This window comes from Rhizobium sp. BG4 (genome assembly GCF_016864575.1).
In the GTDB taxonomy this organism is placed as follows: domain Bacteria; phylum Pseudomonadota; class Alphaproteobacteria; order Rhizobiales; family Rhizobiaceae; genus Rhizobium.
In genome coordinates, this window is the sequence record NZ_CP044125.1 from 2046327 (window position 1) to 2160703 (window position 114377).

The 114377-nt window shown below is 61.8% G+C and carries 105 protein-coding genes, 1 tRNA gene and 4 pseudogenes (2 of these 110 cut by a window edge); 70 read left to right on the forward strand and 40 right to left on the reverse strand.

The window, feature by feature from the left end; translation table 11 throughout:
• From rlmN to F2982_RS10475, 6 genes and pseudogenes are all read left to right on the forward strand, one after another.
• Nucleotides 1-859 carry the 3' portion of a 23S rRNA (adenine(2503)-C(2))-methyltransferase RlmN gene (rlmN, locus tag F2982_RS10450; protein WP_203427769.1) on the forward strand. Its footprint begins 371 nt before the window's first position, so the window shows 859 of its 1230 coding nt (coding positions 372-1230); its start codon lies off the left edge, out of view; it ends in the stop codon at nucleotides 857-859.
• 91 nt (nucleotides 860-950) lie between these two features.
• On the forward strand, nucleotides 951-1904 hold the full coding sequence (locus F2982_RS10455) for an ABC transporter substrate-binding protein (RefSeq protein ID WP_203427770.1): 954 nt from the start codon (nucleotides 951-953) through the stop codon (nucleotides 1902-1904).
• Nucleotides 1905-2012: 108 nt separating this feature from the next.
• Nucleotides 2013-2893, forward strand: a pseudogene (locus tag F2982_RS10460) (ABC transporter permease).
• Nucleotides 2890-3684, forward strand: a complete 795-nt coding sequence (locus tag F2982_RS10465) for an ABC transporter ATP-binding protein (protein ID WP_203427771.1) — start codon at nucleotides 2890-2892, stop codon at nucleotides 3682-3684. Before F2982_RS10460 ends, F2982_RS10465 begins: the two are co-directional and overlap by 4 nt.
• Before the next feature lie 114 nt (nucleotides 3685-3798).
• Nucleotides 3799-4152 carry a YciI family protein gene (locus F2982_RS10470; protein WP_203427772.1) on the forward strand — a complete coding sequence of 118 codons (354 nt, stop codon included), beginning with the start codon at nucleotides 3799-3801 and terminating at the stop codon, nucleotides 4150-4152.
• On the forward strand, nucleotides 4152-5399 hold the full coding sequence (locus F2982_RS10475; RefSeq protein WP_203427773.1) for an RNA polymerase sigma factor: 1248 nt from the start codon (nucleotides 4152-4154) through the stop codon (nucleotides 5397-5399). The genes F2982_RS10470 and F2982_RS10475 overlap by 1 nt, the downstream gene beginning before the upstream one ends.
• Here the strand turns inward: F2982_RS10475 and F2982_RS10480 are convergent.
• Nucleotides 5396-6037 carry a LysE family translocator gene (locus F2982_RS10480; RefSeq protein ID WP_203427774.1) on the reverse strand — a complete coding sequence of 214 codons (642 nt, stop codon included), beginning with the start codon at nucleotides 6035-6037 and terminating at the stop codon, nucleotides 5396-5398. The two genes, F2982_RS10475 and F2982_RS10480, sit on opposite strands and share 4 nt — an antisense overlap.
• Before the next feature lie 96 nt (nucleotides 6038-6133).
• The gene (locus F2982_RS10485) at nucleotides 6134-6985 is read right to left on the reverse strand and encodes an SDR family NAD(P)-dependent oxidoreductase (protein ID WP_203427775.1); all 852 of its coding nucleotides are present in this window, start codon (nucleotides 6983-6985) and stop codon (nucleotides 6134-6136) included.
• 190 nt (nucleotides 6986-7175) lie between these two features.
• Between F2982_RS10485 and F2982_RS10490 the strand changes: the two genes are divergently transcribed.
• Together F2982_RS10490 and F2982_RS10495 are read left to right on the forward strand one after the other, a co-directional pair.
• Nucleotides 7176-8399, forward strand: coding sequence for an argininosuccinate synthase (locus F2982_RS10490; RefSeq protein WP_130283245.1), 1224 nt, complete (start codon nucleotides 7176-7178; stop codon nucleotides 8397-8399).
• A 119-nt stretch (nucleotides 8400-8518) separates the two neighbouring features.
• Nucleotides 8519-9160 carry a LysE family translocator gene (locus F2982_RS10495; protein WP_112718431.1) on the forward strand — a complete coding sequence of 214 codons (642 nt, stop codon included), beginning with the start codon at nucleotides 8519-8521 and terminating at the stop codon, nucleotides 9158-9160.
• A 4-nt stretch (nucleotides 9161-9164) separates the two neighbouring features.
• Here the strand turns inward: F2982_RS10495 and F2982_RS10500 are convergent, their stop codons facing one another.
• Nucleotides 9165-9599, reverse strand: coding sequence for a hypothetical protein (locus F2982_RS10500; protein WP_130283249.1), 435 nt, complete (start codon nucleotides 9597-9599; stop codon nucleotides 9165-9167).
• Nucleotides 9600-9809: 210 nt separating this feature from the next.
• Between F2982_RS10500 and F2982_RS10505 the strand changes: the two genes are divergently transcribed.
• The 4 genes from F2982_RS10505 (at nucleotide 9810) to F2982_RS10520 (ending at nucleotide 16233) form a co-directional block, all read left to right on the forward strand.
• Nucleotides 9810-11897: a M3 family metallopeptidase gene (locus F2982_RS10505; protein ID WP_203427776.1), complete on the forward strand. Its 2088-nt coding sequence runs from the start codon at nucleotides 9810-9812 to the stop codon at nucleotides 11895-11897.
• Between the two features lie 113 nt (nucleotides 11898-12010).
• Nucleotides 12011-13588, forward strand: a complete 1578-nt coding sequence (locus F2982_RS10510; protein ID WP_203427777.1) for an alkaline phosphatase D family protein — start codon at nucleotides 12011-12013, stop codon at nucleotides 13586-13588.
• Between the two features lie 122 nt (nucleotides 13589-13710).
• Nucleotides 13711-15534, forward strand: coding sequence for a translational GTPase TypA (gene typA / locus F2982_RS10515; protein ID WP_112718439.1), 1824 nt, complete (start codon nucleotides 13711-13713; stop codon nucleotides 15532-15534).
• Between the two features lie 192 nt (nucleotides 15535-15726).
• Entirely contained in the window at nucleotides 15727-16233 is a 507-nt protein-coding gene (locus F2982_RS10520; protein WP_112718441.1) for a GNAT family N-acetyltransferase, read from the forward strand.
• Nucleotides 16234-16245: 12 nt separating this feature from the next.
• Here the strand turns inward: F2982_RS10520 and F2982_RS10525 are convergent, their stop codons facing one another.
• Entirely contained in the window at nucleotides 16246-16686 is a 441-nt protein-coding gene (locus F2982_RS10525; RefSeq protein ID WP_203427778.1) for an MEKHLA domain-containing protein, read from the reverse strand.
• 219 nt (nucleotides 16687-16905) lie between these two features.
• Between F2982_RS10525 and ppa the strand changes: the two genes are divergently transcribed.
• Nucleotides 16906-17439 carry an inorganic diphosphatase gene (gene ppa, locus F2982_RS10530; protein WP_203427779.1) on the forward strand — a complete coding sequence of 178 codons (534 nt, stop codon included), beginning with the start codon at nucleotides 16906-16908 and terminating at the stop codon, nucleotides 17437-17439.
• 2 nt (nucleotides 17440-17441) lie between these two features.
• On the opposite strand, the gene F2982_RS10535 is transcribed toward ppa, so the two are convergent.
• Nucleotides 17442-17744 carry a DUF167 domain-containing protein gene (locus F2982_RS10535; protein WP_130283257.1) on the reverse strand — a complete coding sequence of 101 codons (303 nt, stop codon included), beginning with the start codon at nucleotides 17742-17744 and terminating at the stop codon, nucleotides 17442-17444.
• Entirely contained in the window at nucleotides 17741-18031 is a 291-nt protein-coding gene (locus tag F2982_RS10540) for a YggT family protein (RefSeq protein ID WP_112718505.1), read from the reverse strand. The genes F2982_RS10535 and F2982_RS10540 overlap by 4 nt, the downstream gene beginning before the upstream one ends.
• A gap of 141 nt (nucleotides 18032-18172) precedes the next feature.
• Here F2982_RS10540 and F2982_RS10545 point away from each other — a divergent pair, with 141 nt between their 5' ends.
• Nucleotides 18173-19423, forward strand: coding sequence for an MFS transporter (locus tag F2982_RS10545; RefSeq protein ID WP_203427780.1), 1251 nt, complete (start codon nucleotides 18173-18175; stop codon nucleotides 19421-19423).
• On the opposite strand, the gene F2982_RS10550 is transcribed toward F2982_RS10545, so the two are convergent.
• The 6 genes from F2982_RS10550 to hemC form a co-directional block, all read right to left on the reverse strand.
• Nucleotides 19398-20159: a glutamine amidotransferase gene (locus F2982_RS10550; protein ID WP_112718451.1), complete on the reverse strand. Its 762-nt coding sequence runs from the start codon at nucleotides 20157-20159 to the stop codon at nucleotides 19398-19400. The two genes, F2982_RS10545 and F2982_RS10550, sit on opposite strands and share 26 nt — an antisense overlap.
• Nucleotides 20149-20634, reverse strand: a complete 486-nt coding sequence (locus tag F2982_RS10555; protein ID WP_112718453.1) for a TerB family tellurite resistance protein — start codon at nucleotides 20632-20634, stop codon at nucleotides 20149-20151. Before F2982_RS10555 ends, F2982_RS10550 begins: the two co-directional genes overlap by 11 nt.
• A 17-nt stretch (nucleotides 20635-20651) precedes the next feature.
• On the reverse strand, nucleotides 20652-22265 hold the full coding sequence (locus F2982_RS10560; RefSeq protein WP_203427781.1) for a heme biosynthesis protein HemY: 1614 nt from the start codon (nucleotides 22263-22265) through the stop codon (nucleotides 20652-20654).
• A gap of 3 nt (nucleotides 22266-22268) precedes the next feature.
• On the reverse strand, nucleotides 22269-23546 hold the full coding sequence (locus tag F2982_RS10565; RefSeq protein ID WP_203427782.1) for a COG4223 family protein: 1278 nt from the start codon (nucleotides 23544-23546) through the stop codon (nucleotides 22269-22271).
• Between the two features lie 90 nt (nucleotides 23547-23636).
• Complete coding sequence (locus tag F2982_RS10570) at nucleotides 23637-24335, reverse strand: uroporphyrinogen-III synthase (protein ID WP_203427783.1); 699 nt, start codon at nucleotides 24333-24335, stop codon at nucleotides 23637-23639.
• A gap of 6 nt (nucleotides 24336-24341) precedes the next feature.
• Nucleotides 24342-25271, reverse strand: coding sequence for a hydroxymethylbilane synthase (hemC, locus tag F2982_RS10575; RefSeq protein WP_203427784.1), 930 nt, complete (start codon nucleotides 25269-25271; stop codon nucleotides 24342-24344).
• 72 nt (nucleotides 25272-25343) lie between these two features.
• Here hemC and tsaD point away from each other — a divergent pair, with 72 nt between their 5' ends.
• Genes tsaD through F2982_RS10600 form a run of 5 tightly spaced genes read left to right on the forward strand, consistent with a single transcriptional unit; the run spans nucleotide 25344 to nucleotide 28811 of the window.
• Entirely contained in the window at nucleotides 25344-26441 is a 1098-nt protein-coding gene (tsaD, locus tag F2982_RS10580; protein ID WP_203427785.1) for a tRNA (adenosine(37)-N6)-threonylcarbamoyltransferase complex transferase subunit TsaD, read from the forward strand.
• Entirely contained in the window at nucleotides 26438-27421 is a 984-nt protein-coding gene (locus F2982_RS10585) for an NAD(P)H-dependent glycerol-3-phosphate dehydrogenase (RefSeq protein WP_203427786.1), read from the forward strand. Before tsaD ends, F2982_RS10585 begins: the two co-directional genes overlap by 4 nt.
• Nucleotides 27422-27430: 9 nt before the next feature.
• Nucleotides 27431-27724 (forward strand): YciI-like protein, encoded by a 294-nt coding sequence (locus F2982_RS10590; protein ID WP_130283271.1) that lies wholly within the window; start codon nucleotides 27431-27433, stop codon nucleotides 27722-27724.
• A gap of 1 nt (nucleotide 27725) precedes the next feature.
• Nucleotides 27726-28157 (forward strand): EVE domain-containing protein, encoded by a 432-nt coding sequence (locus F2982_RS10595; RefSeq protein WP_112718469.1) that lies wholly within the window; start codon nucleotides 27726-27728, stop codon nucleotides 28155-28157.
• A gap of 6 nt (nucleotides 28158-28163) precedes the next feature.
• Entirely contained in the window at nucleotides 28164-28811 is a 648-nt protein-coding gene (locus F2982_RS10600) for a methyltransferase (RefSeq protein ID WP_203427787.1), read from the forward strand.
• Here the strand turns inward: F2982_RS10600 and F2982_RS10605 are convergent.
• The gene (locus F2982_RS10605) at nucleotides 28801-29244 is read right to left on the reverse strand and encodes a hypothetical protein (RefSeq protein ID WP_203427788.1); all 444 of its coding nucleotides are present in this window, start codon (nucleotides 29242-29244) and stop codon (nucleotides 28801-28803) included. The two genes, F2982_RS10600 and F2982_RS10605, sit on opposite strands and share 11 nt — an antisense overlap.
• Nucleotides 29245-29561: 317 nt before the next feature.
• Between F2982_RS10605 and sdhC the strand changes: the two genes are divergently transcribed.
• The 15 genes and pseudogenes from sdhC to lpdA all read left to right on the forward strand — a co-directional run bounded on the left by sdhC (nucleotide 29562) and on the right by lpdA (nucleotide 46175).
• A complete protein-coding gene (gene sdhC, locus F2982_RS10610; RefSeq protein ID WP_203427789.1) occupies nucleotides 29562-29954 on the forward strand; it encodes a succinate dehydrogenase, cytochrome b556 subunit in 393 nt (130 codons plus the stop codon).
• A gap of 12 nt (nucleotides 29955-29966) precedes the next feature.
• Nucleotides 29967-30347 carry a succinate dehydrogenase, hydrophobic membrane anchor protein gene (gene sdhD / locus F2982_RS10615; protein ID WP_203427790.1) on the forward strand — a complete coding sequence of 127 codons (381 nt, stop codon included), beginning with the start codon at nucleotides 29967-29969 and terminating at the stop codon, nucleotides 30345-30347.
• A gap of 7 nt (nucleotides 30348-30354) precedes the next feature.
• On the forward strand, nucleotides 30355-32196 hold the full coding sequence (gene sdhA, locus F2982_RS10620) for a succinate dehydrogenase flavoprotein subunit (protein ID WP_130283281.1): 1842 nt from the start codon (nucleotides 30355-30357) through the stop codon (nucleotides 32194-32196).
• A 12-nt stretch (nucleotides 32197-32208) separates the two neighbouring features.
• Nucleotides 32209-32988 (forward strand): succinate dehydrogenase iron-sulfur subunit, encoded by a 780-nt coding sequence (locus F2982_RS10625; RefSeq protein ID WP_112517747.1) that lies wholly within the window; start codon nucleotides 32209-32211, stop codon nucleotides 32986-32988.
• 268 nt (nucleotides 32989-33256) lie between these two features.
• Entirely contained in the window at nucleotides 33257-33766 is a 510-nt protein-coding gene (locus F2982_RS10630; RefSeq protein WP_199627870.1) for a protease inhibitor Inh/omp19 family protein, read from the forward strand.
• 48 nt (nucleotides 33767-33814) lie between these two features.
• On the forward strand, nucleotides 33815-34978 hold the full coding sequence (gene zapE / locus F2982_RS10635) for a cell division protein ZapE (protein ID WP_203427791.1): 1164 nt from the start codon (nucleotides 33815-33817) through the stop codon (nucleotides 34976-34978).
• A gap of 176 nt (nucleotides 34979-35154) precedes the next feature.
• Complete coding sequence (gene mdh / locus F2982_RS10640) at nucleotides 35155-36117, forward strand: malate dehydrogenase (RefSeq protein WP_112385778.1); 963 nt, start codon at nucleotides 35155-35157, stop codon at nucleotides 36115-36117.
• 40 nt (nucleotides 36118-36157) lie between these two features.
• Nucleotides 36158-37351: an ADP-forming succinate--CoA ligase subunit beta gene (sucC, locus tag F2982_RS10645; RefSeq protein ID WP_112717924.1), complete on the forward strand. Its 1194-nt coding sequence runs from the start codon at nucleotides 36158-36160 to the stop codon at nucleotides 37349-37351.
• Between the two features lie 16 nt (nucleotides 37352-37367).
• Nucleotides 37368-38270, forward strand: a complete 903-nt coding sequence (gene sucD, locus F2982_RS10650; protein ID WP_203427792.1) for a succinate--CoA ligase subunit alpha — start codon at nucleotides 37368-37370, stop codon at nucleotides 38268-38270.
• Between the two features lie 166 nt (nucleotides 38271-38436).
• A pseudogene (locus tag F2982_RS10655) lies at nucleotides 38437-41420 on the forward strand (2-oxoglutarate dehydrogenase E1 component).
• Between the two features lie 51 nt (nucleotides 41421-41471).
• On the forward strand, nucleotides 41472-42707 hold the full coding sequence (odhB, locus tag F2982_RS10660) for a 2-oxoglutarate dehydrogenase complex dihydrolipoyllysine-residue succinyltransferase (protein ID WP_203427793.1): 1236 nt from the start codon (nucleotides 41472-41474) through the stop codon (nucleotides 42705-42707).
• 14 nt (nucleotides 42708-42721) lie between these two features.
• Complete coding sequence (locus F2982_RS10665) at nucleotides 42722-43468, forward strand: DUF4241 domain-containing protein (protein ID WP_203427794.1); 747 nt, start codon at nucleotides 42722-42724, stop codon at nucleotides 43466-43468.
• Nucleotides 43465-43974, forward strand: a complete 510-nt coding sequence (locus F2982_RS10670; RefSeq protein WP_203427795.1) for a hypothetical protein — start codon at nucleotides 43465-43467, stop codon at nucleotides 43972-43974. The genes F2982_RS10665 and F2982_RS10670 overlap by 4 nt, the downstream gene beginning before the upstream one ends.
• A complete protein-coding gene (locus tag F2982_RS10675) occupies nucleotides 43971-44723 on the forward strand; it encodes an SDR family oxidoreductase (protein ID WP_203427796.1) in 753 nt (250 codons plus the stop codon). Before F2982_RS10670 ends, F2982_RS10675 begins: the two co-directional genes overlap by 4 nt.
• Before the next feature lie 45 nt (nucleotides 44724-44768).
• Complete coding sequence (gene lpdA, locus F2982_RS10680) at nucleotides 44769-46175, forward strand: dihydrolipoyl dehydrogenase (RefSeq protein WP_203427797.1); 1407 nt, start codon at nucleotides 44769-44771, stop codon at nucleotides 46173-46175.
• Nucleotides 46176-46503: 328 nt separating this feature from the next.
• On the opposite strand, the pseudogene F2982_RS10685 reads toward lpdA, so the two are convergent.
• Nucleotides 46504-47576 (reverse strand): annotated as a pseudogene (locus tag F2982_RS10685) (TraB/GumN family protein).
• Between the two features lie 87 nt (nucleotides 47577-47663).
• Nucleotides 47664-48599, reverse strand: coding sequence for a tyrosine recombinase XerC (locus F2982_RS10690; protein ID WP_203427798.1), 936 nt, complete (start codon nucleotides 48597-48599; stop codon nucleotides 47664-47666).
• A 144-nt stretch (nucleotides 48600-48743) separates the two neighbouring features.
• Here F2982_RS10690 and F2982_RS10695 point away from each other — a divergent pair.
• From F2982_RS10695 to F2982_RS10740, 10 genes and pseudogenes are all read left to right on the forward strand, one after another.
• Nucleotides 48744-49687, forward strand: a pseudogene (locus F2982_RS10695) (1-acyl-sn-glycerol-3-phosphate acyltransferase).
• A gap of 25 nt (nucleotides 49688-49712) precedes the next feature.
• The gene (locus tag F2982_RS10700; RefSeq protein WP_203427799.1) at nucleotides 49713-50861 is read left to right on the forward strand and encodes an AAA family ATPase; all 1149 of its coding nucleotides are present in this window, start codon (nucleotides 49713-49715) and stop codon (nucleotides 50859-50861) included.
• A 48-nt stretch (nucleotides 50862-50909) separates the two neighbouring features.
• Nucleotides 50910-53126 carry a primosomal protein N' gene (locus F2982_RS10705; RefSeq protein WP_203427800.1) on the forward strand — a complete coding sequence of 739 codons (2217 nt, stop codon included), beginning with the start codon at nucleotides 50910-50912 and terminating at the stop codon, nucleotides 53124-53126.
• A gap of 82 nt (nucleotides 53127-53208) precedes the next feature.
• Complete coding sequence (locus tag F2982_RS10710; protein WP_203427801.1) at nucleotides 53209-53598, forward strand: DUF4345 domain-containing protein; 390 nt, start codon at nucleotides 53209-53211, stop codon at nucleotides 53596-53598.
• Between the two features lie 254 nt (nucleotides 53599-53852).
• Entirely contained in the window at nucleotides 53853-54419 is a 567-nt protein-coding gene (locus F2982_RS10715; RefSeq protein WP_112717954.1) for a F0F1 ATP synthase subunit delta, read from the forward strand.
• Entirely contained in the window at nucleotides 54419-55948 is a 1530-nt protein-coding gene (atpA, locus tag F2982_RS10720; RefSeq protein ID WP_130283317.1) for a F0F1 ATP synthase subunit alpha, read from the forward strand. Before F2982_RS10715 ends, atpA begins: the two co-directional genes overlap by 1 nt.
• A gap of 26 nt (nucleotides 55949-55974) precedes the next feature.
• Nucleotides 55975-56859 carry a F0F1 ATP synthase subunit gamma gene (locus F2982_RS10725; protein ID WP_112717958.1) on the forward strand — a complete coding sequence of 295 codons (885 nt, stop codon included), beginning with the start codon at nucleotides 55975-55977 and terminating at the stop codon, nucleotides 56857-56859.
• 23 nt (nucleotides 56860-56882) lie between these two features.
• Nucleotides 56883-58355: a F0F1 ATP synthase subunit beta gene (gene atpD / locus F2982_RS10730; protein WP_112717960.1), complete on the forward strand. Its 1473-nt coding sequence runs from the start codon at nucleotides 56883-56885 to the stop codon at nucleotides 58353-58355.
• On the forward strand, nucleotides 58355-58588 hold the full coding sequence (locus tag F2982_RS10735) for a hypothetical protein (protein WP_112717962.1): 234 nt from the start codon (nucleotides 58355-58357) through the stop codon (nucleotides 58586-58588). Before atpD ends, F2982_RS10735 begins: the two co-directional genes overlap by 1 nt.
• Nucleotides 58588-58995, forward strand: a complete 408-nt coding sequence (locus F2982_RS10740) for a F0F1 ATP synthase subunit epsilon (RefSeq protein ID WP_112717964.1) — start codon at nucleotides 58588-58590, stop codon at nucleotides 58993-58995. The genes F2982_RS10735 and F2982_RS10740 overlap by 1 nt, the downstream gene beginning before the upstream one ends.
• 145 nt (nucleotides 58996-59140) lie before the next feature.
• Here F2982_RS10740 and F2982_RS10745 read toward each other — a convergent pair whose 3' ends face one another.
• Nucleotides 59141-59704 (reverse strand): NAD(P)H-dependent oxidoreductase, encoded by a 564-nt coding sequence (locus F2982_RS10745; RefSeq protein WP_130283319.1) that lies wholly within the window; start codon nucleotides 59702-59704, stop codon nucleotides 59141-59143.
• 72 nt (nucleotides 59705-59776) lie between these two features.
• On the opposite strand from F2982_RS10745, the gene soxR reads away from it, so the two are divergent.
• Nucleotides 59777-60238, forward strand: coding sequence for a redox-sensitive transcriptional activator SoxR (soxR, locus tag F2982_RS10750; RefSeq protein WP_112717968.1), 462 nt, complete (start codon nucleotides 59777-59779; stop codon nucleotides 60236-60238).
• Here soxR and glpD read toward each other — a convergent pair.
• Together glpD and F2982_RS10760 are read right to left on the reverse strand one after the other, a co-directional pair.
• The gene (glpD, locus tag F2982_RS10755) at nucleotides 60235-61758 is read right to left on the reverse strand and encodes a glycerol-3-phosphate dehydrogenase (protein WP_246777426.1); all 1524 of its coding nucleotides are present in this window, start codon (nucleotides 61756-61758) and stop codon (nucleotides 60235-60237) included. The genes soxR and glpD overlap by 4 nt on opposite strands.
• 97 nt (nucleotides 61759-61855) lie before the next feature.
• Nucleotides 61856-62638 carry a DeoR/GlpR family DNA-binding transcription regulator gene (locus F2982_RS10760; protein ID WP_112720146.1) on the reverse strand — a complete coding sequence of 261 codons (783 nt, stop codon included), beginning with the start codon at nucleotides 62636-62638 and terminating at the stop codon, nucleotides 61856-61858.
• 94 nt (nucleotides 62639-62732) lie between these two features.
• On the opposite strand from F2982_RS10760, the gene F2982_RS10765 reads away from it, so the two are divergent.
• The 9 genes from F2982_RS10765 to F2982_RS10805 all read left to right on the forward strand — a co-directional run bounded on the left by F2982_RS10765 (nucleotide 62733) and on the right by F2982_RS10805 (nucleotide 72781).
• The gene (locus F2982_RS10765; protein ID WP_203427803.1) at nucleotides 62733-63503 is read left to right on the forward strand and encodes an SDR family oxidoreductase; all 771 of its coding nucleotides are present in this window, start codon (nucleotides 62733-62735) and stop codon (nucleotides 63501-63503) included.
• Between the two features lie 102 nt (nucleotides 63504-63605).
• Nucleotides 63606-63947, forward strand: coding sequence for a metalloregulator ArsR/SmtB family transcription factor (locus F2982_RS10770; protein WP_112720148.1), 342 nt, complete (start codon nucleotides 63606-63608; stop codon nucleotides 63945-63947).
• Nucleotides 63948-64015: 68 nt separating this feature from the next.
• A complete protein-coding gene (locus F2982_RS10775) occupies nucleotides 64016-64909 on the forward strand; it encodes a LysR family transcriptional regulator (protein ID WP_130284330.1) in 894 nt (297 codons plus the stop codon).
• A gap of 141 nt (nucleotides 64910-65050) precedes the next feature.
• Nucleotides 65051-65530, forward strand: a complete 480-nt coding sequence (locus F2982_RS10780) for a formate dehydrogenase subunit gamma (protein ID WP_203427804.1) — start codon at nucleotides 65051-65053, stop codon at nucleotides 65528-65530.
• Nucleotides 65527-67083, forward strand: coding sequence for an NADH-quinone oxidoreductase subunit NuoF (locus tag F2982_RS10785; RefSeq protein ID WP_203427805.1), 1557 nt, complete (start codon nucleotides 65527-65529; stop codon nucleotides 67081-67083). The genes F2982_RS10780 and F2982_RS10785 overlap by 4 nt, the downstream gene beginning before the upstream one ends.
• 6 nt (nucleotides 67084-67089) lie before the next feature.
• Complete coding sequence (fdhF, locus tag F2982_RS10790; RefSeq protein WP_203427806.1) at nucleotides 67090-69969, forward strand: formate dehydrogenase subunit alpha; 2880 nt, start codon at nucleotides 67090-67092, stop codon at nucleotides 69967-69969.
• On the forward strand, nucleotides 69969-70796 hold the full coding sequence (fdhD, locus tag F2982_RS10795; RefSeq protein ID WP_203427807.1) for a formate dehydrogenase accessory sulfurtransferase FdhD: 828 nt from the start codon (nucleotides 69969-69971) through the stop codon (nucleotides 70794-70796). The genes fdhF and fdhD overlap by 1 nt, the downstream gene beginning before the upstream one ends.
• Entirely contained in the window at nucleotides 70786-71031 is a 246-nt protein-coding gene (locus F2982_RS10800) for a formate dehydrogenase subunit delta (protein ID WP_203427808.1), read from the forward strand. The genes fdhD and F2982_RS10800 overlap by 11 nt, the downstream gene beginning before the upstream one ends.
• A 91-nt stretch (nucleotides 71032-71122) precedes the next feature.
• Entirely contained in the window at nucleotides 71123-72781 is a 1659-nt protein-coding gene (locus F2982_RS10805) for an OFA family MFS transporter (protein WP_112720155.1), read from the forward strand.
• 154 nt (nucleotides 72782-72935) lie between these two features.
• Here F2982_RS10805 and F2982_RS32020 read toward each other — a convergent pair whose 3' ends face one another.
• From F2982_RS32020 to rocF, 6 genes are all read right to left on the reverse strand, one after another.
• Nucleotides 72936-73646 (reverse strand): hypothetical protein, encoded by a 711-nt coding sequence (locus F2982_RS32020; RefSeq protein ID WP_112720156.1) that lies wholly within the window; start codon nucleotides 73644-73646, stop codon nucleotides 72936-72938.
• Nucleotides 73647-74163: 517 nt separating this feature from the next.
• Nucleotides 74164-75921, reverse strand: coding sequence for a methyl-accepting chemotaxis protein (locus tag F2982_RS10815; protein WP_112720157.1), 1758 nt, complete (start codon nucleotides 75919-75921; stop codon nucleotides 74164-74166).
• Between the two features lie 315 nt (nucleotides 75922-76236).
• Complete coding sequence (locus F2982_RS10820) at nucleotides 76237-76713, reverse strand: chemotaxis protein CheW (protein WP_112720158.1); 477 nt, start codon at nucleotides 76711-76713, stop codon at nucleotides 76237-76239.
• Entirely contained in the window at nucleotides 76713-78497 is a 1785-nt protein-coding gene (locus F2982_RS10825; protein ID WP_203427809.1) for a PAS domain-containing methyl-accepting chemotaxis protein, read from the reverse strand. The genes F2982_RS10820 and F2982_RS10825 overlap by 1 nt, the downstream gene beginning before the upstream one ends.
• A 298-nt stretch (nucleotides 78498-78795) precedes the next feature.
• Nucleotides 78796-79995 (reverse strand): ornithine--oxo-acid transaminase, encoded by a 1200-nt coding sequence (gene rocD, locus F2982_RS10830; RefSeq protein ID WP_112720160.1) that lies wholly within the window; start codon nucleotides 79993-79995, stop codon nucleotides 78796-78798.
• Nucleotides 79996-80012: 17 nt separating this feature from the next.
• Nucleotides 80013-80948 carry an arginase gene (gene rocF, locus F2982_RS10835; RefSeq protein WP_112720161.1) on the reverse strand — a complete coding sequence of 312 codons (936 nt, stop codon included), beginning with the start codon at nucleotides 80946-80948 and terminating at the stop codon, nucleotides 80013-80015.
• A gap of 128 nt (nucleotides 80949-81076) precedes the next feature.
• Between rocF and F2982_RS10840 the strand changes: the two genes are divergently transcribed.
• A complete protein-coding gene (locus F2982_RS10840) occupies nucleotides 81077-81505 on the forward strand; it encodes an Lrp/AsnC family transcriptional regulator (protein WP_112720162.1) in 429 nt (142 codons plus the stop codon).
• On the opposite strand, the gene F2982_RS10845 is transcribed toward F2982_RS10840, so the two are convergent.
• From F2982_RS10845 to F2982_RS10855, 3 genes are all read right to left on the reverse strand, one after another.
• Nucleotides 81506-87610: a translocation/assembly module TamB domain-containing protein gene (locus F2982_RS10845; protein ID WP_203427810.1), complete on the reverse strand. Its 6105-nt coding sequence runs from the start codon at nucleotides 87608-87610 to the stop codon at nucleotides 81506-81508.
• Nucleotides 87611-87672: 62 nt separating this feature from the next.
• Nucleotides 87673-89595 (reverse strand): autotransporter assembly complex family protein, encoded by a 1923-nt coding sequence (locus F2982_RS10850; RefSeq protein ID WP_203427811.1) that lies wholly within the window; start codon nucleotides 89593-89595, stop codon nucleotides 87673-87675.
• Nucleotides 89596-89764: 169 nt separating this feature from the next.
• The gene (locus tag F2982_RS10855; protein ID WP_112385738.1) at nucleotides 89765-90031 is read right to left on the reverse strand and encodes a YMGG-like glycine zipper-containing protein; all 267 of its coding nucleotides are present in this window, start codon (nucleotides 90029-90031) and stop codon (nucleotides 89765-89767) included.
• Between the two features lie 280 nt (nucleotides 90032-90311).
• On the opposite strand from F2982_RS10855, the gene F2982_RS10860 reads away from it, so the two are divergent.
• The 4 genes from F2982_RS10860 to hemA all read left to right on the forward strand — a co-directional run bounded on the left by F2982_RS10860 (nucleotide 90312) and on the right by hemA (nucleotide 95446).
• Nucleotides 90312-90803, forward strand: a complete 492-nt coding sequence (locus F2982_RS10860; RefSeq protein ID WP_203427812.1) for a (2Fe-2S)-binding protein — start codon at nucleotides 90312-90314, stop codon at nucleotides 90801-90803.
• Nucleotides 90804-90886: 83 nt separating this feature from the next.
• Entirely contained in the window at nucleotides 90887-93232 is a 2346-nt protein-coding gene (locus F2982_RS10865; RefSeq protein ID WP_203427813.1) for a xanthine dehydrogenase family protein molybdopterin-binding subunit, read from the forward strand.
• A 12-nt stretch (nucleotides 93233-93244) separates the two neighbouring features.
• Nucleotides 93245-94042, forward strand: a complete 798-nt coding sequence (locus tag F2982_RS10870) for a xanthine dehydrogenase family protein subunit M (protein WP_112720167.1) — start codon at nucleotides 93245-93247, stop codon at nucleotides 94040-94042.
• 189 nt (nucleotides 94043-94231) lie between these two features.
• Nucleotides 94232-95446 (forward strand): 5-aminolevulinate synthase, encoded by a 1215-nt coding sequence (gene hemA, locus F2982_RS10875; RefSeq protein WP_130284298.1) that lies wholly within the window; start codon nucleotides 94232-94234, stop codon nucleotides 95444-95446.
• Nucleotides 95447-95483: 37 nt separating this feature from the next.
• Here hemA and dxr read toward each other — a convergent pair whose 3' ends face one another.
• Nucleotides 95484-96677, reverse strand: coding sequence for a 1-deoxy-D-xylulose-5-phosphate reductoisomerase (gene dxr / locus F2982_RS10880; RefSeq protein WP_203427814.1), 1194 nt, complete (start codon nucleotides 96675-96677; stop codon nucleotides 95484-95486).
• Nucleotides 96678-97008: 331 nt separating this feature from the next.
• On the opposite strand from dxr, the gene F2982_RS10885 reads away from it, so the two are divergent.
• The 3 genes from F2982_RS10885 to F2982_RS10895 all read left to right on the forward strand — a co-directional run bounded on the left by F2982_RS10885 (nucleotide 97009) and on the right by F2982_RS10895 (nucleotide 98874).
• Nucleotides 97009-97641, forward strand: coding sequence for a hypothetical protein (locus F2982_RS10885; RefSeq protein ID WP_246777428.1), 633 nt, complete (start codon nucleotides 97009-97011; stop codon nucleotides 97639-97641).
• Nucleotides 97642-97699: 58 nt separating this feature from the next.
• Nucleotides 97700-97966 (forward strand): BON domain-containing protein, encoded by a 267-nt coding sequence (locus tag F2982_RS10890; protein ID WP_203427815.1) that lies wholly within the window; start codon nucleotides 97700-97702, stop codon nucleotides 97964-97966.
• Between the two features lie 110 nt (nucleotides 97967-98076).
• Nucleotides 98077-98874 (forward strand): class I SAM-dependent methyltransferase, encoded by a 798-nt coding sequence (locus F2982_RS10895; RefSeq protein WP_203427816.1) that lies wholly within the window; start codon nucleotides 98077-98079, stop codon nucleotides 98872-98874.
• Here the strand turns inward: F2982_RS10895 and F2982_RS10900 are convergent, their stop codons facing one another.
• Nucleotides 98875-99039: a hypothetical protein gene (locus F2982_RS10900; protein WP_203427817.1), complete on the reverse strand. Its 165-nt coding sequence runs from the start codon at nucleotides 99037-99039 to the stop codon at nucleotides 98875-98877. It lies immediately after the preceding gene.
• A gap of 125 nt (nucleotides 99040-99164) precedes the next feature.
• Nucleotides 99165-99386: a hypothetical protein gene (locus F2982_RS10905; RefSeq protein WP_203427818.1), complete on the reverse strand. Its 222-nt coding sequence runs from the start codon at nucleotides 99384-99386 to the stop codon at nucleotides 99165-99167.
• A 354-nt stretch (nucleotides 99387-99740) separates the two neighbouring features.
• Here F2982_RS10905 and F2982_RS10910 point away from each other — a divergent pair, with 354 nt between their 5' ends.
• The gene (locus tag F2982_RS10910) at nucleotides 99741-100256 is read left to right on the forward strand and encodes a DUF992 domain-containing protein (protein ID WP_199627837.1); all 516 of its coding nucleotides are present in this window, start codon (nucleotides 99741-99743) and stop codon (nucleotides 100254-100256) included.
• 105 nt (nucleotides 100257-100361) lie between these two features.
• Here F2982_RS10910 and F2982_RS10915 read toward each other — a convergent pair whose 3' ends face one another.
• From F2982_RS10915 to F2982_RS10930, 4 genes are all read right to left on the reverse strand, one after another.
• The gene (locus tag F2982_RS10915) at nucleotides 100362-100856 is read right to left on the reverse strand and encodes a PIN domain-containing protein (protein ID WP_203427819.1); all 495 of its coding nucleotides are present in this window, start codon (nucleotides 100854-100856) and stop codon (nucleotides 100362-100364) included.
• Entirely contained in the window at nucleotides 100853-101578 is a 726-nt protein-coding gene (locus F2982_RS10920) for a hypothetical protein (protein WP_203427820.1), read from the reverse strand. The genes F2982_RS10915 and F2982_RS10920 overlap by 4 nt, the downstream gene beginning before the upstream one ends.
• Nucleotides 101579-101720: 142 nt before the next feature.
• Nucleotides 101721-101797, reverse strand: a tRNA-Arg gene (locus tag F2982_RS10925).
• 72 nt (nucleotides 101798-101869) lie between these two features.
• Nucleotides 101870-103030, reverse strand: a complete 1161-nt coding sequence (locus F2982_RS10930) for a M20 aminoacylase family protein (protein ID WP_203427821.1) — start codon at nucleotides 103028-103030, stop codon at nucleotides 101870-101872.
• A 150-nt stretch (nucleotides 103031-103180) separates the two neighbouring features.
• On the opposite strand from F2982_RS10930, the gene F2982_RS10935 reads away from it, so the two are divergent.
• Together F2982_RS10935 and F2982_RS10940 are read left to right on the forward strand one after the other, a co-directional pair.
• Entirely contained in the window at nucleotides 103181-104302 is a 1122-nt protein-coding gene (locus F2982_RS10935; protein ID WP_203427822.1) for a D-alanyl-D-alanine carboxypeptidase family protein, read from the forward strand.
• 11 nt (nucleotides 104303-104313) lie between these two features.
• Entirely contained in the window at nucleotides 104314-105480 is a 1167-nt protein-coding gene (locus F2982_RS10940; protein WP_203427823.1) for a GTP-binding protein, read from the forward strand.
• A 3-nt stretch (nucleotides 105481-105483) separates the two neighbouring features.
• Here F2982_RS10940 and F2982_RS10945 read toward each other — a convergent pair whose 3' ends face one another.
• The 5 genes from F2982_RS10945 to F2982_RS10965 all read right to left on the reverse strand — a co-directional run bounded on the left by F2982_RS10945 (nucleotide 105484) and on the right by F2982_RS10965 (nucleotide 109323).
• Entirely contained in the window at nucleotides 105484-105729 is a 246-nt protein-coding gene (locus tag F2982_RS10945) for a sulfurtransferase TusA family protein (RefSeq protein ID WP_246777551.1), read from the reverse strand.
• Nucleotides 105714-106973, reverse strand: a complete 1260-nt coding sequence (locus F2982_RS10950) for a murein L,D-transpeptidase family protein (RefSeq protein ID WP_203427824.1) — start codon at nucleotides 106971-106973, stop codon at nucleotides 105714-105716. The genes F2982_RS10945 and F2982_RS10950 overlap by 16 nt, the downstream gene beginning before the upstream one ends.
• A gap of 199 nt (nucleotides 106974-107172) precedes the next feature.
• Nucleotides 107173-108126 (reverse strand): acetyl-CoA carboxylase carboxyltransferase subunit alpha, encoded by a 954-nt coding sequence (locus F2982_RS10955; protein WP_112720180.1) that lies wholly within the window; start codon nucleotides 108124-108126, stop codon nucleotides 107173-107175.
• Nucleotides 108127-108188: 62 nt separating this feature from the next.
• On the reverse strand, nucleotides 108189-109142 hold the full coding sequence (gene xerD, locus F2982_RS10960; RefSeq protein WP_203427825.1) for a site-specific tyrosine recombinase XerD: 954 nt from the start codon (nucleotides 109140-109142) through the stop codon (nucleotides 108189-108191).
• A gap of 4 nt (nucleotides 109143-109146) precedes the next feature.
• Nucleotides 109147-109323: a hypothetical protein gene (locus F2982_RS10965; RefSeq protein WP_203427826.1), complete on the reverse strand. Its 177-nt coding sequence runs from the start codon at nucleotides 109321-109323 to the stop codon at nucleotides 109147-109149.
• Between the two features lie 147 nt (nucleotides 109324-109470).
• Here F2982_RS10965 and F2982_RS10970 point away from each other — a divergent pair, with 147 nt between their 5' ends.
• Genes F2982_RS10970 through F2982_RS10980 form a run of 3 tightly spaced genes read left to right on the forward strand, consistent with a single transcriptional unit; the run spans nucleotide 109471 to nucleotide 112498 of the window.
• On the forward strand, nucleotides 109471-110061 hold the full coding sequence (locus tag F2982_RS10970; RefSeq protein ID WP_112720182.1) for a shikimate kinase: 591 nt from the start codon (nucleotides 109471-109473) through the stop codon (nucleotides 110059-110061).
• Nucleotides 110058-111191, forward strand: coding sequence for a 3-dehydroquinate synthase (aroB, locus tag F2982_RS10975; protein ID WP_203427827.1), 1134 nt, complete (start codon nucleotides 110058-110060; stop codon nucleotides 111189-111191). Before F2982_RS10970 ends, aroB begins: the two co-directional genes overlap by 4 nt.
• Nucleotides 111188-112498, forward strand: a complete 1311-nt coding sequence (locus F2982_RS10980) for an HlyC/CorC family transporter (protein WP_112720184.1) — start codon at nucleotides 111188-111190, stop codon at nucleotides 112496-112498. The genes aroB and F2982_RS10980 overlap by 4 nt, the downstream gene beginning before the upstream one ends.
• 53 nt (nucleotides 112499-112551) lie before the next feature.
• Here the strand turns inward: F2982_RS10980 and F2982_RS10985 are convergent, their stop codons facing one another.
• A complete protein-coding gene (locus F2982_RS10985) occupies nucleotides 112552-112884 on the reverse strand; it encodes a BolA family protein (protein ID WP_203427828.1) in 333 nt (110 codons plus the stop codon).
• A 55-nt stretch (nucleotides 112885-112939) separates the two neighbouring features.
• Here F2982_RS10985 and F2982_RS10990 point away from each other — a divergent pair, with 55 nt between their 5' ends.
• Both F2982_RS10990 and cobS read left to right on the forward strand, forming a co-directional pair.
• Nucleotides 112940-113557, forward strand: coding sequence for a J domain-containing protein (locus F2982_RS10990; RefSeq protein ID WP_112720186.1), 618 nt, complete (start codon nucleotides 112940-112942; stop codon nucleotides 113555-113557).
• A gap of 305 nt (nucleotides 113558-113862) precedes the next feature.
• Nucleotides 113863-114377, forward strand: partial view of a cobaltochelatase subunit CobS gene (cobS, locus tag F2982_RS10995; protein WP_112720187.1) — the 5' portion only. 478 nt of this gene lie beyond the right edge of the window; 515 of the gene's 993 nt are visible here — the first part of the coding sequence; its start codon is at nucleotides 113863-113865; the stop codon falls past the right edge of the window.

Here is a 114377-nt window from a genome sequence, read left to right on the forward strand (position 1 = left end):
CATTCCCGAAGAGGGGCGCGGCACGCTCTGCATTTCCAGTCAGGTCGGCTGCACGCTCACCTGTTCCTTCTGTCACACCGGCACGCAGCGCCTGGTGCGCAACCTGACGGCTGAGGAAATTCTGTCGCAGCTGCTGCTGGCGCGCGACCGGCTGGGCGACTTCCCGGACCGCGAAGCGCCGCAGGGCACGATCATGCCGGCCGAAGGCCGCAAGGTCTCCAACATCGTCATGATGGGCATGGGCGAGCCGCTCTACAATTTCGATGCCGTCAAGCAGGCGCTGCTGATCGCTACCGACGGCGACGGCCTGTCGCTCTCAAAGCGCCGCGTCACGCTGTCCACATCCGGCGTCGTGCCTGAGATCTTCCGCACCGGCGATGAGATCGGCGTCATGCTGGCGATCTCGCTGCATGCGGTCCGCGACGACCTGCGCGACATCCTCGTGCCGATCAACAAGAAGTATCCGCTGAAGGAACTGATCGACGCCTGCCGGAAGTATCCGGGTCTGTCGAATGCCCGCCGCATCACCTTCGAATATGTGATGCTGAAGGACGTCAATGATAGCCTGGAGGATGCCAAGGGGCTGATCCAGCTTCTGAAGGGCGTGCCGGCCAAGATCAACCTGATACCGTTCAATCCGTGGCCAGGTACGAACTACCAGTGTTCCGACTGGGCGCAGATCGAGAAGTTTGCTGACTTCATCAATTCGGCCGGCTATGCCTCGCCGATCCGCACCCCGCGTGGCCGTGACATTCTCGCCGCCTGCGGTCAGCTGAAATCGGAATCCGAGCGCATGCGCAAGACAGAGCGTCTCGCCTTCGAGGCAATGATGATCGCCAATCACGGCGCGGATGACTGATCAGCAAGTTTGATCCTTGTAACAGTTCTTTGCGATTGATCGGGCGCTTCTCTTTTTCTAGAAGCGCCTTGATCATTTGATGGAGGACAAAATGCGTTCGATCTTGCTCGCCGTTGCGGCGACCCTTGCCCTTACCCTGCCTGCCAAGGCTGCAGACGTGACCGTTGCCGTGACGGCGATCGTCGAACATCCGGCGCTCGATGCCGTGCGCAAGGGCGTTCAGGACACGCTGGCTGCCGCCGGCTACAAGGAAGGCGAGAACCTCAAGTTCCTCTTCGAATCCGCGCAGGGCAACCCGGCAACGGCCGCGCAGATCGCCCGCCAGTTCGCTGGTGAGGATCCGAGCGTCATCGTTCCGATCTCCACGCCGTCGGCTCAGGCCGTGGTTTCCGCGACGCGCGACATTCCCGTCGTCTTCACCGCCGTTTCCGATCCGCTCGGCGCACAGCTCGTCAAGAACATGGACAAGCCCGGCGGCAACGTCACCGGCCTCTCGGACATGTCGCCGGTTGCCGAGCATATCGCGCTCATCAAGGAAATCCTGCCGAACGTGAAGTCGATCGGCTATCTCTACAATTCGGGCGAAGCCAATTCCGTTTCGCTGCTCGCCGTTCTGAAGACGGAAGCCGAGAAGGCCGGTCTGACGGTTGTCGAGTCGGCTGCGACCAAGTCCGCTGAAGTTCAGGGTGCCGCCCGTGCGCTCGTCGGCCGTGCCGACGTCATCTACGTTCCGACCGACAACACGATCATCTCGGCTCTCGAAGGCGCGGTTGCCGTTGCCGAAGAAGCGAAGCTGCCGCTGTTCACCGCCGACACGGATTCCGTCAATCGCGGTTCGATCGCGGCCCTCGGCTTCAACTACTACGACGTCGGCAAGCAGACCGGCGATATCGTCGTTCGCATCCTGAAGGGTGAGAACCCCGGCGATATCGCGGTGAAGGTTGCTGCCGGCAGCGACCTCGTCGTCAACAAGAAGGCCGCGGAAAAGATGGGCGTGACGCTGCCGGAAAGCGTGCTGAAGCGCGCCAACCGTGTCGTCGAGTAACGCTTATTCCACGCATCTGATATTGCGTTAAGCCGCCCCTGTTTCTAAACGGGGGCGGTTTGATATTTTAAGACCCGAGGAAACACGGGCACAAAGAAAGGCGGGGCCTTGAGTCAGATTGCATTTTGGGGAGCGGTGGAACTGGGGCTGGTCTATGCTTTCGTCGCGCTCGGTGTCTACCTCGCGTTTCGCGTTCTCGATTTCCCGGACCTGACGGTCGATGGCTCGTTCCCGCTTGGCGCGGCGGTAACCGCAGTGCTGATTACCGCCGGCGTCAATCCCTGGCTTGCCGCCTTGGTGGCGATGATTGCGGGTTCGGCCGCCGGCATGGTCACGGCGCTGCTGAACGTCCGTTTCAAGATCCTCAATCTACTCGCCTCGATCCTGACGATGATCGCGCTGTTCTCGGTCAATCTGCGCGTCATGGGCAAGCCGAATGTCGCGCTGATCAATGCCGATACGATGATCAGCCCGTTCTTCGGCCATGGACTTCGCGATTTCTACGTCCGGCCGCTCTTCGTCGGCGTGCTTGTCATGGTCGCCGTCATCGTCGTCTGGCGCTTCCTTGAGAGCGATGCGGGACTGGCAATGCGCGCGACGGGCGCCAATGCCCGCATGGCCCGCGCCCAGGGTGTCGATACCAATCGGCAGATCTATCTCGGCATGGCGATCTCTAATGCGCTTGTTGCCTTTGGCGGTGCGCTTTTCGCGCAGACCAACGGCTTCGCTGATGTCACCTCCGGTGTCGGCACCATCGTCGTCGGTCTTGCGGCCGTCATCATCGGCGAGACGCTGCTCGGACGGCGCGGTCTGCTGATCGCGCTGATCGGCTGTGTGCTCGGCTCGATCCTCTACCGCATCGCCATCCAGCTGGCGCTATCGACCGATTTCATCGGTCTGCAGGCGTCCGACCTCAATTTCGTGACGGCGGTTCTCGTGACCTTCGCGCTCATCCTCCCCGTCTTCGCCGTGGAGGAGCCGCATCGTGATCAGCGTCAAGGATATCAGGGTCGTCTTCGGCAAGGGGACGCCGCTCGAAAAGAAGGCGCTGAACGGCGTCAGCCTGACGATCGAGCAGGGTTCGTTCGTCACCGTCATCGGCTCCAACGGCGCCGGCAAGTCGACGCTGCTCGGCGTGCTCGCTGGCGACGTGCTGGCGAGCGAAGGCAAGGTGGTGATCGGCACCACGGATGTGACGCGCAAGCAGACGGCGGCGCGCGCCGGTCTCGTTGCCCGCGTCTTCCAGGATCCGCTGACCGGTAGCTGCGGTTCGCTTTCGATCGAAGAGAACCTCGCTCTTGCCGCCCGTCGCGGTGAGCGCCGCGGTCTCGTTGCGGCACTCGGTCCGCGCCGCCGCGAACATTTTCGGGAGCGCATCAGCGAGCTCAATCTCGGGCTCGAGAACCGTATGGCCGACCGCATGGACCTGCTTTCGGGCGGCCAGCGTCAGGCGGTCTCGCTCGTCATGGCGACGCTTGCCGGTTCCGAGGTGCTGTTGCTCGACGAGCATACGGCAGCACTCGACCCCGGCATGGCGGAATTCGTCATGGGGCTGACCGATAAGATCGTCTCCGAGCGCAAGCTGACGACGCTGATGGTGACGCATTCGATGCGCCAGGCGCTCGACTACGGCCATCGCACGATCATGCTGCATGGCGGCGAGATCGTGCTGGATGTCAGCGGCGATAGCCGCAAGGATCTCCAGGTCGAGGATCTGATCGCGATGTTCCGCAAGATGCGCGGCCAGACGCTCGACGATGATGCGCTGCTGATCGGCTGATCGCGGCGTCAGCGTCTTCCGAGAAATATTTCTGCGGCGATGTCGATCCGCTTGCATCGCGTTCGTTATCCGTCACCATCGCAATGGAGCGATGGAGATCTCAGGAGACGGACGATGAAATACATGGCGCTGATCTACATGGACCCGAGCACCCGCACGCCGCCGGATTCTCCGGAATTCGGCAAGATGATGAGCGGCTATGCGACGGCGACCGAGACCTACAAGAGCGATGGCATCTGGGTCGCCGGCGATGCGCTGCAGCCGGTAACGACCGCGACCACCGTCAGGGTGCGCAACGGCAGGACCGAGACCATGGACGGTCCCTTCGCCGACACCAAGGAGCAGCTCGGCGGCTTCTACATCTTCGACTGCGACAATCTCGATGACGCCATCAAGTATGCGGCGATGATCCCGCATGCGGCGATGGGCTGCGTCGAGGTGCGGCCGATCATGGTCTTCGACCGCTGATGAGCGAGGTTCCGGCCGCCGCCCCGATTGCCGAAGCGATCGACAGGATCGCCCGGCGCGACGGTGGCCGTCTCCTCTCCAGCCTGGTGGGCTCGCTGCGGGATTTCCAGCTGGCCGAGGACAGTTTACAGGATGCGCTGGAATCCGCGCTCATCCACTGGAACCGGAACGGCCTGCCGGCCTCGCCGAATGCCTGGCTGGTGCAGGTGGCCCGCCGCAAGGCGATCGACCGGCTGCGGCGCTCGGCCAATTTCCGGCAGAAGTCGGTGGAGATTGCCCATCTGATCGAGCTCGAAAATGCGTCCCCGGTCTTGGATGAGGCCGATCCGATCGGCGACGAGCGATTGAAGCTGATCTTTGCCTGCTGCCATCCGGCGATCGATCGGAAGACCTGCGTGGCGCTGACCCTGCGCTCCGTCTGCGGGCTGAAGACCGAAGAGATCGCCGATGCCTTCCTCGACCGGCACGATGCGATGGCGCAGCGGCTGGTGCGCGCTCGCGACAAGATCGCCAAGGCGGGTATAGCCTATGAGGTGCCGGGACCGGATGGCTGGCCAGCGCGGCTCGAAAGCGTGCTCGCCGTCGTCTATCTGATCTTCAATGAAGGCTATGCCTCCGGCAGCGGCAACCATATCCGCGCCGATCTCTGCGACGAGGCAATCCGCCTCGGGCGGCTGCTGACGGCGCTGCGGCCGGATGAGCCGGAGATCGAGGGGCTGCTATCGCTGATGCTCCTGCACCATGCCCGGCGTGCGGCGCGGATCGGTGAGGGTGGCGGGATACTCACGCTCGAAATGCAGGATCGCAGCTTGTGGGATCGCGCGGTCATAGACGAGGGTGTTGCGTTGATCGAGCGGGCGCTCAAGCGGGGCTGTCCGGGACCCTATCAGCTACAGGCGGCGGTTATCGCCGTGCATGCGGAGGCGCGGAGTTTCGCAGACACGGATTGGCGGCAGATCGCCCTGCTTTATGGTGAGCTGGCCCGCACCGCCGATAACCCGGTCTATGAACTGAACCGGATCGTCGCGCTTTCCTATGTCGAGGGGGCGGGTGCCGCGCTCGGGCGCCTGAAGCCGATCGCCATGGCGCTGGTGCAATATCAGCCCTTCCATGCCGTACAGGCGGATCTTTTAGCGCGCGATGGCCAGATCGACCAAGCGAGGCTTGCTTATGCGAGGGCCATCGAGCTCTCGCAGTCGGATGCGGAAAAGCTGTTCCTGAAACAGCGGCTGAGCGAGATCGCCTAGCGGCCCTGCGTCATGAAGATCTTCACGGCGAAGATCGAGAAGACGCCGGCGAAGGTATAGTCCATGCCGCGCAGGACTTTCCTGTTGTTCTGCAGCCATGTCGCCAGTCCGTCGGAGGCGAGCACGACGAGCGCGTTCACCGGCATTCCGATCAGGATGAAGAAGAAACCGAGGAACAGCAGCTTATGGGTTACTGCCGGGTCGCCGGCGGTGACGAACTGCGGCAGGAAGGTCATGAAGAAGATGATGACCTTCGGGTTCAGCAGGTTCACCCAAAAGCCGCTGGAGATGTTGGAAAGCGGTGTGCCCTTGGCTTCATCGACCTTGCCGACGGTCAGCTTTGAGCCAAAACGGATCGCCTGGACAGCAAGCCACAGCAGATAGGCGGCGCCACCGGTCTTGAGGATGAGGAAGGCGGTGGGCGAGGCGGTGATCAGCGCCGAGATGCCGAAGGCGACGAGCATGGTGTGAACGACGATGCCGAGGCTGGTGCCGAGGACGACGTAGAGCGCCGGCTTCTTGCCCTGCGACAGCGCGCGGCTGATCGAGAGCGTCATGTCAGGCCCCGGCGTTGCCGCCAGAAGCAGGCTCGCAGCGGAAAAGGCAAGAAGCGTCGGCAGGGTCGGAAGGAAGTCCATGGCACACTCTGAAAGCCGGAAAGGGAATTGCCTTTCTCTTACCCGGCTTTCAGGAAATTACCAATCAAACCTTCTGATGCGGCCGATCGCTTCGGCTTACTTGCCTTCGAGATAGGCCTTGAACTTGTCGGCATAATCCTTGTGCCAGCGCGACAGTGGCGGGCGGTTCTCGATGATATCGCCGATCGCCCAGGCCATGCGGCGCTCGTCTACCGGGCGGGCAACATCATTGTCCGGGCAGAGGATGTAGAAGTCGCCCTTCTCAAGGCTCTCGACCATGAAATCGACCGTCTGTTCCGGCGTCCAGGCCGCAGCCGGCTTTTCGGCGCGGTCGCCTTTGGTGAGACCCGTGAAGACGAAGCCGGGGATCAGGAGGTGAGCCGAGATCTGCGAACCTTCGGTGTTGCGCAGCTCGTGTTCCAGCGCTTCGGTGAAGACCTTCACGGCGGCTTTCGAGACGTTGTAGGCCGGATTGCCGGGCGGCGTGGTAATGCCCTGCTTGGAGCCGGTGTTGATGATCAGGCCGGGTTCGCCGTGCTTGGTCATGGCAGCGCCGAAAGCGCGGGTGCCATTGATGACGCCCATCATGTTGACGCCCAGGATGTTGTCCCAGCCGGCGTCGGCGCTGAAGATCGAGGTTTCAGGCCCGATACCGGCATTGTTCATCAGCACGTGGACGCGGCCGAAGCGCTGGATGACAGCCCGCTCCAAGGCTTCAAGAGCCGCCTTGTCGGAAACGTCGGTCTCCGCGGCAAGCACATGTTCCTCACCGGCGATGGCTTCAAGCTCGGCACGCGCCTTGGCCAGTTTTTCCTGGCCGAGATCGGCGATCACGACGCTCATGCCCGCCTTGGCAAAATGCTTTGCGGCCGCCAGCCCGATACCGGAGGCGCCGCCGGTAATCACGGCGACATTCGACTTCTTGAAAATCTCTTGAATATTGGCCACGGGATAGCTCCTCCTCGGGCGGTGTCTGGACGCAGGCAGATATGGGGGTGTATTTCTTCCTGTCAAACACTATCCGCGACACCCGAGCGGCGCTGCTTGCCCTTGCGTCGTGTGACAATCTCGCTAAAAGTGCCCGCGACAACGGGCTTTGCGGGTATGCCGCCGCCCATATGCAACGGACCTCATCATCATGGCATCTAAGAAAGACGTGAAGAAAGTCGTGCTTGCCTATTCGGGCGGCCTCGACACCTCGATCATCCTGAAGTGGCTGCAGACCGAGCTCGGCGCCGAAGTCGTGACCTTCACGGCCGATCTTGGCCAGGGCGAAGAGCTGGAGCCGGCGCGCAAGAAGGCCGAGATGCTCGGCATCAAGGAAATCTATATCGAGGACGTCCGCGAAGAATTCGTGAAGGACTTCGTCTTCCCGATGTTCCGCGCCAATGCCGTCTATGAAGGCGTCTATCTACTTGGCACGTCGATCGCCCGTCCGCTGATCTCAAAGCACCTGATCGACATTGCCCGCAAGACCGGCGCCGATGCGATCGCCCATGGCGCCACCGGCAAGGGCAATGACCAGGTTCGTTTCGAACTCTCCGCCTATGCGCTGAACCCCGACATCAAGATCATCGCTCCCTGGCGCGACTGGTCGTTCAAGAGCCGTACCGATCTTCTGGCATTTGCCGAGCAGCACCAAATCCCGGTTGCCAAGGACAAGAAGGGCGAAGCGCCGTTCTCCGTCGACGCCAACCTGCTGCATTCTTCGTCCGAGGGCAAGGTTCTGGAAGATCCGGCTCAGGAAGCGCCTGAATACGTGCATATGCGCACGATCTCGCCGGAAGCCGCTCCTGACAAGGCGACCGTCATCAAGGTCGGCTTCAAGAAGGGCGACGCCGTCTCGATCAACGGCGTTGCCATGTCGCCGGCGACCCTGCTCGCCGCGCTCAACAACTATGGCCGCGACAACGGCATCGGCCGTCTCGACCTCGTCGAAAACCGCTATGTCGGCATGAAGTCGCGCGGCGTCTATGAAACGCCCGGTGGTACGATCCTGCTGGCTGCGCACCGCGCGATCGAGTCGATCACCCTCGACCGCGGCGCTGCGCATCTCAAGGACGAGATCATGCCGCGCTACGCCGAGCTGATCTATTACGGCTTCTGGTTCTCGCCGGAGCGCGAAATGCTGCAGGCCCTGATTGACAAGAGTCAGGAGCATGTCGAGGGCGAAGTGACGCTGAAGCTCTACAAGGGCAATGTCATGGTCATCGGCCGCGAGAGCGACAAGTCGCTCTATTCCGACAAGCTGGTCACCTTCGAGGACGACCAGGGCGCTTATGACCAGAAGGACGCCGCCGGCTTCATCAAGCTCAATGCGCTGCGTCTGCGCACGCTCGGCAAGCGCAATTTGAAGGGCTGATTGCAGCTCTACCGCTTTTCGAAAGGCCCGCCTTGTGCGGGCCTTTTTCGTTGGCGCGCCGGGCCCTTGACGGCATTGCGCTTTGGCATAGTCTGCGCACACCATCCGCGGAGCATTCCATGACGCAGTCGCTACTTCTCGGCGCCTTTCTGGCAGCCCTTTTCTATGTGCTCATCCCTGGTCCGGCCTTCCTGCAGCTGCTCGGCATCGGTGCCGGGCAGGGACGCAAGGCAGGCGCGTTTTTCCTGATGGGCCATCTGGTCGGCGACACGATCTGGTCTGCCCTGGCGCTGATCGCCATCGTCGGCGCGAAGATCATCGGCACCTTCGTCTTTGATCTTCTCGGCCTGCTCTGCGGCTTCTATCTTGCCTGGATCGGCTGGAGCGCCGTCAGCGCCAAGCCCAAGGCCGACGGTCAGGCGCTTGTCGTGGTCGAGCGTCCGTTCCGGCGCGGCCTGATTTTTGGCGTCACCAACCCGAAGGGTTATCCGGTCGCGCTGGCGACGTTCACCGCGCTTGTCGCGGGTTCGTCTGGCGCGCTGGATTTCGCCGCCCTGCCGCTGATGCTCTGTGTGTCCTTCGTCGGCTTTGTCACTGCCGACATCATCTTGGTGACGATCATCGGTGCCGGTGCGGTGCGCCGGTTCTATCGCGCCCATGAGCGCCTGATCGTCCGTTGCTCGGGCGTGCTGTTCATGGGCTTTGCAGTCCAGGCCCTATGGCATGCGACGCCTGGCCTGCTCGGCTGGCGGAAGGCCTGATCAATCAGCTTCCGATGAAATCGACGATCGACTGCAGCGTCTTCGCGCCATTGGAATCGCCGAGCGATTTCGCGATCTGCAGCTGATTGTCGTAATAGTCACGGAAATTGAAGGCCGTGCCGTCGGTGACGCCCGTCAGATCCAGAATATTGCCCTGTGCATCGATAGCGTGCATCGGCAAGGGTTCGGAGATGGCCGCGTAGGTCTGCTGATCGAGCGCGCCCGAATCGTAGCTCTGGCGCGCATAGCTGCGCAATTCACCCGGGCTGACCGATGTGAAGTCAGGGCTATCTGCAGGTTTGTCGTCCTCCAGCCTGAAGCCGGTTTGTGCAGACGTGCCAGTATCGAATTCAATATCAGAGGTCTTCGAAGACTTTGCGTTATTATCGCTGTTTTTAAAAAGCAAACTCTGAGAAGACCGCATAGAAAATATTTCCATGACCCATGTCCCCTTACGAAAAGAGTAAGAGGAAACTAGCCTTTGGGCCGCGGCGGTGCAATCGTTAACAATTAGTTAATTTTCGTCTATCAGTTCTTGTGGATCAATTCTTTGGTGACCGGCAAAAGACGAATTTGATCAGCAACATACCAATGCCGCGATGCGTCACCTATATTGCCTTTCACCTGCCTTGCGTAAAAGGATCTCAGCATGCCTTCCACACCAGAATTCAATCCGGCGCTCGTCAACTGGAACGGGCATCACGGCCTGCCGCGCTTCGATGCGCTCAATGACGGCGATTTCGCCGCCGCCTTCGATGCGGCGCTTGCGTCTCATGAGAAGGAGATCGATGCGATCGCCGGGAATCCGGATGCGCCGACTTTCGAGAACACCATCGTGGCACTGGAAATTGCCGGCGATGAGCTTTCGCGCGTCTCGGTATTGTTCTGGAACCGGGCCGGTGCGCATACCAACGAGGTCATCCAGGCGCTGGAGCGGGAGATATCGCCGAAGATGTCCCGGCACTATTCGAAGATCGGCATGAATGCCGCGCTTTTCGCCCGCATCGATGCACTCTGGGAAAAGCGCGAAGAGCTCGGCCTGTCGCTCGAACAGACGCGCGTGTTGGAGCGGCATTGGAAGGGCTTCGTCAAGTCCGGTGCCAAGCTGCCGAAGCCGGAGCAGGAGAAGCTCGCCGGCATCAACGAGAAGCTGGCCGGCCTCGGCACCAATTTCGGTCAAAACGTGCTCGCCGACGAGAAGAGTTGGTCGCTCCTTCTCTCCGACGGGCGGGATCTTGATGGCCTGCCTGAATTCCTCAAGGATGCAATGGCAGCTGCAGCGCGCGAGCGCGGCGAAGAGGGCAAGTTTGCCGTCACGCTGTCGCGCTCGATCATCGAACCGTTCCTGACCTTCTCTGAAAAGCGCGATCTGCGCGAGCAGGCCTTCAAGGCCTGGGCCGCCCGTGGCGAGAATGCCGGTGCCACAGATAATCGCGGCATCATCAAGGAAACGCTGGCGCTTCGCAAGGAAATGGCCGCGCTTCTCGGCTACGGCAATTTCGCCGAGCTGAAGCTTGACAACACGATGGCGAAGAAGCCTGAAGCCGTCGACGAGTTGCTGCGCGCCGTCTGGACGAAGGCTGTGGGGCGTGCCCGCGAGGAAGAGGCCGATATCGCCAAGCTGATTGCCGAAGATGGCAAGAACCATGAGGTGATGCCCTGGGACTGGCGCTTCTACGCCGAGAAGATCCGAGCGCAGAAGTTCAATTTCTCTGAGACCGAGCTCAAGCCCTATCTGCAGTTGGAGAAGATCATCGAGGCCTGCTTCGATGTTGCGAACCGTCTGTTCGGCATCCGCGCCGTCGAGAAGAAGGGCATTGCCGCCTACCATCCGGATGTGCGCGTGTTCGAGATCCGCGATGCCGGCGACACGCTGGTGGCACTGTTCCTCGGCGATTACTTTGCCCGCGGCTCGAAGCGCTCGGGCGCCTGGATGAGCTCGTTCCAGTCGCAGCACAAGCTGACGCTGAAGAACGGCAACAAGGGCGAACTGCCGATAATCTACAATGTCTGCAATTTCGCAAAGCCTGCCGAAGGCAAGCCCGCGCTGCTGTCGCTCGATGATGCGCGCACGCTGTTCCACGAATTCGGCCATGCGCTGCATGGCATGCTCTCCAACGTGACCTATCCGTCGGTCTCTGGCACCGGTGTTTCGCGCGATTTCGTCGAGCTCCCCTCGCAGCTTTACGAGCACTGGCTGACGGTGCCCGCGATCCTCAAGCAGTATGCGGTACATTTCGAAACGGGCGAGCCGATGCCGCAGGCGCTGCTCGACAAGGTTCTGGCGGCGCGCACCTTCAATGCCGGTTTCAACACGGTGGAGTTCACCTCCTCGGCGATCGTCGACATGGAATTCCATACGCGCGATGCGGTCGATGATCCGATGGCGGTCCAGGCCGAGGTGCTTGCCGAGCTCGGCATGCCGAAGTCGCTGGTCATGCGTCATGCCTCGCCGCATTTCCAGCATATCTTCTCGGGCGGTTATTCGGCCGGCTACTATTCCTACATGTGGTCGGAAGTGCTCGATGCGGATGCATTTTCCGCCTTCGAGGAAACCGGCGATGCCTTCAATCGCGAGATGGCGGCGAAGCTGAAGGACAACATCTATTCGACCGGCGGCTCGATCGATCCCGAGGATGCCTACAAAGGCTTCCGCGGCAAGTTGCCGAGCCCGGATGCGATGCTGATCAAGAAGGGGCTCTCGACCTTCAAGGAATTGTCCGGCAGCGACGCGTAACAAAACTGTCGCCGAAGTTTCGGCAAACCGTCATGCGGTCTTCAAGCGACTGACATGACGGGTGCTCAAGGCTGGGGCGGGACGATTCGATCCCGCTCCTGAAGGGCCTTGGGATGATCTTGAAGGAAACGACGCGCCGCCGGTTCCTGACATCGGTGGGTGCAGTCGGCGGCTTTGCGGCGGCAAGCCTGGCAATGCCATATTACGCCCGCGGCTCGTCGAGCCGGCCGGTCTTTACCTCGGGCGTGCAATCGGGCGATGTCGATGCGGCCTCGGGTGTCGTCTGGACGCGGGTCGACCGGCCGTCGCGGCTGTTCATCGAATATTCCACCACAGACAAGTTTGCCAACGCCGTCAGGCTCGCGCCCTTCGACGTGACGCCGGAGACCGATCTTACCGGCAAGCTGCTGGTGACCGGTCTGCCGCCGGATCAGGAAATCTTCTATCGCTTCGTCGCGGCCGATCTGCAGGACATCAACAGCCGTTCCGAGCCCATTCGAGGCGAGTTCCGCACCGCGCCGGTCTCCAGACGCAATATCCGCTTCGTGTGGTCGGGCGATACCGCAGGGCAGGGATGGGGCATTGATGACGAGGGGATGCGGACCTATCAGACGATCGCCTATCACCGGCCGGATTTCATGATCCATTCCGGTGATACCATCTATGCCGACAACCCGATCCCCGATGAGATCGTGCTCCGCAGCGGCGGGGTCTGGAAGAACCGGATCGTCACCGAGGAAAAGCGGACGATCGCCCAGACGCTTCCCGAGTTCCGTGGCCAGTGGAAATACAATCTGCTTGACGAGCATGTGACGGCGCTCAATGCGATCTGCCCGGTCTTCCATCAATGGGACGACCATGAGGTTCTCAACAACTGGTCGCCATCGACCGATCTCAGCGCCGATGACCGCTACAAGGAAAAGTCGGTCGCTGTGCTTGCGGCGCGCGCCAGCCGCGCCTTCCATGAAATGACGCCGATCCGCTATGTCGCCGCGGAGCCCGGCCGCATCTACCGCAAGGTCTCCTATGGCCCGCTGCTCGATGTGTTCTTCGTCGATCTCCGCTCCTATCGCGGACCCAACGCGCATGGTCTCGATGAAGAACTGATGCCGCAGTCGCGGATTTTCGGCGAGGCGCAGGTCGCGTGGCTGAAGCGCGAGCTGGCGCGATCGACAGCGACATGGAAGGTGATTTCCTGCGATCTGCCCATCGGCCTGGTGATCTGGGACGATTACGGCAAACGCCGGGGCAGCGAATCCATCTCGAATGGCGACAATGACGCGCCGCTCGGCCGCGAGTTGGAATTTGCCGATCTGCTGCGTTTCATCCGCGACGCGGCGATCGGCAATATCGTCTGGCTCACCGCGGATGTGCACTACACCGCGGCGCATTATTACGATCCGGGCAAGGCGAAGTTCCAGGATTTCCTGCCATTTTGGGAGTTCGTATCCGGACCGCTCCACTCCGGCACATACGGGCCTCAGGAGCTCGATGGCACGTTCGGGCCGGAAGTGCGCTTCATCAAGGCGGCACCCGGCGGCATCGAGTCCAACCTGCCGCCATCATCAGGCATGCAGTTCTTCGGCGTCGTCGATATCGATGGGCAAAGCGAGCAGATGACGGTGCGGCTGATGGACCGCGACGACAACGAATTGTGGCGGACGGTGATCGACCCGCAACGTACGAGTTAACCTTGGAATGGCGCTTCGGACCTCTTACCCCTTTCGCAATCGCGAAAAACACTGTATGAGCGCGCCAAACGTAATAGGCGCCTCCCTCCGACGTAGCGCCCCAGCCTCAGAGATTTGACACAATGGCACTTCGCAACATCGCGATTATCGCGCACGTTGACCATGGCAAGACGACACTGGTGGACGAGCTGCTCAAGCAGTCCGGCTCCTTCCGTGAGAACCAGCGCGTTGCAGAACGCGTCATGGACTCCAACGACCTCGAAAAAGAGCGTGGCATCACCATTCTCGCCAAGGCGACCTCGGTCGAGTGGAAGGGTGTCCGCATCAACATCGTCGACACCCCCGGCCACGCCGACTTCGGCGGTGAAGTCGAGCGTATTCTCTCGATGGTGGATGGCGCGATCGTTCTCGTCGACGCTTCCGAAGGCCCGATGCCGCAGACGAAGTTCGTCGTCGGCAAGGCGCTGAAGGTCGGCCTTCGCCCGATCGTCGCGATCAACAAGATCGACCGTCCGGATGGCCGCCACGAAGAAGTCATCAACGAAGTGTTCGACCTCTTCGCCAACCTCGACGCGACCGACGAGCAGCTCGATTTCCCGATCCTCTACGGTTCGGGCCGCGATGGCTGGATGAACGTCAACCCGGAAGGTCCGAAGGACCAGGGTCTCGCACCGCTTCTCGACCTCGTGCTCGAGCATGTTCCGGAGCCGACGGTTCACGAAGGCCCGTTCACGATGATCGGCACGATCCTCGAAGCCAACCCCTTCCTCGGCCGTATCATCACCGGCCGCGTCAATTCCGGCTCGATCAAGCCGAACCAGGCCGTCAAGGTTCTGCATGCCGATGGCAAGACCATCGAAACCGGCCGTATCTCCAAGATCCTCGCATTCCGCGGTATCGAGCGTCAGCCGATCGAAGAAGCGCATGCAGGTGACATCGTCGCGATCGCCGGCCTCTCCAAGGGCACCGTCGCTGACACGTTCTGCGACCCGTCCGTCAGCCAGCCGCTGCAGGCTCAGCCGATCGACCCGCCGACCGTCACCATGTCCTTCATCGTCAACGACAGCCCTTACGCTGGCACCGAAGGCGACAAGGTCACCTCGCGCGTCATCCGCGACCGTCTGTTCAAGGAAGCCGAAGGCAACGTTGCGCTGAAGATCGAAGAGTCCTCCGAAAAGGATTCGTTCTTCGTTTCCGGCCGCGGCGAACTGCAGCTGGCCGTTCTCATCGAAACCATGCGCCGTGAAGGCTTCGAGCTTGCCGTATCGCGTCCGCGCGTCGTCATGCACAAGGACGAAGCGACCGGCCAGATGCTCGAGCCGATCGAAGAAGTCGTCATCGACGTCGATGAAGAACATTCCGGCGTCGTCGTTCAGAAGATGTCTGAGCGCAAGGCTGAAATGACCGAGCTGCGTCCGTCGGGCGGCAACCGCATTCGTCTGAAGTTCCTGGCGCCGACGCGCGGCCTGATCGGCTACCAGTCGGAACTGCTAACCGACACGCGCGGTACGGCCGTCATGAACCGCCTGTTCCACGACTACCAGCCGTACAAGGGCGAAATCGGCGGCCGCGTTAACGGCGTTCTGCTCGCCAACGAAGCCGGCGAAGCCGTTGCCTACGCCCTGTTCAACCTGGAAGATCGCGGCCCGATGATCATCGACGCCGGTGAGAAGGTCTACATGGGTATGATCATCGGTATCCACAGCCGTGACAACGACCTCGAAGTCAACGTTCTCAAGGGCAAGAAGCTGACCAACATCCGCGCCGCCGGCAAGGATGAAGCCGTCAAGCTGACGCCGCCGATCCGCATGACGCTGGACCGCGCTCTCTCCTGGATCCAGGACGACGAGCTGGTCGAAGTGACGCCGAAGTCGATCCGTCTGCGCAAGATGTATCTCGACGCCAACGACCGCAAGCGGTTCGAAAAGTCGAAGGCAGCGCTCTAAGCCGTGCTCAAACAGATCAAACCCCGGCCTTGCGCCGGGGTTTTTTATGTGTGGTCCGCCGATTCCGGCTTGTGACAATGGTTAAAAAAGCGTTAAATTTTTTCCATCGTCCACATGTTAAGTCTGTGGGCAATCAGCCAGGCCGCGTGATGGCATATGGTTAATTGTCCGCTGAAGGACCAGAGTAGCGTTATGAAGACGTTGTCGATCGATGTTCGGCGGGCTGAGCCGCATGATGCCCGCGCCATATCGGAGGCGCATCGCCTTGCGTGGCAGCACACATATGCCGGCATCATTCCTCACCGTGCTCTGACACAAATGATCGAACGCCGCGGCGAAGGCTGGTGGCGCAAGGCCACCAGAGGCCCAGCAACGCTGCTGGTTCTCGATGTGGCCGGAACGGTCGCCGGTTACGCGACGCTCGGCCTCAACCGTGCCCGTGCTCTTCCCCAGGAAGGCGAAATCTACGAGCTTTATCTCCGCCCGGAATATCAGGGCATCGGTCTCGGCCGGATGCTGTTTGGAGAAGCGCGCCGGTTGCTGAAGTCGCTCGGCTGCAATGGCCTGGTCGTCTGGTGCCTGGAAGATAACGAGAATGCCAGCCGCTTCTATCGCGGCCATGGCGGGCTCGATTTCTGCGAAGGCATGGAAAACTTCGACCACAAGCAGCTGAAGAAGATCGGCTTCATCTGGAACTAGCGGCACTGCCGCTTATGGCAGCCTCGCTGCCTGGCCACGGATCACTCCGTCGGCATCGATCAATTGCCAAACCGTCACGTTCGCGATCGGAAAGCGCTTGCCCGATTTGCTGATCCTGATCCCCTCGTAATTGTCGACATAGCCCTTCTCGGCAACCTGCCGCAGGAAGTTCTCCCGTGCGGCGCGTTCCGGCGCTTCGGCGGACAGTCTCGACGGCAGCGCGGTCAGTTCGTCCCAGCTATATTCGAAGCGTCGCTGCGCGTTCCTGTTGCCATAGACGAAGACCGGATCGGGTGCGGTGTCATGCGCCAGCAGGCCGAACGGCGCGTCCTCGTAGAGCCAGCGGATGCCTTCCTGTCTGGTCAGTTCCGGCGGCACGAGATCCTTGCCGGTGATGCGGCGGTAGCTGCCGGTGAGGAGATCGAAAAAGTCGTCGCTTTCGTAAAGATACATGGCCATCTGCTTGCAATATGAGATCTGAAAAGCCCAACTAATCCGGACAATGCGACCGGTTTGTGGCCTCGCCGGTCATTGCCCTGGTGATCCCCGAACTTCGCTGTTGGTGGCGAACTCTATTAGCCAAAACGACGGAAGATGCGGCCTGACATGTTGCGTTGCGAAGAGATTCTGATTATCTGGCAGCCGGAAACCATCCTATATTAGGGGACACTGATGCGCATCGACGCCATTTCCATCGGCAACAACCCACCGGAAGATGTCAACGTTATCGTTGAGGTTCCGGTCGGCGGCCATCCCATCAAGTACGAAATGGACAAGGACGCCGGCACCCTCGTCGTCGACCGCTTCTTGTACACGCCGATGACCTATCCGGGTAACTACGGCTTCGTGCCGCACACACTGTCGGAAGACGGCGACCCGATTGACGTGCTGATCGCCAGCACCCGTCCGCTGGTTCCGGGCTGTGTCATCAACGTGCGCCCGATCGGCGTTCTGATGATGGAAGACAATTCCGGCAAGGACGAGAAGATCATTGCCGTTCCGTCGCCGAAGCTGACGCTGCGCTACGAGAAGGTGAAGGAATATACCGATCTTCCCGACATTACGCTGAAGCAGATCGAGCACTTCTTCGAGCACTACAAGGATCTGGAGCCTGGCAAGTGGGTGAAGATCTTCGGCTGGAAAGGTTCGAAGGAAGCCGGCGAACTCATTCTCGAAGCCGTCGAGCGCGCCAAGAAGGTAAAGTAAGCTCAGGCTTTCGTAAAGGCTTTCAGCTTTTCGATCAGATCCTCCGTATCGCCTTCGATGCGGAGGATTTTTTTGCGCGATGTTTCGCCGGAAATGAAGGCGACGGCCGATTTCGGCACGCGCAGAGATTTAGCGAGAAGGGCGATCAGCGCCTTATTCGCCTTGCCGTCTTCCGGCACGGCGCTGACGCGCGCCTTCAGCTGTCCCTCGCCGTCCAATCCATCGATCGCGTCGCGGCCGCCATTCGGGGTCAGCCGCACCGTCAGCCTGAGATGACCGTCATGAACGGTCCAGGCGGAGCTCACGCCACCAGCGGGAAAATGGTGTTCCACATGAAGGAGCGCAGGAAGAAGATGATCAGCAGCAGGATGATCGGCGAGATGTCGATGCCGCCGAGATTGGGCAGCACGCGGCGGATCGGGCGCAGCACCGGTTCGGTGACATTGTAGAGGAACATCCCAACCGAGTTGACGAACTGGTTGCTGGAATTGATGACGTTGAAGGCGTAGAGCCAGGAGAAAATGGCACTCGCAATAAGCACCCAAGTGTAAAGATTCAAAGCCAAATCAATGGTTTGAAAAAGGGCAATCATCGTCGTCTCCAGTTCGTTGTTGACAGACATGTAGCTATTGGCGACTAAACGGGCAAGTGCCGTGTCTTAACGCGCGGTGAATCATGTTTAATGGGCGCGTTTGAACTGTACCGCGCGGCCCGATTTCCTTGGTTGCCCCCAATGTCTTTCTCGTCCACCGGAGACCGTTTTGCCGCGTTCCGGCATTCTTCCTACACCCGGTTCTTCTTCGCGAAGTTTCTGCTTTCCTTTTCGCAGCAGATCCTCAGTGTCGCGGTCGGCTGGCAGATGTATGACCAGACGCGGAGCGCCATCTATCTCGGCCTGATCGGCCTGGTACAGTTCCTGCCGTCGCTGCTGTTGATCCTGATCACGGGATCGGTCGCCGATCGCTACAATCGCCGCGCCATCGCTTCGATATGCTCGCTGGTCAGCGCTCTTTGCACGCTGGCGCTGCTGATCATGACGGTGACGGGCACTTTCTCGCCGATCCCGGTTTTCATCGTGCTGTTGGTTTTCGGCATCGAGCGCGCCTTTGCAGCACCTGCCGTGCAATCGCTGGCGCCGAACTTGGTGCCGGAGAAGGATCTCTCCAACGCGATAGCCTGGAACTCCTCCTCCTGGCAGCTGGCGGCGATCACCGGCCCGGTGCTCGGAGGTCTGCTCTACGGCGTCGGCGCGACGACGGCCTACACGGTCTCGGTCATCTTCGCGGTGCTTGGCGCTATCCTGCTCTTCATGATCCCGAAGCCCGCCCAGCACAGCGCCGGCGAAGCAAAGAGCTGGGACATGATCCTCGGCGGCTTCCGCTTCATCAAGGCGGACAAGGTGGTGCTCGGCGCGATCTCGCTCGACCTGTTTGCCGTGCTGCTCGGCGGCGCTACGGCGCTGATGCCGATCTATGCGCGCGATATCCTGACGCTAGGTCCCTGGGGGCTCGGTCTTCTGCGCTCGGCGCCCGGCGTCGGCGCGATCGTGATGGCGCTGTTCCTGGCAGCCTATCCGATGAAACACCGGGCTGGATTCTATATGTTCATGGGCGTCGGCCTGTTTGGTATCGCGACGATCGTCTTCGGCGTCTCGACCCACACCTGGACCTCGATCGCCGCGCTGGCGATCATGGGGGCCGCAGACATGATCTCGGTCTATGTGCGCGAGAGCCTGATCGCGCTCTGGACGCCGGACGAGCTGCGCGGTCGTGTCAACGCCGTCAACATGGTCTTCGTCGGTGCATCGAACGAGCTCGGCGAGTTCCGGGCAGGCACGATGGCGCATACCTTCGGCGCGGTGCCTGCCGTTGTCATCGGTGGTCTGGGGACACTTGCCGTTTCGGTGATCTGGGCGATGAGCTTCCGCCAGCTGCGGCAGATCGATACGCTCGATGCACCTATGCGCTCAGCGTCGCCGGCATAGAGAGCGGCGCGCCTTTCGCCGTCTTGCCCTCAAAGACGATATCGAGGAACTCGTTCAGCCACGCCTTCAGCGGCGCATCAAAGAGCATGCGTCCCTCAAGGTGCTCGCGGCCCTGCTGGGCGTTCGGTAGGATAAAGCGGTGGGCGCCGTGGACGACCCAGCGGTGCATCATCACCCGCGTCAGCTCGGCATGAAACTGCAGCGCCCAGGCGTTCTTGTTGTAGCGGAAAGCCTGGTTCGGATAGGCATCACCTTCCGCCAGCAGCTCGGCGCCACGCGGCAGATCGAAGCCTTCGCGGTGGAAGTGATAGACCATCTTCGGCCAGTGCATCAGCAGCCGGCCCTTTTCCGTCGGGCGCAGCGGATACCAGCCGATCTCCGTCGAACCGTCGGGGTTTGATTGCACCTTGCCGCCGAGATGGCGCACCAGCATCTGGGCGCCGAGGCAGATGCCGAGGAACGGACGGTTTTCCTTGAGCGGCACGTCGAGCCAGTTGATCTCCGCCTTGACGAAATCTTCCGGGTCGTTGGCGCTCATCGGGCCGCCGAAGACGACGGCGCCGGCATGTCCGTCAAGCGTCGACGGCAGCTTGTCGCCCAGCACCGGACGGCGCATGTCGAGGCTGTAGCCCTTCTCGACCAGCAGCTGGCCGACGCGGCCGGGGCTGGATTGTTCCTGATGCAGGACGATGAGGACGGGTCGCTTGTCGCGTTTTACCGGGCGCTCAATCTGCATCGTCTTGCACCACGACCGTATCGGTCACCCGGGCGGCGGCCTCCTGGCGCTTCTGGATGCGCTCGCGGGAGGAGACGCCGAGCAGATCGGCGATCCGCCAGATGACGTGATCCTCCATCTCGCTGCGCTCGCCATCGGCATAGACGATGTCCCAGAGGATGCCGATCAGCTCGAGCCGCTGCTCGGTGTTCAGATGGCGTTTCAGGTCGGAGGTGAAGCGATAGTAGTCGACGGCGCTGCTTTCGGCCTCGAGGCCAGCGGCGATCACGGCATCGAGCTGCTTGCCGTCGAGCCCGTACTGCTCCTTCAGCAGCTTGCGCAGCCGCTTCTTCTCGCTGTCCTTGATCTGGCCGTCGGCTTCCATGACCTGCATGCAGAGCGCGGCAACGGCAATGCGCGGGTCATCGGGATCGAAACCCTTCCTGCTCCCGTCTGCCGTGAGGTTGTGGAAGAATGCCTGAAAGCGTTCGAACATGCGGTTTTCGTTCCATCTCAGAAAAGGCGGAGCCGTGTCTTGGGTTCCGTATCCACCTTGGTGTCGCGAACGCCTGGATCATCAGGCATTCCATAATATGGTTTCGGTTCGGGCGGGCGTGAAGGGGAGGCCGCCTCGGCAGGCTTGGGCGCCGGAGCGGGCTTCGGAGGGGCCGCGGGTGCCGGGGCCGGGCGAACGGCTTCGGCGATCGTTGCGGCGCGTTCCAGCTCGATGATGCGGTGATCGCTCGCCGGTGCTTCCTGGCGATGTTCGCGAACTGGCGGCAATGTTTTGAGTGCCGTGTCGATCGACGTGGCAGAGCCTTCCTCGACCGGGCCTTCCAGCTGGCCGAACGGCGCCTTCCACTCGAAGGCGTCGAGACGGCCGGTGACCGGCGAGAGCGGCAACCACTTGTCGGAAACGAAGCCATCGGCCACCCAGGCCGGATCACGCGACGCCTTCAGCGCCTGCGCCAGCCAATGGCGCACACGGCCCTGATCGCCGGTCTCGGCCTCCTCGATATCGGCAAGCAGCAGGAAAGCGGCTTCGCGTGGCTGCATGCGGGCGGCTGCTTCCGCCTTGGCGCGGGCCTTGGCGAAGTTTTGCGCGTCGAGAGCGGCTTGCGCGACGACGAGCAGCGACTCGACATTGTTCGGGCGGATGGCTTCCAGCTTGTCGGCACGTTTCAGCCGGTCGATCACGGAATCACCGCTGCGGGCCAGCACATAGACGCGGCCGATCTCGGGATGCGGATTGGTCTTCCAGGCCTGTTCAAGGATCGAGGCCGCCTTGCGCAGCTTGTCTTCGCGGAAAAGCGCCTTTGCGGCAATGATCGCGGCCGGTTCGAAATCGGCGATCAGCTTCAGCGCATGCAGGGCATCGTCGCGGGCGCCTGCCGGATCGCGGTCCAGCTTGTCGCCGGCGCGTGCCGTCAAAAGCACGGCGCGCAGGCGGTCACCGTCATGCTTGTCGACGACGCGGGCGGCTTTCTGCTGGTCGAGCAGGCGGATCGCATCGTCCCAGCGTCCGGCCTGGCTGCGGGATTCCAGGGTCGCCTGAGCGGCCCAGGGGAGATAGGGCGCGTTGTCAGCAGCCTCCTCGGCATATTGGCGGGCAGCTTCGTTGGCGCCAAGGCGCTTGGCTTCGAAATAGAGGCCGCGGAGGCCGAGCTCGCGGGTTTCGGGATCGTTGGCCATGGCTTCGAACTTGGCGCGGGCCTCGTCGTGGCGGCCTTCGATCAATGCTGCCTGTGCTTCCAGGAGATTGATCAGCGGTTCCTGATCGGCGCGGATGAGACCGCGCGAACGGGCCGCCATCTTGCGGGCGAGAAGCGCATTGCCGGCGCCGGCGGCAATCAGGCCGGTCGAGAGCGCCTGATAGCCGCGGTCACGCTTGCGGGCGCGGAAATAGCGGGTGACGGAATGCGGCGAGGTCCAGATCGTGCGGATCAGCCACCAGCCGATCATCACGAGAGCAATGAGCGCGATCAGGCCGCTGGCGGCAACGATCAGCTTGGTCTGGTAGAGCTGGCCTTCCCAGATCAGCGACAGGTCGCCGGGACGATCGGCAAGCCAGGAGAAGCCGTAGCCAAGAACGAGAACGAGCAGGGCGAAGATGACGAGCTTGATCATCGGTCAGCCCTCCTTGCCGGCGCCGGATACGGCCTTCGAGAGCGCTCCGCTGACAAGGTCTTCGACACGGATACGGGCTTCGAGCGACTGCTTGAAGGCGGCCGATGCCTGCTTGGCTGCGGGCGGCAGGTCGTTCCATTCGTTGGCGGCGCCCGGCAGGTCACCGTTCTTCACCTTGTCTTCCATGCGGGCGGCGATCGCCTCGACGCTTTCGCCCTCGATGTTGCCGACGGGGCGGACGCTGACCAGCGACTTGGCACTCGACATCAGCCGGTCGGACCAGCTCTGATCCGGGTTCGCCTGGTTTACGGCCTCAACAGCCGACGTAGCGACATCGGGAACCTGGCGGATCAGCTCGGCACGCGAGGGAACGCCTGTCTGCGCGAAGTTGCGCAGATCCTTGACGGCGGGATCGTCAGGCGCGACGCCCGCGAATGTATCGAGTTCGGCGGTGAACGGTCCGCCACGATCGATCGCCGCTTTCAACGCTGCTGCGGCGATTGCCTGCGCGACGGCCACATCCTGGCGCGGTTCGTTGAGCTTCTTCTCGGCTTCGTCGAGACGCTTGGTAATGTCGGCGCCGTTTGACGCCTGCTGTTCGGAGGCCTGGGTGAGCGAGCTCTGGAGCTTAGCCACCTCAGCGGTGAGATCGGCGATCTTCTGGTTGAGAGCCTCGGTCGCAGCCGGGTCGCCGGGCTGGGCAGCCGCGGGCGTCTTGGCGGCGGCCTCCAGGGCGGCGATGCGCTTGTCGAGAGCGTCGTCATCAGGATTGCGCGCGGCTGCGAGATTGGCGATCGACTGCTTCAGGCCGTCGATCTCGGCCGAAAGCTCGCTGTTCTGTTCCGTCTGCGCCGGTTGCTGCGCGGAGCCGGGGAGATAGCCTGCATATTGGATGGCGCCGGCTCCCGCGAGCGCAACGAGGCCGCCGAAAATGCCGGCGGCGATCAGGCCCGAGGTGTTGCCGCCGCGCTGTTGTTGGGGCGGCGGCGACATGGCCGATTCGGTGTGGCGGGGCGCTGGTTCTTCGGCCGGAGCTTCGGGTGCCGATGGCTCTTCGGTGTGTACCGGTTCTTCTACCGCCGCTGCGGCCGATGCGTCTTCCGAAGGCGTCGCTTCCAGCGTTTCCTTCAGCTCATTTGCCGCCTGCTCGTCGGTATCGGCTGCGGCATCGGCAGGGGTGGAGGCGGTATCCTCCTGCTTGGCAAATTCCTGCGCTTCCAGATCGATGGTGACCGGCTTGTCGGTTCTCTTCGAATGGCGTGGCGGGTTTCCCGATACCATGAGGCCCTCATATTTCCTGCATTGCAACGAAACTAGTCAGTGATCCCAGTTAAGGAAAGAGGTTAGATCAAATTTGGGCGGCTAACGCCTTCAAAGAAGCGACAAAAGACTTTGCTCATCCGGCATTGCCGCAATGCGAAGATTTTTCTGCAGCTCGGCCGGAACGGCGGCTGCAACGGCCTCGCTGAGGCAGAGAATGCGGGTGGCGGTCAGCCATTCCGGTAAAGGATTGAAAAATCGGAACAAGGCGATTGCCGTCTCGCGGGAATAGAGAAGGATGACATCCGGCGGCGACTGCTGCATCGTCTCGCGGGCATCGCAGCCCGGAGCAATCTGCTCCATGCGGTAGCATTCGGCGGTGGTCAGCTTGAGGCCGAGCTCGGTGGCGCGCTTTTCGAAGGTTTCCGCCCGCGGTCTTCCGGCGAGATAGGTGACAGCGCCGGTGGTCTCGGCAGCGATCAATTCTGCGAGATCGCCGCCATCGCCGGAGGCTGCCTTGACCGTGACGAAGCCTGCAGCGATTGCCGCTTCGGCCGTGGCGTTGCCGACGGCATAGAGAGGGCGACGGAGGCGGGGTGGCAGCGACGCGGCTTGGTCAGAGAGCGCCCGGATGGCTTCGGCACTGGTGATGGCGATCGGGCCCGATGTCTGCGCAAGGGCGGCCATTGCCGCTGCGCCGTCATGCACAGGTTCGGAGAGCGGCATCATCACGGCCTCATGGCCGCGTTCGCGCAATCGCCGTGCCGTTCGTTCCCCCTGACGCTGCGGGCGGGTGACGAGCACGCGCATGGAGGACTAGCTCCAGTCGTCGAAGAAGGTGGTTCCGGCGCGGGCGCGGACGTCTTGCCCGGCGCGGGCGCCGAGTGCTGCGGCATCGCGGCGGTTGCCGTCGATCGAGATCGCATGCTGGTGGCGGCCATCCGGGGTGATGATCAGGCCGGAGAACTTGATCTGGTCGCCTTCGCAAATCGCGTAGCCGCCGATCGGCGTTCGACAGGAGCCATCGAGGGCGCCGAGGAAGGCGCGCTCGCAGGAGACAGCGTCGAAGGTCGCGGGGTCGTTGATCGCTGCCAGCAGATTATCGATGCGCTCGTCGCCGATGCGGCTTTCGATCGCGATCGCGCCCTGTGCGGGTGCGGGCGGGAAAGTGTCGGGGTCGAGAATGTCGGTGAGCACGTCGACCTTGCCAAGGCGCTTGAGGCCGGCGAGCGCCAAAAGCGTAGCATCGACCTGGCCTTCGGCGAGCTTGCGCAGCCGGGTATCGACAAGGCCGCGAAAAGTGATGACGTTGATATCGGGCCGCATGCGGCGGATCAGCGCCTGGCGGCGCAGCGACGAGGAGCCGACGGTGGCGCCATGCGGCAGGTCGATCAGCTTCGGCGCGGTGCGGCCGACGACGGCATCGCGGATGTCTTCGCGCGGCAGGTAGGCGGAGAGGTAGAGGCCTTCGGGCAGAACGGTCGGCATGTCCTTGGCTGAGTGGACGGCGAAATCCAGTTCGCCGAGCGCCAGTTTTTCTTCCAGTTCCTGGGTGAAAAGCCCCTTGCCGCCGATCTCGGCGAGAGAGCGGTCGGTGATGCGGTCGCCTGTCGTCGTCAGCACGACGATCTCGAACATTTCCTCCGGCAGACCATGCGCAGCCATCAGCCGATCGCGGGCTTCATGGGCTTGGGCAAGCGCCAGCGGGCTGCCCCGCGTGCCGATCCGGAAAGGTTTTGTTTGCATCCGCTTTGATCCGTTGTTACCGGAAGTCTCGTAACCGGGTTTCTTACCCATCGCAATCAACGATCAGGTTTCATGGCTTCCTTTCTACGCATCCTCGGCATCGAAACAAGCTGCGACGAGACCGCGGCGGCGGTGGTCGAACGCGATGCGGACGGCCGCTCGAATGTGCTTTCCGACGTTGTGCTGAGCCAGCTTGACGAGCATAGCGCCTATGGCGGTGTGGTGCCGGAGATTGCCGCACGCGCCCATGTCGAGGCGCTCGATACGTTGATCGAGGAAGCGCTGCAGCGCGCCAATGTGTCGCTGGCCGATGTCGATGCGATCGCCGCGACATCGGGACCAGGGCTGATCGGCGGGCTGCTGGTCGGCCTGATGACCGGCAAGGCGATCGCCAAGGCAGCGGGCAAGCCGCTCTACGCGATCAACCATCTCGAGGGTCACGCGCTGACGGCGCGGCTGACGGATGGGCTTTCCTTTCCCTATCTGATGCTGCTCGTCTCCGGCGGCCATACGCAGCTCATTCTGGTGCGTGGCATCGGCGAGTACGAGCGCTGGGGCACGACGATCGACGATGCGCTGGGTGAGGCCTTTGACAAGACCGCAAAGCTTCTCGGTCTGCCCTACCCCGGTGGGCCGGAGGTGGAGAAGGCCGCGACGAGCGGCAATCCCGACCGCTTCAATTTTCCGCGCCCGCTGGTCGGCGAGGCGCGGCTCGACTTTTCCTTCTCCGGCCTGAAGACCGCGGTGCGTCAGGCGGCAACGGAGATTGCGCCGGTTTCCCAGCAGGATATCGCCGACATCTGCGCCTCGTTCCAGAAGGCCATTTCCCGTACCTTGAAGGATCGCATCGGCCGCGGGCTGCAGCGCTTCAAGGCTGAATTCCCGGATGCAGAAGGCCCGCCGGCGCTGGTCGTGGCAGGCGGCGTTGCGGCAAACCAGGAGGTTCGCGGCACGCTGCAGGCGCTGTGCGACAAGCACGGCTTCCGCTTTATCGCGCCGCCGCTGAGGCTTTGCACCGACAATGCGGTGATGATTGCCTGGGCCGGGCTGGAGCGCATGGCGCTCGGTGTCGCGCCTGATGATCTCGATGTGCAGCCACGCTCACGCTGGCCGCTGGATTCCAATGCCGAGGCGCTAATTAACTACGGAAAACGAGGAGCCAAGGCGTGAGCGAGCGAATTGCAGTCATCGGTGCCGGTGCGTTCGGAACGGCGCTTGCCGCGGTCATCGCGCTCGCCGGGCGCAGCACCGTGACGCTGATCGGCCGCGATCCGGCTCTGATGGCCGATCTTGCTTCAGAGCGGCTGCATGACGCCGTGCTGCCGGGCATTGCCCTGCCTGAGGCGCTGGAATTCTCCGCCGAGCCCGATGCGATCCGCCGGGCAGGCATCGTGCTGTTCGCCATGCCGTCGCAGGCGCAGGCGGATGCGGCGCGCCACTATGGTCCTTACCTGGCTCACGATGCCGTGGTCGTCACCTGCGCCAAGGGGATCGAACGCTCTACCGGTACGCTCTTGACGGATATGCTGGAACGCGAGCTGCCCAATCATCATGTGGCAGTGCTTTCCGGCCCAGGCTTTGCCGCCGATATCGCTAAGGGGCTGCCGACGGCGATGGCGATTGCGGCTGCCGATATGGATGTCGCCGAGCGGCTGGCGCAGGCAGTTTCGGGCCGCACCTTCCGGCTCTATGCGTCCGATGACCGCACCGGCGTGCAGCTGGGAGGTGCCTTGAAGAATGTTCTCGCGATTGCCTGCGGCATCGTCGAAGGCTGCGGCATAGGCGATTCCGCCCGTGCAGCGCTGATTGCCCGTGGCCTGGCCGAAATGTCCCGGCTCGTTGCGGCAAAGGGCGGGCAGGCGGATACGGTGCGGGGGCTTTCCGGCCTTGGCGATCTGGTGCTGACGGCAACCAGCCATCAGTCGCGCAATCTGCGCTTCGGCATCGCGCTCGGGCGCGGAGATAAGGCTGATCCCTCGCATGGCGAGCTGGTCGAGGGCGCTTTCGCGGCCGCCGTCGCGTCGCGGCTCGCGAGAGAGCTCGGCATCGAGATGCCGATCACCGATGCCGTCTCGGCGATCATCGAGGGCAAGCTCGGTATTGCCGAGGCAATCGAACAATTGATGACACGTCCGATCACCACCGAATAGGAGACTGACATGCTTTTCGCCCTTCTCTGCAAGGACAAGCCGGGACATCTGAACGTGCGCATGGAAACGCGCCCAACGCATGTCGAGTATCTCAACAAGCTCAATGCCGAAGGCAAGCTGGCGATCGCTGGCCCGTTCCTTGACGCTGACGGCAAGCCGAATGGCAGCCTGGTGATCGTCAAGGCCGACAGCATTGAAGCCGCCAAGGCACTCGGCGAGGCCGATCCCTATGCAAAGGCCGGCCTGTTCGAGAGCGTCGAGGTGAAGCCCTACAACTGGGTCTTCAACAATCCGGAGGCCTGAGATGGCGCATTGGCTTTACAAGTCCGAGCCTGAGGCATGGTCGTGGGAGCAGCAGAAGGCTGCCGGCGAAAAGGGCACGGAATGGACCGGCGTTCGCAACTACCTGGCGCGCAACAACATGCGGGCCATGCAGATCGGCGACAAGGGCTTCTTTTACCATTCGAATGAGGGGTTGGAGATCGTCGGTATCGTCGAAGTCTGCGCTCTCTCGCATCCCGATTCCAGCGCCAAAGGCGATCCCAAATGGGATTGCGTCGATATCCGCGCCGTGATGGACATGCCGAAGCCGGTGACGCTGAAGGATGTCAAGGCGAGCGAAAAGCTCTCGAAGATGTCGCTGGTGACGTCCATGCGCCTCTCCGTGCAGCCCGTGACCGATGACGAGTGGCTGGAAGTCTGCCGCATGGGCGGGCTCGACAACCCGCCGCGCTGACCGCCTTTGAAGACCGATCCCGAACTCTTCATCCGCGCCAATACCAGCCTGATGGCGCCGCCGCATGTGCCGGAGATCCGGCTGCATCTGGCGAGCGAAGCCCATGAGCTCTGGCTGAAGACGGAAGAGGAGCTTGCCGAGATCGGTCTGCCGCCGCCTTTCTGGGCTTTCGCCTGGGCGGGCGGGCAGGGGCTGGCGCGTTACGTGCTCGATCATCCGGAGCATCTGCGCGGCAAGAGCGTCCTGGATTTTGCGACGGGATCCGGTCTCGTAGCGATCGCCGCCCGCATGGCGGGTGCGGAGAAGGTGCTTGCGGCCGATATCGATCCATGGACGGAAACCGCGGTCCGGCTGAACGCCGCGGCGAATGGCGTTTCGATCGAATTCGAGGGTGCGGACCTGATCGGCTCGATGATCGCTCCCGACGTGCTGCTTGCCGGTGACGTCTTCTATGATCGCGGCTTTGCCGATGCGCTGCTGCCGTGGTTTCAGCGCCTGGCGGCCGGAGGCAAGGATATTCTGGTCGGCGATCCGGGCCGTGCTTATCTGCCGAAAGACAGGCTGGAATTCTGCGCGGTCTATGAAGTGCCAGTCACCCGGGCGCTCGAGGATAGCGAAGTCAAGAAGACGACCGTCTGGCGCTTCAGGGCCTGATCACGCAGACATTGGCCTCGTATTCGCAAGGGTCGTCCTGCACGGCGACGTCGATGATCTTTGCCTTGGGAGCGACGGTCGCGGTCTGCGGCGCGCCATAGATCGTATAACCGCTGGCGCCGATATAGGTGCCGCCATCGACGTCATAGGCGTAGGAACCGGCATAGGTGCCGTTGTATGCAGGGCCTGTCACCTGCGGGGCGGCCGCATTGAAGCTGCGGATGCTGTAGCCGTTGGCAACCGGGGAGAACTGGCGAAGGCGGACATAGCGGTTGTGGCCATGGCGGCGATCGCGATCGCCATACCATTGATTGCCGCCCGTCCAGTGAACTATGCCGCGATCACGATGCGGGAAACGTTCGCCCGCGGCGGCAGGCAGCGCCATAAGGGCGCCGAGCATGAGCGGAATGACTTTCGAAAAACGCGTGACCATCGGATGTCTTCCTCGCAAAATGCGATCGTTAACAAATCGTTAACGGCAGCTTGCGTCAAAACTTTCTGCATGTCCACTTGAGCGATGAAAAATCAGGATAAAATCTGAGCGGCGCGGGCCAGTTTTGCTCTGCAGCAACTTCCCGGTAACGCGAATCGATTAAATTAAAAAGCGGACAGCAATTGTGCTTGTCGTCCGGGGGTTCGGTGATTAAACGTCGCCATTGATGCAACGCACACAGACAATTTTGTCGTTCCTGTGGTTGCCTTGATATGCTCCGAATTCCGGAAGCGCAGAGAAGACGCCGCGAGGTTCTGATGGCGAATGTGACAAATAACCGGCCCCTGTCGCCGCATTTGCAAATTTACAAACCAATCCCCACCATGGTCATGTCGATCGTTCACCGCATTACCGGTGGCGCTCTCTATGTCGGCACGCTGCTGATCGCCTGGTGGCTGATTGCAGCCGCGACCGGCCAGTCAAATTACGACTGGGCCAACTGGGTGCTCGGCAGCATCATCGGCAAGCTCGTGCTGCTCGGCTACACCTGGGCGCTGATCCACCACATGCTCGGCGGCTTCCGCCACTTCATGTGGGACCTCGGCCACGGCTTCGGCAAGGAATTCTCCACCAAGCTCGCCATCGCCAATCTGATCGGATCGCTCTGTCTGACCGCGCTGGTCTGGGTGATCGGCTTCGTCATTCGTTAAAAGGTCGCTCTCATGGATATGCGTACCCCCCTGGGTAAGGTTCGCGGCCTCGGCTCCGCCAAGGAAGGCACCGATCACTTCTGGCGCCAGCGTGTGACCGCGGTCGCCAACGTGCCGCTGTTTCTGTTCTTCATCATCTTCATGCTGATTCACGCCGGCCAGCCCTATGCGGAGGTGGTTCACGCCCTGTCGAACCCGTTCGTCGCCGTCATCATGGGCCTGATGATCATCTCGGGCGTCATTCACATGAAGCTCGGCATGCAGGTCATCATCGAGGACTATGTTCATTCCGAATGGCTGAAGATCATCAGCCTGATGCTGAACACGTTCTTCTCGATACTGATCGCCGGCCTCTGTCTCTTCGCCATTCTGAAAATTGCATTCGTAGGATAACCGTATCATGGCACCCTCTTCACCCGCTCAGAATGGGAAGGCCTACAAGTACGTCGACCACTCTTATGATGTGATCGTCGTCGGCGCCGGTGGCGCCGGTCTGCGCGCCACGCTCGGCATGGCAGAGCAGGGCTTCCGCACCGCCTGCATCACCAAGGTATTCCCGACGCGTTCGCACACTGTTGCCGCCCAGGGCGGCATTGCCGCGTCGCTGCAGAACATGACGCCGGATAGCTGGCAGTGGCACCTTTACGACACCGTCAAGGGTTCCGACTGGCTCGGCGACGTCGATGCCATGCAGTATCTCACCATGGAAGCGCCGAAGGCGGTCTATGAGCTCGAGCATTACGGCGTGCCGTTCTCGCGCAACGAGGAAGGCAAGATCTACCAGCGCCCGTTCGGCGGCCACATGCAGAATTTCGGCGAGGGACCGCCGGTACAGCGTACCTGCGCCGTCGCCGACCGCACCGGCCACGCCATCCTGCACACGCTCTATGGCCAGTCGCTGCGAAACAATGCTGAATTCTTCATCGAGTATTTCGCGCTCGATCTGATCATGTCGGAAGACGGCAGCCGCTGCACCGGCGTCGTTGCTTGGAACCTCGATGACGGCACGATCCATCGCTTCGCCGCCAAGATGGTGGTGCTGGCGACCGGCGGTTACGGCCGCGCCTATTTCTCGGCAACGTCGGCCCATACGTGCACCGGCGACGGCGGTGGCATGGTTGCCCGCGCCGGCCTGCCGCTGCAGGATATGGAATTCGTCCAGTTCCACCCGACCGGCATCTACGGTTCCGGCTGTCTGATCACGGAAGGCGCACGCGGTGAAGGCGGCTACCTCGTCAACTCCGAGGGTGAGCGCTTCATGGAACGCTACGCACCGTCGGCCAAGGACCTTGCCTCGCGTGACGTCGTCTCGCGCTGCATGACGCTGGAAATCCGCGAAGGCCGCGGCGTCGGCAAGAACAAGGACCACATCTTCCTGCATCTCGACCATCTCGATCCGGCCGTTCTGCATGAGCGCCTGCCGGGCATTTCCGAGAGCGCCAAGATCTTCGCCGGCGTCGACGTGACGCGCGAGCCGATCCCGGTTCTGCCGACCGTCCACTACAATATGGGCGGCATCCCGACCAACTATTGGGGCGAAGTGCTGAATGCCGACAGCAATAACCCTGAGCGGATCATTCCGGGCCTGATGGCTGTCGGTGAAGCGGGCTGCGCCTCGGTGCACGGCGCCAACCGTCTCGGCTCCAACTCGCTGATCGACCTCGTGGTCTTCGGCCGCGCCGCCGCAATCCGCGCCGGCGAGGTTATCGACCGCGCAGCGCCCGTCCCGCATCTCAACGTCGCTGCCTGCGACAAGATCATGGACCGCTTCGACGGCCTGCGCCACGCCAGCGGCGGTACGCCGACGGCGGTACTGCGTGAAAAGATGCAGCGCGCCATGCAGGAAGACGCCGCCGTCTTCCGCACGCAGGAATCGCTGGAATCCGGTTGCCAGCGCATTTCGGCGATTTGGGGCGAGATGAAGGACATCAAGGTCACCGACCGCTCGATGATCTGGAACTCCGACCTCGTCGAAACGCTTGAGCTGCAGAACCTGATGGCCAACGCCATCACGACGATCTACGGCGCCGAGGCCCGTAAGGAAAGCCGCGGCTCGCATGCGCGCGAAGACTATACGGAAGGCGCATTCGCCGGCCGCGACGACGTCAACTGGCGCAAGCACACGCTTGCCTGGGTCAACGAGGCAGGCGACGTCAAGCTCGACTACCGCCCGGTTCACACCGAGCTGATTGCAGACGGCATCGATCCCAAGAAGATCGCGCCGAAGGCTCGCGTGTATTAAGAGGAACTGGACATGGTTGAACTCGCTCTCCCCAAGAACTCCCAGATGCGCGAAGGCAAGGTGTGGCCGAAGCCTGCCGGTGCCAAGAACACCCGCGAATTCCGCGTCTATCGCTGGAGCCCGGATGACGGCCAGACGCCGTCGATCGATACGTTCTATATCGATATCGACGATTGCGGCCCGATGGTTCTCGACGGTCTGCTCTACATCAAGAACAAGATCGACCCGACGCTGACGCTGCGCCGCTCCTGCCGCGAAGGTATCTGCGGTTCCTGCGCCATGAATATCGACGGCACGAATACGCTGGCCTGCACCAAGGGTCTCGACGACATCAAGGGTACGGTCAAGATCTATCCGCTGCCGCATATGCCTGTCGTCAAGGACCTGGTTCCGGACCTTTCCAACTTCTATGCCCAGCACCGCTCGATCGAGCCCTGGCTGAAGACGGTCTCGCCGACGCCGGCGAAGGAATGGAAGCAGAGCCACGAAGACCGCCAGAAGCTGGACGGCCTCTACGAGTGCATTCTCTGCGCCTGCTGCTCGACCTCCTGTCCGAGCTACTGGTGGAACGGCGACCGTTATCTCGGTCCGGCTGTTCTGCTGCAGGCCTATCGCTGGCTGATCGACAGCCGCGACGAAGCAACCGGCGAGCGCCTCGACAATCTCGAGGATCCGTTTCGCCTGTACCGCTGCCACACGATCATGAACTGCGCGCAGACCTGCCCGAAGGGCCTGAACCCGGCAAAGGCAATCGCCGAGATCAAGAAGATGATGGTCGAGCGCCGCGTCTGACGGCAAATCGAACGGCGCCGCTTGCGGCGCCGTTTTTCTTCCGGTGGCCGGTCAAACCGGGGAAGAATGCGCGGTCATCACCTTGATGACAAATTCTGCCTTCAGAAGTCCTTCCGCACGGCTTGAATTGCCTCTGTTCCGGCTTAGGTCCTGTCACGGGCAATTTACGGCTGTGCCGACTTGATTAACCAAAGTGAAATACGTTAATTCGAAAATTAGTCCGATGACTATTTTTGATGCGGCAAAGCGAATATTCGGGAGCCTCAAGATGCAGTTGCGATATGCGATGACAGGTGTGGCGGTTGTTCTGTCACTCGCTGGCTGCCAGCGTACGGCCTATGACAATGCGAGTTACAGCAGCCAGCCGGCGCCGCTGACGGCGCAGCCCGTGCCGTCGGTGCAGGGCGGCCAGCTTCCCCCTCCGGGCGGCGCATCGCAGTTCCCGGCCGCACCGAGCGCGGCGCCTGCCGCTCCGGCAGCCCCGGGCGCCATGGCCGCAAACGCTCTCGATGTCACCAAGGAATCGATGGTCGGCAGCTGGCGCGTCAACGGCAGCTGCGACATGTTCCTGACGCTGACCAACCTCGGCAGCGGCTCGCGCGGCGGTACGCGCGGTTGCGCCGGCGAACTGACGGCGATGGGTTCCTGGGAAGTGTCCGGCAAGCAGGTTCTGCTCAAGGACCGCAGCGGCAACCAGATCGGCAGCGTTTACAAGACCGCCGACAACAGCTTCTCCGGCCAGACCAGCGGCGGCCAGGCAATCACCCTCAGCCGGTAATTCATCCGGCGGCGGGTCCGCCGGCCACGCATAGGCGGATTTGCTCTCATGCAGCCAATGCCAGACTACGCCCTGAGCGTCAGCGAACAATTGAAGTCGCTGACGGCCAACGGTGATTTGCAGGTCGATTCCGCACAGATGGACGTGGCGAAAAACCTGGACCGGGTTCTTTCGCAGCTGAAGCAGCGCCGCCCCGCCGCCAAGTCCAGCGCTCTCGGCTGGCTGTTTGCTTCCAAGAAGAAGACCGAACAGGGGATCAAGGGTCTCTACATCCATGGCAGCGTCGGCCGCGGCAAGACGATGCTGATGGACATGTTCTTCGGCATGGCGCCCTGCAAAAAGAAGCGCCGGGCGCATTTCCACGAATTCATGGCCGATGTGCATAACCGCATCGCGGCGCACCGGCAGAAGCTGAAGGACGGCGAAACCAAGCAGGCGGATCCAATGCCGCCGGTCGCGGCCTCCCTTTATGACGAGGCCGAGCTTCTCTGCTTCGACGAGTTCACGGTCACCGACATTGCCGATGCGATGATCCTGTCGCGGCTGTTCTCAGAGCTTTTTGCCCGCGGCTGCGTGCTGATCGCGACGTCGAATGTCGAGCCCGACAATCTCTACAAGGATGGCCTCAACCGCGGCCTCTTCCTGCCCTTCGTCGAGCTTCTGAAGAAGAATGTCGACGTCGTGACGCTCGACTCCCCGACGGATTACCGGATGGAGAAGCTGAACAGCCAGCCCGTCTATCTGACGCCGATCGACGGGCGGACTGATATGGCAATGGATGCGTCCTGGACGCAGATGCTGCATGGTCGCAAGGCGCAACCGCTCGAAATTCCGATGAAGGGCCGGTCGATCCATGTGCCGCTCGCCGTCGACCGGATGGCGCGCTTCGCCTTCAACGATCTCTGCGACAAGCCGCTTGGCGCCGCCGATTTCCTGGCGATCGCCGCGCGTTTCGACACGATCTTCGTCGATCGCATTCCGCTGCTCGGACCCGACCGGCGAAATCAGGCCAAGCGCTTCATCATTCTCGTCGATACCCTATATGACCATGGCGTGCGGCTTCATGCTTCCGCCGCGGCCATGCCCGAGGACCTGCTGACCGAACGCAGGGGCACCGAGGGGTTCGAATTCGATCGTACGGCATCGCGTCTCTTCGAGATGCGGAGCGCGGAATATCTTGCGCTGCATCATCAGAAGACCGCTGCCGAGTAACACTTTAGTGACAATTTATCTTACGTTTACGTAAGAATTTTGATATCTAAACGATTGAAAATGCTACACCAAAAATAACACGTTGCCATTTTTTGGCTTTAGGTCTATGCGATTGCGGCATTGGACGACGCCGCCGCGCGCCGCCCGACCGATTATATTCGCAAAGGAAAAGCGAAATGGCGCGTAATAAGATCGCACTCATTGGTTCTGGCATGATTGGTGGCACGCTGGCGCATCTCGCCGGTCTCAAGGAGCTCGGCGACATCGTTCTGTTCGACATTGCCGACGGCATTCCGCAGGGCAAGGGCCTCGACATCTCCCAGTCGTCTCCGGTCGAAGGCTTCGACGTCAACCTGACCGGCGCCAGCGATTACTCGGCGATCGAAGGTGCTGACGTCTGCATCGTCACCGCAGGTGTCGCCCGCAAGCCGGGCATGAGCCGCGACGATCTTCTCGGCATCAACCTGAAGGTCATGGAGCAGGTCGGCGCCGGCATCAAGAAGTATGCCCCGAATGCTTTTGTCATCTGCATCACCAACCCGCTCGACGCGATGGTCTGGGCTCTGCAGAAGTTCTCCGGCCTTCCGGCCAACAAGGTCGTCGGCATGGCCGGCGTTCTGGACAGCTCGCGCTTCCGCCTGTTCCTCTCGAAGGAATTCAACGTTTCCGTTCAGGACGTCACCGCCTTCGTTCTCGGCGGCCACGGCGACACGATGGTTCCGCTCGCCCGCTACTCGACCGTTGGCGGCATCCCGCTGACCGACCTCGTCACCATGGGTTGGGTCACCAAGGAACGCCTCGAAGAAATCATCCAGCGTACCCGTGACGGCGGCGCAGAAATCGTCGGCCTGCTGAAGACCGGCTCGGCCTACTACGCCCCGGCCGCTTCGGCGATCGAAATGGCTGAGTCCTACCTCAAGGACAAGAAGCGCGTTCTGCCCTGCGCAGCGCAGCTGACCGGCCAGTACGGCGTCAAGGACATGTATGTCGGCGTTCCTACGGTCATCGGTGCTGGCGGCGTCGAGCGCGTCATCGAAATCGACCTGAACAAGGCCGAAAAGGAAGCCTTCGACAAGTCGGTGGCTGCTGTCGCCGGCCTTTGCGAAGCCTGCATCAACATTGCGCCTGCGCTGAAGTAATTCCCGCGCGCCCCCACGCAATTCAAACAGGAATAGATCCATGAATATTCATGAATATCAGGCCAAGGCTCTCTTGAAGGGCTACGGCGCGCCGGTCGCAAGTGGCGTGCCGATCCTCAAGGTCGAGGAAGCCGAAGCGGCTGCCAAGTCGCTTCCCGGCCCGCTCTATGTCGTCAAGAGCCAGATTCATGCTGGTGGCCGCGGTAAGGGCAAGTTCAAGGAACTCGGCCCCGACGCCAAGGGCGGCGTTCGCCTTGCAAAGTCGATCGACGAAGTCGTCGCTCACGCCAAGGAAATGCTCGGCAACACGCTGGTCACGGCGCAGACGGGCGAAGCCGGCAAGCAGGTCAACCGTCTCTACATCGAAGACGGCGCCGACATTGCTCGCGAACTTTATTGCTCGCTGCTCGTCGATCGCTCGGTCGGCCAGGTTGCCTTCGTCGTTTCGACCGAAGGCGGCATGGACATCGAAGCCGTTGCCCACGACACGCCCGAGAAGATCCACACGATCGCCATCAACCCGGAAACCGGCGTGACGGCTGCCGACGTGGCTGCGATCTCGAAGGCCCTGCAGCTCGACGGCGCTGCCGCCGAAGATGCGAAGTCGTTGTTCCCGGCGCTCTACAAGGCCTTCAACGAGAAGGACATGGCTCTTCTCGAGGTCAACCCGCTGATCGTCATGAAGGATGGCCATCTGCGCGTCCTCGACGCCAAGATGTCCTTCGACGGCAACGCGCTGTTCCGCCATGACGACGTCAAGGCGCTCCGCGACGAGACCGAAGAAGACGCCAAGGAAATCGAAGCCTCCAAGTGGGACCTCGCCTACGTTGCCCTCGACGGCAACATCGGCTGCATGGTCAACGGCGCAGGCCTCGCCATGGCGACGATGGACATCATCAAGCTGTACGGCAAGGAGCCGGCAAACTTCTGCGACGTCGGCGGTGGCGCCGGCAAGGAGAAGGTGGCTGCAGCTTTCAAGATCATCACTGCCGACCCCAAGGTCGAAGGCATTCTCGTCAACATCTTCGGCGGCATCATGAAGTGCGATGTCATCGCTGAAGGCGTCGTGGCTGCCGTGCAGGAAGTCGGCCTGAAGGTTCCGCTCGTCGTTCGCCTCGAAGGCACCAATGTCGAGCTCGGCAAGAAGATCCTGAACGAGTCGGGTCTGGCGATCACGGCGGCTGACGATCTCGACGATGCCGCGAAGAAGATCGTCGCGGCGATCAACGCCTAATTTGAGGACCTGATAGATGTCTATTCTCGTAAACAAGAATACCAAGGTTCTCGTTCAGGGCCTGACCGGCAAGACCGGCACCTTCCACACCGAACAGGCTCTCGCCTACTACGGCACGCAGATGGTTGGCGGTATCCACCCGAAGAAGGGTGGCGAAACCTGGACCGGCTCGAAGGGCGAAAGCCTGCCGATCTTCGCATCGGTTGCCGAAGCCAAGGAACGCACCGGCGCTGACGCATCGGTCATCTACGTTCCGCCGGCAGGCGCAGCAGACGCGATCATCGAGGCAATCGACGCCGAGATCCCGTTCATCACCTGCATCACCGAAGGCATCCCCGTCATGGACATGGTCCGCGTCAAGGCTCGCCTCGACCGCTCCAAGTCGCGCCTGCTCGGCCCGAACTGCCCGGGTATCCTGACGCCGGAAGAATGCAAGATCGGCATCATGCCGGGCTCGATCTTCCGCAAGGGTTCGGTCGGTATCGTTTCGCGCTCCGGCACGCTGACCTATGAAGCCGTCTTCCAGACCTCGAACGAAGGCCTCGGCCAGACGACGGCTGTCGGCATCGGCGGCGACCCGGTCAAGGGCACCGAATTCATCGACGTGCTCGAGATGTTCCTGGCCGACGAAGCCACGACCTCGATCATCATGATCGGCGAAATCGGCGGCTCGGCTGAAGAAGACGCGGCCCAGTTCCTCGAGGATGAAGCCAAGAAGGGCCGCAAGAAGCCGATGGCCGGCTTCATCGCCGGCCGTACCGCTCCGAAGGGCCGCACCATGGGTCACGCCGGCGCGGTCGTTTCCGGCGGCAAGGGCGATGCTGAATCGAAGATCGCTGCCATGGAATCGGCAGGCATCAAGGTGTCGCCTTCTCCGGCCCGCCTCGGCAAGACGCTGGTTGAAGTCCTCAAGGGCTGATCCGACATGAGACCCGGGCGGCGGACTGCATCTGCCTCCTCCGCCCGGCTGACCTTTCGAATGCAGATGTGCCGCGGACAGGCGGCAAATGGAAATGCGGCAGCCGGCGAGATGGCCGGCAAACTCATCTTAGTCAGGAGGCGGGCGGAAGCGTCCGCATAACACCATGGCACGGCAAGAAGCCAACGAGCAGTTTCAGATCACTTCGTTTCTGGATGGCGCAAACGCTGCTTATATCGAGCAGCTCTACGCCCGTTATGAAGAGGATCCGTCATCGGTCGACGAACAGTGGCGCACCTTCTTCAAGGCGCTCGACGACGATCCCGCTGATGTGAAGAAGGCGGCCAAGGGTGCATCCTGGCGCAAGAAGCACTGGCCGATCCCGGCCGGTGGCGATCTCGTCTCGGCGCTCGACGGCGACTGGGGCATCGTCGAGAAGGCCATCGAGACCAAGGTGAAGGCGAAGGCCGAAGCCGCAGGCAAGCCGGCGGAAGCCGCCGACGTCCTGCAGGCGACGCGCGATTCCGTCCGCGCCATCATGATGATCCGTGCCTACCGCATGCGCGGCCACCTGCATGCCAAGCTCGACCCGCTCGGTATCGCGGCTCCGGTTGAAGATTACCACGAGCTGTCGCCCGAAAATTACGGCTTCACGGCCGCCGATTACGATCGCAAGATCTTCATCGACAACGTTCTCGGCCTCGAATACGCGACCATTCGCGAGATGATCGAGATCCTCGAGCGCACCTATTGCTCGACGCTCGGCGTCGAGTTCATGCACATCTCCAATCCGGAAGAGAAGGCCTGGATTCAGGAACGTATCGAAGGTCCGGACAAGGGCGTGGCGTTCACCCCGAGGGCAAGAAGGCGATCCTGCAGAAGGTCATCGAAGCCGAAGGCTACGAGCAGTTCCTCGACGTCAAGTTCAAGGGCACCAAGCGTTTCGGTCTCGACGGCGGTGAATCGCTGATCCCGGCTCTGGAGCAGATCCTGAAGCGCGGCGGCAATCTCGGCCTCAAGGAAGCCGTGTTCGGCATGGCCCACCGCGGCCGCCTGAACGTGCTTTCGCAGGTCATGGGCAAGCCGCACCGCGCCATCTTCCACGAGTTCAAGGGCGGCTCCTACGCGCCTGACGAAGTCGAAGGTTCCGGCGACGTGAAGTACCATCTCGGCGCTTCCTCCGACCGCGAATTCGACGGCAACAAGGTTCACGTTTCGCTGACGGCAAACCCGTCGCACCTTGAAATCGTCGACCCGGTCGTCATGGGCAAGGCCCGCGCCAAGCAGGACATGGGCGCCACCGTCTGGGACGGCGACACCATTCCGCTGTCCGAGCGCTCCAAGGTTCTGCCGCTGCTGATCCACGGTGATGCGGCCTTCGCCGGCCAGGGTGTCATCGCTGAAATCCTCGGCCTCTCCGGCCTGCGCGGTCACCGCGTTGCCGGTACGATGCACGTCATCATCAACAACCAGATCGGCTTTACCACGAACCCGGCCTTCTCGCGTTCGTCGCCCTATCCGTCCGACGTCGCCAAGATGATCGAAGCGCCGATCCTGCACGTCAACGGCGATGACCCGGAAGCGGTCGTCTACGGCGCCAAGGTTGCCATGGAATTTCGCATGAAGTTCCACAAGCCTGTCGTCCTCGACATGTTCTGCTACCGCCGCTACGGCCACAACGAAGGCGACGAGCCGTCCTTCACGCAGCCGAAGATGTACAAGGTCATCCGCGGCCACAAGACCGTGCTGCAGATCTATGCCGAGCGCCTGATCGGCGAAGGCCTGCTGACCGAAGGCGAAGTCGAAAAGATGAAGGCCGACTGGCGCGCCCATCTCGAGCAGGAGTTCGAGGCCGGCCAGAGCTACAAGCCGAACAAGGCCGACTGGCTGGACGGCGAGTGGTCGGGCCTGCGCACGGCCGACAATGCCGACGAGCAGCGCCGCGGCAAGACTGCCGTTCCGATGAAGCAGCTGAAGGAAATCGGCCGCAAGCTCTCCGAAATTCCGGAAGGCTTCCACGCGCACCGCACCATCCAGCGTTTCATGGAAAACCGCGCCAACATGATCCAGACGGGCGAGAATCTCGACTGGGCAATGGCGGAAGCTCTGGCGTTCGGCTCGCTGGTCACGGAAGGCCACAAGATCCGGCTGTCGGGTCAGGATTGCGAACGCGGCACCTTCTCGCAGCGTCACTCGGTCCTCTACGATCAGGAAACGGAAGAGCGCTACATCCCGCTCGCCAACCTGTCGCCGACCCAGGCCCGCTACGAAGTCATCAACTCGATGCTTTCGGAAGAAGCGGTTCTCGGGTTCGAATACGGCTACTCGCTGGCCCGCCCGAATGCGCTGACCCTCTGGGAAGCCCAGTTCGGCGACTTCGCCAACGGTGCACAGGTCGTGTTCGACCAGTTCATTTCGTCGGGCGAACGCAAGTGGCTGCGAATGTCCGGTCTCGTCTGCCTTCTGCCGCATGGCTATGAAGGTCAGGGTCCGGAGCACTCCTCGGCACGCCTGGAGCGCTTCCTCCAGCTCTGCGCCGAAGACAACATGCAGGTCGCCAACGTCACGACGCCGTCGAACTACTTCCATATCCTTCGCCGTCAGCTGAAGCGCGACTTCCGCAAGCCGCTCGTGCTGATGACGCCGAAGTCGCTGCTGCGCCACAAGCGTGCGGTTTCGACCCTGGCTGAGATGGCCGGCGAGTCTTCCTTCCACCGTCTCCTGTGGGACGATGCCGAGGTCATCAAGGACGGCCCGATCAAGCTGCAGAAGGATGCCAAGATTCGCCGCGTCGTGCTCTGCACCGGCAAGGTCTATTACGACCTGCTCGAAGAGCGCGAAAAGCGCGGCATCGACGACATCTACCTGCTGCGCGTCGAACAGCTCTATCCGTTCCCGGCAAAGGCGCTCATCAACGAGCTGAGCCGCTTCCGGAATGCGGAAATGGTCTGGTGCCAGGAAGAGCCGAAGAACATGGGTGCATGGTCGTTCATCGACCCGTATCTGGAATGGGTTCTCGCCCATATCGATGCGAAGTATCAGCGCGTCCGTTACACGGGCCGCCCGGCCGCCGCTTCGCCGGCAACGGGCCTGATGTCCAAGCACCTGTCGCAGCTTGCCGCATTCCTTGAGGATGCGCTGGGCGGCTGACCCTCGAAACGAACAACGATCGAAACAAACTGATCAACGGAAACTAAAATCATGGCCACAGAAATCCGCGTTCCAACTCTTGGTGAGTCCGTCAGCGAGGCGACAGTCGGCACCTGGTTCAAGAAGGTCGGCGATGCCATCAAGGCAGACGAGCCGATCCTCGAGCTTGAAACCGACAAGGTGACCATCGAAGTCCCGGCTCCGGCCTCCGGCACGCTGTCCGAAATCGTTGCCCAGGCCGGTGAAACCGTCGGCCTCGGCGCGCTGCTCGGCCAGATTGCCGAAGGTGCCGCCGCTGCAGCCCCGGCTGCCGCGCCCGCCGCTGCCGCTCCGGCCAAGGTTGCCGAACCGGTTGCTGCTGCACCGGCTGCACCGGCTTCCGCACCGTCCTCCATGCCGCCGGCTCCGGCTGCTGCAAAGATGCTCGCTGAAAACAACATCTCGGCGGAGCAGGTCGATGGTTCCGGCAAGCGTGGCCAGGTCCTGAAGGGCGATGTCATCGCTGCCGTTGCCAAGGGTGTATCGGCTCCGGCTGCTGCACCGGCCGCCCCGGTTGCCGCCCGCGCACCTTCGACCGTCGAAGACGCCGGCCGCGAAGAGCGCGTGAAGATGACGCGTCTGCGCCAGACGATCGCGAAGCGCCTGAAGGACGCCCAGAACACGGCTGCCATGCTGACCACCTATAACGAGGTGGACATGAAGGCTGTCATGGACCTGCGCGCCAAGTACAAGGACGTCTTCGAAAAGAAGCATGGCGTGAAGCTCGGCTTCATGGGCTTCTTCACCAAGGCCGTGACCCACGCGCTGAAGGAACTCCCGGCCGTCAACGCCGAGATCGACGGCACCGACATCATCTACAAGAACTTCTGCCACGTCGGCATGGCTGTCGGCACGGATAAGGGTCTTGTCGTCCCGGTCATCCGTGACGCCGACCAGATGTCGATCGCCGAGATCGAAAAGGAACTCGGCCGTCTTGCAAAGTCTGCACGCGACGGTTCGCTGTCGATGGCCGACATGCAGGGTGGCACGTTCACGATCACCAACGGTGGCGTCTACGGCTCGCTGATGTCCTCGCCGATCCTGAACGCACCGCAGTCGGGCATCCTCGGCATGCACAAGATCCAGGACCGTCCTGTGGTCGTCGGCGGCCAGATCGTCATCCGTCCGATGATGTATCTCGCGCTCTCCTACGATCACCGTATCGTTGACGGCAAGGAAGCAGTCACCTTCCTCGTTCGCGTCAAGGAAAGCCTGGAAGATCCGGAGCGTCTGGTTCTCGATCTCTAAGCGGAGCAAATCCGATGCGGAACCGGATCAAGCAGGCGGCATTGGCGCTTTTGTGCGCAGCCGCAGTGCATCTTCCGGTTCCGGCTTCCGCTGCCGCTTGGGATATCTCCAAGGCGAGCAGCAATTTCGACCTGGTCTCGCTGGATGATGCAGCACTTGCCGAGCGCAAGATCACCACGGTGAAGATGGGCGATGTGCAGCTGACATCCGGCCGTATCATCGCCGCCGATCCGCTGGCCCAGCCTGACCGTCCTGCCTTTGTCAGGACCGTGCCTCCGGGCAATTATCCCGTGACCCTCTATCAGGCCTTCGGCCGCGTTGCCGCCGCAAGCATGCGCTTCGGTGACGGCCAGCCGGTTCGCTGGGAGATGGCGGCGATCCCCGGGCAGGACCCGGCGAGCCTGAAGGACGACGAGATCTTCGGCTATCCTGTCGATGCCGGCCTCGGCTCCTACATGGATGCCGATACGCTGAAGCTCTTGGAAGAGCGCGCAGAGACCGCGCAAGCGGCAAAGCCGGACGCGGATGTGAACTACTACGACATCATCGCCCCCGAGCTCGATGCCAACGGCGGGCGCTATGCGCTGCATTCGCCGGTATCGGGAAAGCCGGGTAATGTCGCGATCTTCTGGAGCGGCTGGGGCGACGGCTTCTATCCGGTTTTCTGGGGACTGGCCGAAGACGGTCATCCGCTGGTTATGCTGACGGACTTTTATGTGATCGAGAATTCCGACGGGCGGAAGGAGCCGGTGGCGCAATGAGCAAGAAAGCCAGCCTTGCAGCCCTGTTTGCAGTTTCTGCCCTAATCCTGCCTGATATCGCGGCAGCGGCGGATTGCCTGCAGTCGCATGCCGTCTATGCCGATCGCGATGGCATCTACCAGCTGAAATTTCAGCCGCTGAATTCCGACGCAGCCGCCGCCAACAACCAGTTCAAGATGACCGTCAAGGACAGCGATGCTGTGCTCGACGGCTATGTCATGCCTTCGGAAGACCCGACGCGGACGATCGGTATGGTGATGTTCCATTGCCCGGACGGTGATGCGACGGGTGCCGATCTCGATGCCTGCACGATCTGGCAGGGACCTGTCTACGGCGTCGATGCCAAGGGCGTGATCGACAATCTTCCGGCTGAGAAGGCTAATGCCGTCGACAGCATCGTGCTTCCGGCGATCGGTCCCGCGCTCCGCGATTCCACCATCCTCGGCGAAGGCAAGCAGGTTGCCGCGCCCTGGGATGTCTTCGCTTTTAAGGAATGCACGAAATGAGCGGCGCACCTGTTCTCCTCGTCACCGGCGGAAGCCGTGGCATCGGTGCCGCGGTCTGCAGGCTTGCTGCAAGCCAGGGATGGCGCGTGGCCGTCAACTACGCATCGAACAGGGACGCTGCCGATGCTGTTGTTAGTGACATCGTCAGCCAGGGCGGCGAAGCCTTTGCCGTCAAGGGCGATGTCGGCAATGCGGCCGATATCACCGCAATGTTCGCAGCCGTCGACAAGCATTTCGGCCGTCTCGATGGTCTCGTCAACAATGCCGGTATCGTCGATCAGCCGCAGCGGGTCGATGAGATGAGCGTCGAGCGCATCGAGCGGATGATGCGCATCAACATCACCGGTTCGGTTCTCTGCGCTGCAGAGGCGGTGCGCCGCATGTCCACCCGTCACGGCGGCAAGGGTGGCTCGATCGTCAACATCTCCTCGATGGCGGCGATCATCGGATCGCCGTCGCAATATGTCGATTACGCAGCCTCCAAGGCAGCGATCGACACGTTCACGATCGGTTTGGCGCGCGAAGTCGCGACGGAGGGCGTGCGCGTGAATGCTATCCGGCCGGGTATCATCGACACCGATATTCATGCATCCGGCGGCCTGCCGGATCGCGCCAAGGACATGGCGCCTTCCATTCCGATGCAGCGGCCGGGAACGGCTGGTGAGGTCGCGGATGCGGTGCTTTATCTTCTCTCTTCGAATTCTTCCTATGTGACCGGCGCCATCATGAATGTGAGCGGCGGGCGCTAGGCATTTCCATTTCCTGACCAACGGACAAACAAAAGGAAAAGAACAATGGCTTACGATGTGATCGTTATCGGAACCGGCCCTGGCGGTTATGTCGCGGCAATCAAGGCCGCGCAGCTCGGCCTGAAGGTTGCGGTCGTCGAAAAGCGCGCGACCTACGGCGGCACCTGCCTCAATGTCGGCTGCATTCCGTCCAAGGCGTTGCTGCATGCCTCCGAGATGTTCCATCAGGCTGCTCACGGCATGGACGCCCTCGGCATCGAGGTCGCGGCTCCGAAGCTCAATCTCGAAAAGATGCTGGCGCATAAGGATGCGACCGTGAAGTCGAACGTCGATGGCGTCGCCTTCCTGTTCAAGAAGAACAAGATCGATGCCTTCCAGGGCACCGGCAAGATCGTCTCCGCCGGCAAGGTTTCCGTCACCGCCGAAGACGGCAAGGTGCAGGAACTCGAAGCCAAGAACATCGTCATCGCCACCGGCTCAGACGTCGCCGGCATCCCGGGCGTCAAGGTCGATATCGACGAGAAGATCATCGTCTCCTCGACCGGCGCGATCGCGCTTGAGAAGGTGCCGGAGACGATGATCGTCGTCGGCGGCGGCGTCATCGGCCTCGAGCTTGGCTCGGTCTGGTCGCGCCTCGGCGCCAAGGTCACCGTCATCGAGTATCTCGACAAGATCCTCGGCGCGATGGATGGCGACGTCTCCAAGCAGTTCCAGCGTATGCTCGGCAAACAGGGCATCGAGATCAATCTCAGCGCCAAGGTTACCGGCGTCGAGAAGGGCGGCAAGGGCGCGAAAGTTACCTTCGAACCGGTCAAGGGTGGTGACGCCCAGACTGTTGAAGCCGATGTCGTGCTGATCTCCACCGGCCGCGTACCGTACACCGCCGGCCTCGGCCTCGAGGAAGCAGGCGTCAAGCTCGACAACCGCGGCCGCGTCGAAATCGACGGTCACTTCAAGACCAATGTCGATGGCATCTATGCGATCGGCGACGTCGTGAAGGGTCCGATGCTGGCGCACAAGGCTGAAGACGAAGGCGTGGCGCTCGCCGAAATCCTCGCCGGCCAGCACGGCCATGTAAATTACGACGTCATCCCGAGCGTCGTCTACACCCAGCCGGAAGTCGCTTCCGTCGGCAAGACCGAGGAAGAACTGAAGGCTGCAGGCATCGCCTACAAGACCGGCAAGTTCCCCTTCACCGCCAACGGCCGCGCCCGCGCCATGCTGGCGACCGACGGCTTCGTGAAGATCCTGTCGGACAAGGAAACCGACCGCGTTCTCGGCGGCCACATCGTCGGCTTCGGCGCCGGCGAGATGATCCACGAGATCGCCGTTCTCATGGAATTCGGCGGCTCCGCCGAAGACCTCGGCCGCACCTGCCATGCGCATCCGACGATGTCGGAAGCCGTGAAGGAAGCTGCGCTGGCGGCGTTCTTCAAGCCGATCCACATGTGAGATCGGTAGCTGGTTAGTATGAAGCCGCGGCCTGAGAGGGCCGCGGCTTTTTTGTGCCTGGCGTTTTGGGCCTTAGCCGGCAGCTCGAGCCCGGAGCCCCCTCACCCTGCCCTCTCCCCGCGGGGGAGAGGGAAGTTGGCGCAAGGGGCACCCTCGACTTTCCCTTCTCCCCAACGGGGAGAAGGTGGCCCGAAGGGCCGGATGAGGGGGCCGCGGGTATGGTGGCGCGCGCGCGTCTCTTCGGCCCAAGGGCCTGGGCCGGCTGGATTCCTGTGACGAGCACAGGAATGAGGGTGAGTTTGGGATTTGAGACCTGTAGCCTTCCGGCTCAGTTCACCGCAGTGACCGTAAAGCCCTGCTGACGCAGCAGCTCGATGACGCCCTTGTCGCCCGGCAGGTGCAGGGCGCCGACGGCCATGAAGACGTTGCCGGCGGCGAGGATGGGGGCGGCGCGGTCGGCCATGACCTTGTTGCGGTCGAGGATGATGCGCTGCTCGAAGGCGGCATAGTCGCCGTCACCGCCTTCTTCGGGGAGACGGTCTTCAGCATCGGGATGGTCATGCCGACGTTGCCCGAGAGGTAGAGGTCGGTCATGGTCTCGACGACGTCGTTCATCTTCGGGCCGAGTTCCAGCGTTTCGATCAGCGACTTCAGATGAAACTCCATCGGCAGCTCGGCCATGGCCTGCAGCTGCTCGGCAAGGGTTTCCAGACCCTTGACCTGCTTGCCTTCCTTGACTGCGTCGGCAGCGATCTTCTGGTCGAGGAACTGGACGCCCTTGGCCTTGCGGGCGATTTCGCAGGCGGGGAGGGCCACGGCGCTGGCGATCATCCACGGGCGCATGCGCGAAACGGCCGCGAGCGGAATGCCGCGCTGCTTCAGGCCCGCGTCGAGGCGGGCGTAATCTTCCGGCGACAGCAGCTTCTGGATCGTCGTGCCGTCGGTGAACATCGTCAGATCGGGACGGGCGAGCAGGGCGGCCGCGGCCTTCTTCTCGTCGAGGATTTCGTCGGATTCGATGACGATCGTATCGGCGTTGTCGTGGGCCGTCTGGGCGTAGGCAGGCAGGTTCAGGACGCGCGGGTCGGTGACATGCATGCTGCCGAGCAGCCAGGACGGCTTCAGGCCCGGTTTCTCGATCTTCCAGAAGATGCCCTTGCCGTTCGGCACGGCATCGGCTTCCTTGACGACTTGGGCGTAGCGGGCGGGATCGGACTGTTTCAGCTCGGCCATCAGGTCCTTGCCGGAGCAGCTGTTGTCCGCAGCCGCGGCAGGCGTGACCGAGAAGAGGACGGCGAGCAGCGATGCGGCGAGCAGCATGTGGAAAGCTGCGATCAGCCAGAGCAGGATATTGCCCGGCTGCGCAATCTCAAATCTGCGGTGGCCGATGGAAATCGTCATGATGGGTTCCGCTCGCTATGCTTAATCAGATTCATGCTCTACGCCGCCTTCGCGCATATTCCTTTAAGGGAAAGCGTTAACGAATGATTACGCCCTTGGATGGGCACGATCGTAGACCTCGAGCAACCTTGCCGAATCGACGCCTGTATAGACCTGCGTGGTCGAAAGGCTGGCATGGCCGAGAAGTTCCTGAATGGTGCGAAGGTCACCGCCACCGGCAAGCAGATGCGTTGCGAACGAGTGGCGCAGCGCATGCGGCGTTGCCGTCTCCGGCAGGCCGAAGGCGCTGCGCATCTTCTGCATGGTACGCTGGATGATCGCCGGCTGCAGCTTGCCGCCACGGGCGCCGCGGAAGAGAGGTTCGGCTGCTTCGAGATGAAACGGGCAGAGCGCGCGGTACCTGCCGACGGCTTCGCTGACGATGGCGAGAAGCGGCACGAGGCGGGTCTTGTTGCCCTTACCGGTGATGCGTAGCGAGCTCGCGGCGTCGTGGAAATCGCCGGGCGTCAGATCAAGCGCTTCGGAGATACGCAACCCGCAGCCATAGAGGAGCGTCATCACGGCCGCATCGCGCGCCGCGATCCAGGGGGCATCGTGCATCTGTGCCTCGTCGCTGACGACGGTGACGGCCTGACGGTCGGAGAGTGGCTTCGGCAGCGATTTCGGCTGCTTCGGAGAGCGGACGGCGCTGGCGCCTGCGGCGTTCACCAATTCCTTCTTTTCGAGATAGCGCAGCAGCGAGCGCAGGCCGGCGAGATTGCGGCCGAGCGAACGGGCGCCGGATCCCTCCTTGCGGCGGGCGGCAAGGAAGGCGCGGAAATCGGCGGGGCGGAGCGCCTCGATATCCTTCAGCGTCGTTGGGCCGCCGAGATGGCCGGTGAGGAAGGTCAGGAACTGGCGGCTGTCGCGCTCGTAGGCGTCGAGCGTGTGTTCCGAAAGGCGGCGTTCGCTCTCCAGGCTCTCAAGCCAGGCGCTGCGCTCTGACATCAGGCGCGGATCGGCGATAATCAAAAGTTCGTTCACGGCTCGGGCCTTGATTTCGGGGCAATCGCCGCCAATTTTCACCGAGGGACAGTTATGGAATTGCTAATATCGGCCAAGCGCTTGTCATGCTTCGATCATAATAGGTTGCGATAGCTGGTTCCCGGAACGAGGCAGGACTTTTGTATGGCGCGGCGCCACTCCACGACGGCTTTCGGACAGCTCGCGGAAGCAATCGCCCTGGTTTCTCACGGCAACCCCGGCCATATCGTCGACACGCTGATTGCCGAGCGCGGACAGCGGATCGTCAACAACCCGCTCTGGCCGGTGATGCGGCCCTTCCTCTACACGCTCTTGCGCTACAACAAAGCGCTGCAATTCGCCAATGATGTGGCGAATATGCCGGGCTTTCAGTGCTTCGAATATATGAGCAATCTGCTGAAGCTGGATATCCAGGTGCAGCATGCCGAGCGCATTCCGGAAACGGGCGGTTTCATTTTGGTCAGCAACCACCCGACGGGGATCGCCGATGGCGTTGCCGTCTTCGATCTCCTGAAGACGCGCCGGCCGGATATGATGTTCTTTGCCAATCGCGATGCGGTTCGCGTCAATCCGCGTTTTGCGGAGATGGTCATCCCGTCGAGTGGCGCGAGGAATACAAGACCAAGCTCAAGACCCGCGAGACGCTGCAGCTGACCAACCATGCGGTGAAGGAAGGCAAGGCGACGATCCTTTTTCCATCCGGCCGTATCGCCTATTGGGCGAATGGCAGGCTCAACGAACGGCCGTGGAAGAGCTCTGCAGTGGGGCTGGCGCGCAAATACAATCTGCCGATCCTGCCGGTGCATATGACCGCCCGCAATTCCGGGCTGTTCTACTGGTTTGCCAAGTGGTCGACCGAGCTTCGCGACATGACCGTTTTCCACGAACTCCTGAACAAGCGCGGCGACCGGTTCGATTTTACGATCGGCGATCTCATCCCGGTCGAGCAGCTGGATGGCGATATCAACGATGTGACGAAGGCGCTAGAGCAGCACACGGTTTTCGGATTGGCCGCTGATGACAGCGCCCGCTTTTCGCCGGTCGCCCGGGAGCCGCAACCGGAGCCGCTGCTCGCCCATTCTTTTTGACGCTGGTTTGCGCTAAAGCGGTCTCATGCGTCTTCGCTCGATGTTTGCCCAGAATTACCGCTCGCTGCGCTCGATCCGCATGGATCTGGCGGATACGACGCTGTTTCTCGGCGAGAACGGCGTCGGCAAATCCAATCTCTATCGCGCGCTGCAGCTGGTGCAGGCGGCCGTGCGCGGGCGGCTGGCGCACGAGCTGGCGGCGGAGGGCGGCATGCTCTCGGCGCTCTGGTCCGGCACGCGGCGCAAGTCCGATGGGCCGGCGCGGATCCGGCTTGAAGTCGAAATCCTTGATGAAGAGAGGGCGGTCACTTTCCGCTATCATGTCGAAGCGGGATTGCGGCCGCCAACGGCCGCCGCTGGCTTTCCGCTCGAGCCGCAGGTGAAGGCCGAGGAGCTGACGGTCGAGACCGGCCGCCGGGCCGTGACGATGATGAAGCGATCCGGTCCCGGCATTTTCGTGCGGGACGGCGACGGGCGGATGCAGGAGCATCCCGAGGAGGCGCTGACATCCGAGACGGCAATCGCGCTGCTCGGCGATGCCGGCAATTTCCCTGAGGTCGCCGCCTTCCGGCGCATCGTCAGCAACTGGCGATTCTTCCATGGTTTCCGCACCGACCGCGCCTCGCCGCTGCGCCATCCCTGCCTTGCCGTCACTGGGCCGATGCTGGATGAGGATGGGGCCAATCTGGCGGCCGTCTTTGCGACGCTCGTGCATACCAGGCAGGATACGGTCGAGCTCGATCGCATCTTGGGTTCCGCCCTCGGCGGCGCGCAGCTGGTCGTGCCGGAACCGGGCGAGACGGCGGAGTTCGGGTTGAAGCTGCCGGATTTTCCGCATCGGATCTTTCAGCCGCGGGAGCTGTCGGACGGGCAGATCCGGTTTCTCGGCCTCGCCGCCGCACTCCTCTCCTACCGGCTGCCGCCGCTGATCGCGCTCAACGAGCCGGAAGCCAGCCTGCATCCGGATATGCTGGGGCCGCTGGCAGATATGATCGCTGAGGCCTCGAAGACCAGCCAGGTGTGGATCGTCACGCATTCGGCGCAGCTCGCCGAAGCCGTCCGTGAGCGATGCGGCCTGCGTCCGCGCAAGGTGATCCGCGAGAACGGCGCGACCTGGATCGAGGGCATGCGGCTGACGGGCGTGATCTCGGGTGAAGAGGACGATGACGACTAGCATGCGGCGGGTTTCATTTTCACGCCGTAGCGGGCATGGTCTGGCGCGATGAGCACAGATTCGTCCGATCTCTTTGGCGCATTGTTCGAGACGCCACCGGCAACCCGCACGGTTCCGGTGCTCGTACCCTTGCCTGCGCCGCGGCCCTATTCCTATTCCGTGCCGGAAGGCATGGCCGTCGAGCCCGGTTCGGTCGTGCAGGTGCCGCTCGGGCCGCGCCAGGTGATCGGCGTCGTCTGGGATGGCGGCGAGGATGGCGTCGATCCGAAGAAGCTGCGGCCGATCAGCCACGTCTTCGATTGCCCGCCGCTGACCAAGGAGATGCGCGATTTCATCGACTGGGTATCGGCCTATACGCTCTCGCCGCCCGGTCTCGTGGCGCGCATGGCGCTGAGGGCTCCGAATGCGTTCGAGCCAGAGCCGATGGTCGAAGGCCTGCGCTTCATCGGCGGCGAACCGGAGCGGATGACGCCGGCGCGCGCTCGCGTGCTCGAGCGGGCCTCCGATGGCGTTTCCTGGACGCGGACGGGGCTTGCCCATGCCGCCGGGGTCTCGACCAGCGTCGTCGACGGCCTGATCAGCCAGGGGATTTTCGAAACGATCTTCCTGCCGCCGCCACCTGTCGTCGCAAAGCCGGATCCTGATTTTGCCGCCTCGCGATTGGCCGGCCCGCAGAAGGATGCGGCGGAGGATATTCTCGGCGAGGTGCGCAATGGCGCCTTCGCCGTATCGCTGATCGACGGTGTTACCGGTTCGGGCAAGACCGAGGTCTATTTCGAAGCGATCGCGGAGACGCTCAGGCGCGGCAAGCAGGTGCTGATCCTGCTGCCCGAGATCGCGCTGACGGCGAGTTTCCTCGAGCGTTTTCAGGATCGCTTTGGTGCCAAGCCTGCCGAATGGCATTCCGATCTGGCGCCGCGTATCCGCGAGAAGGTCTGGCGGCAGGCTGTTACCGGCGAGGTGCGTGTCGTCGCCGGTGCGCGTTCGGCGCTCTTCCTGCCGTTCGAAGATCTCGGCCTGATCATCGTCGATGAAGAGCATGACCCTGCCTACAAGCAGGAGGACCGCGTCTATTACAATGCCCGCGACATGGCCGTCGTGCGGGCGCGGATCGGTGATTTTCCGATCGTGCTGGTATCTGCAACGCCGTCGGTCGAGAGCCAGGTCAACGGCCAGAGCGGTCGCTATACGACGATCCATCTGCCGACGCGCTTCGGCGATGCGGCGCTGCCGGATCTGCATCTCGTCGATATGCGCCGTCATGCGCCGGAGCGCGGCGGCTTCCTGTCACCGGTACTGATCCGGGCGATCGGCAAGACGATCGAGAAGAAGGAGCAAGCACTGCTCTTTCTCAACCGGCGTGGCTATGCGCCGTTGACGCTTTGCCGCGTCTGCGGGCATCGCTTCCAGTGCCCGCAATGTTCGAGCTGGCTGGTCGAGCATCGCTTCCGCAGCCAGCTGCAATGCCATCAGTGCGGCTATACCGAGCGCACACCCGAAGCTTGCCCGGAATGCGGCACGCTCGATCATCTGGTCGCCTGCGGCCCCGGCGTCGAGCGCATCGCCGAAGAGGTCGAGCGGCATTTCCCGGATGCACGAACGATCGTCCTGTCATCCGATATTACCGGCGGCGTGAAGCGGCTTCGTCTTGAGCTCGATGCCATCGCCAAGGGCGAGGCTGATATCGTCATCGGCACGCAGCTCGTCGCCAAGGGGCATAACTTTCCGTTGATGACGCTGGTCGGGATCGTCGATGCGGACCTCGGGCTGGCGAATGGCGATCCGCGCGCCGCGGAGCGCACCTTCCAGCTGCTCTCGCAGGTGACCGGCCGCGCCGGGCGAACCGGTTTGAAGAGCCATGGTCTATTGCAGACCTACCAGCCGCAGCATCCCGTGATGCAGGCGATCGTTTCAGGTGATGCCGGGGCCTTCTACGAGCGGGAGATTACCGAGCGCGAGCGGGCGATCCTGCCGCCCTTCGGCCGGCTGGCCTCGATCATCGTCTCGGCCGAGACCCGCCAGGACGCGGAAAGCCATGCGCGCGGCATTCGCAGTTCGGCGCCGCAGGTGTCGGGCATTTCGGTGCTGGGTCCGGCTGAAGCGCCGCTGGCGATCGTGCGCGGCCGCCACCGTTTCCGCCTGCTGGTCCACGGCCGGCGCAATTCCGATATGCAGGCGTTCCTGAAAACCATGCTGGCGCAAGCGCCGAAGGAGCGGGGCTCTGTTCAGGTTCAGCTGGATATCGATCCGCAGAGCTTCCTTTAAAAACAGCTGATCGTGGCCGTTTCCGGCAGCAGACAATCATGCCATAAGGTCAAAAAACATGGGCATGATTTGGGGCTGATTCATGGAGTTCTATTTTCCGGAAACCTTCGGCGAGCAGCTGGCATTCTGCTGCGCGGCATTCACGGCGGCCGCGGGCTTCGTCATCATGTTCGCGCCCGGTTACGCCATGAAGCTCTTCGGTCTCGCGCCGCGCGGCGAGCGGCGGGATGGTTATGCGGAGCAGCGCTCGGTCGGCGGCTTCTATCTCGGCTTCGGTCTGGCGGCGATCATGCTCGCCCAGGACTTCATCTACATGGCGCTCGGCGCCGCCTTCGCGATGGCATTTTTTGCCCGCGTCATCTCCCTTCTTTCTGATAAGGGGAGCGCAATTATCAACTATTTACTTCTGGTTGTGCAGGCGGTTCTCGCAGCGGTTCCGCTGGCCTATTCTTTTGGGTTCTTTGCAACCTGAATTACAGGGCTGACGGGCGCCCGCTCGCCTGCTCGAATGCCATTTCACGATTTTGCCGACAGAAAATCATTCGAAAGGCATATTCGGGCATTACGCGTGTTGCGAGTCCCTGCGTCCTATGTTAGACGGACCCCGAATTTCGGAAGAAGCAAGAGGCTTCTCTTGCGATTTCTGGGGGAAATCAAAACGAATTCAAGAGCATAGGTCAGGCGCCCGCCGACGGCCGGATTCTTGAATTGAAATCAGGGAAATTTGTGCCCGTGGCAGACACGTCCCAGCTTACTTCTGGTGTTGCAGAACGATATGCGTCCTCGCTATTCGATCTGGCGCTCGAAGAAGGTGCCGTCGAGAGCGTCACCGCAGATCTCGACCGTTTCCAGGCGATGCTGGATGAGAGCGACGACCTTAAGCGTTTCGTCGCCAGCCCGGTGTTCTCGGCTGACGATCAGCTGAAGGCTATTGTTGCCATCAGCGAAAAGGCCGGTATTTCCGGTTTTGTCGGCAACTTCCTGAAGGTCGTGGCGCGCAACCGCCGCCTGTTCGCCCTCCCGGGCATGATCAAGGCCTTCCGTGTCATCGCTGCCCGTCAGCGTGGCGAAATTTCTGCCGAGGTTACCTCGGCCCATGCGCTCACTGCAGCGCAGGAAACCGAATTGAAGGCGGCGCTGAAGGGCGTCACCGGCAAAGACGTGGCGATTGCCGTCACGGTTGATCCGTCAATTCTTGGTGGTCTGATCGTCAAGGTCGGGTCCCGTCAGATTGATACGTCGCTTCGCACCAAACTTTCTACTCTCAAGCTTGCATTGAAAGAGGTTGGCTGATGGATATCCGCGCCGCGGAAATTTCCGCAATTCTCAAAGATCAAATCAAAAACTTCGGCAAAGAGGCTGAGGTTTCGGAAGTCGGCCAGGTTCTTTCTGTCGGCGACGGTATTGCTCGCGTTTACGGTCTGGACAACGTTCAGGCCGGTGAAATGGTCGAGTTCCCGGGCGGCACCCGTGGTATGGCTCTGAACCTCGAATCCGACAACGTCGGCGTCGTTATCTTCGGTTCGGACCGCGACATCAAAGAAGGCGACACCGTCAAGCGTACGGGCGCCATCGTTGACGTTCCGGTTGGTCCGGAACTCCTCGGCCGCGTCGTTGACGCTCTCGGCAACCCGATCGACGGCAAGGGCCCGATCAATGCCAAGCAGCGCGCACGCGTTGACGTCAAGGCTCCGGGTATCATCCCGCGCAAGTCGGTTCATGAGCCGATGTCGACCGGCCTCAAGGCTATCGACGCCCTCATCCCGGTTGGCCGCGGCCAGCGCGAGCTCGTCATCGGCGACCGCCAGACCGGCAAGACCGCGATCATTCTCGACGCGATCCTGAACCAGAAGGCCATTCACGACTCCGGTCCGGAAGGCGAAAAGCTGTTCTGCGTCTACGTCGCTGTCGGCCAGAAGCGTTCGACCGTTGCTCAGTTCGTCAAGGTTCTCGAAGAACGCGGCGCTCTGAAGTACTCGATCATCATCGCTGCCACGGCTTCCGATCCGGCTCCGATGCAGTTCCTCGCACCGTTCGCCGGTTGCGCCATGGGCGAATACTTCCGTGACAACGGCCAGCACGCCCTGATCGGTTACGACGACCTGTCCAAGCAGGCTGTTTCCTACCGTCAGATGTCGCTGCTGCTGCGCCGCCCGCCGGGCCGCGAAGCTTACCCGGGCGACGTTTTCTACCTGCACTCGCGTCTCCTCGAGCGCGCTGCAAAGATGAGCGACGAAAAGGGCGCCGGTTCGCTGACCGCTCTGCCGGTCATCGAAACGCAGGGCAACGACGTTTCGGCCTTCATTCCGACCAACGTGATCTCGATCACCGACGGCCAGATCTTCCTCGAAACCGACCTGTTCTACCAGGGTATCCGCCCGGCTGTTAATGTCGGTCTGTCGGTTTCGCGCGTCGGTTCTGCCGCGCAGATCAAGGCGATGAAGCAGGTTGCAGGCTCGATCAAGGGCGAACTCGCCCAGTATCGCGAAATGGCGGCATTCGCTCAGTTCGGCTCGGACCTCGACGCCGCAACCCAGCGCCTCCTGAACCGCGGTGCACGTCTGACCGAACTCCTGAAGCAGCCGCAGTTCTCGCCGCTGAAGACGGAAGAACAGGTCGCTGTGATCTTCGCAGGCGTCAATGGCTACCTCGACAAGCTGCCGGTTGCATCGGTCGGCAAGTTCGAACAGGCTCTGCTCTCCTACCTCCGCTCGGAAGGCAAGGCGATCCTCGACACGATCCGCACGGAAAAGGCTATCAGCGACGATACGAAGGGCAAGCTCACTGCTGCTCTCGAAACGTTCTCCAAGTCTTTTGCCTGATCGGACCCAGTTAGGACGGATAACGGATGCCTTCACTTAAGGATCTGAAAAACCGGATCGCCTCCGTCAAGGCGACGCAGAAGATTACCAAGGCGATGAAAATGGTCGCCGCGGCTAAGCTTCGGCGTGCGCAGGAGGCGGCCGAGGCCGCCCGGCCTTACTCGGAACGCATGGCGGCTGTTCTTTCGAACATCGCCAATGCGGTTACCGATGCCGACGGCGCACCGCTGCTCATGACCGGTACCGGCAAGGATCAGGTTCACCTGCTCGTTGTCTGCACCGCAGAACGCGGCCTTTGCGGCGGCTTCAACTCGCAGATCTCGCGCTTTGCCCGTGATCATGCGCGCAAGCTGATCGCCGAAGGCAAGACCGTGAAGATCTTCACGGTCGGCAAGAAGGGCTTTGACAGCCTGCGCCGCGAATTCGCATCGCTGATCGTCGAGCGCAAGGAATTGCGCGAGGTCAAGCGCGTCGGATTCGACAACGCGGACCAGATCGGCAAGCGCATCATCGAGATGTTCGAAGCCGGCGAGTTCGACGTTTGCACGCTGTTCTATTCCGAGTTCAAGTCGGTCATCAGCCAGATCCCGACGGCCCAGCAGATCATCCCGGCACAGGCGCCTGAAGGCGTTGTCGAAGATGCTGCCCATGCCGGCGCGGTCTATGAATATGAGCCGGATCCGGCTGCGATCCTTGAGGATCTGATCCCGCGCAACATCTCTGTCCAGATCTTCCGTGCACTGCTTGAAAACGCAGCCGGTGAAATGGGCGCCAAGATGAGCGCGATGGACAACGCGACGCGTAACGCAGGTGAGATGATCAACAAGCTGACGCTCAACTACAACCGTCAGCGTCAGGCGCAGATCACCAAGGAACTGATTGAAATCATTTCGGGCGCGGAAGCGCTCTGAGGTTAGAGAAAGAGGGTATTAAAATGGCTAGGGCAGCTACCCCGAAGGCGGCAGCGAAGACCGCCGCTAAGAAGACCGCCACAGGCTCTGTCGGCAAGGTCACACAGGTTATCGGCGCCGTCGTCGACGTTGCTTTCGAAGGCGAACTGCCGGCGATTTTGAACGCGCTCGAAACCACGAACATGGGCAACCGCCTTGTTCTCGAAGTCGCACAGCACCTCGGCGAAAACTCCGTTCGCACGATCGCCATGGACTCGACCGAAGGTCTGGTTCGCGGTCAGGAAGTCACCGACACCGGCGCTCCGATCTCGGTTCCGGTTGGTGACGAAACGCTCGGCCGTATCATGAACGTCATCGGCGAGCCGGTTGACGAAGCTGGTCCGCTGGTTACCGCTTCCAAGCGCGCCATCCACCAGGACGCTCCGGCTTACGTCGAGCAGTCCACGGAAGCGCAGATCCTCGTCACCGGCATCAAGGTCGTCGACCTTCTCGCTCCTTACGCAAAGGGCGGCAAGATCGGCCTGTTCGGCGGCGCAGGCGTCGGCAAGACCGTTCTCATCATGGAACTGATCAACAACGTCGCCAAGGCGCACGGTGGTTACTCGGTGTTCGCAGGCGTGGGTGAACGTACCCGCGAAGGCAACGACCTTTACCACGAAATGATCGAGTCCGGCGTTAACAAGCACGGCGGTGGCGAAGGCTCCAAGGCTGCGCTGGTTTACGGCCAGATGAACGAACCGCCGGGCGCACGCGCTCGTGTTGCTCTGACCGGTCTGACGGTTGCTGAACACTTCCGCGACCAGGGCCAGGACGTTCTGTTCTTCGTCGACAACATCTTCCGCTTCACGCAGGCTGGCTCGGAAGTGTCGGCTCTGCTCGGCCGTATTCCTTCGGCCGTTGGTTATCAGCCGACGCTCGCAACCGACATGGGTCAGATGCAGGAACGCATCACCACGACCACGACCGGTTCGATCACCTCGGTTCAGGCCATTTACGTCCCCGCCGACGACTTGACCGACCCGGCGCCGGCAACTTCGTTCGCCCACCTGGACGCAACGACCGTTCTGTCGCGTTCGATCGCTGAAAAGGGTATCTACCCGGCCGTTGACCCGCTCGACTCCACGTCGCGCATGCTCGACCCGATGGTTGTCGGCGAAGAGCACTACGAAGTGGCTCGTAAGGTTCAGTCGACGCTGCAGCGCTACAAGGCCCTGCAGGATATCATCGCCATCCTGGGTATGGACGAACTGTCTGAAGAAGACCGTCTGGCAGTTGCCCGCGCCCGTAAGATCGAGCGCTTCCTGTCCCAACCGTTCTTCGTCGCCGAAGTCTTCACCGGTTCGCCGGGCAAGCTCGTTGCGCTCGAAGACACGATCAAGGGCTTCAAGGGCCTGGTCAACGGCGAATACGACCACCTGCCGGAAGCAGCCTTCTACATGGTCGGCTCGATGGAAGAAGCCATCGAAAAGGCCAAGAAGCTCTCCGCAGCCGCTTGATGAGCGACGCTCATGACGAGATTTTCTGCTGCGACTCCCTTCGGGAAGTCGTGGCAGATCTTCCGGCCCCCGCAGCCCCGACCGTCTATAGGGCGGATAACGGCCAGCTGATGATGGTGGTGGGACTGGTCCAGACCGAAGAGGGTCTCGGCTATCTCGATCAGGCGATACAGCACTGCCCGTTCTGCGGGACCAAACTGCAAGATGCAAAGGCCGAGAAGGTAAGTCACTGATGGCTGACAATTTCAATTTTGAACTCGTATCTCCGGAGCGTCTGCTTCTGTCGGAGATGGTGACGGAAGTTGTCATTCCGGCCACCGAGGGCGAGATGACGGTCATGGCCCACCATGCGCCGACGATGACGACCATCAAGCCCGGCATCGTCAGCGTTCGTTCGGCCTCCGGCAGCAAGCAGGACTACGTTGTGTTCGGCGGTTTCGCCGATATCCTGCCGACCGGCTGCACGCTGCTTGCCGAATCTGCTGTTCCGGTTGAGGAAATCAACAAGGACGAGCTGACCCGCCGCATCGAAGCTGCGCAGAAGGACCTCGAGGATGCCGAGCATCACGAGCACAAGTCCAAGCTTGAGCAGTTCATCCTCGAACTCACGCATCTGCGTGGCGTCGTCGAGCAGGATTGATCGGGACTTTTCCCAAACGATTGAAAGCGGCCTTCAGGGCCGCTTTTTTGTTTTCAGGCTACCGGATCGACCAGCGCACCCGGGCGGTGGCCTTGCCCGGGTGCGCATCGCAGCCGCGCACCTGCCAGAGCCGCGGCCGTGATCTCTAGGCCGCCGCCTGATAGGGCTGCTCGTTGCGGGCGGCGCGAAGGGCGCGCGCCCACCATTGCAGCCTGCCCATCATCCGGCTGAGGTGCCGCAGCGCCTCTTCCGGGCGGTCGAAGTGCCCGTCCTTGTCGAGCCGGTCCCAGGGGGAGACGATGCTGACCGTGTCGCGGATCGCGACTGCGTGGAGCTCGGCGAAGACCAGGCGCAGATGCTCGACGGCGCGCAGGCCGCCCGAGATGCCGCCATAGGCGACGAAGGCGATCGGCTTGACGTGCCAGGGCTCGTAGAAGGCGTCGATGAAGAATTTCAACGAGGCGGGAAAGCTGTGATTGTATTCCGGCGTGACGATGATGAAGGCGTCGGCGCGCTGCAGCCTCGCGGCGATCTCGCCGGTTTCGTCGCCGCTATTGGGGACCAGGCCGAAATCGAGCGGGTCGATGATATCCAGTTCGATCAGCGGGTAGTGGCCGAGCTGGCTGACGAGCCATTTGACGACGCGGTCGCACATGCGGCCGGGCCGCGTGCTGCCGTAGATGACGGCCAATCTGATCGTGGTCTGCATGCATTGCTCCTTCTTTACGATCGTCAGGAGCTCAGGTTATAAAACCTCAACTAATATTGAGGTCAACAGCCCATGCAGAAAAATTCGGATGGCATGATGAGCCGGCTGCTCAGTGTCGGCGAGGTAGCGGCGCGCAGCGGTCTTGCCGTATCGGCGCTGCATTTCTACGAGAGCAAGGGGTTGATCGCGAGCATTCGTTCGCGCGGCAACCAGCGCCGTTATGGCCGCGATGTGCTGCGCCGTCTCGGGATCATCAAGGTGGCGCAGCGGGTTGGAATTCCGCTTGCCGAGATCGAGGCGGCCTTCGCGACCCTGCCGCAGGGCCGCACGCCGACGGTCGCCGACTGGCAGACGTTGTCGCAGCTCTGGAAGAACGATCTGGACGACCGCATCAAGCGGCTGACACTGTTGCGCGACCACCTGACGGGATGCATCGGCTGCGGCTGCCTGTCGATCGAAAGCTGTCCGCTGCGCAACCCGCATGACAGGCTTGGCAGCGAAGGTACCGGCGCGCGGTTGCTCGAAGATATCTAGGCGGCGATGCGCTCGGCCTGCAGGAAGCTCTCCAGAGCCGCTGCCTCGTCCTTGCTGAGGTAGAGACCCTTCTTGCTCCGCCTCCAGAGGACATCCTCAGCGGTGAAGGCCCATTCATGCTGCATGAGATAGCGCACTTCGGCCTCATAGAGATCCGACCCGAAATGCCGGCCGAGATCGGCGGTCGAGGCTGCCTTGCCGAGCAGGATGGTGGCCTTGGTGCCGTAGCGGCGCGTCAGCCGCCGCGCATGGGCCGGCGCCAGGAACGGATAGGCCGCCTGCAGCCTGGCCACTTCCGCCTCAAACCCCTGCGCTGGAAAATCCCCGCCCGGCAGATGGCTCTTCGCCGTCCAAGGGCTGCCCCTCATGCCGATCGCCTCGCCGATCTTCTCCAGCGCATGTTCCGACAGACGCCGGTAGGTGGTGAGCTTGCCGCCGAAGACGTTGAGCAGCGGCGCGGCATTCGCCTCGCTGCCGTCTTTGCCCTCAAGCTTCAGCACGTAATCGCGCGTCGCCTCCTGCGCCTTCGAGGCGCCATCGTCGAAGAGCGGGCGGACCGCCGAATAGGTCCAGACGATATCGTCGGCGGTGACCGGCTCCTTGAAATACTCGCTTGCCGCCTTGCAGAGATAATCCGTCTCTTCCGCCGATATCCTGACATCCTTCGGATCTCCACCATAATCCCGGTCGGTGGTGCCGATCAGGGTGAAGTCTTCCTCATAGGGAATGGCGAAGATGATGCGGTTGTCGGGGTTCTGGAAGAAATAGGCCTTGGGACCGTCGAACTTCTTCTTCACGATGATATGGCTGCCCTGGACGAGCCGGACATGGCGCGCCTCGTTCTGGCCGAAGGCGGCGCGGATGACGTGATCGACCCAGGGACCGGCGGCATTGACCAGCATGCGGGCCTGATGCGTCTCGCTGCGGCCCGAGAGCGTATCCACCGTCTCGACGACCCACAGCCCGTTCTCACGCCGCGCCGACACCACTTTCGTGCGCGGCATGATCAGCGCGCCCTTGTCGGCGGCATCCCGGGCGTTCAGCACCACCATGCGGGCATCGTCGACCCAGCCATCGGAATATTCGAAGGCTTTCGTAAACAGCGCCTTCAAGGGCTTGGCTGCTGGGTCACGGCGCATGTCGAGCACCGCTGTCGGCGGCAGGAGCTTGCGGCCGCCGAGGTGATCGTAGAGGAACAGACCCAGCCGGATCAGCCAGGCCGGGCGGATGCCGCCCTTGTGATAGGGCAGGACGAAACGCATCGGCCAGATGATATGCGGCGCCATCGCCCAGAGCACTTCGCGCTCCATCAGCGATTCACGCACGAGGCGGAACTCGTAATGTTCGAGATAGCGCAGGCCGCCATGGATCAGCTTGGTGGCGCCCGACGAAGTGCCGGAGGCGAAGTCGTTCATCTCCGCCAGCGCCACCGAATAGCCGCGCCCCGCCGCATCACGCGCGATCCCGCAGCCGTTGATGCCTCCGCCGATCACGAATAGGTCGAAAGTCTGGCTGCCCACGCGGTTCTCCAACGATTTGGTGCTTAAAATGAAATCCATTAAGCGCTAAAACGAAAGAAAACGAATGTCAAACGAACCTTTTGCGACAGCGTAAGATTTAATCTTTGGTGCTGCCCGCCCGGTTGGTCTCCACCAGATTGATGCCCCCCTCGGAACAGATGCGGCGGAGCGAATCCAGCGTGCATTCGTCGGTCACGAAGGTATGGACCTGCGACAGGTGGCCGATGCGAACGGGCGCCGTGCGCTCGAATTTGGTGGAATCGGCGACCAGCACGACATGCCGGGCATTGGCCATGATCGCCTGGGCTACCTTCACTTCGCGGTAATCGAAATCGAGAAGCGCGCCATCGGGATCGATCGCCGAGGCGCCGATCACCGCATAATCGACCTTGAACTGGCGGATGAAATCGACGGCGGCTTCGCCGACGATGCCGCCGTCCGAGTGGCGCACGACGCCGCCGGCGATCACCACCTCGATCGACGGGAATAGTCGCAAGCGGCTGGCGACATTGATGTTATTGGTGATGACCATCAATTCGTGATGCTCGATCAGGGCTTCGCCGACTGCTTCCGTCGTCGTGCCGATATTGATGAAGAGGGAAGCATTGTTCGGGATCAGCGCGGCCGAGGCACGGCCGATCGCCGTCTTCTCGTTGGCCGCGATCGAGCGGCGCGCTTCGTATTTGACGTTCTCGGTGCCGCCAGGGAAGATCGCCCCGCCATGGATGCGCGTCAGCACGCGGCTGTCGCAGAGATCGTTGAGGTCCTTGCGGATCGTCTGCGGGGTGACCGAGAAGCGGGCCGCTAGGTCTTCCACCAGCACGCGGCCCTCTGACTTTGCGATGTCGAGGATCTCGGTCTGCCGTCCGGACAGAAACATGCTGCGCCTCCCTTTCTTTCGTTTCTTGCGATCATATGTTAAAGCGAAAATTGCGCAATCGGCGACTGCCAGCCGGAGTGGGGAGGGCCTCAGCGTGTTTCATCCAAAGCTTTTCGAAAACCGCAATGTCGTCGTCACGGGGGCCGGGCGCGGCATTGGCCTCGAGGTCGCACGCCAGTTTCTCGATTGCGGCGCACGCGTCGCCGTTCATACCGGCCGCAGCAAGAGCCGCGACCTTCCGGACTTCCTGCTGACGGCCGAAGCCGACCGCCGCGCCGTGCTGATTTCAGGCGATTTCAGCGAGCCGGGCGGCACCGCCACTTTCGCCTGGAAGGTGCTGGATGCCTTCGGCACCATTCATGTGCTGGTCAATAACGCCGGGACGATGGTCGGCCGGTTTCCGGCGGGTGAGCTGACGGATCAGGATTATGAGGTGGTTACCCGGCTCAACCAGACCTCCGTCGTCGAGGTGACGCGCGCGCTGCTGCCGGCGTTGCGGGCCGCCAAGGGTGCGGCGATCGTCAACACCGTATCGATATCGGCGCTGACCGGCGGAAGCCCGGGATCGGCGATCTATTCGGCCTCGAAAGCCTTCGTTTCCACTTATTCGAAGGCGCTGGCGCGCGAGCTTGCCCCTGACATGATCCGGGTCAATTGCGTTTCGCCGGGTACGATCGAAACCGACTTCCATGAGCGCTATTCGTCGCGCGAAAAGCTTGAGGCGACACGCAAGACCATACCGTTGCAACGGCTCGGAACCTCCGAGGATTGCGCCCCCGCCTACCTGTTTCTGGCCGCGCCTTCCTTAGCGGGCTACATCACCGGGCAAGTTCTGGAGATCAATGGCGGCCAGCTTATCTGCTGATTTACTTGGACTATTTTTGGTATTTTAGTAAAATTGCGCAGTATATCGGTCTGAATATGGTATCGCTTGGGCCCGTCCCAACCCGTCCATCAGAGAATCCGAATGCGCTTGCCTACAACTGCGCCGGGAACAGCCGGTCAGGAACTGCAGAAGCTTGCCGAAAAAGCTCACGAAGCGAGCAGCCTCCTGAAGGCAATGGCACATCAGACGCGCCTTCTTATTCTCTGCATTCTCGCCGAGCAGGAAAAGACCGTCAGCGAGATCGAGGAACTGCTTGGGGTGCAGCAGGCCATGGTATCGCAGCAGCTCGCGCGGCTGCGCATGGAAGGACTGGTCAACACCCGTCGCGAAGGGCGTCTCGTCTATTACAGCCTCGGCAATGACAGCGTCGCATCCTTCCTGGATTCGCTTTTCGCCATGTTTCCGGCGCCCGCTGCCCGTTGAGGCAGGTCTTGCTAAGCTTATGATGTCCCGCCAAAGATGCCCGGACGCACAGTTCGGCAGGAGGCCGGATGATCGACAAGCTGGAATTCTTCATAGCTCTTGCCAATGAAAAGCATTTCGGCCGCGCCGCCGAAGAATGCGGTGTTTCGCAGCCGACGCTATCAGCCGCGATCCGGCAGCTGGAAGACCAGCTCGGCGTGATGCTGGTGCAGCGCGGCTCGCGTTTTCAGGGGCTGACGCCGGAAGGGCAGCGCGTGCTCGAATGGGCACGCCGCATCGTCGGCGATACGCGCACCATGCGCGAGGAAATGCGCACGGCCCGCAAGGGTCTTTCCGGACACCTGCGGATCGCCTCCATTCCAACGGCTTTGGCGATGCTGCCGCGGATCACCACGCCGTTTCAGGAACGCCATCCTGACGTGACCTTCTCGATCGTCTCGCGCAATTCTCTGCAGGTTCTCAGCATGCTTGAAAATCTCGAGATCGATGCGGGTGTCACCTATCTCGAAAACGAGCCGCTAGGGCGGGTGACGGCCGTGCCGCTTTATGCCGAGCGCTACAATCTGATCACCGCGGCCGGCAGCCCGCTTTCGGATCGCGAAACTGTGACCTGGCGTGAGGTTGGCAATCTTCGGCTTTGTCTATTGACCGCAGACATGCAGAACCGCCGTATCATCAACCGGCATCTGGCCGAAGCTGGGGCCACAGCGCATCCGACGCTCGAATCAGGATCGATGATCGTCTTGTTTTCCCACGTTCGAACGGGGCGCTGGGCGAGCATCATGCCGCGAAATGTCGCGGAATCATTCGGTTTTCCTGCCGAAATCCGGATGATCCCGATTGTCGAGCCCGAGGCCGATCATCTTGTTGGCCTGGTTGCGACGCATCGCGAGCCGTTCACGCCACTCGTCTCTGCGCTGTTGCATGAAGCAAGGATTCTCGCGGAGAGCGAAGATCTTTGATAGGAAAATCCTATCAACTGACGGAACAGCTTTATTGATCGGTTGCATGTTCCCTGAGACACTTCCTGTCACAATGTCATACCAAGCTGGGGGAGCATGGTGTGACGGCTGATAACGGGAAGCCTCGGGAGGCCTGCCACAATGAATGCTCACGTCGCCAATGGCGATATTGCCGAGCGCACCCGCGCGATCGTCTCGCACCTTCGTTCCCTCGAAGGCCCGCTCCTTCCAATCTTGCATGAAGTCCAGGATGAGTTCGGTTATGTGCCGCAGGAAGCGCTTCCTGTCATTGCGCATGAGCTGAACCTGTCGCGCGCCGAAGTGCATGGCGTGGTGACCTTCTATCACGACTATCGCGACCATCCTGCAGGCCGCCACGTCCTGAAGCTCTGTCGGGCCGAGGCCTGTCAGTCGATGGGCGGCGACGCCGTGGCTGAGCGGGTCAAGAAGCTTCTCGGCATCGATTTTCACCAGACGACGCTCGATGGCAGCGTGACGCTGGAGCCGGTCTACTGTCTCGGGCTTTGCGCCTGCGCCCCGGCGGCAATGCTCGACGGCGAGCTCTATGGCCGCATCGATGACGAGACCATTGCCGAATTCGCAGCGGAGGTTCGGCGATGACCGTCAAGATTTTCGTTCCGCGCGATGCAGCTGCACTTTCGCTCGGCGCCGACAAGGTTGCCAAGGCGATCGCTTCAGAAGTTGCAGCACGCGGCCTCGATGTGAAGCTGGTACGCAACGGCTCGCGCGGTATGCTCTGGCTGGAACCTCTCGTCGAAGTGGAAGTCGACGGTAGGCGTATCGGCTATGGTCCTGTGAAGGCCAAGGATGTCGCCGGATTGTTCGAGGCTGGGCTTGTGTCGGGTGGCGATCACGCGCTCTGTCTTGGGGAGGTCGAAAGCCTCCCATTCCTCAAGGAACAGACCCGCCTGACTTTCGCCCGCTGCGGCATCACCGATCCGCTGTCGCTCGAAGATTACGAGGCGCATGGCGGTCTTGCCGGGCTCCGGCGCGCGGCCGCGATGGCGTCTGCCGATATCGTCAAGGAAGTCACCGATTCCGGTCTGCGCGGCCGTGGCGGCGCGGGTTTCCCGACCGGCATCAAGTGGAAGACGGTTCTCGACGCCCAGGGTCCGCGCAAATACATCGTCTGCAACGCCGACGAGGGCGATAGCGGTACCTTTGCCGACCGGATGATCATGGAAGGTGACCCCTTCGTGCTGATCGAAGGGATGGCGATTGCGGGTCTCGCGACGGGCGCCACCAAGGGCTTCGTCTATACGCGCTCGGAATATCCGCATGCGATCGCCGCGATGACGGCGGCGGTCGAAATCGCCCGCAAGGCCGGCGTGCTCGGTCCGTCGGTCATGGGCTCGGGCAAGGCCTTCGATATCGAAGTGCGTATGGGAGCCGGCGCCTATGTCTGCGGCGAGGAAACGGCACTGCTGAACAGCCTGGAAGGCAAGCGCGGCATCGTGCGTGCCAAGCCGCCGCTGCCGGCGCACAAGGGCTTGTTCGCATCGCCGACCGTCATCAACAACGTGATTTCGCTGGCGTCAGTGCCTGTCATTCTCGACAAGGGCGCTGCCTTCTATCGCGACTTCGGCATGGGCCGTTCGCGCGGCACCATCCCGCTGCAGATCGCCGGAAACGTCAAGCATGGCGGTCTCTATGAGACGGCCTTCGGCCTGTCGCTCGGCGATATCGTCGACAAGATCGGCGGTGGCACGGCGACGGGACGGCCGGTCAAGGCGGTACAGGTCGGCGGCCCGCTCGGTGCTTATTTCCCGCGCGCGCTTTTCGACACGCCGTTCGACTATGAGGCCTTTGCCGCCAAGGACGGACTGATCGGCCATGCCGGCATCGTCGTCTTCGACGACACGGCCGACATGCTGAAGCAGGCGCGTTTCGCCATGGAATTCTGCGCGGTCGAAAGCTGCGGCAAGTGCACGCCCTGCCGCATCGGTTCTACGCGCGGCGTGGAGACGGCCGACAAGATTGCCCAGGGGATCGAACCCGAAAAGAACCGGGCGCTGCTCACCGATCTCTGCAACACGATGAAATTCGGCTCGCTCTGTGCTTTGGGCGGCTTCACCCCATATCCGGTGATGAGTGCGATGACGCACTTCCCGGACGATTTCGCTCCCACACCCCTTATCGAAGCGGCGGAGTAAAGACCCATGTCTCTCGTTTACGAAATTGACTACGGAACGCCGGCTTCGAAATCCGAAGCCATGGTCACGCTGACCATCGATGGCCGCGAAATCACCGTGCCGGAGGGCACGTCGATCATGCGCGCTTCGATGGAAGCCGGGATACAGGTGCCGAAGCTCTGCGCCACCGATATGGTCGATGCCTTCGGTTCCTGCCGCCTCTGTCTCGTCGAGATCGAAGGCCGCAACGGAACGCCTGCGTCCTGCACCACGCCGGTTGCCGCCGGTCTCGTGGTTCATACGCAAACGGGCCGACTGAAGGATATCCGCCGCGGCGTCATGGAGCTCTACATCTCCGACCATCCGCTCGACTGTCTGACCTGCGCTGCAAACGGCGATTGCGAATTGCAGGACATGGCGGGTGCCGTCGGCCTGCGTGACGTTCGCTACGGCTATGAGGGCGACAATCACGTCAAGGCGCGCAGCAATGGCGAGATCAATCTGAAATGGATGCCGAAGGACGAGTCGAATCCGTACTTCACCTATGATCCGTCGAAATGCATCGTCTGCTCGCGCTGCGTTCGTGCCTGCGAGGAAGTGCAGGGCACCTTCGCGCTGACGATCGAGGGGCGTGGTTTCGGATCGCGCGTTTCGCCCGGCATGCACGAGCATTTCCTCGATTCCGAATGCGTTTCCTGCGGCGCCTGTGTGCAGGCCTGCCCGACGGCGACGCTGACGGAAAAATCGGTCATCGCCATCGGCCAGCCGGAACATTCGGCCGTCACCACCTGCGCCTATTGCGGCGTCGGCTGCTCGTTCAAGGCGGAAATGCGCGGCGAAGAGCTGGTGCGCATGGTTCCCTGGAAGGATGGCCAGGCGAACCGCGGCCATTCCTGCGTCAAGGGCCGCTTCGCCTACGGCTATTCGACACACAAGGACCGTATCCTCAACCCGATGATCCGCGAGAAGGTCACTGATCCCTGGCGGGAAGTGACCTGGGACGAGGCCTATGCGCATGTCGCCTCCGAGTTCAAGCGCATCCAGTATCAGTATGGCCGCGAAGCGGTCGGCGGCATTACCTCGTCGCGCTGCACCAACGAGGAGACCTTCCTCGTCCAGAAGCTGATCCGCGCCGGCTTCGGCAATAACAATGTCGATACCTGCGCCCGCGTCTGCCATTCGCCGACCGGCTACGGTCTCGGCCAGGCCTTCGGCACCTCGGCAGGCACGCAGAATTTCGACAGCGTCGAGCATTCCGATGTCGTGGTCGTCATCGGCGCCAATCCGACGGATGGCCATCCGGTCTTCGGTTCGCGTCTGAAAAAGCGGCTGCGTCAGGGCGCCAAGCTGATCGTCATCGACCCCCGTCGCATCGATCTGGTGCGCACGCCACATGTCGAGGCGGCCTATCACCTGCCGCTGAAGCCCGGCACCAACGTTGCGGTCATGACGGCGCTGGCGCATGTCATCGTCACCGAAGGCCTGTTCAACGAGAAATTCATCCGCGAGCGCTGCGACTGGTCGGAATTCGAAGATTGGGCGGCCTTCGTTTCGGAACCGCAGCATAGCCCCGAGGAGACCGAGAAGTTCACCGGCGTTCCGGCGGCCGATCTGCGCGGCGCGGCGCGGCTCTATGCGCTCGGCGGCAATGGCGCGATCTATTACGGCCTCGGCGTCACTGAGCACAGCCAGGGCTCGACGACGGTCATGGCGATCGCCAACCTCGCCATGGTGACCGGCAATATCGGCCGCGAAGGCGTCGGCGTGAACCCGCTGCGTGGCCAGAACAACGTGCAGGGCTCCTGCGATATGGGCTCGTTCCCGCACGAGCTGCCGGGCTACCGCCATATCTCCGATGACGCGACCCGCGATGTCTTCGAGAAGCTCTGGGGCGTTAAGCTCAACAATGAGCCGGGCCTGCGCATTCCGAACATGCTGGACGCGGCTGTCGATGGCACGTTCAAGGGCCTCTATATCCAGGGCGAGGACATTCTGCAGTCCGACCCCGACACCAAACACGTGGCGGCGGGTCTCGCAGCGATGGAATGCGTCGTCGTGCAGGATCTCTTCCTCAACGAGACCGCCAACTATGCGCATGTCTTCCTGCCCGGCTCGACCTTCCTGGAGAAGGACGGCACCTTCACCAATGCCGAGCGCCGCATCAACCGCGTGCGCAGGGTGATGACGCCGAAGAACGGTTATGCCGATTGGGAAGTGACGCAGAAGCTCGCCCAGGCGATGGGCCTTAACTGGAACTACAAGCATCCATCCGAGATCATGGACGAGATCGCCGCGACGACGCCGAGCTTTGCGATGGTCTCTTACGACTATCTCGAAAAGATGGGCTCGGTTCAGTGGCCGTGCAACGAGAAGCATCCCGAGGGATCGCCGATCATGCATGTCGATGGTTTCGTTCGCGGTAAGGGCAAGTTCATCCGCACGGAATATGTCGCGACCGACGAACGGACTGGCCCGCGCTTTCCGCTGCTGCTCACCACCGGCCGCATTCTCAGCCAGTACAATGTCGGGGCACAGACGCGCCGTACCGATAACGTTGCCTGGCATCCGGAAGACCGGCTGGAAATCCATCCGCATGACGCCGAGCAGCGTGGCATTCGCGATGGCGACTGGATCAAGCTGCAGAGCCGCTCCGGCGATACGACGCTGCGGTCGCTGATCACCGAGCGCGTGGCGCCTGGTGTAGTCTACACGACCTTCCACCACCCGACGACGCAGGCGAACGTCATCACCACCGACTTCTCCGACTGGGCGACCAACTGCCCGGAATACAAGGTGACGGCGGTGCAGGTTTCGCCGTCCAACGGGCCGACGGAATGGCAGCTCGAATATGACGAGCAGGCCCGCCAGAGCCGCCGCATCTCCGGCAAGATGGAGGCCGCGGAGTAATGCCCGACCGGCACACACGCATCTCCGTCAGCCGCATCGCCCGCAAGGGCGGTGTGGTCATGCCGGGCGAGCGGATCGTGCCGGAAGAAGTACCGATCGCCTTCTCCTATGGCGGCAGTTCTCATGCTGTGATGATGGCGACGCCGGATGATCTCGAGGATTTCGCCGTCGGTTTCAGCCTGACGGAAGGCATCATCAGCTCGATGGAGCAGATCTCCTCGGTCGAGGCCGTCGATAGCGAGATCGGCATCGACGTGCAGATCATGCTTGCCGATGACGTCGAGGACGCTCTGCGCGCCCGGCGCCGAAGCATGGCGGGGCCGGTCGGCTGCGGGCTCTGCGGCATCGAGTCGATCGAGCAGGCGGTGCGCAAGGTGCCGGATGTGTCCGATACCGGTTTGATGCTCACGCATGCCGATATCGTGCGGGCGGCTTCGCTGCTGAACGAGACGCAGCCGCTGCATCGTGAAACCCGGGCCGTCCATGGCGCAGGATTCTATCTCCCCGGCGAAGGGCTTCTTGCCGTCCGCGAGGATGTCGGCCGTCACAATGCGCTCGACAAGCTCTGTGGCGCGGTGATCCGTTCGGGGCGAACCGGCGCCGGTGGTGCCGTCCTCGTTACCAGCCGTATTTCGGTCGAGATGGTGCAGAAGACGGCGATCCTGGGCGCATCGATCCTGATCGCCATCTCGGCGCCTACAGCGCTTGCCATCCGCACGGCCGAAGAAGCCGGAATGACGCTTGTTGCGCTGGTGCGCGGCGACGATTTCGAGATTTTCACCCATCCAGACCGCATCTCGCCCGAAAGCATCGCCGATGTCGCATGATACCCGTTCCAAGCTGGTCTACATGGCCAATCAGATTGCCACTTTTTTCAAGACCCAGCCGGCCAACGAGGCGGCTCAGGGAGTTGCTACGCATATCAATAAATTCTGGGAGCCGCGCATGCGGCACCAATTTTTCGAGATTCTGGAGCAGGAGAATAACGGTTTCGATCCCTTGGTGATCGAGGCGTCTTCCCTGATCCGCAAGCCCGAGCCGGCGGAGCCTATCCGGCAGTAAACATCGTTTCGCGCAAGGGGGGACGCAGGTTGTCATTGCCTGTTCGAGCGCGATTCATGTCAGCAAGGTCAGATCCAGGAGGAACTTATTCATGACCGCAGCGGATACATCAGGAGCAGGGGTAGTAGCGGGCGCTGGCCTGCTTGATCGTGAGCGAATAATTGCGCAACCGGGGTTCAACCGCTGGCTCGTGCCGCCGGCCGCACTCGCCATTCATCTGTGCATCGGCATGGCATACGGCTTCAGCGTGTTCTGGCTGCCGCTGTCGAAATCTCTCGGCATCAGCGCCTCGACGGCCTGCCCGGATCTGACACTGGCTTCGGCCCTGTTCACCACCAGCTGCGATTGGCGCGTCGCCGATCTTGGCTGGATCTACACGCTGTTCTTCGTGCTCCTCGGCTGCTCGGCAGCGATCTGGGGCGGCTGGCTTGAGCGCGTCGGTCCGCGCAAGGCCGGTTTCGTTTCCGCCTGCTGCTGGTGCGGCGGCATTCTCGTCGCCGCCGTCGGCGTCATGACCCATCAGCTCTGGCTGATGTGGCTCGGTGCCGGTGTGATCGGCGGTATCGGCCTCGGTCTAGGCTATATCTCGCCGGTCTCGACGCTGATCAAGTGGTTCCCGGACCGCCGCGGCATGGCAACCGGCATGGCGATCATGGGCTTCGGCGGTGGCGCGATGATCGGCGCTCCGCTCGCAAACCTGCTGATGAACACCTTCAAGACCGACACGTCGGTTGGCGTCTGGCAGACTTTCGTGGTCATGGCCGTCATCTACTTCGTCTTCATGATGGGCGGTGCCTTCGGCTACCGCATCCCGCCGGCCGGCTGGCGTCCGGAAGGCTGGACGGCGCCTGCCGCCAAGAGCAGCATGATCACCACCAAGCATGTGCATCTGCGCGATGCGCACAAGACCAAGCAGTTCTGGCTGATCTGGGCGGTGCTCTGCCTCAACGTTTCCGCCGGTATCGGCGTTCTCGGCATGGCGTCGCCGATGCTGCAGGAAATCTTCGCCGGTTCGCTGATCGGCCTGCCGGATGTCGGCTTTGCGCAGCTCGATGCAGGGCAGAAGGCATCGATCGCAACGATTGCAGCGGGCTTCGCCGGTCTGTTGTCGCTCTTCAATATCGGCGGGCGATTCTTCTGGGCGTCGCTCTCCGACAAGATCGGCCGCAAGAACACCTATTTCACGTTCTTCATCCTCGGCATCGTTCTCTATGCGGCGGCACCGACGCTTGCCGACATGGGCAACAAGGCGCTCTTCGTTCTCGCCTTCGGCATCATCCTGTCGATGTATGGCGGTGGCTTTGCAACGATCCCGGCCTATCTCGCCGATATCTTCGGCACGCAGTTCGTTGGCGCCATCCATGGCCGTCTGCTGACGGCATGGGCGACCGCCGGTATCGTCGGCCCCGTCGTCGTCAACTATATCCGCGAGGCGCAGATCTCGGCCGGAGTCGCACCCGGACCGGCGCTCTATACCGGCACGATGTATATCCTCGCCGGCATGCTGGCGCTTGGATTGATCGCCAACCTCTTCGTGCGGCCGCTTGCCGACAAGTGGTTCATGTCGGACGCAGAAGTGGCATCGCTGCAGGCGAAATCGGCGGCCGCAAGCGCCGGGCCGAGCGGCTCGTTCGGCATCGGCCGGGGTGGCTTCGACGCCAAGGCGGCTCTTGCCTGGGCCGTCGTCGGCATTCCGTTGCTGTGGGGTGTCTGGGTGACGCTGAAGGCGACGCTTGCACTGTTCGGCTGATCGGAACTGATGATTTGAGAGAGGGGCATGCGCTTTGCGCGTGCCCTTCTTCGCATAAAAAAGGCGCCTCCGGGGCGAGGCGCGAAAATTCTGGAGTTGAGCTGTTGTCCAGGAATACCCGGCGCCGAGGCGCCGGGTACTGCCGGGGAGGCGGTCACCGCATTGCGATGACCATGCGGCAGAGCTTGACGAGGCTCGCCTCGTAGCCGCCGGAGCCGAGGATGTCGCGGCAGCGCAGCTTGACCTTGGCCTTTTCTGCAGCCGACATGTCATTGTAGGAGTAGGTCGGGCCGTTGGGGCCGCGCGGACCGTTCGGACCATCTGGGTCGTTCGGACCGCCGGGGCCGTCCGGATCGTTCGGGTCGATGCCCGGCAGGCCGAGAGCGATATCGACGAGCGTGTTGCCACCGAGACCAGCCTTGGCCTTGGCGCTGACGAGGCCCGGACCGCCGACCGTGGCGTTCACATCCGCATTGAGCCCCTTCGTGCCGCCGACGCTGGCCGTGGTGCCGACGCCGAGGCCCTTGGTTGCGCCGCCGAGCGTCGTCTTGCTGTTGATGCCGTTGGTGCCGCCGACCGATGCGTTGACGCCGAGGCCGCCCTTGGAGGTGCCGCCGACGCTGGCGTTGACGCCGCTGGAGCCGCCGATCGAGGCGCTGAGCCCGCGGCCGCCATTGTTGCCGACGCTGACGCCGTTGCTGCCGCCAATGCTGAGGCCGCCGCCACCGCTGCTGCTGGTCTTGGAGCCGCCGCCAAGGGCGCTCCCCAGGCCGCCGAGCAGGCCTTCAGCAGAAGCCTGTGCCGGAATGATGAGCGATGCACAGCTGATTGCGACTATGGCGATCGCCGATTTGTGATACTGCATTTCCAACCTCCAAAACGATTCTGCCAGGACCCCATGCCCAGGCTTGGAAATCAAAATTGGAAGCGCGCGCTTTCCGTCTCGGGATGTCAGCAACCAAGAGTGGCTGTCTGGTCTCCCGTTGATACAATATAAGAATATACGTAAGTTCTAATGTTGTGTAGCTGTTTCGCGCTAAAGTTGGTTTTGCTTATTTGTACAGCTAAAGAGATCTAAACGAAAAAGATCGCAGTCTGTATAGATCATTTTCCATTGCGCAATAATTAGAAAGCTCTGGAATTTATAGCGATTGTTTTTATTAGGATTTCCGGAAATTGGCTGCGGGCAAGCATTGTTCGCATTGTCGTATTGCAAAATCGCGCTTGTGCCGCTCCGAATTGGATTTTGTCAATCGTAATATTCTAATTCAATCAAGGATTACGCACCTGGTGACTGTTGATCGGCACGTTTTGCTTGCAATTATGGAATGAAAAAGGCCCCGCAGAGCGGGGCCGGAGTAACAGTCGTGCTTGCCTGGAGCTTAGAATTCTTCCCAGCTATCGGCCGCCGGAGCGGCTGCGCCATGCGCCTTGGCAACGCGGGCGACCAGATGCAAAGCCGGGGAATTGTGCATCTGCCGTGTGGCGGTGCGCTGTTGCATTTCATTGCCGAGACGGAACTGGCTGAGAAGCGATCTCAGGATCTCGGCTTCGGCCGCAAGCTTATGGCTTGCCGCCGTGCTCTCCTCGACCATGGCTGCGTTCTGCTGCGTCGCCTGGTCCATGGTGTTGATGGCCTGGTTGATTTCCTTCAGACCCGTTGCCTGTTCGCGTGAGCCTTCGACGATCGCGGAGACGTTGGTGTTGATCGCGGCGACCTGCCCGAGAATTTCCTCGAGCGCCTCGCCGGTGCGGCCGACGAGGCTGACGCCGTTCTTCACCAGCTCGCTCGACTGGTTGATCAGGGCCTTGATCTCCTTTGCAGCACTCGCGGAGCGCTGCGCCAGTTCGCGGACTTCCTGTGCAACGACCGCGAACCCCTTGCCGGCCTCGCCGGCGCGGGCGGCTTCGACACCGGCATTCAGTGCCAGAAGATTGGTCTGGAAGGCGATGTCGTCGATAACGCCGATGATGTTGGTGATCTCGCGCGAGGACTGTTCGATCTGGCCCATGGCGGCGACCGCGTTGCGCACGACGACGCCGGACTGTTCGGCGCCCTGCTTGGTCTTGGCGACGAGAGAGCCTGCCTCGGCGGCGCGGTGGCTGGAGTCGTTCACGGTCGTCGTGATCTCTTCCAGGGCCGCTGCCGTTTGTTCGACCGAGGCGGCCTGCTGCTCGGTGCGCTTGGAGAAGGAGTCCGCCGCGCCGCCGATCTCCTGCGAGCCTGCCGCGATCGCCACGGTATTCTCGCCGATCGTCGTCAAGGTATCGCGCAGCTTTTCGATAGCGGCGTTGAAATCGTGACGCAATTGCTCCATCGACGGCACGAAGGCGGTGTCGACGGTTTGTGTGAGATCGCCCTCCGAGAGCAGCTTCAGCGCGGCGCCGAGGCGGCTGATGGCGCTCATGCGTTCGGTGACATCGGTGGCGAATTTCACCACCTTATAGACGCGGCCATCGGCATCGATGATCGGGTTATAGGCGGCCTGGATCCAGATCTCCTTGCCGCCCTTGCCGTAGCGGACGAATTCATTGGCGATGAACTCGCCGCCCGCGAGACGGCGCCAGAAATTGGCGTATTCCTCGGTGCGCGCATAGGCCGGATCGCAGAACATACTGTGATGCTTGCCGGTGATTTCGGAGAGGCTATAGCCGAGGCCTTTGCAGAAATTCTCGTTGGCCGTCAGGATCTCACCGTTCGGCTTGAACTCGATAACGGCCTGCGAACGCGAGATGGCATTCAGCTTGCCGGCGTCGTCGATCGACTGGCGCTTGGTCTCGGTGATGTCGGAGGCGAACTTGACGACCTTGTAGGGCTTGCCGTTCTTGAAGACGGGATTGTAGGTCGCCTGGATCCAGATCTCGCGGCCGCCCTTTGCGAGGCGCTTGTAGGCGCCGCTGTCATACTCGCCGCGGCCGAGCCGCGCCCAGAATTCGCGATACTCGGCGGTTGCCGCGTAAGCGGGGTCGCAGAACATGCTGTGGTGCTTGCCGGTGATCTCATCCAGACCGTAGCCAATGGCCCGGCAGAAGTTGTCGTTGGCCTTGAGGACATTGCCCTTCAGGTCGAATTCGATGACGGCTTGCGATTTCGAAATGGCATCAAGAATGTATTTTGCATCGGAAGATAAACCAAGCATCCCCGTTCCCCATTTGTGGCCGGCGCGCCCTGCGCCACGGCAGAAAATGCCCAAATGCAATCTATGGATTTTGACGGAGGCTATTCTCGCTAAACGGGATAACTTCAACTATCGGAAAACATAGGCTGCTTTTGTCGCAACCAATGATGCTAACGGGAAGGTTAATTTAGCGTATAAAAGAGATTGCTAATAAGGTTTGTTTTGGCCACAAGTTTTCATCGGTGATTTTTGCTGGGCATGAAGCTCTACCAGGCACGAAAAAGGCCGCCTCAGAGGGCGGCCTTTTTATTTGAGCTTCGTTGTGGCGCTCAGTGATCAGGCGGCCAGCTCTTCGGCTTCGTTTTCCTTGAACATCTTGGCGAGGTTCAGGAAGCAGATCATGCCGTTTTCCGAAGCGATGATGCCTTCGCAATAAGCGCGGTCGAAGGAGGCGGTCACTTCCGGCACCGGCTGGACCTGGCTGGACGAGATCGTCAGGATGTCGGAGACGCGGTCGACCAGCATGCCGATGACCATGCTGTGAACTTCAGCAACGACGATTGCGCTGCGTTCGTTGGCGACGGTGCTCTTCATGCCGAGCTTGTAGGCGAGGTCGATGATCGGGATGACCGAGCCGCGCAGGTTCATGACGCCGATGACATCGGTCGGAGCATGCGGGATCGGCGTCGAAGGGGCCCAGCCACGGATTTCGCGGATGGTCGTCGTCTTCACGCAGAATTCCTGATCGTGCAGCCGGAAGGCAATGATCTCGAGCGTGTCGCCACTGAAACTATTGGAATTAATGGTGCTCATTAGAAATCTTCCCAGTTCTCGTAAGCCAGAGCGGCTGCGCCGCCATTGGCGCGGACAGTACTTACCCGTTGACCACGCGGCGTTCCGTAGGCGGCTGGCGCGTTTGTGGCTTTGTTGTTGAGCTTAGCCAAAGAGTGTTGCGCAAATCTAAACTGTGACAGCAGAACTCTGAGGTTTTCGGCCTCTTTGGAGAGCTTGCCGCTCGCCGCAGTGGTCTCCTCGACCATCGACGCATTATCCTGCGTCACCTGATCCATGGCGTTGACCGCCTTGTTGATCTCGTTCAGCCCGGTCGACTGTTCGCGGGCGGCGGTAACGATGGCGACGACGTTGCTGTCGATCTCGGTCACCTGCGAGACGATCTCTTCCAGCGCATTGCCGGTTTCGCCGACCAGGGTGACGCCGCTCTTCACATGCTCGGTCGATGCGGTAATCAGCGTCTTGATTTCCTTGGCTGCGTTGGCGGAGCGCTGGGCGAGTTCGCGGACTTCCTGGGCAACGACGGCGAAGCCCTTGCCGGCCTCTCCGGCGCGGGCAGCTTCGACACCGGCGTTGAGCGCCAGAAGATTGGTCTGGAAGGCGATCTCGTCGATGACGCTGATGATGTTGCTGATCTCGCGCGACGAGTTGGCGATCTGATCCATGGCGCCGATGGCCTTGCGGACGATGCTGCCGGAGTGCCCGGCGCCTAGCTTGGTCTTGGCCACCAGTTCGCCAGCCTCGCCGGCGCGCTTGGCGCTGTCGGCGACCGTCTGGGTGATCTCCTCGAGAGCAGCCGCAGTCTCCTCGACGGTCGCGGCCTGGCGCTCGGTGCGGCGGGAGAGCTCATCGGCTGCGATGCTCATCTCGCGGGAGCCGTGGGCGATCGCGTCGGTATTTTCGGCAACGGTGCGCATGGCATCGCCCAGCCGCTCGACGGCGCTGTTGAAGTCGATGCGGACCTTGTCGAGGGCGGGGAGGAAGGGCGTGTCGATCAAGCCGGTAAGATCGCCGGCGGCGAGTTTCGTCAGGCCCTGGCCGAGCTCGTCGACGGCGTGGACACGGCTGGTGATGTCGGTCGCGAACTTGACGACCTTGAAGACGCGGCCGTTCATGTCGAAGATCGGGTTGTAGGATGCCTGGATCCAGACGACCTTGCCGCCCTTGCCGATGCGCTTGAACTCTTCGGCGACGAACTGGCCGGACGCGAGCTTGGCCCAGAATTCGCGGTAGGCGGGCGAGCCGGTATAGGCCGGCTCGCAGAACATGCTGTGGTGCTTGCCGCGGATTTCGTCGAGCCTGTAGCCCACGACGTCAAGGAAGTTGCCGTTGGCGGTGAGGATCTCGCCGGCCGGGGTGAATTCGATCACGGCCTGGGCGCGGGAGATCGCTTCGATCTTGCCGATGGCATTCGCCGACTCGAGCTTGGTCGCAGTGACATCGGTCGCAAACTTGACGACCTTGTAGGGCTTGCCGTTGGACAGAAGCGGGTTGTAGGTCGCCTGGATCCAGACTTCGCGGCCGCCCTTGCCGATGCGGCGGTATTCGCCGGCGTCAAATTCGCCGCGGCCGAGCTTTGCCCAGAAATCCTTGTAGGCCTGCGAGGCGACGTATTCCGGCTCGCAGAAGATGCGGTGGTGCTTGCCGACAATTTCGGAAAGCTCGTAGCCGACGGTGCGGCAGAAGTTTTCGTTGGCGGTGAGGATATTGCCCTGCAGGTCGAATTCAATGACGGCCTGCGATCTGTTGAGCGCCGAGAACATCGCCTTGGCGTCGGTTCCTGAAACTATTGAAAATAACGGCATCGTCGTCCCTTATGGAGGCTGCGCCTCAGGCGATACGGGGGCGGCTCTCTTGCCGGAACAGGGCAACAGGTGTCCGCACCTGCATCGCATCCGGTGCGGCAGGTCTGAGCTCAAATAAATCCTGAAAACCCGGCTCCTGCCCCCGCAAATACGCCCTGGTGTTTCTACTAAAGTAATATAATTATTTAGATTAAGAATGAGTAACTGCGGCATTTTACTGCCGCATATTAGTAATGTTTTCCTGAGGATAGTCGAAAATACTTCCCCGGAGTTGCGGCCGGGGAAGTGGCTGCAGACTTCAGGTAATCGTCTTTTCGATCTGCTCGACAGCCCACTCGACCTGCTCCTTGGTGACGACCAGCGGAGGGGCGAGGCGAATCGTGTTCTCGTGGGTATCCTTGGCGAGCAGGCCGCGCTCCTTGAGACCGTAGCAATACTGGCGGGCGCCACCTGCTTCCGGCTCCAGCTCGACGGCCAGCATCAGGCCGCGGCCGCGAACATCCTTGACGATGTTGGAGCGAATCGAGCGCAGGCCTTCGAGGAAGTAGTCACCCATCTTCTCGGCATTCTCGATCATGCCTTCTTCGGTCAAGACCTTGAGCGCGGTACGGGCGACGGCGCAGGCGAGCGGGTTGCCGCCGAAGGTCGAGCCGTGCTGGCCGGGCTTCAGGACGCCGAGGACTTCGCTGTTCGAGAGAACGGCGGAAACCGGATAGAAGCCGCCGGAGAGCGCCTTGCCGATCAGCGTCACGTCGGCTTCGATGCCTTCATGCTCTTCGGCAAGCAGCTTGCCGGTGCGGCCGAGGCCGGTCTGGATCTCGTCGAGGATCAGCGTGACGTTATGCTGGGTGCAGAGCTCGCGGACGCGCTTGAAATAGCCCGCCGGCGGGATCTTGACGCCGGCTTCGCCCTGGATCGGCTCGATAAGGGCGGCAACTGTGTTCTCGTTGATGGCGGCGGCAAAGGCGTCGGCATCGCCGAAGGCAATGGTGCGGAAGCCCGGGGTGAAGGGTCCAAAGCCGGTGCGCGCATCGGGATCGGTCGAGAAGCTGATGATGCTCAGCGTGCGGCCGTGGAAGTTGTCCGAGCAGACGATGATCTCGGCCTTGCCCTCCGGCACGCCCTTCACTTCGTAGCCCCATTTGCGGACCGCCTTGATGGCAGTTTCGACGGCTTCGGCACCGGAGTTCATCGGCAGGATCTTGTGCGAGCCGGTGAGGGCTGCAAGCTCTTCGTAGAGATAGGCCAGCTGGTCGTTGCGGAAGGCACGCGACGTCAGCGTCAGGCGCCCGGCCTGCTCGACCATGGCGGCGAGGATCTTCGGATGGCAGTGGCCCTGGTTGACCGCCGAGTATGCCGAGAGGCAGTCGAGATAGCGCTTGCCGTCGGTATCCCAGACGTAAACGCCTTCGCCGCGTGTCAGGACGACGTCGAGCGGCTTGTAGTTATGGGCGCCGAGCCGCTGTTCGGTGGCGATCAGGCTTTCAGATGCGTTCATGGCCGTGTTCCCTCAGATTATGCGGCGCGTGTCGGACGGTCGAAGATACGGCGGCCGAAGAGGCTTGCCGTCAGCTCGACGAGAACGCGGGCACTCTTGCCGCGGTCGTCGAGGAATGGATTGAGCTCGACGAGATCGAGCGAGGAGACGAGGCCGCTGTCGGAGAGCATCTCCATGACCAGGTGGGCTTCGCGGAAGGTGGCGCCGCCCGGAACCGTCGTGCCGACACCGGGCGCGATATCGGGATCGAGGAAGTCGACGTCCAGGCTGACATGGAGAAGGCCGTTCGCCGCTTCGACGGCAGCCAGGATCTGCTTCATGATCGCGGCAATGCCCTGCTCGTCGATAGAGCGCATGTCGAAGACGTTGACGCCGTGCTGCTTGATCAGCACGCGCTCAGGCGCGTCGACGGAGCGGATGCCGACCTGGAAGACATGGCGGGGATCGACGAAGGGGCGGTTCTTCGGCAAGATTTCGGCAAATTCTGCGTTGCCGCTGAAGAAAGCCACAGGCATGCCGTGGATGTTGCCGGAGGGTGAGGTTTCCGGCGTGTTGAAATCGGAATGGGCATCGAGCCAGATGACGAAGAGCGGACGGCCCTTTTCGGCGGCATAGCGCGCCATGCCGGAAACACTGCCCATGGACAGAGCATGGTCGCCGCCCAGGATCAGCGGGAAGCGGCCGGCGGCTGCGGCCTCGTAGGTGCTTGCTTCCAGAGCGCGGGTGAAAGCGCCGACGATGCGCAGGTTATGGGCGTTCGGATGGTTCGGCAGATCGCGGGCGGGGACGATCTGCAGGTCGCCTTCATCCTTCACGTCGTGGCCAAGCTCGATCAGCGTCTGGTCGATACCGGCGATGCGCAGCGCTGCCGGGCCCATGGCCGCGCCTCTGCGGCCGGAGCCTTCTTCGAGGGGAACACCAATGAGGGTGACTGCGCGCGACTGAACGTCCATTCCGGGCTCCGTTTCCGAGTTTCGAGTTGCATATTCGGCTATCGGCGCGGCGGCAAAAAGATGGAAAATTGCCAAAAGAAAAGCGCCATTGTACAGATTGATCACATCGTTTGAGCAAAGTGAACATCATGGATGATCTGGATCAGGAACTACTGAGCGCGCTGCGCCACAATGCGCGCACGCCGGTATCGTCGCTTGCGGCGATGACCGGCGCGTCACGCGCTACCGTGGCGGCCCGTATCGACCGGCTGGTAGCGAATGGCACGATTGCCGCCTTCACCATCCGCACCGGTCATGAAGTGCGCTCGGCCGGTGTCCGGGCCATCATTCTCATCGAGGTTCTCGGCAAGCTCGCCGACAAGGTGGCCGATCAGCTGCGCGGTCTTCCGCAGGTGCGCGCGCTTCACAGCACCAACGGCAAATGGGACTTCATCGCCGAACTGGAAGACCGTGACCTGGTTTCCTTCGACGAGACGCTCCGGCGCATCCGCCTGATCGACGGCATCAACGTTACCGAGACCAACATCCTGCTGAAGACCAGCAAGACGGTGTTCTGATCAGTATTCGTGCTCGTAGACGACGCCTGCTTCGCCAGAGCCGTTGCCGCCGGCCGCGCCACGCAGCTTCACGCCGCGGCCGACATCGAGATTGATGACCGCCTTGGCGCCAGCTTCGCCACCCTGCTGCAGCTCGAAATAGGTGCGCTCGTTGAGATAGCGGCCGACGCTGACGCTGGTCTGGCCCTTTTCGTCGGTACTGATGTCGAGATCGTCGACGCCGAGCTGATTGCGCAGGCCTTCGAAGAGCGAGGTTGAACGGCCGCCCGCCAGCTGGCTGACGGCATCGGCAAGCTGGGCGATCTGCACCGGCGAGAGCTTCGACATCGACTGACCGAAGATCAGCTGCGCCAGCACTTCGTCCTGCGGAAGGGCGGGGGAGGAGGAGAAGGTAATGGCGGGATCGGTGGCGAGACCCGCGACATCGACGGTCAGCGTCGTCGTGCCCGATGTCGAGCTTGCTTCCATGTCGAGCGCCGGTGTCAGGTCGCCGGCGAAGGTGATGCGGCTCTTGTCGGTGAAGTTCATGCGCCGATTGAGGATCGTCAGGCGGCCGCGCCGCATGGTGAAGCCGCCGGAGACGACGGGCGAGGCTGCCGTTCCCTTGATCGTGACGCTGCCGCCGAGCTCGGAATCGATGCCGCGGCCGCGGACGAAGATCTGCGAGGGCGCATCGAGCCGCAGGTCGAGGGCGATGGTCGAGGATTTCTGGCTGGCGCCCTGGTTGCCTTCGTCGCGCAGCTGGGCGCGAACGGCGGCAGGCGCATGGATATGCTTGATGTTGATCTCGCGCAGCGATGTCGGCAGCTTTTCCGGTACCGTGATCGATGCCTTTTCGAGATTGAGGCGGCCGCTCAGCGTCGGATTGGAGAGCAGCGGGCCGCGCATGCCGAGCGTGCCATCCACCGTGGCGACAACCAGCGTGCCGTCGACATAGACGGCCTTGTCGAGCTTCACCTCGATATTGACGGGGTAGCCGCTGTTCGGCTGGATGCCAACCGTGCCGCTGGCAGAGATGGCACCGCCGCTGGCGAGATTGGCGCTGAAGCGGGAAATAGTCGCCTGCTGACCATTCATGGTGATGTTGGCGGTCAGGTTGTTGAGCGCCAGATTGCGGCGCACGTCGACGAGCTTGGCGCCGCTGGTGTTGATCGTGCCGTTGATCACGGGACCACCGGCGTTGCCGGTGATGCGCAGATCGATATCTGCGGCACCATCGGCGACAAGGCCCTGCTGGGCGAGTTGCGCGCCGAGAATGGCGAAGGGGAGATTGCCCTTGAACTGCAGGTTCAGGGCGCGCTGGCCCGCTATGCCGACGCTGCCGCCACCCTTCATCGACAGGCCGCCTTCGCCGCTGAGACCGGTATCGATCGTCAGGGTTTGCCCTGCAAGCTTGCCATCGGCGGTGATGCCGAGCGGCGCGAGCCCTGCGCTCTTCGTCTGGCTGGTCGCGGCATTCTTCCAGTTCAGCTTGAAATCGACATTCGGGATCGGCAGCTTTCCGGCGGCGCTTGCACTGCCCGAGATCGCGCCCTCGGCGCCGAGACCGGGAACGAAAGCGTTAGCGATGCCGGCCGGCAGATTGGCGATATCGGCATTGGCCTTCAGCGAATTGGCATCGGGGCCCGCGACCGTGAAGCTGCCCTTGCCCTTCAGGGACAGGGCGCCGCTGCCGCTGGCATTGACGTTGAAATTCAGCGTGTTGCCCGACAGCGTCCCATCGGCCGAGACGCCAAGGCCGGTGACGTTGGCGGCTTTCGTATGGCTCGTGGCCGCGTTCTTCCAGGTCACCTTGAAATCTGCAGCGGGGTTCGGAAGCTTGCCGGATGCCTTGGCGGTGCCGGAGATCAGGCCCTCGGCGCCGAGGCCGGGAACGAAGGGATTGGCGAGACCGGCCGGGACGCTGCTGATATCGGCATCGACATTCAGCATATTCGCATCCGGGCCGGAGACGATGAAGTTGCCATTGGCCTTCAGGGAGAGGCTGTTGGTGCCGCTTGCCGTGGCATCGAAATCGAGCTTGTCGTCGGCGAACTTGCCCTTGGCCGAGACATCGAAGCTTGCAAGCTTTGCCTTCTTTGTCTGGTCGGTCGCGGCATCGCTCCAGGTCAGGTTGAAGTCGGCAGTCGGCCGCGGCAGCTTGCCGGATGCCTTGGCGGTGCCGGAGATCAGGCCTTCGGCACCGAGGCCAGGAACGAAGGGATTGGCGAGGCCGGCAGGCAGATTGCTGACGGTTGCATCGACCGAGATCGCGTTGGCATCGGGGCCTGCGACCGTGAAATTGCCGAGCGCCTTCAGCGACAGGCTGTTCTTGCCGCTGGCGGCCGCATCGAAGTCCAGCCTGTTATCGGCGAACTTGCCCTTGGCCGTCACGTCGAAGCTGGCGAGCTTTGCCTTTTTCGTCTGATCGGTTGCGGCATTGGCCCAGGTCAGGTCGAAATCGGCGGTCGGCGCCGGAAGCTTGCCCTTGGCCTTGGCCGTGCCCGAGATCAGGCCCTCGGCGCCGAGGCCCGGCACGAACGGGTTTGCGAGACCGGCGGGGACGTTGCTGAGCGTCGCGTCGACTGAGAGCGTGTTGGCATCCGGTCCGGCGACGGTGAAATCGCCGAGAGCCTTGAGAGACAGGCTGTTGGCGCCGTCGGCGCTGGCGTCGAAATTGAGCTTGTTGTCGGCAAACTTGCCCTTGGCGGAGACGTCGAAGCTGGCGAGACCGGCCTTTTTCGTCTGGCCGGTTGCTGCGTCAGTCCAGGCAAGATCGAAGTCGGCGGCCGGGCGCGGCAGTCTGCCACTCGCCTTTGCCGTTCCGGAAATCATGCCTTCGGCTGCCAGATCCGGAACGAAGCCGTTGGCGAGGGATGCGGGGACATTGCTGACGGTCGCATCGACGGAGAGAGTGTTGGCCTGAAGGCCGGAAACGATGAAATTGCCGGTCGCCTTGAGGCTCAAATCCTTGGCGCCCGCCGCATCGACGGTGAAATCGAGCGTGTCTCCGGCGAAGGTGCCGTTTGCCGTTATGCCAAGCTTGGCGAGCCCGGCTTTGACGGTCTGGGTGGTTGCAGCGTCCTTCCAGGTCACCTTGAAATCGGCGGTCGGTTGCGGAAGCTTGCCAGATGCCTTTGCCGTTCCCGAGATGATGCCCTCGGCGCCTAGATCGGGAACGAAGGCATTGGCGAGAGCAGCCGGCACATTGGCGATCTCGGCATCGACGGATAGCGCCTGCGCATCAGCGCCCGCCACCGTGTAATTGCCCGAAGCCTTCAGCGACAGCTTCTTGTCGCCTGCCGCGGTGGTCTCGAAATCCAGGCGGTTATCGGCAAACTTGCCGCCAGCCTCGATCGCGAAGCCGGAAAGGCCGGCAGCCTTGGTGTGGCTGGTCGCGGCATCCTTCCAGTCGAGCTTGAAATTGGCGAGCGGTGCCGCGGGCGTGCCGGTTACCGTGACCGTGCCCGAGATGGTCCCGGCCGCTTCGAGTTTGGGCACGAAGGTGTTCGCGAGGCTTGCCGGCAGGTCCTTGATCGTGGCGTTGATATCGAGTGTTTCCCCGGCCGAGCCGGAGACGCTGACCGAGCCGTCGCCGGTGCGGATCGTCAGGCCGTCGAGCTTCGCAGCGCCACCCGAGATGGTGACTGCCGTCGGTGCAGCCAGGTCGACTGCAATGTTGCGCGGCTTGGCGGAGAGCTGGTTCAGCTCGATCTTCATGTCGCCGCCATTGGTCTCGACGGCACCGGCCGCGACCAGTGGATTAGCGTCATAGATCGACGACAGATCGAAATTTGTCCGGTTCTGCTGCTGGGTGAAATTCAGCGCCAGACCGCTGATCACATTGGCGCCCGACGAAATCTCGTCGGCCTTGACGACGCCGCTGGCGGCGAAGGCCTTGAGGTCGCTGATCGTCACATCGATATCGGGCCGGACGAGCGAGAGGCCGTCGCGGCGGATGCCGCTGCCGCTTGCCTTGGCGGCGATCGAAATCTTGCCGCCGTCATTGGCGATGTCGAAGCCGCCCTTGAGGTCGCCCTCGGCACGCTGACCGGCAAGCGCCGCAAGCAAGCCAACATCGGGGAAATCGAAGCTCAGCTTGCCGCTCGGCAGGAAGGATGGCGTCAGTTCGATATTGCCGTTCAGCTTGTTGGCGCCGGCCTCGACGGAGATCGACGGGATGCTGGTGATGCCGTCCTTGGAAAGGGCGTTGGCATTGATCGTCAGCGGCTGGCCGTCGATCGCGCCCTTCGCCTCGATCGTTGCCTGCGGTGCGGCTGGGTCGGCGGTGCCGGTGATGTTGACGTCAAGGTTCGAAAGCGTGCGGTCGACCGTATGCAGCGTCGCCGACTTGAGATTGGCCTTGATCGCAAGGGCCGAGAGCGCGCCGCTGACATTGACCGTGTAACCGACTTCACCGCTGGCGTTCTCGGCGAGCTTGCCGATATCGGGCAGGCGTCCGCTGAGATCCGCAGCCAGCGTGTCGCCGTCAAGCGTCACGTTGCCGGCTGTTTCGATCGTGCCGGATTTCACGATGAGGTTCGACAGGTTGATCTTCGACGGGATCGTGCCGGCGACCTGGGTTTCGATCGAGATCGGCGTGTCGAAGCGTGGAGCGACGGCGGGCGGGAGGGCGGCCGGCTCGATGGTCAGCTTGGCATTGCCCGTCAGTGCCTGGCTTGCCAGCCGGTAGGTGCCGTTGACGCTGCCGCTGGCATTGGCGCTTTCGAGCGTCGTGCCGTTGAAGCCGATGCTGTCAGGGGCAATCTGGATGGGGGCAGCGAGCGTGACCGGGCCCTGAACTGCGCGGTTGAGGTTCGGATCGAGGAAAGCCGTATCGCCGGCCACCAGCCGGATCTGTACGCCACCGCTGCGCTTGGCGATGTTGAACGCGTCGCTCTTGGCTGTGAGCTTGACGTTGCTTGCCGTTGCCTGCGGCAAGGTGACGGCGTCGAGCGAGGCGCTCGCGTTCAGGCGGGCTGCCTGGGCATCGCCCGTCAGCGCCAGATTGAGGCCGCTGATCAGGAAGCGCGCCTCGCCCTTTTCGAGAGGCCAGCGGAAATCGACCGGACCCGACGTGCCGAGCACATTGGCGTTGAGGCTGTTGTTGCCGGCGGGATCGAGCGTGCCGGAGGCGGCGATGACCACCGAGCCGGTTGCGAGATTGCCGGTCTGGATGTCGATCTTGCCCTTGTTGTCGAAGGTGGCGGCCAGATCGATATTCGTTTGGCCGGCAAAGAGCGGACGGAAGGGCGGGGGAAGCAGCGAGCTCAGGTCGCCGCCGCCTTTCAGGTTCAGCTGGTGAAGCCCCTCAGGCGTCAGGACATGCTGGCCCTCGATTGAGGCGCGCGGCTGACCATCGAGCGAGGCCTGCAGCTTGGCCTTCCAGTTGGAGATCGGTCCGTCGCCGTCGATGGCGACATTGACGGCAGGTTCGCCCGGCAAAGACAGCAGCGTTGCCAGAAGCCCGCCCTTGGGCTCGGCCACCTGCGCCTTCAGCCGCAGCTGATTTTCTCCAGGGATGAAGGCGACGTCGGCGCTGAGCTTGGCGTCCGGCACGGACTGGCGGTTGACGTTGATGACGGCATGGCCGCCGTCCTGGTCGGCCTGCACATTGCCGTTCGCCGTCAGCGTGAAGGCGCGTCCGGCCAGCTGTTCGCTGAGATTGATCTGCGGCAGCGCAATGTTGTCGATGGCGATCTTGATCGGCAGTTTGAAGCCGCCTTCCTCGCCGGTATCGGGCGGGGAGGGCAGGGTGCGGATCGGCTTACGCACGACGGTCACCGACTGGATGCCGATCTGCTTGGCGTGGAAGGTGCCGGTCAGAAGTGCCAGCGGGTTCCAGTTGATCGAGATGCCGCGGGCTTCGGCAAAGACACCGCGCGTATCGGAAATCGTCACCTGCGCCGCATCGAGACCGCCGGTCAGCAGACTGCCGGGCTCGCGGATCGCGATGTTCATGTCGCGGTTGGAGATGATCTCGGCGACCTTCTCCGTCACGATGCGCGAACCGAAGGTGGTGAAGCCGAAGATGGCAATGGCGATCGCCGCGGCCACAAGCACGACGCCCAGCCCGTAGCCGAGCAGCCTTACGATCCAGTTGATGAGCTTCGTCAGTGCTTGCATGAAGGCGGACACTATCCCGTTCGCGAGGTGCTGCAGCGGCCAAGCGGCTGCTTGTCACACCGTTAGAATGATTGGCCTATGCCGGCATAGATGCCATAGGCCGTGCCATTTTCGTACTTGTTCAGCGGTACGGCAAAATCAAGCCGCAACGGGCCGAAAGGCGTTGCATAGCGGATGCCGACGCCCGCACCGGCCCGGAAATCCCCGAAATCCGGGAAGGTCTCGGCGGAGACCGTGCCGACATCGAGGAAGGGCACGATGCCGATCGTATCGGTGATCCTCACGCGCGCTTCTAGCGACGCGGTCACGTAGGACTTGCCACCCGTCGCCTCGTTGTCGGCGTCATAGGGCGAGATTTCCTGATAGCCGTAGCCGCGCACCGATCCGCCGCCGCCTGCGAAGAAGCGGCGGGTCGCCGGGATGTCCTGCAGCTCTCCGCCGACCATGAAGCCGGCCGCGAGCTTGCCTGCAAAGACGACATTGTCCTCAGCGCCGATTGCCTGATAACCCGAGATCGAGCCCTCGAAGGAGGAGAAGATCGTGCCGTTGAAGGCTTCATAGCTCGGGGTTGCCGCGAGCGTTGCGCGGTAGCCTTCGGTCGGGTTGAACTTGTTGTCGCGGGCGTCGCGCTCATAGGTCAGCGGCAGAGCGAAGGTCAGGTATTCGCTCTGGCCGAAGGCGTCGTCGTCCTTTTCGTAGCTGATCTCGCCCGCCGCCGAGACGGTGTCCTGATCGCTGAGCTCATAGGCATAGCCGAGCGAACCGGTGAGCAGCGAGGCATTGTAGGCATCCGGGTTTTCGGTCTTGGCGAGGATCGATGCCTTCAGCGTTCCGGCGGGCAGGAAGGCGCCGGGCTTGGTGAAGGAGATGCCGGCCGAGTAATCGAGATTGCTGATGTCGTTTTCGCCGAGACGGCCGACCGCGCCTTCGATGCGCAGCGATTCCGCCTCGCCGAAGAGGTTGCGGTGGCCCCAGTACCCCTGAACGCCGAAGCCGTCGATCGTCGAATAATTGGCGCCGAAGCCGAAGTAGCGCTGCTTGCCTTCGGAGACCTCGATGGTCATCGGCAAAGTGCCATCGGCAGCAAGCTCGTTGGCTTCGTGAATGGTGACGCTGGAGAAGACGCCGAGCGCCCGCAGCCGGTCACCGGCCTTCTTCAGGGCTTCGGGCGAATAGGCATCGCCGCGGTTGAGCCGGGAATAGCGCTGGATGAAGTCCGGTTTCACACCCTTTTCGCCGGTGACGCCGACGGAGCCAACAGGTGCGACCGGGCCGCCTTCCGTGGTGATGATGATGTCGACGGTGTTGCTGCTGTGGTCGGCGACGACCTCACGCTTGGTGAGCTTGGCAAGCGGGCGGCCTTCGCTCTTCAGTTGCTCGACGATCTTGTCGCCGGCCTTGATGATGACGAGGGATCCGGCTTCCTGGCCGGGCGCGAGGTCATAGTCGGCCGGATTGCGCATCGCCGCGTCGCCGCCGAACTGGACATCGCGGACATGGAAGACGGGGCCTGGATCGACGGAGACGTTGACCGGGACCGGCTTCGAGCGGTCGAAGACCGGATTGGGCGGCAGGTCATCGATATTCTTGCCGCCGATGGTGATGGTGACCACACCGCCGTAGCGGGCCTTTTCGTAAAGCGTGGCGATCAGCCGGTCGCGATCGTCGCGCGCCTTGACGACGACGCCGAGATCGCCGGAGACGGGCTTATCCTTGTCGCCGACCAGACGAGAGCTGTTCTGTAGCGCTTCCGTGAGATCGGGATCGGCGGTGCCCGCGGTCAGATCGACGTCATAGCGCACCGGATCAGGAACCTGCTCCGCGTCGCTATCGTCCTTGCCGAATATCGTTATGCCAAACAGCTTGAAGGCGTATGCCTCATTGACCAGAATCGGCGAAAGCGCGGCGGTTGCCGCGATCACCATCATGGTGCCTGTCCGCCGATACGCGAAACCCGCTTTCGGTGTCTTCCCTCTGATCTGCATCCGCCGCTTTTTGTTACATGAAAATGAAGCTTCGCGTTGCCCAGCCGCGGGCACCTTAGCGGCAAAAATGCGAAACGTGTACCAATTTAAGTTGTTGCTGGGCTAATTTAGTACAAAAAATGAAAAATCCCGGCGCTGGCCGGGATTTCTGCATCGTCGAATTTAAGTCTTAGTAGCCGCCGCGTGGGCAGTCGTCGATATAGCGGTTGCCGTTCCGGTCGCGGTAGTAGCACTGGCCAGGCTGCTCGGCGACACGGCCGATCAGGGCGCCGGCGACACCGCCGATTGCTGCGCCAACAGCGGCGCCACGAACATTACCGGTTGCAACGCCGCCGATCACGGCGCCGGATGCGGCGCCAATGCCGGCACCCTGCTGGGTTGGAGTACAGCTCGCGATCGAGAGGCCGACGAGTACGAATGCAATAATCTTCTTCATTTTCATCTCCTGGGTTGGCTGCCCCCGGGCAGCAGCTGTCCCTCACGTGTTTTTCTTTTTGTCACGCTGCCTGCAAACTATGGCGTAAAGAAATCGTGTCCAGCAAGTGCCACGAAAAAATCCGGTCACGCTTCATTTCAGAACGTTGCAAGAGGGCTCGTGGCTTTTCCTCCCGCATAGTGAAGCAAAATTGATACAACTCCCTAAAGTAGCGGTTGATAGTGCAGGGAAAAAGTCAAATGATGCCGCTTGTGCCTGGAGGAGGCACGAGGAGGACATCATGGCGAAAGTCAAACTGACGGTGAATGGCCGCGCGGTGAGCGGCGACTGTGAAGAAAGAACGCTTCTCGTCCATTTCATTCGCGAAAAGCTCGGCCTGACCGGCACCCATGTCGGGTGCGACACGACCCAATGCGGTGCCTGCGTCGTTCACATGGACGGCAAGTCGGTGAAGAGCTGCACGATCCTTGCCGTCCAGGCATCCGGCTCATCGGTGACGACGATCGAGGGGATTGCCGCAAACGGCGAACTGCACCCGGTCCAGGCTGCCTTCAAGGAGCATCACGGCCTGCAATGCGGCTTCTGCACGCCCGGCATGGTGATGGCCTCGGTTGATATGATCAACCGGCATGGCGGCCAGCTGGACGAAGACACCGTCCGCCACGAGCTCGAAGGCAATATCTGTCGTTGCACCGGCTATCACAACATCGTCAAGGCCGTGCTCTCTGCCAATGCTGAAATGCATGGCGGCGCCAAGCAGGCTGCCGAATAGCATCTCCCTGAATTCGTCTGGCAGCTGCCGAACACGATACCCTTTGGCGGAATGCCAGGCCCGAAACCCCATTGGAGGACATCATGGGTGTTGAAGGAATTGGTGCACGCGTCGCACGCAAGGAAGACAAGCGGTTCCTGACCGGCAAGGGCCGTTATACCGACGATATGGTCGTCCCGGGCATGAAATACGGCTATTTCATTCGCAGCCCGCATGCGCATGCAAAGATCAAGAATATCGACGTTTCTGCCGCCAAGGCGATGCCTGGCGTGATCGACGTGCTCGACGGCAAGCAGCTGCTCGCCGACGGCATCGGCAATCTGATCTGCGGCTGGATGATCCATTCGCGCGACGGTTCGCCGATGAAGATGGGTGCCTGGCGGCCGCTGGCCGTCGATACCGTTCGCTATGTCGGCGATGCCGTGGCCATCGTCGTTGCGGATTCGCTCGGCGAAGCACGGGATGCCGCCGAGGCCGTTAGCATCGATTATGAAGAGCTTCCCGTCGTCACGGAGGCCGTCGAGGCTTTGAAGCCCGGGGCGCCGCAGATTCATCCGGAATCATCCGACAATCTGATCTTCGACTGGGTGATCGGCGATGAAGGCGCGACCGACAAGGCGATTTCGGAGGCCGCCCATGTCACCGAAATCGAGCTGACCAACAACCGTCTGTCGCCGAATCCGATGGAGCCGCGCGCGGCGCTCGGGATCTACGATTCCGCCGAGGATCACTACACCTGCTACACGACCAGCCAGAACCCGCATGTGGCCCGTCTTGTGATGAGCGCCTTCTACAATGTCGCGCCGGAAAACAAGCTGAGGGTGATCGCGCCCGATGTCGGCGGCGGCTTCGGATCGAAGATCTATATCTATCCGGAAGAGATCGTCTGTCTCTGGGCCTCGAAGAAAACCGGCGTTCCCGTGAAGTGGAATTCCGATCGCACCGAGGCGTTTCTGACGGATGCGCATGGGCGCGACCATGTCTCCAAGGTGAAGATGGCCTTCGACAAGGATCATCGCATCATCGGCCTGAAGGTCGATACGATCGCCAATCTCGGCGCCTATATGTCGCTCTTCTCCTCCGCGGTGCCGACCTATCTCTACGCGACGCTGCTTTCCGGCCAGTACGACATCCCGGCGATTCACGCCAATGTCCGTACCGTCTATACCAACACCGCGCCTGTCGATGCCTACCGCGGTGCCGGGCGGCCGGAGGCGACCTATCTGCTTGAGCGGACGATGGAGACGGCGGCGCGCGAGCTCGGCATTTCTCCGGCGGAACTCCGGCGCAAGAATTTCATCCGCTCCTTCCCGCATCAGACACCCGTGATCATGATGTATGATGCCGGCGACTACGACGCGTCGCTGAATGCGGCGATGCAGGCTGCCGACTGGAGCGGTTTCGAAAGCCGCCGGGCGGAGGCTGCGAACCGCGGCATGAAGCGCGGTATCGGCATGAGCTGCTATATCGAAGCCTGCGGCATCGCGCCGTCTCAGGCGGTCGGCTCGCTCGGTGCTGGTGTCGGCCTGTGGGAATCGGCAGAGGTGCGGGTCAATGCGGTCGGCACGATCGAAGTTCTGACTGGCTCGCACAGCCATGGCCAGGGCCACGAGACGACCTTCGCGCAGCTGGTAGCGGACCGTCTCGGCGTTCCGATCGACAGCGTCTCGATTGTCCATGGCGACACCGACAAGGTACAGATGGGCATGGGCACCTACGGCTCGCGCTCCGGCGCCGTCGGCATGTCCGCCGTCGTCAAGGCGCTCGACAAGGTGGAGGCCAAGGCCAAGAAGATCGCCGCGCATCTGATGGAAGCCGACGAGAGCGATATTGTCGTCGAGAACGGCGAGCTGAAGGTTGCCGGTACCGACAAGGCGCTGCCGTGGTTCCAGGTGGCGCTCGCTTCCTATACTGCGCACAACCTGCCGGCGGGCATGGAGCCCGGTCTGAAGGAGACTGCGTTCTACGATCCGTCGAACTTCACCTTCCCGGCCGGGTGCTACATCTGCGAGGTCGAGGTCGACCCGGAAACAGGTCATACCAAGATCGTGCAGTTCGTCGCCGCCGACGACTTCGGCAATATCATCAACCCGATGATCGTCGAGGGGCAGGTGCATGGCGGCATCGCCCAGGGTATCGGCCAGGCGCTGCTCGAAGGCGTCCATTACGACGAGAACGGCCAGCTGCTGACGGCGAGCTACATGGATTATGCCATGCCGCGCGCCGACGATCTGCCGTCGTTCAAGATCTCGCACCAGAACACGCCTTGCCCCAGCAATCCGCTGGGCATCAAGGGCTGCGGTGAGGCGGGTGCGATCGGCTCTCCGCCGGCGCTGATGAACGCCATCACCGACGCCATCGGCAACAACATGCTGACCATGCCCGCCACACCGCAGAAGGTGTGGATGGCGGCACGCGCAACGAACTGAGGAGGACGGGCCATGTATGAACTCAATTATCACCGCGCTTCTTCGGTCGATGAAGCCGTCAAGCTGATTTCGGGCAAGCCGGAAGGCAAGTTCGTCTCCGGCGGCATGACGCTGATCGCGACGATGAAGCAGCGTCTCGCCGCGCCGAGCGATCTCGTCGATCTGCGCCACATCGATGCGATGAAGGGCATCAAGGTCGATGGCCGCAAGGTGACGATCGGCGGGGCAACAACGCATGCCGAAGTGGCGGCCTCGTCCGCCATCCGCGGCGTGTGTCCGGCTCTCTGTGAGCTCGCCGGGCTGATCGGCGATCCGCATGTCCGGCACATGGGAACGATCGGCGGATCGATCGCCAACAACGACCCGGCCGCAGATTATCCGGCGGCGATGCTGGCGCTCGGCGCGACCATCATCACCAGCAAGCGGCAGCTTGCGGCAGACCAGTTCTTCACCGGTCTGTTCGAGACGGCGCTCGCGGATGGCGAGATCGTCACGGGTGTCAGCTTCGATGCACCGGACAAGGCCGGCTACGCCAAGTTCCGCAACCCGGCGTCGCGCTATGCGATGACCAGCGTTCTGGTGGCCAAATCCGGGGGGACGGTTCGGGTCGGCATCGCGGGGGCGGGCAGCAACGGCGCGTTTCGGCACGGCGGCCTCGAGGCGGCTCTTGCTGCCAACTGGTCGCCGGATGCGGCGATGGGCGTTCAGGTCGATGCCAGCGGCCTGCTCTCCGATCTGCATGCCAGCGCGGAATATCGCGCCAATTTGATAAAAGTCATGACGAAGCGCGCGGTTGCCGCTGTAGGCTAGAACTACAGGGCAATTGACGGCATTCCCGATATGTCAACCCAGCCGCTTTATCGGCTGGGTTGAAGCTTTTTCGTCTGGAATGATTCAAAAATATGCGCCTTTTGCCGCAGTTGATGCTAAAGCAGGGGCCATGGGTTGACGCGCGTCGGTGTGCCCAGCAAAACGGTCGCGTGATACTGGAGCATATGCATGGATTTCGAAGCGTTTTTCAAAAGCGAGCTGGAAGGTCTTCACGCCGAAGGCCGCTATCGCGTTTTTGCCGACCTTGAGCGCCACCGCGGAAGTTTCCCGCGTGCGACGCGCCACACGGCCGACGGCCCGAAAGACGTAACAGTCTGGTGCTCCAACGACTATCTCGGCATGGGGCAGCATCCCAAGGTGATCGAGGCGATGAAAGCCGCCATCGAGCACTGTGGCGCGGGTGCGGGAGGCACCCGGAATATCTCTGGCACCAACCACTACCACGTTCTGCTTGAGCGCGAGCTCGCCGATCTGCATGGCAAGGAAGCCGCGCTGACCTTCACGTCGGGCTATGTCTCGAACTGGGCGGCGCTCGGCACGCTCGGCGGCAAGATCCCCGGCATGATCATCTTCTCTGACGCACTGAACCACGCCTCGATGATCGAAGGCATTCGCTATGCGAAGTGCGAAAAGGTTATCTGGAAGCATAACGACATCCACGATCTCGAGGCCAAGCTGGCGGCCGCCGATCCGAAGGCGCCGAAGCTGATCGCTTTCGAAAGCGTCTACTCGATGGACGGCGATATCGCGCCGATCAAGGAGATCTGCGATCTCGCCGACAAGTATGGGGCGATGACCTATCTCGACGAAGTGCATGCCGTCGGTATGTACGGCCCGCGCGGCGGCGGCATTGCCGAGCGCGAAGGACTGATGGACCGGATCACGGTCATCGAAGGCACGCTTGCCAAGGCTTTCGGCGTCATGGGCGGCTATATCGCGGCGTCGACGGCGCTTTGCGATTTCATCCGCTCGTTTGCATCGGGCTTCATCTTCACGACCTCGCTGCCGCCGGCGCTCGCTGCTGGTGCCGTCGCTTCGATCCAGCACCTGAAATCGAGCCCGTTCGAGCGTGCCCGTCATCAGGATCGCGTGCGCAAGCTGCGCGTGCTGCTCGACCAGCAGGGCATTCCGCATATGCCGAACCCGAGCCATATCGTGCCGGTCATGGTCGGCGATGCGGCCAAGTGCAAGTGGATCTCGGATCTGCTGCTCGACAATTTTGGCGTCTACGTGCAGCCGATCAATTACCCAACCGTGCCGAAGAAGACCGAGCGCCTGCGCTTCACGCCGACGCCGCAGCATACGGATGCCGATATCGAACATCTGGTCGGTGCGCTGCATTCGCTCTGGTCGCGCTGCGCATTGGCGCGGCACGTTGCCTGAGCGGAAAAGAGAAACAGCTTGATAAACAAATGGCCGCTTAAGCGGCCATTTCCTTTTGAGCGATGATTTCGCCCGCTCGGCGTCTCGCCTCGCCATCGGCGGCAAATACGTCTTCCATCGTTGCTGCCGCCTTGTAGCCGGTCATGTCGTCCATGACGCGCTCGGCGATATCTGCCATTTCAAGGAAGCCGATCCGTCCATCGCAGAAGGCGTGGAAGGCGATCTCTTCGGCTGCATTCATGACGGCGCCCTGCAAGCCGCCGCGCTCGAGCGCGGTGCGGGCGAGGCGCAGAGCAGGGAAGCGCACTTCGTCGGGCGCTTCGAAATCGAGCCGTGCGAGCTTTGCAAAATCCAGCCGTTCGACGTCGAGCTTCGAGCGGTTCGGATAGGTCAGCGCATAGCCGATCGCCGTGCGCATGTCTGGGCAGCCGAGCTGCGCCAGCACCGAGCCGTCGACATAACCGACCATCGAATGGATCACCGACTGCGGATGGACGATGACTTCCACCTGATCCGGACGGAGGTTGAAGAGATGCTTCGCCTCGATCATCTCCAGCGCCTTGTTGAACATCGAGGCGCTGCCGATCGAGATCTTCAATCCCATCGACCAGTTCGGATGGGCACGGGCGATATCGGCGGTGACACCGGCCATCTGCTCACGCGTCCAGGTGCGGAACGGACCGCCGGAGGCCGTGAGAACGATGCGCTCGATCGCATGATGCTGGCCGTCTTCGAGCGACTGGAAGATGGCGCTGTGTTCGCTGTCGACAGGGATAAGCTGCCCGCCGCCTTCGGCCACGGCCTTGACGAAGAGCTCGCCGGCGGACACCAGGCATTCCTTGTTGGCGAGCGCGATGTCGGCGCCGCGTCTTGCGGCTGCCAACGTCGGTTCCAAACCGGCCGTCCCGACGATCGCCGCCATGACGACATCCGCGTCGCGGGCGCCGGCCTCGATCAGGGCTTCGCGGCCTGCGGCGACCTCGATGCCGGTGCCGGATAGTGCATCCTTCAGGGCGCCGTAGCTTGCCTCATCGGCGGTGACGGCGAGCTCGGCGCCGCAGGCTTTTGCCTGCTCCGCCAGCAGCGCGACATTGGCGTTGCCTGATATGGCGACGACCTCAAAGGCTTCGCGGCCACCAAGCTGGGTGACCACATCGAGCGTGTTGACGCCGATCGAGCCGGTTGAGCCGAAAATGCTGAGGCGCCGCGGCGCGTTAGGGCCGGTCTTCATGCGCGTGTCTTATCCAGAGCCGTCATTTGTCTTCGGCTCTAGCGCGCTTTCCGGGGTGCGGCAAGTGTGCAACGCAGCAGTTTTCTCTTCCAGCGGGGTTTACAGAGCGGCATCGGGATGGGATTCCTATAACATCCGTGGAGGATGACGGGATGCGCGGCTGCTTGCGGCCATCGGTGTATCCCAGCGCTCCGGCGCATCGGGTAGAGGGCATCGCGATGCCTCTGCCATTTCAAAAATCGGGAGGATCGACAGAGGTGCCGCAAGGCGCATCTGCATGATTGTTGTGCGCTTCAGGCGCCAAGGGACCGGCTTGCTGACGATGCTGAAAATGACCTTTCTCTTCGCCGTAGGGGCTTTCGCCGCGCTTCCCGCGCGGGCGGATAATCTGCTGATCTGGAATCCGGTGCAGGTGTCCGATCAGTCCTACAAGGCGACGATGGGTTTCCGTCTGCCGTTCGAATGGGAAACGAGCGCTGGCGCCGATCTCGGGCTCGCCGCAACCGATGGCGATGCGATCCTGCCTGGATCGGGGCAGGCGACCCTCTGGGGCAAGATCACCCGCGTCAGGGTGACCCCGGCCGGCAATGCGCAACAATCGGCGGGCGTGCGGGTCGATACGCTGCGGGGCAGCGGATCGCTGATGCTCAGCCGAGCGAAGAGCTTCATCCTGTCCGACTCTCTCGACCTGCAGACCAGCCGCTTCGTCAATGTCGGCTACGATCCGCTTGCGGCGCGCCAGACCTCGGTGACGGCGACGCAGGCGGTCAAGCTCATCTATCCCTGGACGGGAACATCGCTGACGGCGAATGGCAGCGTCACCGATTTCGGGCAGGATTTTTCGAGCACCGTCGGCGTCAGCCAGAACATTCTGCCGAACCTCAATCTCAATGCTGCCGTCAACGATCCGCTCTCCGCCGGGCGGGCGGCCAGCGTCAACGTCAACTACCGCGTCACCTGGTGATCTGAAACCAAGCCCGGCCTCCGGCGTTTCCCTGAGATCACCATAAGGAGGACGAGTGATGGTTTTCAAGGAAGCCACATTTCATGGCAAGCAGCCGGAGATCGAGGTGGAGTTCGTCAATCACGCGGCGTTGGAAATCGCCGCTGCCGAGGCGCTGGCGACCGCCGGAGATATCGATGCCTCGGATGTGCAGGTGACGTCCGATGCCGACGATATCGTCCTGACGGGTACGGTTGCGACCGTCGGCGAAATCGAGCGGGCGACCGCAATCGTCCAGGCTGTGCAGGGGGTCCACGACGTCCGCAACCAGATCCTGCTCGGATAAAATTGCGCGCGTTAACCATTAACAAAAGATTAACGTTCTGTAATTGGACCCCACCTGCCTTGCGGCCTAGGTCTAGAGCCATGCAACTGGCTTAACCGGAGGTGCGGCAAATGCATCGCATGGAAGAGATCAACCGCAGGACCTGGCGCAATCCGATCGCCCGGCGCGATTACCGGGCGAGCACCGGCTTCATCAACGAAGGCGAACGGCTGGTGTTTGAGATCGCACGAAAGCGCGCGAGCGGCGGGCGGATCCTGGATATCGGCATTGGCGGCGGACGGACGACCGGGCTGTTTTGCGATATCGCCGCAGACTATGTCGGCATCGACTATACGCCTGAAATGGTGGAGCTTGCCCAGCGCAATTATCCGCAGGCGCAGCTGGCGCATATGGATGCGCGCGATCTCTCTGCTTTCGGCAATGCCAGCTTCGATCTCGTGCTGTTCAGCTATAATGGCATCGATTCCGTCGATGCGGAGGGACGGCGAGCCGTTCTGTCCGAGGTATCGCGCGTGCTCAGGGCGGGCGGGACCTTCGTCTTCTCCACCTTCAATCGCAACTGGCATGGGTTCGGCGAAAAGCGGGCGCGCTCATCGATCGTCTGGTCGAACGATCCGCTGCGACTCGGCTTCCGGCTGGTAAAGCATGCGATGGGTCTCGTTCGCGAGCGCCGGTTTGCCCCGCTTGAGCAGCGTGAAGGCGAGCACGCGATCCTGCTGCACCGCGCCCATGATTTCGGGATCATGGTCTATGCCACGACGCCGCAGCAGCTGCGCGCGCAACTGGGCGCCAGCGGTTTCGACGGCGATCCGATGCTGTTTTCCGTCGATGGCCACCTTCTCAGCGGCGGAACCCTTCCCGAGGAAGAGTATTTCCACGTCGTCGCCTATAAGCCGGCGCTCAGCTGATCAGCCGGCGAAGCGCTCGACCAGGAAATGCGAGCCAGTGCTGGCGCCGGCGACACGGTCGGTCTTCTGCGTGGTGACCGGACCCTGCGGATGATAGGCGAGCACCAGCAGGATGGCGCTGATCGCGACATAGGCGACGGTGAGCAAAGCAAGTTTCTGACGCATGACAAAACTCCTGTTTTGCCAGCTTAACGCCCGCCTTTTCTCAAAGTTCCAGCTGCGGCGATTGGCGTCCGCCCAACAAAAAACCGGCCGCGTGGCGGCCGGTTTCAATCATGCTGAGCTATCTGTTAGCGGCAGACGCGGGTCTTCCTGACGACCCAGTGGCCGTGTTCGTGAATGCGGGCCGTCTTGGTGTAGCAATGCGTCATGACGTGATGCATCGGCTTATGCCAATGATGGTCCGGACCGCGCTCGGTGGTGGTGACCGTCATGCTGGCCGCCTGGGACGGGGCGGTGGTGGAGACAATGGCGGCTGCGGCAAGCATGGAAGCAAGAATAAGAGATTTCATGGTTTTGGCCTTTCAATTAACCGGACGATGAACTCGCCAGACGGTGGGCCGGTTCCAACCTTACGAAATATTTAGGTTTTTCGCCCGAAGGCGGCTATGATTAGCCACCGCTCAATTTCTGCGTGGGGTTGCCCAAGCGGGCATTCGGACATCGAGTGCGGCCAATAAGCAACGGTCCTGCCTTCGAATTGTCCCCTTTGCGATCAGAACGTTAAGGACGTTCTTCATTGTGCATGGAAACAATGAAGGCTGTTTGGATCGTTCTGCGATCCCATACGTTATTTGTGGCTGGGTTTGCTTGCCGGTGCGTTTTCGATCTGAAGCTGCCGGTGCCATTTTGAGAAGGAGACCATGATGAAAAAGACCATTGCGATGGTAGTTGCAGCAGCTTCGCTTGCCCAGGCTTGCGTTACGGCGGCCAGTGCAGCCGATATGGTCCGGACCTACGAGGAACCGGATACGCGCGGCGGCGTCAAGATCGGCATGCTCACCTGCGATATCGGCGGCGGTCTCGGCTATGTGCTGGGTTCTGCCAAGGAAGCCGATTGCGTCTTTAGCTCGACGATCGGCAATGAGGTCACCGACCACTATACCGGCGATATCCGCAAGCTCGGCATCGACCTCGGCTTTACCACCCGCAGCCGCCTCGTCTGGGCCGTCTTCGCACCGACCGCCGGCTATCACCGCGGCTCGCTCGGCGGCCTCTATGTCGGCGCATCGGCCGAAGCCACCGTCGGCGCCGGCGTCGGCGCCAACGTCCTGATCGGCGGCACCTCCGGCTCGATCCACCTCCAGGCCCTCAGCGTCACCGGCCAGCTCGGCCTCAACGTCGCTGCCGGCAGCGCTTCGATGACGCTGACCCCGGGCTGATTTCAGGCCAATTCGCGCCCCTTCCGCCATGGCGGAAGGGGCGTGGCGAATATGAAATTGCGTATGAGAACATTGAAGGTTCCGACGTGATCGGACGCGTGGCAATCAAACTTGAAGTCTGCGCTGAGGGTCTTCCGGTGGTAGAGGAAGATCATCAATCATTCTGAGCGCTACCGAACTTCCTTCCAGATATCTACCGAGACCTGGATCATCTGTGTAGAGGTCGCTTGCTCCTCTCACTACAGCTGTTGCAGCGATCATCGCGTCGTATTTCATAGCTACTCGCCATCCCGGCAACCTCTGATCCTGAGGGATTTTCTCGATTGCCTGAGCTATGCGCTCGCCGGTTTCGATCGCTATAACCTCATCGAAAGCCTGGACATTAAAACCTTTCTGCTTTCGAATTATCTCTACCATTTCCTCAACGCGTTGCGCTCTGCCTGCAACGAATTCTGCCAGAGAAGGGGCGGGGACCGTGATGACAGTGTTCTTCGATAAGGTGTTCAAGAAGAAATTTACACGATCGGATCGGCCATCTTTGTCCTGCGTGCTGGTCGGATCGATCATGAAAATTAAAAAATTTGTATCGACGACAATCATGCGCGGCGTAGCTCATCTACATTCTTGACGATCTCTTGAGCAGAGCCAGGCTCCAGCAAATTTTTGAGTTTGCTAAGAGTTTCGTCAAGGGGCTCGTCGTCGAGAACCTCAAAGGCTGTTGCTTTCAAGTTGTCGAGAGACCATTTCCCTTCCGTGTTTCGACTCCACTTTCCTTCACCACTTAAACGAACGAACTGGTGGAAACAGTGGGCGAGTTCAATTGCGGCTGTCGCGTTCAACGATATGCCAGCGGCGCTCAAATCCCCGTCGATTTCCAAGCCAACTTTCACCAGATCTCCTGCACCCTCAATGCGGATCAGCCGTCCTTGGATGGCGGTATGCTGAGTGACACTCCTGATTGCTTTCGAAGCCCTTACTTTGCCAGGGAACGAGATAGTTTCTCCCCCTTTGGGCAGCGGCAGTTCGGCGGTCCAGCCGTCTTCCGCCAGAGCTTCATTAATCTTGCGCCAAGGAGCTGCCGCTTCTGCATCATTGTCGTTATGCGCCGCCTCCCGTATCCGTGGAGAGATTACGGCAACCTGTTGCGCATCCGCGCATGCCACGATGCTCACGCTTTTGTTGAGAACTTCTTTGAAATGAACGTGCTCGGGCGACCCCATGAGCTTTGCAAGCTCGGCCATATAAAAGGCGAGTCGAGCCATTGGAATAGTATCGGGCTTTGGACCAATGATGCGGAAAGGGTATTCAAGGAAATCGCTCAATTTACCCTCCCCGGTTCTGATATATATTTAGACTTCACATGATAACGCATCATTAAGCCAAAACGATGCCCCATATTCGAAACAGGGAAATTAAAAGTCGTCTCGCTGGCGCCAGTCTGCGTAAGATAAGCCGCTCAAATAATGGTGATTCCGACGCGATTCGAACGCGTGACCCTCAGATTAGGAATCTGATGCTCTATCCTGCTGAGCTACGGAACCACTTGGTGCTCATGCATACAAAAGGCTTGGCGGGAAGCCAAGCCTTTTTCAGGTTTAGCTGCAAGTATCGGATCAGGCGCCGAGGCGCTGTTCGGTGAGGCGGACCCAGTAGGAAATGCCGTGGGCGATGGCCTCGTCGTTGAAATCGTAGGCCGGGTTGTGCAGGCCTGCGGTGTCGCCGTTGCCGATGAAGATGAAGGCGCCGGGGCGGGCGTTCAGCATGTAGGAAAAATCCTCGCCGCCCATCATCGGATCGATCTCGGGATTGACGTTTGCCGCACCGGCGATGTCGGTTGCCGTTGCGATCGCGTGGCCGGTCTCGTCGGCGTGGTTGACGGTAACCGGGTAATTGCGATGGAAGGCGATTTCGGCTTCGGCGCCGTGGGTGGCGGCAACGCCGTTCACCACCTGCTTGAAGCGGCTTTCGGCTAGGTCGCGAACCTCACCGTCGAGCGTGCGGATCGTGCCGGCGATCTGGGCGTCGTTCGGAATGACGTTATGGGCGAAGCCAGCGTTGAACTTGGTAACGGAGATGACGACCGAACGCAGCGGATCGACGGTGCGGGCGGCGATCATCTGCAGGTTGGAGACGATCTGGGCGCCGATGGCGATCGGGTCGATCGTCCGGTGCGGCTGGGCGGCGTGGCCGCCGCGGCCCTTGATGGTGACGGTGAATTCGTCGGTCGCTGCCATGATCGGGCCCTTGCGGATGGCAAACTGGCCGACGGGCAGGCCCGGCAGGTTGTGCATGCCATAGACCTCTTCGATGCCGAAGCGCTCCATCATGCCGTCCTTGACCATCAGGTTGCCGCCGCCGCCGCCTTCTTCGGCGGGCTGGAAGATGACGGCGACATTGCCGGTGAAATTGCGGGTCTCGGCTAGGTATTTCGCGGCGCCGAGCAGCATGGCCGTGTGACCGTCATGGCCGCAGGCATGCATCTTGCCGGCTGTCGTCGAAGCCCAGGGCTTGCCGGTGATTTCGGTGAGCGGCAAGGCGTCCATATCGGCGCGCAGGCCGATGGTGCGGCCTTCGCCCTTGCCCTTGATCAGGCCGACGACTCCAGTGCGGCCGATGCCGGTCACGATTTCGTCAACGCCGAACTCCTTGAGCCTTTCGGCAACGAAAGCGGCAGTGTTTTCGACGGCGAACAGCAGCTCGGGCCGGGCGTGAATATGGCGGCGCCACTCGGTCACTTCATCCTGCAATTCAGCGGCTCTGTTCAAAATCGGCATGCGAAAATTCCTATAACGAAAACGGGTTTTCCACGGCACCGAAGACATGGTGCCGCGAAAAGAACTTATTCAATGGCCTTTGCCATGTCATGGCCATATACGTTAAATAGGTGAAGGTTTCGAGATTTCCGGACAATTTAAGGACTAGACGTGTCGACGCGCCAGAATCGTTTGTTCGCTGCTTTGCGGCCGGTATCATTCGCAGTCAGTGCTGCCGCAGCTCTGCTTTCTTCGGTCCCGCTGGCGCAGGCCAATCCGCATATTCTCGTCGATGTCCAGAGCGGCCGCGTGATCGAGCATGAGGAAGCCTTCCGCAAATGGTATCCGGCATCGCTGACCAAGCTGATGACCGTCTATACGACCTTCGATGCCATCCGCTCCGGCCAGATCAGCCTCGACACCCCGATCGTCATGAGCAAGCAGGCTGCCGCCCAGCCGGCCGCCAAGATGTATTACAAGCCCGGCCAGAAGCTGACGCTCGACAGCGCACTGAAGATCCTGATGGTCAAGTCGGCCAACGATATCGCGGTTGCTGTCGCGGAAGCCGTTGCAGGCACGCAGGATGCCTTCGTGCTGCGGATGAATGCCGAGGCCGTCAAACTCGGCATGACGGATTCGCATTTCGTCAATCCGAACGGCCTGCCGGGCAAGGGGCAATATACGACGGCGCGCGATCTGGCGATCCTGACGGTCGCGCTGCGCCGCGACTTCCCGCAATATGCCGGCTATTTCGCGCTCGAAGGTTTCACCAACGGCAAGACGAATACGCCGAGTATCAACCTGCTGATCGGGCGCTTCGCTGGCGCTGACGGCATGAAGACGGGCTTCATCTGCGCTTCCGGTTTCAACCAGATCGGTTCGGCAACCCGCAACGGACGCACGGTGGTTTCCGTCGTGCTCGGCACGGACAGCCTTGCGGCGCGCGCAGATGCGACGGCTAACCTGCTGGAGAAGGCATTCTCCTCGCCGACGTCCTCGGGCGATACGCTCCGCTCGCTCAAGCCCTATGGGCCGGGGCAGGATGCGGTCACCGATATCAGCGCCGACATCTGCAGCGCCAAGGGCGCCAAGGTGCGCAGCGAAACGCGCGATGAAGTGGGCCGCATGAAGGTACAGTCGCCGTATATCCATGAGATGGACCACGAGCCGAACTTCGTCTTCGCCGGTCTGATCCCCGGCCAGGACCCGCAGCCCGACAAGACCGCCAAGGCGGATGCGATCGGCGATGCTGCCAATGTTCCGGTGCCGCTGCCGCGTCCCACGTCCTTCTAAAGGCAAGTCCCATGAGCCTGCATGCAGACCGGATCCCGGTCACCATCCTCACCGGCTTTCTCGGTGCAGGAAAGTCGACGCTTCTGAACCGGATCCTCAAGGATCCCGCGATGAAGGAAGCGGCCGTCATCATCAATGAGTTCGGCGATGTCGGTATCGACCACCTGCTGGTCGAAAGCTCCGGCGATGCGATCATCGAGCTTTCGGACGGATGCCTTTGCTGCACGGTGCGCGGCGAACTCGTCGATACGCTGGCCAATCTGATGGATGCGATCCAGACCGGGCGCGTGAAGGCTGTGAAGCGCATCGTCATCGAGACGACGGGGCTTGCCGATCCGGCACCGGTGATGCAGGCGATCATGGGCAATCCGATCATTGCCACGAATTTCCAGCTGGATGGCGTGGTCACCGTCGTCGATGCGGTCAATGGGCTGCAGACGCTCGACAATCACGAGGAGGCCCGCAAGCAGGTGGCAGTTGCCGACCGGCTGATCGTCTCCAAGCGGCCTATGGCCGATGTGGCGCTGCTAAAGGCCCTGGAAGCGCGGCTGCGCGATCTCAATCCGCGGGCGGCGCTGATGGATGCCGATGGCGGCGAGGCCGGTACGGCTGCCGTTCTCGTCAACGGGCTCTACGATCCGGACACGAAGATTGCCGATGTTGGCCGCTGGCTGCGCGATGAGGATGCTGATGATGCGCATCATCATCACCGCCATGACCATGGTCACGATCATCACCACGGGCATCACCACCACTATCACGGCCACGACGACCAGGATCCGCATGATGTGAACCGTCACGATGCCTCGATCCGGTCCTTCTCGATCGTCGAGGAGAAGCCGATCGATCCGATGGCGCTGGAGATGTTCATCGATCTGCTGCGCTCGGCACACGGCGAGAAGCTGCTGCGGATGAAGGCGATCGTCGCGGTATCGGACAGGCCGGACAAGCCGCTGGTGCTGCACGGCGTGCAGAACATCTTCCATCCGCCGGTGTGGCTGCCTGCATGGCCTGACGCCAGCGACCGGCGCACGCGCATGGTGCTGATCACCAAGGATCTGCCGGAGGATTTCGTGAAGACGCTGTTCGATGCGTTTCTGGGCAAGCCGCGCATCGATACACCGGACCGTGCCGCACTTCACGACAATCCGCTCGCCATTCCCGGTATGAAGATCTGACGCTTATTTCCTGCGGATCAGGAAACGGTGGCCGCTTTCCGTCTTTACCGTTTCCAGCAGTTCGTGGCCGTCTTCATTGCAGAAATGCGGGATGTCGATGCCTGCCAGCGGGTCCGTGGTTTCCACGCGGATCAGCGCGCCGCTTGCCATGGATGACATCTTGCGGCGCGTCTTCAGGACGGGCAGGGGGCACTTCAGACCGCGAAGGTCATAAGTTACGGCGTCGGTACCGCTCAATTCTTGGACCAGAATTTCCAGAACGGCTTCTTGGAGGCGTCGGCAGTTTCCTGCGGCGGCTCGGGTGCGAAGGCGAGCGGGTTCTGCTGCGGAACCGGAACGTTTGGAGGCGTTGCTGCTGCCACGGCCGTGGCGTTGGCTGCGGCCGGAGCGGCGGCGGGCGCTGCCGTAGCCGGCGCTGCTGCCGGGGCAGCGGATGCGACCGCGGCTTCCGGTACCGTCGCGGGGACAGCCGGCTTCGACATCATACCTTCGAGTTCGGCGACCTTGACCATGCGGCCAGCTTCCAGCGAGGTGCCGGTCGGGGCGTAGGCGAGCTCGCGGCCCTTGCGGGTCTTGGCGACGACGGCCTTGCGCTCGGCTTCTGTCGGATCGTACCAGGCGAGGCCGTCGAACTTCTTCTCGGCCTTGGCATAATCCATCGCGTAGGTCTTGTCGTAGGACGACAGCGCGGATGCGAGCGCCGGAGGCGTCGACATGGCCGGGCACTTGCCGGCCGGATTGAAGGCGCCGCCATCGGTGGTCTGCTGGTTGAAGACGTATTTCTTCTCGCAGACATTGACGTCAGGCGGGCGCTTGGTGACTTCGAAATTGTCGTAGCCGACCTTCAGCATCTTCCAGAAGTCGTAGCTCGGATCGAGCCGGTGCTTGTACATGTTCTCCGCAGTCATGCGGAACGGGAAGGCCTGCAGCTGCACCGAGGTCTGGCCGCCCTTGAAGGCGTCGCGCGCAAAGGCGTAGATCTCGAGAACCTGTTCGTCGGTCATCGAATAGCAGCCGGACGATGAGCAGGCGCCGTGGATCATCAGATCGGAACCCGTACGGCCGTTGACGGCGTCATATTTGTTCGGGAAGCCGGTATTGATCGCGAGATAATATTTCGAATTCGGGTTCAGGTTGGCACGGGTGAGGTTGTAGAAACCTTCCGGGGCCTGACGGTCGCCGGTCTTCACCTTCGGACCGAGACGGCCGGACCAGGCGCAAATCTTGTAGTCGGCGATCTTGTCGAAACGGTTGTCGGTCTTCGCCTTCCAGATCTCGAGCGCGCCTTCCTCTTTGAAGATGCGGATCAGGATCGGCGAATTGCGATCCATGCTCTTGGCGCTCATCTGCGCCAGGATGCGCGGCGGCAGCGGTTGCTCCACCTTGTTCTTGACGGTGGAGAGGTCGATCTTGCTGGCGGATTCGAGAGTGTCGTTGCAGCCCGCAAGTGCGAGCGCCATCAGCGACACGTAGGCGAAATGACGAATGCGCATTCAACTAGCCCAACTAAGGATTCAGCCCACTCCGCACGCAGAGTTCCGGGCATTACCAGGAATCATAGGCGGCTTATACTTTACAAATCCTTACCAGCCTATGACCTGCCTGCGGCGCCCCCGCAAGCACGAAGTTCGGTAGATAACATTATTGTGGCCAAGATTTGGCCCCAATCGGGCCATTTTCACTGGCTTTGCCTTAGAGGTTACGACCCATCGACAGGAATTTCTGTCGGCGATCGTTGCGCAATTGCTCGCCGGTACGGGGCGAAAGCTCGGCCAGAGCGTTGGCGATGACGTCGCCGGTTGCGGCAATCACGTTGTCCGGATCGCGGTGCGCGCCACCGAGCGGCTCGGGAATGATGCCGTCGATGATGCCCAGCGATTTCAGGTCTTCGGCGGTGATCTTCATGTTGGTCGCCGCTTCCTTGGCGCGGGTGGAATCGCGCCAGAGGATGGAGGCCGCGCCTTCCGGCGAGATCACGCTGTAGATCGAATGTTCGAGCATGAAGACCTTGTTGCCGGTGGCGATGGCGATCGCGCCGCCCGAACCGCCTTCGCCGATGACGACGGAGATGATCGGAACCTTGACGCCAAGGCACATTTCCGTGGAGCGGGCGATGGCTTCTGCCTGGCCGCGCTCTTCGGCGCCAACGCCCGGATAGGCGCCTGCGGTGTCGACGAGCGTTACGACCGGGAGGCCGAAGCGGTCAGCCATTTCGAGAACGCGGATCGCCTTGCGATAGCCTTCAGGACGGGCGCTGCCGAAATTGTGCTTCAGGCGGCTCTTCGTGTCGTTGCCCTTTTCCTGGCCGATGACGGCGACAGGCTGGCCACGGAAACGGGCGAGGCCGGCCTGGATTGCGGCGTCCTCGGAAAACTTGCGGTCGCCGGCGAGCGGCGTGAATTCCTGGAACAGCACCTTGGCATAATCGACGAAATGCGGACGCTGCGGATGGCGCGCGACCTGCGTCTTCTGCCAGGCGTTGAGCTTGGAATAGATATCGACCATCGCTTCGCGAACGCGAACTTCGAGGCGGCCGACTTCATCCGACGTGTCGATGCTCTCGCCCTCGGACGCGAGCTTCTTCAGTTCGATGATCTTAGCTTCGAGGTCGGAGATCGGCTTTTCGAAGTCGAGATAGTTGTGCATGAGGTGCGTTTCCGTTCCTTGTGCCCAGGGCAAATTGCTGGCGTCGCCCCTTGTCGCCGGTCCTATTCGTGCTTTTTCGCCTGTTTTGCAAGAGGGTGATGCGTTTGCACCAGTTGTTGCAGGCGTTCTTCGAGGACGTGGGTATAGATCTGCGTGGTCGAAATGTCCGAATGTCCCAAGAGTTCCTGCACGACGCGAAGGTCTGCGCCATTGGCCAGGAGATGGCTGGCAAAGGCGTGGCGCATCACGTGCGGCGAGATCATAGACGGCGTCAGCCCGGCCCGGATCGACAGGTTCTTGAGATCGCGGGCAAAGACCTGACGGGGAAGATAACCTTCCTTCGAGGCAGCCGGAAAGAGCCAGGGGCTTTCCACAGGCTGTTTGCTATTGGCGCTTTCCACTGCCATCGAGCGGCCATAGACCTTCAGCGCGGCGATTGCCGATTGGGAAAGCGGAACGAGGCGTTCCTTGTTGCCCTTGCCGCGGATGATCAGGAAGCGGCCTTCCTGATCGAGGACGCGGGCGGGGAGCGAGACGAGCTCACTGACGCGCATGCCGGTCGCGTAGAGCAGCTCCAGCAGGGCGAGCATGCGCTGGCGCTGCAGCTGGCCGGGCGCTGTGTCGGACGCTTCCTGTTCGGCCTGTGTCAGCAGTTTCGTGACTTCTGCTACGCCCATTGTCTTCGGCAGGGCGCGGCCTTTCTTCGGTGCGTCGAGGATGCCTGTCGGATCGTCGGTGCGGATGCCTTCGGCATAGAGAAACTTGTAGAATTGCCGCATGGCGGCGAGGCGGCGTGCCTGAGAGGAGGGTCTGAAGCCCTGGCTTGCAAGCGAGGAGAGATAGGCGGTCAGGTCGGCGGAAGCTGCCTCGGTCAGCCGCACGCTCTTGCCGCTCAGGAAGCCGTGCAGGTCATCAAGATCGCGCTCATAGGAGAGCAGCGTGTTTTGAGCCGCGCCGCGTTCGGCGCTCATCATCTCGAGAAAGGCTTCCACATGGGCGCGTCCGAGATCCCGCATCGGCTCACTTCTTTGCAGGGGCAATCGTTCCCGTCGCCGGCGGATTGACGCGCTCGGAGGGGATGCGGATCGTCACGTCACGGGGCTGCGGCTCGACGAAGGTCACAAGTGCGACCATGCCGCCATAGATGATCCCGGCTATGACAGCCAAGACAGCCAGAAAGCGGAAGAGGGTCGGCATTCCAGAACTCCATGGGCTCGGCTTCTTTTTAGGAAGAAGCGTGATTGCGTGCAAGAAGCGGCATTTGGATCATGTTTCCCTTGCCCGCGACTTGACGCTGTACCTGCATTTGTCGATACCGTTTGCAAACAAAGTGTGAATGGACCAATGAGTGATCCCGTTCTGACAGTTGCAGACAGTCTGAAAGACAGAGCTCGCGCCGCGCTCGGGTCCCGCAATCTTATCCTTGTCGGCCTCATGGGAGCCGGGAAATCCTCCGTCGGCCGTCTCGTCGCGAGCCAGCTCGGCATCCCCTTCGTCGACAGCGATGTCGAGATCGAGCGCGTGTCGCGCATGACGATTACCGAGCTGTTTGCCGCCTATGGGGAAGAAGAGTTCCGGGCGCTGGAAACGCGGGTGATGAAGCGGCTTCTAAAGAATGGTCCGCGCGTGGTGTCCACCGGCGGCGGCGCTTTCATCAACGATCGCACCCGCAAGCATATCAAGAAGGGCGGCCTGTCGCTCTGGCTGAAGGCCGATCTCGATGTTCTCTGGGAGCGCGTCAACAAGCGCGATACCCGGCCGTTGCTGAAGACCGAGAACCCGAAGCAGACGCTCGAAAACCTGATGAATGCGCGATACCCGGTCTATGCGCAGGCTGACGTCACCGTTTTGTCGCGCGATGTGCGCAAAGAACTGATGGCCGACGAAGTCTTGAAGGCCGTGATCGAATACCAAACCGAAAGTGCAGTGCCATGAATGCGATCGCTTCCGTTGCAACCGAAAAGAAGGTGCATGTGCCGCTCGGCGAGCGTGCCTATGACATCCTGATCGGTCCAGGGCTGATTGCGCGCGCCGGCGCGGAGATCGCCTCGCGTCTCAAAGGCCGCAAGGCTGCTGTGATCACCGATGCGAATGTCGCGCCGCTTTATCTCGACGCGCTGGTTTCGAGCCTCGAAGCCGCTGGCATTACCGCTTCTTCGCTTGTCCTGCCGGCTGGCGAGAAGACCAAGAGCTTCGAGCATCTGATGACTGTCTGCGACAAGGTGCTGGAAGCCCGTGTCGAGCGAAATGACTATGTGGTCGCGCTTGGCGGCGGTGTGATCGGCGATCTCGCGGGCTTTGCAGCCGGGATCGTGCGCCGCGGTGTGCGCTTCGTGCAGGTGCCGACCTCGCTGCTGTCGCAGGTGGATTCTTCCGTCGGCGGTAAGACAGGCATCAATAGCCGCCATGGCAAGAACCTCATCGGCGTCTTTCATCAGCCAGATCTGGTTCTCGCCGATACCGACGTGCTGAATACGCTGACGGAGCGTGAATTCCGTGCCGGTTATGCCGAAGTCGCGAAGTATGGCTTGATCGACAAGCCGGATTTCTTTTCCTGGCTGGAGAAGAACTGGCAGGCGGTCTTTGCCGGTGGCGATGCCCGCATCGAGGCTATCGCGACGAGCTGCCAGGCGAAAGCCGATGTCGTCGTCGCCGACGAGCGGGAGAACGGTCCTCGTGCGCTTCTTAACCTTGGCCACACGTTCGGACACGCGCTGGAAGCCGTCACGGCTTATGACAGCGCCCGGCTCGTGCATGGCGAAGGCGTTTCGATCGGTATGGTGCTGGCGCATGAGTTTTCGGCGCGCATGAACCTTGCAAGCCCCGACGATGGCAAGCGCGTCGAGAAGCACCTGAAAGAGGTTGGCCTGCCGACGCGCATGTCCGATATTCCGGGCGAGCTGCCGCCGGCAGAGCGGCTGATGGAAGCAATGGCGCAGGACAAGAAGGTCAAGAACGGCAAGTTCACCTTCATCCTGACGCGTGGCATCGGGCAGTCTTTTATCGCCGACGACGTACCGCAATCCGAAGTGTTGAGTTTCCTGAAGGAAAAGCACCCTCAATGAGCATCGAAGGCACGCTGGCATTTCTTTCCGTCTACTGGCCAGAAATCGTCTCCATCGTGGCCCTCGTCCTCATGTCTGCCTTCTTCTCCGGCTCGGAAACGGCGCTGACGGCCGTTTCGCGCAGCCGCATCCATACGCTTGAGGCCAATGGAGAGGAGCGCGCCGGCGTCGTGCGCGAGCTCATCGAACGGCGTGACCGGCTGATCGGCGCCATGCTGATCGGCAATAATCTCGCAAACATTCTCTCCTCGTCGCTGGCAACCAGCCTGTTCCTCGGGCTTTTCGGCAATTCGGGCGTGGCACTTGCAACGCTGGCGATGACCGTCATTCTCGTCATCTTTGCCGAAGTGCTCCCGAAGAGCTGGGCGATCTCGACGCCTGACCGCTTTGCGCTGGGCGTCTCGCGTCCGGTCAAGATGTTCGTCGCCGTCGTCGGCCCGGTCTCGTCCTTCATCAATGGAATCGTTCGCAGAATCCTCGGCATTTTCGGGATCACGCTTTCACGCGAAACCTCGATGCTGACGGCGCATGAGGAGCTTCGTGGCGCGGTCGATCTGCTGCATCGCGAGGGATCGGTGGTCAAGGCCGACCGCGACCGTCTCGGCGGGGTGCTCGATCTCAGCCAGCTCGAGCTTTCCGACATCATGGTCCACCGCATGGCGATGCGGGCGATCAATGCTGACGATGCGCCGGAGGCGATCGTCCGCATCATTCTCGAAAGCCCCTATACGCGCATGCCGCTCTGGCGTGGCACGATCGACAACATCATCGGCGTCGTCCACGCCAAGGACCTGTTGCGGGCGCTGGCAGAGCCGAATGTCGAGCCCGAAAATCTGGACATCGTGAAGATTGCCCAGAAGCCGTGGTTCGTGCCTGACAGCACCAATCTCGAAGACCAGCTCAACGCCTTCCTGCGCCGGAAGCAGCATTTCGCCGTCGTCGTCGACGAGTATGGCGAGGTACAGGGCATCGTGACACTCGAGGATATCCTCGAGGAGATCGTCGGCGATATTTCCGACGAGCATGATATCGACATGCAGGGCGTGCGGCAGGAGGCGGATGGGTCGATCGTCGTCGATGGCGGCGTGCCGATCCGCGATCTCAACCGCGCCCTCGATTGGCAGCTGCCAGACGAGGAGGCGACGACGATCGCCGGTCTGGTCATCCACGAGTCGATGACCATTCCCGAAGAGCGCCAGGCTTTCACCTTCTATGGCAAGCGGTTCATCGTCATGAAGCGCGAGAAGAACCGCATCACCAAGCTGCGCATCCGCCCGGCGGAAGAAGAAGCGACCAAGGCGCTCTGAGCGGTTTTCGGTTGGATTGCCGGGCGGGAATGCCTATATGGAGCCTGTCTCCGCTACCAGCGGGTGGCTTCACCGGGTGCTGCCGGTTCGACGGCCAGGGCGTGCAGTCCGGCGTCGAGTTCCGGCTTCAACAGCTCGGTGATGGCACGGTGGCGGGCGAGCCTCGTCATCCCCGAAAATTTTTCAGAGACGATGCGAACGCGCATATGCGTTTCGCCTGTTCCTGTTATGTCAGGCTGGTGCCCGGCGTGGAGATGGCTTTCGTTGATGACGCTCAAACGTTCGGGCGCGAAAGCCTCGGTGAGTTTTTCTTCAATGCGGGCCTGCAGGGTCACGTTTTCGTCTCGTTGCTTGTGAAAAAAGGGTTCCCAAGAAGCCAGCAACATTCCCGTTTGTCAATTCTTGTTGTCGCTTCGCGGCAGCCCCATAATTAGCGCCGTCATGAGACTTGATTCCAAATATTTCGATCGCATCCGGACCCGCCGCAAACGCGAGCAGGAGCCCGAAAAGGCTCCTCCGGTCTGTCAGTGGGATGGCTGCGATCAAAAAGGCGTGCATCGCGCTCCCGTCGGGCGCAATGCCGAGGGGCAGTTCTTTCTGTTCTGTTTCGAGCACGTCAAGGAATACAACAAGGGCTACAATTATTTCTCCGGCCTCTCGGACGGCGAGATCGCGCGCTATCAGAAAGAGGCGATCACCGGCCACCGGCCGACCTGGACGGTCGGCGTCAACAAGGATGCCAAGAACAGCCCGCTGCATTCGGACGTCCGTTCCGGCTCCTACAATCGCGTCCGCGACCCGTTCGGCTTCGTCAGCGGTACCAAGGGCGCCGGTCCGCGTTTTCCCGAGCAGCAGCGCAAGCTGAAGAGCCTGGAAGCGAAGGCTTTCGACACGATGGGGCTGGAGGCGAATGCGACCTCGGCCGAGATCAAGACGCGCTACAAGGAGCTCGTCAAGAAGCATCACCCGGATGCCAATGGCGGCGACCGTGGCTCCGAAGAGCGTTTCCGTGCCGTCATCCAGGCCTATCAATTGTTGAAGCAGAACGGTTTTTGTTAATTCCCGTCCTTGCTCTCCGCCTTCAATCGGGTATGGTCCAAATTGGCTAGGGCCGCAGGCCAACGCGGCATGCATTATTGCGTTTTGCTTCTGGCGCCTTTGCCTTCCTTCCGGACGCGGCGTTTCTTGTCCGGGACTTTGTTCTAAAATGCTCGGGCGTCATCATCCCGCCGAGGTTTCATTTCAGTCCCGGAGAAGCATCGCCGACGTTCTCACCACGGACGGCGCGGAATAGAACTGCGGCGTCGTGGTCGCGAAATGGCCTGAGAGATATGGCCGGGCGTTTTGCCCGCCTTGGAGACGTGATGAGCAAGATTGACTTAGATATTCCCGCTCTGCCGGATACCACCGTTTCGGTCCGGGAGGTTTTCGGCATCGATTCCGATATTCGCGTTCCCGCCTACAGCAAGGGCGACGCCTATGTTCCGGATCTCGATCCCGACTATCTCTTCGACCGCGAGACGACGCTCGCCATTCTTGCAGGCTTTGCGCATAACCGCCGCGTCATGATCTCCGGCTATCACGGCACGGGTAAGTCCTCGCATATCGAGCAGGTCGCTGCGCGCCTCAACTGGCCGTGCGTGCGTATCAACCTCGACAGCCATGTCAGCCGTATCGATCTCATCGGCAAGGACGCGATCGTCGTCAAGGACGGCTTGCAGGTCACCGAATTCAAGGACGGCATCCTGCCCTGGGCCTACCAGCACAACGTCGCGCTGGTCTTCGACGAATACGACGCCGGCCGCCCTGATGTCATGTTCGTTATCCAGCGCGTTCTGGAATCCGCCGGCCGCCTGACGCTGCTCGACCAGAGCCGCGT

Coding starts and splice junctions, on each gene's coding strand:
- F2982_RS10455 (WP_203427770.1), top strand. CDS start 951: ATGCGTTCGATCTTGCTCGCCGTTGCGGCGACCCTTGCCCTTACCCTG.
- F2982_RS10470 (WP_203427772.1), top strand. CDS start 3,799: ATGAAATACATGGCGCTGATCTACATGGACCCGAGCACCCGCACGCCG.
- F2982_RS10475 (WP_203427773.1), top strand. CDS start 4,152: ATGAGCGAGGTTCCGGCCGCCGCCCCGATTGCCGAAGCGATCGACAGG.
- F2982_RS10480 (WP_203427774.1), bottom strand. CDS start 6,037: ATGGACTTCCTTCCGACCCTGCCGACGCTTCTTGCCTTTTCCGCTGCG.
- F2982_RS10490 (WP_130283245.1), top strand. CDS start 7,176: ATGGCATCTAAGAAAGACGTGAAGAAAGTCGTGCTTGCCTATTCGGGC.
- F2982_RS10495 (WP_112718431.1), top strand. CDS start 8,519: ATGACGCAGTCGCTACTTCTCGGCGCCTTTCTGGCAGCCCTTTTCTAT.
- F2982_RS10500 (WP_130283249.1), bottom strand. CDS start 9,599: ATGGAAATATTTTCTATGCGGTCTTCTCAGAGTTTGCTTTTTAAAAAC.
- F2982_RS10505 (WP_203427776.1), top strand. CDS start 9,810: ATGCCTTCCACACCAGAATTCAATCCGGCGCTCGTCAACTGGAACGGG.
- F2982_RS10510 (WP_203427777.1), top strand. CDS start 12,011: ATGATCTTGAAGGAAACGACGCGCCGCCGGTTCCTGACATCGGTGGGT.
- typA (WP_112718439.1), top strand. CDS start 13,711: ATGGCACTTCGCAACATCGCGATTATCGCGCACGTTGACCATGGCAAG.
- F2982_RS10520 (WP_112718441.1), top strand. CDS start 15,727: ATGAAGACGTTGTCGATCGATGTTCGGCGGGCTGAGCCGCATGATGCC.
- F2982_RS10525 (WP_203427778.1), bottom strand. CDS start 16,686: ATGTATCTTTACGAAAGCGACGACTTTTTCGATCTCCTCACCGGCAGC.
- ppa (WP_203427779.1), top strand. CDS start 16,906: ATGCGCATCGACGCCATTTCCATCGGCAACAACCCACCGGAAGATGTC.
- F2982_RS10540 (WP_112718505.1), bottom strand. CDS start 18,031: ATGATTGCCCTTTTTCAAACCATTGATTTGGCTTTGAATCTTTACACT.
- F2982_RS10545 (WP_203427780.1), top strand. CDS start 18,173: ATGTCTTTCTCGTCCACCGGAGACCGTTTTGCCGCGTTCCGGCATTCT.
- F2982_RS10550 (WP_112718451.1), bottom strand. CDS start 20,159: ATGCAGATTGAGCGCCCGGTAAAACGCGACAAGCGACCCGTCCTCATC.
- F2982_RS10555 (WP_112718453.1), bottom strand. CDS start 20,634: ATGTTCGAACGCTTTCAGGCATTCTTCCACAACCTCACGGCAGACGGG.
- F2982_RS10560 (WP_203427781.1), bottom strand. CDS start 22,265: ATGATCAAGCTCGTCATCTTCGCCCTGCTCGTTCTCGTTCTTGGCTAC.
- F2982_RS10565 (WP_203427782.1), bottom strand. CDS start 23,546: ATGGTATCGGGAAACCCGCCACGCCATTCGAAGAGAACCGACAAGCCG.
- F2982_RS10570 (WP_203427783.1), bottom strand. CDS start 24,335: ATGCGCGTGCTCGTCACCCGCCCGCAGCGTCAGGGGGAACGAACGGCA.
- hemC (WP_203427784.1), bottom strand. CDS start 25,271: ATGCAAACAAAACCTTTCCGGATCGGCACGCGGGGCAGCCCGCTGGCG.
- tsaD (WP_203427785.1), top strand. CDS start 25,344: ATGGCTTCCTTTCTACGCATCCTCGGCATCGAAACAAGCTGCGACGAG.
- F2982_RS10590 (WP_130283271.1), top strand. CDS start 27,431: ATGCTTTTCGCCCTTCTCTGCAAGGACAAGCCGGGACATCTGAACGTG.
- F2982_RS10595 (WP_112718469.1), top strand. CDS start 27,726: ATGGCGCATTGGCTTTACAAGTCCGAGCCTGAGGCATGGTCGTGGGAG.
- F2982_RS10605 (WP_203427788.1), bottom strand. CDS start 29,244: ATGGTCACGCGTTTTTCGAAAGTCATTCCGCTCATGCTCGGCGCCCTT.
- sdhC (WP_203427789.1), top strand. CDS start 29,562: ATGGCGAATGTGACAAATAACCGGCCCCTGTCGCCGCATTTGCAAATT.
- sdhD (WP_203427790.1), top strand. CDS start 29,967: ATGGATATGCGTACCCCCCTGGGTAAGGTTCGCGGCCTCGGCTCCGCC.
- sdhA (WP_130283281.1), top strand. CDS start 30,355: ATGGCACCCTCTTCACCCGCTCAGAATGGGAAGGCCTACAAGTACGTC.
- F2982_RS10625 (WP_112517747.1), top strand. CDS start 32,209: ATGGTTGAACTCGCTCTCCCCAAGAACTCCCAGATGCGCGAAGGCAAG.
- F2982_RS10630 (WP_199627870.1), top strand. CDS start 33,257: ATGCAGTTGCGATATGCGATGACAGGTGTGGCGGTTGTTCTGTCACTC.
- zapE (WP_203427791.1), top strand. CDS start 33,815: ATGCAGCCAATGCCAGACTACGCCCTGAGCGTCAGCGAACAATTGAAG.
- mdh (WP_112385778.1), top strand. CDS start 35,155: ATGGCGCGTAATAAGATCGCACTCATTGGTTCTGGCATGATTGGTGGC.
- sucC (WP_112717924.1), top strand. CDS start 36,158: ATGAATATTCATGAATATCAGGCCAAGGCTCTCTTGAAGGGCTACGGC.
- sucD (WP_203427792.1), top strand. CDS start 37,368: ATGTCTATTCTCGTAAACAAGAATACCAAGGTTCTCGTTCAGGGCCTG.
- odhB (WP_203427793.1), top strand. CDS start 41,472: ATGGCCACAGAAATCCGCGTTCCAACTCTTGGTGAGTCCGTCAGCGAG.
- F2982_RS10665 (WP_203427794.1), top strand. CDS start 42,722: ATGCGGAACCGGATCAAGCAGGCGGCATTGGCGCTTTTGTGCGCAGCC.
- F2982_RS10670 (WP_203427795.1), top strand. CDS start 43,465: ATGAGCAAGAAAGCCAGCCTTGCAGCCCTGTTTGCAGTTTCTGCCCTA.
- F2982_RS10675 (WP_203427796.1), top strand. CDS start 43,971: ATGAGCGGCGCACCTGTTCTCCTCGTCACCGGCGGAAGCCGTGGCATC.
- lpdA (WP_203427797.1), top strand. CDS start 44,769: ATGGCTTACGATGTGATCGTTATCGGAACCGGCCCTGGCGGTTATGTC.
- F2982_RS10700 (WP_203427799.1), top strand. CDS start 49,713: ATGCGTCTTCGCTCGATGTTTGCCCAGAATTACCGCTCGCTGCGCTCG.
- F2982_RS10705 (WP_203427800.1), top strand. CDS start 50,910: ATGAGCACAGATTCGTCCGATCTCTTTGGCGCATTGTTCGAGACGCCA.
- F2982_RS10710 (WP_203427801.1), top strand. CDS start 53,209: ATGGAGTTCTATTTTCCGGAAACCTTCGGCGAGCAGCTGGCATTCTGC.
- atpA (WP_130283317.1), top strand. CDS start 54,419: ATGGATATCCGCGCCGCGGAAATTTCCGCAATTCTCAAAGATCAAATC.
- F2982_RS10725 (WP_112717958.1), top strand. CDS start 55,975: ATGCCTTCACTTAAGGATCTGAAAAACCGGATCGCCTCCGTCAAGGCG.
- atpD (WP_112717960.1), top strand. CDS start 56,883: ATGGCTAGGGCAGCTACCCCGAAGGCGGCAGCGAAGACCGCCGCTAAG.
- F2982_RS10735 (WP_112717962.1), top strand. CDS start 58,355: ATGAGCGACGCTCATGACGAGATTTTCTGCTGCGACTCCCTTCGGGAA.
- F2982_RS10740 (WP_112717964.1), top strand. CDS start 58,588: ATGGCTGACAATTTCAATTTTGAACTCGTATCTCCGGAGCGTCTGCTT.
- F2982_RS10745 (WP_130283319.1), bottom strand. CDS start 59,704: ATGCAGACCACGATCAGATTGGCCGTCATCTACGGCAGCACGCGGCCC.
- soxR (WP_112717968.1), top strand. CDS start 59,777: ATGCAGAAAAATTCGGATGGCATGATGAGCCGGCTGCTCAGTGTCGGC.
- F2982_RS10760 (WP_112720146.1), bottom strand. CDS start 62,638: ATGTTTCTGTCCGGACGGCAGACCGAGATCCTCGACATCGCAAAGTCA.
- F2982_RS10770 (WP_112720148.1), top strand. CDS start 63,606: ATGCGCTTGCCTACAACTGCGCCGGGAACAGCCGGTCAGGAACTGCAG.
- F2982_RS10775 (WP_130284330.1), top strand. CDS start 64,016: ATGATCGACAAGCTGGAATTCTTCATAGCTCTTGCCAATGAAAAGCAT.
- F2982_RS10780 (WP_203427804.1), top strand. CDS start 65,051: ATGAATGCTCACGTCGCCAATGGCGATATTGCCGAGCGCACCCGCGCG.
- F2982_RS10785 (WP_203427805.1), top strand. CDS start 65,527: ATGACCGTCAAGATTTTCGTTCCGCGCGATGCAGCTGCACTTTCGCTC.
- fdhF (WP_203427806.1), top strand. CDS start 67,090: ATGTCTCTCGTTTACGAAATTGACTACGGAACGCCGGCTTCGAAATCC.
- fdhD (WP_203427807.1), top strand. CDS start 69,969: ATGCCCGACCGGCACACACGCATCTCCGTCAGCCGCATCGCCCGCAAG.
- F2982_RS10800 (WP_203427808.1), top strand. CDS start 70,786: ATGTCGCATGATACCCGTTCCAAGCTGGTCTACATGGCCAATCAGATT.
- F2982_RS10805 (WP_112720155.1), top strand. CDS start 71,123: ATGACCGCAGCGGATACATCAGGAGCAGGGGTAGTAGCGGGCGCTGGC.
- F2982_RS32020 (WP_112720156.1), bottom strand. CDS start 73,646: ATGCAGTATCACAAATCGGCGATCGCCATAGTCGCAATCAGCTGTGCA.
- F2982_RS10815 (WP_112720157.1), bottom strand. CDS start 75,921: ATGCTTGGTTTATCTTCCGATGCAAAATACATTCTTGATGCCATTTCG.
- F2982_RS10820 (WP_112720158.1), bottom strand. CDS start 76,713: ATGAGCACCATTAATTCCAATAGTTTCAGTGGCGACACGCTCGAGATC.
- F2982_RS10825 (WP_203427809.1), bottom strand. CDS start 78,497: ATGCCGTTATTTTCAATAGTTTCAGGAACCGACGCCAAGGCGATGTTC.
- rocD (WP_112720160.1), bottom strand. CDS start 79,995: ATGAACGCATCTGAAAGCCTGATCGCCACCGAACAGCGGCTCGGCGCC.
- rocF (WP_112720161.1), bottom strand. CDS start 80,948: ATGGACGTTCAGTCGCGCGCAGTCACCCTCATTGGTGTTCCCCTCGAA.
- F2982_RS10840 (WP_112720162.1), top strand. CDS start 81,077: ATGGATGATCTGGATCAGGAACTACTGAGCGCGCTGCGCCACAATGCG.
- F2982_RS10845 (WP_203427810.1), bottom strand. CDS start 87,610: ATGCAAGCACTGACGAAGCTCATCAACTGGATCGTAAGGCTGCTCGGC.
- F2982_RS10850 (WP_203427811.1), bottom strand. CDS start 89,595: ATGCAGATCAGAGGGAAGACACCGAAAGCGGGTTTCGCGTATCGGCGG.
- F2982_RS10855 (WP_112385738.1), bottom strand. CDS start 90,031: ATGAAGAAGATTATTGCATTCGTACTCGTCGGCCTCTCGATCGCGAGC.
- F2982_RS10860 (WP_203427812.1), top strand. CDS start 90,312: ATGGCGAAAGTCAAACTGACGGTGAATGGCCGCGCGGTGAGCGGCGAC.
- F2982_RS10865 (WP_203427813.1), top strand. CDS start 90,887: ATGGGTGTTGAAGGAATTGGTGCACGCGTCGCACGCAAGGAAGACAAG.
- F2982_RS10870 (WP_112720167.1), top strand. CDS start 93,245: ATGTATGAACTCAATTATCACCGCGCTTCTTCGGTCGATGAAGCCGTC.
- hemA (WP_130284298.1), top strand. CDS start 94,232: ATGGATTTCGAAGCGTTTTTCAAAAGCGAGCTGGAAGGTCTTCACGCC.
- dxr (WP_203427814.1), bottom strand. CDS start 96,677: ATGAAGACCGGCCCTAACGCGCCGCGGCGCCTCAGCATTTTCGGCTCA.
- F2982_RS10885 (WP_246777428.1), top strand. CDS start 97,009: ATGACCTTTCTCTTCGCCGTAGGGGCTTTCGCCGCGCTTCCCGCGCGG.
- F2982_RS10890 (WP_203427815.1), top strand. CDS start 97,700: ATGGTTTTCAAGGAAGCCACATTTCATGGCAAGCAGCCGGAGATCGAG.
- F2982_RS10895 (WP_203427816.1), top strand. CDS start 98,077: ATGCATCGCATGGAAGAGATCAACCGCAGGACCTGGCGCAATCCGATC.
- F2982_RS10900 (WP_203427817.1), bottom strand. CDS start 99,039: ATGCGTCAGAAACTTGCTTTGCTCACCGTCGCCTATGTCGCGATCAGC.
- F2982_RS10905 (WP_203427818.1), bottom strand. CDS start 99,386: ATGAAATCTCTTATTCTTGCTTCCATGCTTGCCGCAGCCGCCATTGTC.
- F2982_RS10910 (WP_199627837.1), top strand. CDS start 99,741: ATGAAAAAGACCATTGCGATGGTAGTTGCAGCAGCTTCGCTTGCCCAG.
- F2982_RS10915 (WP_203427819.1), bottom strand. CDS start 100,856: ATGATTGTCGTCGATACAAATTTTTTAATTTTCATGATCGATCCGACC.
- F2982_RS10930 (WP_203427821.1), bottom strand. CDS start 103,030: ATGCCGATTTTGAACAGAGCCGCTGAATTGCAGGATGAAGTGACCGAG.
- F2982_RS10940 (WP_203427823.1), top strand. CDS start 104,314: ATGAGCCTGCATGCAGACCGGATCCCGGTCACCATCCTCACCGGCTTT.
- F2982_RS10950 (WP_203427824.1), bottom strand. CDS start 106,973: ATGCGCATTCGTCATTTCGCCTACGTGTCGCTGATGGCGCTCGCACTT.
- F2982_RS10955 (WP_112720180.1), bottom strand. CDS start 108,126: ATGCACAACTATCTCGACTTCGAAAAGCCGATCTCCGACCTCGAAGCT.
- xerD (WP_203427825.1), bottom strand. CDS start 109,142: ATGCGGGATCTCGGACGCGCCCATGTGGAAGCCTTTCTCGAGATGATG.
- F2982_RS10965 (WP_203427826.1), bottom strand. CDS start 109,323: ATGCCGACCCTCTTCCGCTTTCTGGCTGTCTTGGCTGTCATAGCCGGG.
- F2982_RS10970 (WP_112720182.1), top strand. CDS start 109,471: ATGAGTGATCCCGTTCTGACAGTTGCAGACAGTCTGAAAGACAGAGCT.
- aroB (WP_203427827.1), top strand. CDS start 110,058: ATGAATGCGATCGCTTCCGTTGCAACCGAAAAGAAGGTGCATGTGCCG.
- F2982_RS10980 (WP_112720184.1), top strand. CDS start 111,188: ATGAGCATCGAAGGCACGCTGGCATTTCTTTCCGTCTACTGGCCAGAA.
- F2982_RS10985 (WP_203427828.1), bottom strand. CDS start 112,884: ATGTTGCTGGCTTCTTGGGAACCCTTTTTTCACAAGCAACGAGACGAA.
- F2982_RS10990 (WP_112720186.1), top strand. CDS start 112,940: ATGAGACTTGATTCCAAATATTTCGATCGCATCCGGACCCGCCGCAAA.